Source organism: Paenibacillus kribbensis, from assembly GCF_001705305.1.
Lineage (GTDB): Bacteria > Bacillota > Bacilli > Paenibacillales > Paenibacillaceae > Paenibacillus > Paenibacillus kribbensis_B.
Map to the genome: position 1 here is coordinate 57672 of NZ_MCBP01000004.1, position 115343 is coordinate 173014.

101 protein-coding genes, 1 tRNA gene and 1 other annotated feature (2 of these 103 cut by a window edge) are annotated in these 115343 nt (G+C 47.0%); of the genes, 80 read left to right on the forward strand and 22 right to left on the reverse strand.

Annotation, left to right across the window (positions count from 1 at the left end; all coding sequences use genetic code 11):
* Positions 1-355 carry the end of a nitrite reductase large subunit NirB gene (nirB, locus tag BAZ21_RS08855; protein WP_068499127.1) on the forward strand. Its footprint begins 2078 nt before the window's first position, so the window shows 355 of its 2433 coding nt (coding positions 2079-2433); its start codon lies off the left edge, out of view; its stop codon occupies positions 353-355.
* 13 nt (positions 356-368) lie between these two features.
* Complete coding sequence (gene nirD / locus BAZ21_RS08860) at positions 369-701, forward strand: nitrite reductase small subunit NirD (protein ID WP_068499129.1); 333 nt, start codon at positions 369-371, stop codon at positions 699-701.
* 214 nt (positions 702-915) lie between these two features.
* On the opposite strand, the gene BAZ21_RS08865 is transcribed toward nirD, so the two are convergent.
* A tRNA-Val gene (locus tag BAZ21_RS08865) sits at positions 916-987 on the reverse strand.
* A 138-nt stretch (positions 988-1125) separates the two neighbouring features.
* Between BAZ21_RS08865 and BAZ21_RS08870 the strand changes: the two genes are divergently transcribed.
* Both BAZ21_RS08870 and BAZ21_RS08875 read left to right on the forward strand, forming a co-directional pair.
* On the forward strand, positions 1126-1569 hold the full coding sequence (locus BAZ21_RS08870) for a GNAT family N-acetyltransferase (protein WP_068499131.1): 444 nt from the start codon (positions 1126-1128) through the stop codon (positions 1567-1569).
* A gap of 87 nt (positions 1570-1656) precedes the next feature.
* A complete protein-coding gene (locus BAZ21_RS08875; RefSeq protein ID WP_007431058.1) occupies positions 1657-1893 on the forward strand; it encodes a DUF3892 domain-containing protein in 237 nt (78 codons plus the stop codon).
* Between the two features lie 121 nt (positions 1894-2014).
* Here BAZ21_RS08875 and BAZ21_RS08880 read toward each other — a convergent pair whose 3' ends face one another.
* The gene (locus BAZ21_RS08880; protein ID WP_068499133.1) at positions 2015-2776 is read right to left on the reverse strand and encodes an MBL fold metallo-hydrolase; all 762 of its coding nucleotides are present in this window, start codon (positions 2774-2776) and stop codon (positions 2015-2017) included.
* A 183-nt stretch (positions 2777-2959) separates the two neighbouring features.
* Between BAZ21_RS08880 and BAZ21_RS08885 the strand changes: the two genes are divergently transcribed.
* Both BAZ21_RS08885 and BAZ21_RS08890 read left to right on the forward strand, forming a co-directional pair.
* On the forward strand, positions 2960-3535 hold the full coding sequence (locus tag BAZ21_RS08885) for a copper amine oxidase (RefSeq protein WP_068499135.1): 576 nt from the start codon (positions 2960-2962) through the stop codon (positions 3533-3535).
* Positions 3536-3614: 79 nt separating this feature from the next.
* Positions 3615-3920 (forward strand): DUF1292 domain-containing protein, encoded by a 306-nt coding sequence (locus BAZ21_RS08890; RefSeq protein WP_007431055.1) that lies wholly within the window; start codon positions 3615-3617, stop codon positions 3918-3920.
* A gap of 112 nt (positions 3921-4032) precedes the next feature.
* On the opposite strand, the gene BAZ21_RS08895 is transcribed toward BAZ21_RS08890, so the two are convergent.
* Positions 4033-5508: an aminotransferase class I/II-fold pyridoxal phosphate-dependent enzyme gene (locus BAZ21_RS08895; protein ID WP_068499137.1), complete on the reverse strand. Its 1476-nt coding sequence runs from the start codon at positions 5506-5508 to the stop codon at positions 4033-4035.
* 186 nt (positions 5509-5694) lie between these two features.
* Between BAZ21_RS08895 and BAZ21_RS08900 the strand changes: the two genes are divergently transcribed.
* A complete protein-coding gene (locus BAZ21_RS08900) occupies positions 5695-6981 on the forward strand; it encodes an MFS transporter (RefSeq protein ID WP_068499924.1) in 1287 nt (428 codons plus the stop codon).
* Positions 6982-7023: 42 nt separating this feature from the next.
* Here BAZ21_RS08900 and BAZ21_RS08905 read toward each other — a convergent pair whose 3' ends face one another.
* Complete coding sequence (locus BAZ21_RS08905; protein WP_068499139.1) at positions 7024-7656, reverse strand: YktB family protein; 633 nt, start codon at positions 7654-7656, stop codon at positions 7024-7026.
* 280 nt (positions 7657-7936) lie between these two features.
* On the opposite strand from BAZ21_RS08905, the gene BAZ21_RS08915 reads away from it, so the two are divergent.
* Together BAZ21_RS08915 and gndA are read left to right on the forward strand one after the other, a co-directional pair.
* Positions 7937-8536 (forward strand): hypothetical protein, encoded by a 600-nt coding sequence (locus tag BAZ21_RS08915; protein ID WP_068499141.1) that lies wholly within the window; start codon positions 7937-7939, stop codon positions 8534-8536.
* A gap of 174 nt (positions 8537-8710) precedes the next feature.
* Complete coding sequence (gene gndA / locus BAZ21_RS08920; protein ID WP_068499143.1) at positions 8711-10117, forward strand: NADP-dependent phosphogluconate dehydrogenase; 1407 nt, start codon at positions 8711-8713, stop codon at positions 10115-10117.
* A 245-nt stretch (positions 10118-10362) separates the two neighbouring features.
* Here gndA and BAZ21_RS08925 read toward each other — a convergent pair whose 3' ends face one another.
* Complete coding sequence (locus BAZ21_RS08925) at positions 10363-10668, reverse strand: rhodanese-like domain-containing protein (protein ID WP_010345522.1); 306 nt, start codon at positions 10666-10668, stop codon at positions 10363-10365.
* A 270-nt stretch (positions 10669-10938) separates the two neighbouring features.
* On the opposite strand from BAZ21_RS08925, the gene aroA reads away from it, so the two are divergent.
* The 4 genes from aroA to ptsP all read left to right on the forward strand — a co-directional run bounded on the left by aroA (position 10939) and on the right by ptsP (position 16501).
* Complete coding sequence (aroA, locus tag BAZ21_RS08930) at positions 10939-12231, forward strand: 3-phosphoshikimate 1-carboxyvinyltransferase (protein WP_068499145.1); 1293 nt, start codon at positions 10939-10941, stop codon at positions 12229-12231.
* Positions 12232-12265: 34 nt separating this feature from the next.
* On the forward strand, positions 12266-12697 hold the full coding sequence (locus BAZ21_RS08935) for a CoA-binding protein (protein ID WP_068499147.1): 432 nt from the start codon (positions 12266-12268) through the stop codon (positions 12695-12697).
* 178 nt (positions 12698-12875) lie between these two features.
* Entirely contained in the window at positions 12876-14759 is a 1884-nt protein-coding gene (locus BAZ21_RS08940; protein ID WP_068499149.1) for a glucose PTS transporter subunit IIA, read from the forward strand.
* Positions 14756-16501: a phosphoenolpyruvate--protein phosphotransferase gene (gene ptsP, locus BAZ21_RS08945; RefSeq protein ID WP_068499151.1), complete on the forward strand. Its 1746-nt coding sequence runs from the start codon at positions 14756-14758 to the stop codon at positions 16499-16501. Before BAZ21_RS08940 ends, ptsP begins: the two co-directional genes overlap by 4 nt.
* Positions 16502-16599: 98 nt before the next feature.
* Here ptsP and BAZ21_RS08950 read toward each other — a convergent pair whose 3' ends face one another.
* Entirely contained in the window at positions 16600-17136 is a 537-nt protein-coding gene (locus BAZ21_RS08950) for a type 1 glutamine amidotransferase domain-containing protein (RefSeq protein ID WP_068499152.1), read from the reverse strand.
* Positions 17137-17417: 281 nt separating this feature from the next.
* Here BAZ21_RS08950 and BAZ21_RS08955 point away from each other — a divergent pair, with 281 nt between their 5' ends.
* The 4 genes from BAZ21_RS08955 (at position 17418) to BAZ21_RS08970 (ending at position 20248) form a co-directional block, all read left to right on the forward strand.
* Complete coding sequence (locus tag BAZ21_RS08955; protein WP_068499154.1) at positions 17418-17864, forward strand: hypothetical protein; 447 nt, start codon at positions 17418-17420, stop codon at positions 17862-17864.
* Between the two features lie 101 nt (positions 17865-17965).
* Positions 17966-18307: a bacillithiol system redox-active protein YtxJ gene (ytxJ, locus tag BAZ21_RS08960; RefSeq protein ID WP_068499155.1), complete on the forward strand. Its 342-nt coding sequence runs from the start codon at positions 17966-17968 to the stop codon at positions 18305-18307.
* 106 nt (positions 18308-18413) lie between these two features.
* Positions 18414-19421, forward strand: coding sequence for a catabolite control protein A (gene ccpA, locus BAZ21_RS08965; RefSeq protein WP_007431040.1), 1008 nt, complete (start codon positions 18414-18416; stop codon positions 19419-19421).
* A 128-nt stretch (positions 19422-19549) separates the two neighbouring features.
* Complete coding sequence (locus tag BAZ21_RS08970; RefSeq protein WP_068499157.1) at positions 19550-20248, forward strand: 5'-methylthioadenosine/adenosylhomocysteine nucleosidase; 699 nt, start codon at positions 19550-19552, stop codon at positions 20246-20248.
* A gap of 10 nt (positions 20249-20258) precedes the next feature.
* Here the strand turns inward: BAZ21_RS08970 and BAZ21_RS08975 are convergent, their stop codons facing one another.
* Positions 20259-20891, reverse strand: a complete 633-nt coding sequence (locus tag BAZ21_RS08975; protein WP_068499160.1) for a GNAT family N-acetyltransferase — start codon at positions 20889-20891, stop codon at positions 20259-20261.
* A gap of 250 nt (positions 20892-21141) precedes the next feature.
* Here BAZ21_RS08975 and acsA point away from each other — a divergent pair, with 250 nt between their 5' ends.
* A complete protein-coding gene (acsA, locus tag BAZ21_RS08985; protein ID WP_068499164.1) occupies positions 21142-22857 on the forward strand; it encodes an acetate--CoA ligase in 1716 nt (571 codons plus the stop codon).
* Positions 22858-22940: 83 nt separating this feature from the next.
* Here acsA and BAZ21_RS08990 read toward each other — a convergent pair whose 3' ends face one another.
* Positions 22941-25964 carry a transglycosylase domain-containing protein gene (locus tag BAZ21_RS08990; protein ID WP_068499166.1) on the reverse strand — a complete coding sequence of 1008 codons (3024 nt, stop codon included), beginning with the start codon at positions 25962-25964 and terminating at the stop codon, positions 22941-22943.
* A gap of 135 nt (positions 25965-26099) precedes the next feature.
* Positions 26100-26367: a binding site (T-box leader), on the forward strand.
* A 65-nt stretch (positions 26368-26432) separates the two neighbouring features.
* Here BAZ21_RS08990 and tyrS point away from each other — a divergent pair.
* Together tyrS and BAZ21_RS09000 are read left to right on the forward strand one after the other, a co-directional pair.
* The gene (gene tyrS, locus BAZ21_RS08995; RefSeq protein ID WP_068499167.1) at positions 26433-27686 is read left to right on the forward strand and encodes a tyrosine--tRNA ligase; all 1254 of its coding nucleotides are present in this window, start codon (positions 26433-26435) and stop codon (positions 27684-27686) included.
* 206 nt (positions 27687-27892) lie between these two features.
* Positions 27893-28762 (forward strand): AraC family transcriptional regulator, encoded by an 870-nt coding sequence (locus BAZ21_RS09000; RefSeq protein ID WP_068499170.1) that lies wholly within the window; start codon positions 27893-27895, stop codon positions 28760-28762.
* Between the two features lie 79 nt (positions 28763-28841).
* On the opposite strand, the gene rpsD is transcribed toward BAZ21_RS09000, so the two are convergent.
* Positions 28842-29441, reverse strand: a complete 600-nt coding sequence (rpsD, locus tag BAZ21_RS09005; protein WP_068499172.1) for a 30S ribosomal protein S4 — start codon at positions 29439-29441, stop codon at positions 28842-28844.
* 436 nt (positions 29442-29877) lie between these two features.
* Between rpsD and BAZ21_RS09010 the strand changes: the two genes are divergently transcribed.
* The 5 genes from BAZ21_RS09010 (at position 29878) to BAZ21_RS09030 (ending at position 34872) form a co-directional block, all read left to right on the forward strand.
* Positions 29878-31863: a sensor domain-containing diguanylate cyclase gene (locus tag BAZ21_RS09010; RefSeq protein WP_068499174.1), complete on the forward strand. Its 1986-nt coding sequence runs from the start codon at positions 29878-29880 to the stop codon at positions 31861-31863.
* A gap of 200 nt (positions 31864-32063) precedes the next feature.
* The gene (locus tag BAZ21_RS09015; protein ID WP_176718129.1) at positions 32064-32915 is read left to right on the forward strand and encodes a hypothetical protein; all 852 of its coding nucleotides are present in this window, start codon (positions 32064-32066) and stop codon (positions 32913-32915) included.
* A 76-nt stretch (positions 32916-32991) separates the two neighbouring features.
* Positions 32992-34107, forward strand: coding sequence for an aminopeptidase (locus tag BAZ21_RS09020; RefSeq protein ID WP_068499176.1), 1116 nt, complete (start codon positions 32992-32994; stop codon positions 34105-34107).
* A gap of 91 nt (positions 34108-34198) precedes the next feature.
* Positions 34199-34441, forward strand: a complete 243-nt coding sequence (locus BAZ21_RS09025; protein WP_068499179.1) for an HPr family phosphocarrier protein — start codon at positions 34199-34201, stop codon at positions 34439-34441.
* A gap of 140 nt (positions 34442-34581) precedes the next feature.
* Positions 34582-34872 (forward strand): YlaN family protein, encoded by a 291-nt coding sequence (locus BAZ21_RS09030; RefSeq protein WP_007431028.1) that lies wholly within the window; start codon positions 34582-34584, stop codon positions 34870-34872.
* Between the two features lie 198 nt (positions 34873-35070).
* Here the strand turns inward: BAZ21_RS09030 and cax are convergent, their stop codons facing one another.
* Positions 35071-36141, reverse strand: a complete 1071-nt coding sequence (gene cax, locus BAZ21_RS09035; protein ID WP_068499181.1) for a calcium/proton exchanger — start codon at positions 36139-36141, stop codon at positions 35071-35073.
* A 192-nt stretch (positions 36142-36333) separates the two neighbouring features.
* Here cax and BAZ21_RS09040 point away from each other — a divergent pair, with 192 nt between their 5' ends.
* The gene (locus tag BAZ21_RS09040; protein WP_007431026.1) at positions 36334-36699 is read left to right on the forward strand and encodes an Asp23/Gls24 family envelope stress response protein; all 366 of its coding nucleotides are present in this window, start codon (positions 36334-36336) and stop codon (positions 36697-36699) included.
* Between the two features lie 160 nt (positions 36700-36859).
* Here the strand turns inward: BAZ21_RS09040 and ftsW are convergent, their stop codons facing one another.
* Positions 36860-38113: a putative lipid II flippase FtsW gene (ftsW, locus tag BAZ21_RS09045; RefSeq protein WP_068499183.1), complete on the reverse strand. Its 1254-nt coding sequence runs from the start codon at positions 38111-38113 to the stop codon at positions 36860-36862.
* A gap of 253 nt (positions 38114-38366) precedes the next feature.
* Here ftsW and BAZ21_RS09050 point away from each other — a divergent pair, with 253 nt between their 5' ends.
* The 9 genes from BAZ21_RS09050 to BAZ21_RS09090 all read left to right on the forward strand — a co-directional run bounded on the left by BAZ21_RS09050 (position 38367) and on the right by BAZ21_RS09090 (position 47683).
* Positions 38367-39569 carry a M20 metallopeptidase family protein gene (locus tag BAZ21_RS09050; protein WP_068499185.1) on the forward strand — a complete coding sequence of 401 codons (1203 nt, stop codon included), beginning with the start codon at positions 38367-38369 and terminating at the stop codon, positions 39567-39569.
* Positions 39570-39667: 98 nt separating this feature from the next.
* A complete protein-coding gene (locus BAZ21_RS09055) occupies positions 39668-40096 on the forward strand; it encodes a CBS domain-containing protein (protein WP_068499187.1) in 429 nt (142 codons plus the stop codon).
* A 146-nt stretch (positions 40097-40242) separates the two neighbouring features.
* Positions 40243-42066 carry a DNA repair helicase XPB gene (locus BAZ21_RS09060; RefSeq protein ID WP_068499190.1) on the forward strand — a complete coding sequence of 608 codons (1824 nt, stop codon included), beginning with the start codon at positions 40243-40245 and terminating at the stop codon, positions 42064-42066.
* A 6-nt stretch (positions 42067-42072) separates the two neighbouring features.
* Positions 42073-44115 (forward strand): helicase-associated domain-containing protein, encoded by a 2043-nt coding sequence (locus BAZ21_RS09065; RefSeq protein WP_068499192.1) that lies wholly within the window; start codon positions 42073-42075, stop codon positions 44113-44115.
* A gap of 104 nt (positions 44116-44219) precedes the next feature.
* Positions 44220-44660, forward strand: coding sequence for a YlbF family regulator (locus BAZ21_RS09070; protein WP_068499194.1), 441 nt, complete (start codon positions 44220-44222; stop codon positions 44658-44660).
* Between the two features lie 38 nt (positions 44661-44698).
* Complete coding sequence (locus BAZ21_RS09075; protein WP_068499195.1) at positions 44699-44959, forward strand: YlbG family protein; 261 nt, start codon at positions 44699-44701, stop codon at positions 44957-44959.
* Between the two features lie 227 nt (positions 44960-45186).
* A complete protein-coding gene (locus BAZ21_RS09080; protein ID WP_025717787.1) occupies positions 45187-45624 on the forward strand; it encodes a hypothetical protein in 438 nt (145 codons plus the stop codon).
* 233 nt (positions 45625-45857) lie between these two features.
* A complete protein-coding gene (locus tag BAZ21_RS09085; RefSeq protein WP_068499197.1) occupies positions 45858-46817 on the forward strand; it encodes a selenium metabolism-associated LysR family transcriptional regulator in 960 nt (319 codons plus the stop codon).
* The gene (locus BAZ21_RS09090; protein WP_068499199.1) at positions 46814-47683 is read left to right on the forward strand and encodes a PHP domain-containing protein; all 870 of its coding nucleotides are present in this window, start codon (positions 46814-46816) and stop codon (positions 47681-47683) included. Before BAZ21_RS09085 ends, BAZ21_RS09090 begins: the two co-directional genes overlap by 4 nt.
* Before the next feature lie 145 nt (positions 47684-47828).
* Here the strand turns inward: BAZ21_RS09090 and BAZ21_RS09095 are convergent, their stop codons facing one another.
* A complete protein-coding gene (locus tag BAZ21_RS09095) occupies positions 47829-49574 on the reverse strand; it encodes an Rqc2 family fibronectin-binding protein (RefSeq protein WP_068499201.1) in 1746 nt (581 codons plus the stop codon).
* Between the two features lie 229 nt (positions 49575-49803).
* On the opposite strand from BAZ21_RS09095, the gene BAZ21_RS09100 reads away from it, so the two are divergent.
* The 19 genes from BAZ21_RS09100 (at position 49804) to spoVM (ending at position 72455) form a co-directional block, all read left to right on the forward strand.
* Positions 49804-52602, forward strand: a complete 2799-nt coding sequence (locus tag BAZ21_RS09100; RefSeq protein ID WP_068499202.1) for a calcium-translocating P-type ATPase, SERCA-type — start codon at positions 49804-49806, stop codon at positions 52600-52602.
* A gap of 110 nt (positions 52603-52712) precedes the next feature.
* Positions 52713-53546, forward strand: a complete 834-nt coding sequence (gene dapF / locus BAZ21_RS09105) for a diaminopimelate epimerase (protein WP_068499205.1) — start codon at positions 52713-52715, stop codon at positions 53544-53546.
* A gap of 199 nt (positions 53547-53745) precedes the next feature.
* Positions 53746-54771, forward strand: coding sequence for a hypothetical protein (locus BAZ21_RS09110; RefSeq protein ID WP_068499207.1), 1026 nt, complete (start codon positions 53746-53748; stop codon positions 54769-54771).
* A gap of 156 nt (positions 54772-54927) precedes the next feature.
* The gene (locus BAZ21_RS09115) at positions 54928-56820 is read left to right on the forward strand and encodes a bifunctional homocysteine S-methyltransferase/methylenetetrahydrofolate reductase (protein WP_068499209.1); all 1893 of its coding nucleotides are present in this window, start codon (positions 54928-54930) and stop codon (positions 56818-56820) included.
* A 35-nt stretch (positions 56821-56855) separates the two neighbouring features.
* The gene (locus tag BAZ21_RS09120; RefSeq protein WP_068499211.1) at positions 56856-57743 is read left to right on the forward strand and encodes a YicC/YloC family endoribonuclease; all 888 of its coding nucleotides are present in this window, start codon (positions 56856-56858) and stop codon (positions 57741-57743) included.
* Positions 57744-57799: 56 nt separating this feature from the next.
* Positions 57800-58060: an extracellular matrix/biofilm regulator RemA gene (gene remA / locus BAZ21_RS09125; protein ID WP_005548256.1), complete on the forward strand. Its 261-nt coding sequence runs from the start codon at positions 57800-57802 to the stop codon at positions 58058-58060.
* A gap of 14 nt (positions 58061-58074) precedes the next feature.
* A complete protein-coding gene (gene gmk / locus BAZ21_RS09130; RefSeq protein WP_068499212.1) occupies positions 58075-58647 on the forward strand; it encodes a guanylate kinase in 573 nt (190 codons plus the stop codon).
* A gap of 122 nt (positions 58648-58769) precedes the next feature.
* Positions 58770-58970, forward strand: coding sequence for a DNA-directed RNA polymerase subunit omega (gene rpoZ / locus BAZ21_RS09135; protein WP_068499213.1), 201 nt, complete (start codon positions 58770-58772; stop codon positions 58968-58970).
* A 90-nt stretch (positions 58971-59060) separates the two neighbouring features.
* Positions 59061-60377, forward strand: coding sequence for a bifunctional phosphopantothenoylcysteine decarboxylase/phosphopantothenate--cysteine ligase CoaBC (gene coaBC, locus BAZ21_RS09140; protein ID WP_068499215.1), 1317 nt, complete (start codon positions 59061-59063; stop codon positions 60375-60377).
* The gene (gene priA / locus BAZ21_RS09145; protein ID WP_068499217.1) at positions 60377-62998 is read left to right on the forward strand and encodes a primosomal protein N'; all 2622 of its coding nucleotides are present in this window, start codon (positions 60377-60379) and stop codon (positions 62996-62998) included. The genes coaBC and priA overlap by 1 nt, the downstream gene beginning before the upstream one ends.
* A gap of 135 nt (positions 62999-63133) precedes the next feature.
* Positions 63134-63631 (forward strand): peptide deformylase, encoded by a 498-nt coding sequence (gene def, locus BAZ21_RS09150; RefSeq protein ID WP_068499219.1) that lies wholly within the window; start codon positions 63134-63136, stop codon positions 63629-63631.
* A 6-nt stretch (positions 63632-63637) separates the two neighbouring features.
* Positions 63638-64627, forward strand: coding sequence for a methionyl-tRNA formyltransferase (fmt, locus tag BAZ21_RS09155; protein WP_068499222.1), 990 nt, complete (start codon positions 63638-63640; stop codon positions 64625-64627).
* Positions 64624-66039, forward strand: a complete 1416-nt coding sequence (rsmB, locus tag BAZ21_RS09160; RefSeq protein ID WP_068499224.1) for a 16S rRNA (cytosine(967)-C(5))-methyltransferase RsmB — start codon at positions 64624-64626, stop codon at positions 66037-66039. Before fmt ends, rsmB begins: the two co-directional genes overlap by 4 nt.
* 185 nt (positions 66040-66224) lie before the next feature.
* Positions 66225-67265: a 23S rRNA (adenine(2503)-C(2))-methyltransferase RlmN gene (gene rlmN / locus BAZ21_RS09165; protein WP_068499930.1), complete on the forward strand. Its 1041-nt coding sequence runs from the start codon at positions 66225-66227 to the stop codon at positions 67263-67265.
* A gap of 6 nt (positions 67266-67271) precedes the next feature.
* Positions 67272-68048, forward strand: coding sequence for a Stp1/IreP family PP2C-type Ser/Thr phosphatase (locus tag BAZ21_RS09170; protein WP_068499226.1), 777 nt, complete (start codon positions 67272-67274; stop codon positions 68046-68048).
* On the forward strand, positions 68045-70321 hold the full coding sequence (pknB, locus tag BAZ21_RS09175) for a Stk1 family PASTA domain-containing Ser/Thr kinase (protein WP_068499228.1): 2277 nt from the start codon (positions 68045-68047) through the stop codon (positions 70319-70321). The genes BAZ21_RS09170 and pknB overlap by 4 nt, the downstream gene beginning before the upstream one ends.
* Positions 70322-70394: 73 nt before the next feature.
* Positions 70395-71312 (forward strand): ribosome small subunit-dependent GTPase A, encoded by a 918-nt coding sequence (gene rsgA / locus BAZ21_RS09180; protein ID WP_068499231.1) that lies wholly within the window; start codon positions 70395-70397, stop codon positions 71310-71312.
* A gap of 4 nt (positions 71313-71316) precedes the next feature.
* Positions 71317-71985 carry a ribulose-phosphate 3-epimerase gene (gene rpe / locus BAZ21_RS09185; protein WP_068499232.1) on the forward strand — a complete coding sequence of 223 codons (669 nt, stop codon included), beginning with the start codon at positions 71317-71319 and terminating at the stop codon, positions 71983-71985.
* A 389-nt stretch (positions 71986-72374) separates the two neighbouring features.
* On the forward strand, positions 72375-72455 hold the full coding sequence (gene spoVM, locus BAZ21_RS09190; protein WP_010345573.1) for a stage V sporulation protein SpoVM: 81 nt from the start codon (positions 72375-72377) through the stop codon (positions 72453-72455).
* Between the two features lie 224 nt (positions 72456-72679).
* Here spoVM and rpmB read toward each other — a convergent pair whose 3' ends face one another.
* The gene (rpmB, locus tag BAZ21_RS09195; RefSeq protein ID WP_007430992.1) at positions 72680-72868 is read right to left on the reverse strand and encodes a 50S ribosomal protein L28; all 189 of its coding nucleotides are present in this window, start codon (positions 72866-72868) and stop codon (positions 72680-72682) included.
* Positions 72869-73376: 508 nt separating this feature from the next.
* On the opposite strand from rpmB, the gene BAZ21_RS09200 reads away from it, so the two are divergent.
* The 4 genes from BAZ21_RS09200 (at position 73377) to BAZ21_RS09215 (ending at position 78531) form a co-directional block, all read left to right on the forward strand.
* Complete coding sequence (locus tag BAZ21_RS09200; protein ID WP_068499235.1) at positions 73377-75161, forward strand: DAK2 domain-containing protein; 1785 nt, start codon at positions 73377-73379, stop codon at positions 75159-75161.
* A gap of 50 nt (positions 75162-75211) precedes the next feature.
* A complete protein-coding gene (locus BAZ21_RS09205) occupies positions 75212-76081 on the forward strand; it encodes a DegV family protein (protein WP_068499238.1) in 870 nt (289 codons plus the stop codon).
* Position 76082: 1 nt separating this feature from the next.
* A complete protein-coding gene (gene recG / locus BAZ21_RS09210) occupies positions 76083-78131 on the forward strand; it encodes an ATP-dependent DNA helicase RecG (protein WP_068499239.1) in 2049 nt (682 codons plus the stop codon).
* A 112-nt stretch (positions 78132-78243) separates the two neighbouring features.
* The gene (locus BAZ21_RS09215) at positions 78244-78531 is read left to right on the forward strand and encodes a stage VI sporulation protein F (RefSeq protein ID WP_025720107.1); all 288 of its coding nucleotides are present in this window, start codon (positions 78244-78246) and stop codon (positions 78529-78531) included.
* Positions 78532-78705: 174 nt separating this feature from the next.
* Here BAZ21_RS09215 and BAZ21_RS09220 read toward each other — a convergent pair whose 3' ends face one another.
* A complete protein-coding gene (locus tag BAZ21_RS09220) occupies positions 78706-79974 on the reverse strand; it encodes a DNA polymerase IV (RefSeq protein ID WP_068499241.1) in 1269 nt (422 codons plus the stop codon).
* A gap of 217 nt (positions 79975-80191) precedes the next feature.
* On the opposite strand from BAZ21_RS09220, the gene BAZ21_RS09225 reads away from it, so the two are divergent.
* Positions 80192-82717, forward strand: a complete 2526-nt coding sequence (locus tag BAZ21_RS09225) for a transglycosylase domain-containing protein (RefSeq protein ID WP_068499242.1) — start codon at positions 80192-80194, stop codon at positions 82715-82717.
* 14 nt (positions 82718-82731) lie between these two features.
* On the opposite strand, the gene BAZ21_RS09230 is transcribed toward BAZ21_RS09225, so the two are convergent.
* From BAZ21_RS09230 to BAZ21_RS09245, 4 genes are all read right to left on the reverse strand, one after another.
* Positions 82732-83853 carry a Ger(x)C family spore germination protein gene (locus BAZ21_RS09230; protein WP_068499245.1) on the reverse strand — a complete coding sequence of 374 codons (1122 nt, stop codon included), beginning with the start codon at positions 83851-83853 and terminating at the stop codon, positions 82732-82734.
* Positions 83850-84941, reverse strand: coding sequence for a GerAB/ArcD/ProY family transporter (locus tag BAZ21_RS09235; protein WP_068499247.1), 1092 nt, complete (start codon positions 84939-84941; stop codon positions 83850-83852). Before BAZ21_RS09235 ends, BAZ21_RS09230 begins: the two co-directional genes overlap by 4 nt.
* Positions 84934-86397: a spore germination protein gene (locus BAZ21_RS09240; RefSeq protein ID WP_068499249.1), complete on the reverse strand. Its 1464-nt coding sequence runs from the start codon at positions 86395-86397 to the stop codon at positions 84934-84936. The genes BAZ21_RS09235 and BAZ21_RS09240 overlap by 8 nt, the downstream gene beginning before the upstream one ends.
* An 81-nt stretch (positions 86398-86478) precedes the next feature.
* Positions 86479-86892, reverse strand: coding sequence for a hypothetical protein (locus tag BAZ21_RS09245; RefSeq protein ID WP_068499252.1), 414 nt, complete (start codon positions 86890-86892; stop codon positions 86479-86481).
* A gap of 356 nt (positions 86893-87248) precedes the next feature.
* Between BAZ21_RS09245 and BAZ21_RS09250 the strand changes: the two genes are divergently transcribed.
* From BAZ21_RS09250 to BAZ21_RS09260, 3 genes are all read left to right on the forward strand, one after another.
* Complete coding sequence (locus BAZ21_RS09250; protein ID WP_068499253.1) at positions 87249-88139, forward strand: DMT family transporter; 891 nt, start codon at positions 87249-87251, stop codon at positions 88137-88139.
* Between the two features lie 464 nt (positions 88140-88603).
* The gene (locus tag BAZ21_RS09255; protein ID WP_068499255.1) at positions 88604-89308 is read left to right on the forward strand and encodes a YitT family protein; all 705 of its coding nucleotides are present in this window, start codon (positions 88604-88606) and stop codon (positions 89306-89308) included.
* Positions 89309-89696: 388 nt separating this feature from the next.
* Positions 89697-90500 carry a lipid II flippase Amj family protein gene (locus tag BAZ21_RS09260; RefSeq protein ID WP_068499258.1) on the forward strand — a complete coding sequence of 268 codons (804 nt, stop codon included), beginning with the start codon at positions 89697-89699 and terminating at the stop codon, positions 90498-90500.
* An 88-nt stretch (positions 90501-90588) separates the two neighbouring features.
* On the opposite strand, the gene msrA is transcribed toward BAZ21_RS09260, so the two are convergent.
* The gene (gene msrA / locus BAZ21_RS09265) at positions 90589-91563 is read right to left on the reverse strand and encodes a peptide-methionine (S)-S-oxide reductase MsrA (RefSeq protein WP_068499260.1); all 975 of its coding nucleotides are present in this window, start codon (positions 91561-91563) and stop codon (positions 90589-90591) included.
* Positions 91564-91743: 180 nt separating this feature from the next.
* Positions 91744-92361 carry a TVP38/TMEM64 family protein gene (locus BAZ21_RS09270; RefSeq protein WP_068499262.1) on the reverse strand — a complete coding sequence of 206 codons (618 nt, stop codon included), beginning with the start codon at positions 92359-92361 and terminating at the stop codon, positions 91744-91746.
* A gap of 349 nt (positions 92362-92710) precedes the next feature.
* Here BAZ21_RS09270 and BAZ21_RS09275 point away from each other — a divergent pair, with 349 nt between their 5' ends.
* The 5 genes from BAZ21_RS09275 to BAZ21_RS09295 all read left to right on the forward strand — a co-directional run bounded on the left by BAZ21_RS09275 (position 92711) and on the right by BAZ21_RS09295 (position 97045).
* Positions 92711-93400 (forward strand): TerC family protein, encoded by a 690-nt coding sequence (locus BAZ21_RS09275; protein WP_068499264.1) that lies wholly within the window; start codon positions 92711-92713, stop codon positions 93398-93400.
* 161 nt (positions 93401-93561) lie between these two features.
* Positions 93562-94506, forward strand: a complete 945-nt coding sequence (locus tag BAZ21_RS09280; protein ID WP_068499266.1) for a Gfo/Idh/MocA family protein — start codon at positions 93562-93564, stop codon at positions 94504-94506.
* Between the two features lie 78 nt (positions 94507-94584).
* Positions 94585-94905 carry a hypothetical protein gene (locus tag BAZ21_RS09285; protein ID WP_068499269.1) on the forward strand — a complete coding sequence of 107 codons (321 nt, stop codon included), beginning with the start codon at positions 94585-94587 and terminating at the stop codon, positions 94903-94905.
* A gap of 91 nt (positions 94906-94996) precedes the next feature.
* The gene (locus BAZ21_RS09290) at positions 94997-95278 is read left to right on the forward strand and encodes a hypothetical protein (protein ID WP_068499933.1); all 282 of its coding nucleotides are present in this window, start codon (positions 94997-94999) and stop codon (positions 95276-95278) included.
* Between the two features lie 282 nt (positions 95279-95560).
* Positions 95561-97045, forward strand: a complete 1485-nt coding sequence (locus tag BAZ21_RS09295) for an alpha-N-arabinofuranosidase (RefSeq protein ID WP_068499271.1) — start codon at positions 95561-95563, stop codon at positions 97043-97045.
* 86 nt (positions 97046-97131) lie between these two features.
* Here the strand turns inward: BAZ21_RS09295 and BAZ21_RS09300 are convergent, their stop codons facing one another.
* The gene (locus BAZ21_RS09300) at positions 97132-97950 is read right to left on the reverse strand and encodes an AraC family transcriptional regulator (protein WP_068499273.1); all 819 of its coding nucleotides are present in this window, start codon (positions 97948-97950) and stop codon (positions 97132-97134) included.
* A 165-nt stretch (positions 97951-98115) separates the two neighbouring features.
* Here BAZ21_RS09300 and BAZ21_RS09305 point away from each other — a divergent pair, with 165 nt between their 5' ends.
* The 7 genes from BAZ21_RS09305 to BAZ21_RS09335 all read left to right on the forward strand — a co-directional run bounded on the left by BAZ21_RS09305 (position 98116) and on the right by BAZ21_RS09335 (position 104950).
* Positions 98116-99225, forward strand: a complete 1110-nt coding sequence (locus BAZ21_RS09305) for a Gfo/Idh/MocA family protein (RefSeq protein WP_068499275.1) — start codon at positions 98116-98118, stop codon at positions 99223-99225.
* Positions 99226-99240: 15 nt separating this feature from the next.
* On the forward strand, positions 99241-100008 hold the full coding sequence (locus tag BAZ21_RS09310) for a sugar phosphate isomerase/epimerase family protein (RefSeq protein ID WP_068499276.1): 768 nt from the start codon (positions 99241-99243) through the stop codon (positions 100006-100008).
* Positions 100001-101083: a Gfo/Idh/MocA family protein gene (locus BAZ21_RS09315; RefSeq protein WP_068499278.1), complete on the forward strand. Its 1083-nt coding sequence runs from the start codon at positions 100001-100003 to the stop codon at positions 101081-101083. Before BAZ21_RS09310 ends, BAZ21_RS09315 begins: the two co-directional genes overlap by 8 nt.
* Positions 101084-101122: 39 nt before the next feature.
* Positions 101123-102091 carry a sugar phosphate isomerase/epimerase family protein gene (locus BAZ21_RS09320; RefSeq protein ID WP_068499281.1) on the forward strand — a complete coding sequence of 323 codons (969 nt, stop codon included), beginning with the start codon at positions 101123-101125 and terminating at the stop codon, positions 102089-102091.
* 20 nt (positions 102092-102111) lie between these two features.
* Positions 102112-102843, forward strand: coding sequence for a ThuA domain-containing protein (locus BAZ21_RS09325; RefSeq protein WP_068499284.1), 732 nt, complete (start codon positions 102112-102114; stop codon positions 102841-102843).
* Positions 102844-103089: 246 nt separating this feature from the next.
* Entirely contained in the window at positions 103090-103434 is a 345-nt protein-coding gene (locus BAZ21_RS09330; RefSeq protein ID WP_068499287.1) for a winged helix-turn-helix transcriptional regulator, read from the forward strand.
* 748 nt (positions 103435-104182) lie between these two features.
* Positions 104183-104950 carry a DODA-type extradiol aromatic ring-opening family dioxygenase gene (locus tag BAZ21_RS09335; RefSeq protein WP_068499290.1) on the forward strand — a complete coding sequence of 256 codons (768 nt, stop codon included), beginning with the start codon at positions 104183-104185 and terminating at the stop codon, positions 104948-104950.
* 123 nt (positions 104951-105073) lie between these two features.
* On the opposite strand, the gene BAZ21_RS09340 is transcribed toward BAZ21_RS09335, so the two are convergent.
* Positions 105074-105790, reverse strand: a complete 717-nt coding sequence (locus BAZ21_RS09340) for a Crp/Fnr family transcriptional regulator (RefSeq protein ID WP_068499294.1) — start codon at positions 105788-105790, stop codon at positions 105074-105076.
* A 259-nt stretch (positions 105791-106049) separates the two neighbouring features.
* Between BAZ21_RS09340 and adhE the strand changes: the two genes are divergently transcribed.
* The 6 genes from adhE to yidD form a co-directional block, all read left to right on the forward strand.
* Positions 106050-108662 (forward strand): bifunctional acetaldehyde-CoA/alcohol dehydrogenase, encoded by a 2613-nt coding sequence (adhE, locus tag BAZ21_RS09345; RefSeq protein ID WP_068499295.1) that lies wholly within the window; start codon positions 106050-106052, stop codon positions 108660-108662.
* Between the two features lie 327 nt (positions 108663-108989).
* On the forward strand, positions 108990-111251 hold the full coding sequence (gene pflB / locus BAZ21_RS09350; RefSeq protein WP_068499297.1) for a formate C-acetyltransferase: 2262 nt from the start codon (positions 108990-108992) through the stop codon (positions 111249-111251).
* 65 nt (positions 111252-111316) lie between these two features.
* Entirely contained in the window at positions 111317-112075 is a 759-nt protein-coding gene (pflA, locus tag BAZ21_RS09355) for a pyruvate formate-lyase-activating protein (RefSeq protein ID WP_068499300.1), read from the forward strand.
* 215 nt (positions 112076-112290) lie between these two features.
* Positions 112291-114513, forward strand: a complete 2223-nt coding sequence (locus BAZ21_RS09360; protein ID WP_068499302.1) for a copper amine oxidase N-terminal domain-containing protein — start codon at positions 112291-112293, stop codon at positions 114511-114513.
* 254 nt (positions 114514-114767) lie between these two features.
* The gene (locus tag BAZ21_RS09365; RefSeq protein ID WP_068499304.1) at positions 114768-115259 is read left to right on the forward strand and encodes a Fur family transcriptional regulator; all 492 of its coding nucleotides are present in this window, start codon (positions 114768-114770) and stop codon (positions 115257-115259) included.
* A gap of 1 nt (position 115260) precedes the next feature.
* Positions 115261-115343, forward strand: partial view of a membrane protein insertion efficiency factor YidD gene (gene yidD, locus BAZ21_RS09370; protein ID WP_068499306.1) — the 5' end (the start) only. 214 nt of this gene lie beyond the right edge of the window; only the first 83 of its 297 coding nucleotides appear in the window; its start codon is at positions 115261-115263; its stop codon lies off the right edge, out of view.

The following is a 115343-nucleotide window of genomic DNA, read 5'->3' on the forward strand; positions in this document are numbered from 1 at the left end:
TATCGATGGTGGCTGGGGGATTTACGTTGGCGGTAATGGCGGCATTAAGGTACGGGCGTCTGAACTACTTTGCACCGTGAAAACAGAGGATGAAGTAATGGAATGGACTGGCGCCTATCTGCAGTATTACCGCGAGCAAGCCAATTGGGGCGAGCGCACAGCTCATTGGGTAGAGCGTGTTGGACTGGAATCCATCAAGCAGGCACTTGCGAATGCGGAGACGAGACAGGAACTGGTGGGCAGAATTGAGGAGACGTTAAGCACGACGACTGATCCTTGGCGCGAAATCATTCATGACAAAGAGCTGCTCAAAAACTTTGTGCAGCTACCGGAGCTAAACTCAGTAACGGAATAGGGGGCCGAAGAAAATGGAGATCAACACGACAACAACCAGCAGAATCAGAGTAGCCAATCTGAACGATATTGATCTACGGGGAGCCCGTACAGTTCGTATTCGTAATATAGAGGTGGCCCTATTTCGTCTGAGCGACGGAAGCGTTCATGCGCTTGAAAACCGTTGTCCGCATAAAGGCGGACGCTTATCCGAAGGAATGATATGCGGCTCAGCAGTCCATTGCCCGCTTCATGACTGGAAGATCGACCTGTCCACAGGTCAGGTGAGAGAACCGGATACCGGGTGTGTGACTGCTTTCCCGACAGAGATTGATCGTGAAAGCGGAGCTGTTTATATCGTAATCTAGGGTTCTGTGTAAAGGGTACTTCAATGCCTTATTAAATTTATTTCTTCTATAATATAGAGCAGCTATAATGATAAACTGATACGCACAAAAGCCGATCCTATTTTTAGGTCGGCTTTTTATTTTCTAAGTATGATGAATGAAGGATTCCTAAGAAAATTCGCAATTAATCACCAAATAAACAAAAAAAGCCTTGATCATCAAGGCTTTTCGCGTATAGGACGGATGGGGATCGAACCCATGACCCTTACCCTGTCAAGATAATGCTCTCCCGCTGAGCTACCGTCCTGCGGTTATTAGATAATATCATGTATTAACCATATATGTAAAGCAGAAAAATAAAGATACTTGAATTTCGTCGCCATTTTTATATATAATTCAAATTTACCAGGTTTGTCAATTGGATTGGTGATAGGGGGAGCAGAGAATGGCCGCAGAAATTATTAGTGTAACGACAGAGGAACAGCTACAGGAAGCGATATTGATCCGTACCAAAGTGTTTGTCGAGGAGCAAAAGGTGCCTCTTGAACTGGAGATTGATCATTATGACAAGCTGGGAGATGCCGTCCATCATTTGCTAATTTGTGACCATGGTGAAATGGTGGCTACTGGTCGACTGACGTATTATGAGGAAGATACTGCTAAAATGCAGCGTATTGCCGTGCTTAAGGAGCATCGTGCGGCGGGTTATGGGCGTGTATTGCTACTGGCACTGGAAGAACGCGCACGTGAGTTGGGGTTAAGATACTCACTGTTGGATGCCCAATGCCAAGCTGAAAAGTTTTATGAAAAGCTCGGATATGAGACGATATCCGATGAACCTTTTGACGATGCCGGAATCCCGCACGTACGTATGCGTAAAAAGCTGTAAACGATCGTGCAAGATGCATATAATTTTGTATTAAGTGCATGCTAGTGAAAGTTCCTCCACTATACTATGGATAAGGAGCGATGCAGCATGGCAAATACAGAACGGGAACAGATTACGGCAGTACGCAAAAACGGGGATGGCGATCTTACGTCTTTTCAGACGTCCACCGGGCGAATTCTGGATTACAATCAGGCACTAAATGAGATTGAAGCAGGCTCGATTGCAGGTGTAAATGTGTTCAAGGCGAAGGATGGAAGCAAACGAATTCGCGGTGATGCCGATGGGGACCCTACCAATAATCTGGATCAGCTGCCGTTGTTCTGACTCTGGGTTCAACACTAAAACTTAAGTCTACTATCAAACGCAAGAATATACGGAAGCCGCCAGCTATCCTCTGTAGGAAGGCTTGGCGGCTTTTTGTTATTCGCTCCAGCCGTATTTGGCATTATTGCTTGGCACGTTTCAATTCGGCAAGGGGATACTTGCGTTGCTGCTCCAGAAAGGACATGACCCTTGCCTTCTCCCGAAATTGTTCCATATCATCGCTGTAGTGCATCAGATGAATACGCTCTTGAAGAGGTTGTGGCAGGCTTAGCAGCTCGTCCAGTGTCGTATGGACTTCTCCCGCACCTTGCAGCTGAACCTCGTGCAGAATACTCTGACATCCTCGCTCATACACCAGCTGATGAAGCAAATCAGGATCAAAAATCATATCCGCACTATAAAAAAGACGATCATTAATGAAGAGAGAGTAGCTGTTTTTACCGGGAATATGCCGCGTAGGGATGAGTTCCACCTGGATACCAGATACTAATGCAGCAGATTTACCAGGCGTTAGTACATTTACCTCAAAAACATCTTCGAGCTTATCGATCATGCCTTGCTGTGACATGCCGCCTTTGAGCGTATGTTCCCATAGTGGATGGATTAATGGCTCAGCGATATAAAGTACAGGCTTGCGATGATGAAGAATGTTCATCTGGAAGCCGAATTCCTCCAGACCTCCGACATGATCCGCGTGAATATGGGTGATTAAGATAGCGTCAATTTCAGATAAAGGGACACCCATTTGGTGCAGAGCCAAAGAAGCGGTAGTTCCGCAATCAATCAGCAGTTTTCCTTCTCCGCTATCCAGCAGCGCGTTGTTGTTGTAATAATGTTTAGCAAAGGCACTGCCTGTCCCTAGCATTTGTATCGTCAGGCTCATTTTAGGCTCACCCTCCAGGTTCTGTGTATAGGATCTTCTATAGTCGTATTTTATCATCTATACTGTTGGAACTAAAGAATTTGGCTGCCTATGTGAAAATTTTGGACAATTTGTGAAGTACAGCGCAACTTGTGGGGCTGAGCTAGGTATAAATGTACAACGGCAGGTTTTTAACAGATAACGATGGAGGGATATGTAGTGGTAAAATTCAGAAAAGTGATGGCCCTAATGATGGCCTTTTCGATAATGGGAGGGACCGTCATTTCGGCGGAATCCGCCAAGGACCAAGTGCAGCTGATTATTAATGGAGAAGTGTCGAAGGATGGCGCGGTTGTCATTGATGGAAAAACGTATGTGCCTATTCGTGATTTTAACGGAATTGTAAATTTTGATCCATCTGGCGGGAAAGTTGTTTTCGACCAGCCTAACGTGCATATGTTCCTATTCAAGGGGGATACTGTGTTTGGTAACGTGAATAAAGGCAACAAGGTGAAATTCAATGTATTTAGTCAAATTGATACCTTGAAAACGGATATCTCCGGAGTGAAGGTAGCGATCACCGACCCTTCGGGCAATGTAAAGGATATTCAGTCCCAGGATATCAAAGGAGTGCAAAAGGATAACTTTTGGTTCCGTACCAGTGACTTTACGTATGATTTCAAAACAGCAGGGAATTACCGTGTCGGTTTTTATATTAAAGAAAGTAAAGACAGCAGCTATACATTAGTGTCCGAAAAAGTCATTACAGCGATAAATTAGGCATACCCCAAATTGACCTGCATCCTTGATCATGTTACGATACGGGGGAAAATAAAACAATTTGAAGGTAGGTATTTCCATGAGTGATCACAAACATGAACACGGTGAAGCCTGCAACCACGATCATGACCACGAACATGAAGAAATGGTTCTTACGCTAACTGATGAAAATGGCAAAGATGTAGAAATGGTGCTGGTAGAGACCTTTGACGTAGAAGATCACGTTTACGCCCTTCTGCTGGAGCGAGGCAACCCTGAAGCGGATGGCATTATTCTTCGTATGGAAGAAGAAAACGAAGAAATGGTGCTTTACAATATTGAGGACGAAGATGAATGGAAACGTGTAGAAGCTGCATATAGCGAGCTTGTTGCCCAATACGAATAGAATTGGATACAGCAGCTGTTAGAAGCTCTTCAAGACATTAAAAAGCCCCCGAACGGGGGCTTTTTTTGTTGATGATCAGCATGTATTGCAGGCACGGACTCTCAGATCGGCATTATGAAATGGCGTCCGTTTCGACGATAACCTTCACCTGATGTACCGTTCGATCCTCAGGCCCTTTAACAGGCAGGCCTACTTCCACATGATCAACAATATAATCAATATTGTCCTGCGAAATCACTTCGCCTGGCAGCAGGATCGGAATACCCGGCGGATATACATAAATAAACTCTGCAATAATACGACCAGCCGATTCCTTGAAGGGAACGACTTCCGTATCTCCGTAAAAAGCGTCTCTCGGAATGAGGGAGAGCTGCGGGATATCCGGTATTTTTACAATCAGCTCATGCTGCTGACCTGTAGAATAATGTATAGAAGCCAGCTCGCGCAGAGCTTTCAATAAAATCTCAACATCATCTTTGGTATCCCCAGGGGTCACCAGACAAAGAATATTGTACATATCGCTAAGCTCAACCTCGATATTGTAGTGATCTCTCAGCCAATTTTCCACGTCGTACCCGGTAAGGCCCAAGTGGCGGATATGAATCGTAATTTTGGTTGGATCATAATCATAGGTAGCTTCGGTGCCGAGAATTTCACTCCCAAAGCAATACAGCCCTTCAATCTTGTTGACCTCTGCCCGGCAATATTCAGCCAGATCCAGAGCGCGTTGTGCTATTTCATGGCCGTTAAGCGCCAGGTTACGTCGGGATGTGTCCAACGAAGCCAGCAGAATATACGAAGTGGATGTCGTCGTCAGCATACTGAAAATAGTTTGTACACGCTGCGGATTAATGTATCCGTTCTTTGTATTCACATTCAGAATCGAGCTTTGGGTCAGGGAACCGCCCAGCTTGTGAACGCTGGTAGCTGACATGTCTGCTCCTGCCTCCATGGCGGACATCGGCAGATCAGTATGAAAATGAATCAGTACACCGTGAGCCTCATCGACCAGGACCGGCACATTATAGCTGTGAGCGAGATCAACAATTTCCTTCAGATCGGCGCACACACCGTAATATGTCGGGTTGATGACAAGGACGCCCTTGGCGTCAGGATGACGTTCCAATGCCCGGCGTACGGACTTGGTTGTAACCCCGTGGTGAATACCAAGATTCTCATCGCTGACTGGAGATATGAATACCGGCTTTGCACCAGCAAAGATAATGGCAGACATTATGGATTTGTGTATATTTCGGGGTACAATAATTTTATCACCCGGCAAGCAAATGGACATAATCATAGTGATGATGGCTCCACTTGTTCCCTGTACACTGTAATAAGTATAATCAGCTCCGAAGGCTTCTGCTGCAAGCTTTTGAGCTTCTTCGATGACGCCTGACGGCTGATGCAGATCGTCCAATGGAGCGATGTTGATCATATCTATGGAAAAGGCATTATCCCCCATAAATTCGCGAAATTCCGGATCTGCTCCCACTCCCTTTTTATGACCTGGGATGTGAAATTGAACCGGGTTGCTCTGAGCATGCTTTTTCAAAGCAGTAAAAAGCGGGGTGTTGCTTTGATTCATTAGTGTTGTCACAACCTTTCATGCAGGATTCGACAATCCTGTGCAATTGATAATAGAACAAAATTGAGTATAGCAGTTTGAAGTAGGAATGCAAGCGGTTAAGGATGCATTTATTTGTGGAAAAGTGGAGTAGTGGAAGAACCTGGACTTGATAACTCAAAAAACGAAGGTGAGGATGTGGGACGGATGAGGCAAATTGGACAGGAAAAAGCTCCACGACGGCTGTGGTCTCCTTTTTTTGCGCAATTATGGTTGCTGGTATTTTTGGTCGAATTTATGAAGGGCTCTCTACTGGTGGCCATCCTGCCGGTATATATGGGGGAAACACTTGGGCTGTCAGCGGGCATTATCGGTTTGGCTTTTTCGCTTCAATATTTTGGCGACAATGCGTTTCGGGCGCCGGCGGGCTGGATGGCCGAACGGCTCGGTTACCGCGGAACAATGTCGACCGCGCTGTTATTTACACTTGCAGCGATCATTATGCTAAGCGTGCTCAGGGAGCCTGTGTGGCTCGTGGCAGCGTGCCTGCTGCTCGGACTCGGCACCTCTCCGCTCTGGCCTTGTGTTATGACTGGAACGACCGAAATGTCTGGACCTAATAACAGCAACGGCGCAGCGATGGGAACATTGGAAATTGCGTCCATGGGCGGGACGGGGCTCGGGCCGCTTGTTATGAACTTTGCTATGTCATATTATGGGCATTCTTATGGAATGGTGTTCATGATTTTGATAGGATGCAGCATTGTATTGTTACTGGTTGCCCTCATGCTTCCCGGATCGAACAAATCAACGGATAGAGGAGACCCCGAGCGAAGCGCTGTAGTGTCTACCGGTGGGGCCATAAAGCAGAAGCAGCAACTATGGAAAGGAATCAAGGAAACGATCAGCACGCTCAAAACAAAGCTAAACGTCAATCCGCTTATTTATCCGGCTCTGTTTTTACAGTCGTTTGTCATCGGTCTGATCAGCCCGGTACTGACGCTGTACGCACGGACGGACCTCGGAATTTCACCGAACCTGTACAGCGTGCTTTTGATTGCAGGCGGTGGGGTGACTGTGCTGGCACTGATCCCGTGCGGTAAGCTGGTAGATCGACTTGGCACGGAGTATTTTCTGCATATTGGCTTTTTGCTTGCCGGCATCACGTTGTTTTTCTTCTCAACCGTCCGATCTATTCCGTTTGTGTTCGTAGCCGTAGCGCTTATTGGTTTGGGATATGCTCTTATTTTGCCAGCATGGAATACGTTTCTAGCCAAACTGATCCCGGAAAGCGAACGAGCGACAGTATGGGGCTTTTTTCTGACGCTCCAAGGCTCGGGGATGGTTATCGGTCCGCTCGTGTCAGGAGTGTTATGGGACCGTGCAGGACACACAGCCCCATTTATCATCAGTGGTGTCGTGATGCTGCTTATGTTCGGCTGCCATTTGGCTCTGGCGCGTCGTCCACGTAGAAAAACCGTTGTTAAGGCCTGAACTGTGCTCTTAAAAGCGGATCAGGGCTGCATTTATCGGAAGTTATTTTTTCGGAAACGCCATCCGGTACAGTGGCAGCAAATGCTCAAAGGTGGAACGTACCGTCTGCAGCAGCGCTGCTCCGTCACTGGCCATAGGGTCATTCCGATCAATACGGAGCCCACACATGATCTCGGCTTTTTTCACCTGCTGCAGCTTGTTAATGATGGTTTGGAACTCTTTCTTGTCCATTTGTTGCTGCTCTGTGCCTTCTGGAGCCATGTGGTCCATGGACCAGTAAAAATGCCCCGGTATGTTGGAACGTACATCGCTCAGGTTGGCTTCAAGTGCCTGCGCAAACGTGGTTTTGTTCGGACTTTCATAAATGACTGCGAATATGACGAAAATATGGGAAGCAAACAGGCCTATCTCGAAATGCGGCAGCGCCTTATATCCGCGCTTATTTGCTGCCCAGGCTACCCAAGTATCTATCGGGGGATTGACCTTGCGTCGTGCATGCTTGGCAACGTGAACGTGCATAGGCTCGCCACATAATTCTGTCAGGAACGGGGCTAACTCCTCGCCAATTGCCTCCAGCTTAGGCCGAAGCTGCTGAACTAGCACCTCCATGCGAGGCTCCAGCCCCGGTACTTCAAAAACCTCAAAATCCTTTGCGGTAAATCCACTGAATGTCATTCCGTTTCCTCCTGTATCTCTGGGTAAGTCATATCGTTTGGCGTACTATGTCCGATTATAGCATAATGCTGGCGGGCTTGACCGTCTTTAGACCGGGCTCGGTACAAGCATATAAGGCAAAAGTAGGATTGTGCGCTGCTACTCATAAAAATAGGTCAAATAACCAAGTACCCTTACATAAAATGAAGTATAAAATAGAGCAAGGGAAGATCAAGCGGGAAAGCCGCAGGCTTGCTGTAGCCGGACTTCTTGAATCGGACTTGAAAAAGGAGGGAATGCCGTGAACAAGGGCTGTGAGGTAGAATATTGTAATCTAGAGCTCCGGTTTAGCCGTCGGCATATCCATAATCTGATCAAGGATTTGATATCGGAAGGGTATTCGCTGTACTGGAGCGAGGATGAGTCGTATCTGGTTTTGTCGGTGAGAACCGGGCGCAAACTGGTGAAGCTCCGTTTTCAACAATTGCGCACAGGGCATTACAAGTTGGCTGGAGATTATGTGATCCGCGACGCCAAGTTGGCCGAGTGGCTGGAGAAGCTGATTGGAAGCACCCGAGGTCATGCCATTGTCAAAAGAGTCAAGGACCATCATATTTTAGTGGAAAATATTTTGTTCGGCGAGGTCATTCGCCTGGTCGAGGTAACCGGCTTTAAGCAGCGTGTCATTTATCAGAAGGGGCCGGTGCTGTCCGTACAGGAAATGGAGGATATGTACGCCTCCGATGAAGGCGAAACCCGGTTGCTGTTGCTTAAAATGGAAGTGGATGATGTGTTGGAGAAGCTGTTTATGGCGATGGGTGAGGGAAATACGGCGAAAGCAGGGAAATGCCAGGAACGCCTGCAAACGCTATCCCGTCAACTGCTGATGATGGAAGCATAGTACATCTGAACACCTCATGAAAAATGGGGTGTTTTGCTCTGCGAACAGACAGGGGTTCACTTCTGACACCAAAAACGTTAAAATAGAAGTGCACGTGTTCCGATTCACATAAAGTGTAATACGGTAAAACGGCGATATAGAATAAAAAATATGTTGCAAAGGATGAGGAACCAGATGGCAAAACAGCAGATTGGTGTGATCGGCCTGGCGGTAATGGGTAAGAATTTGGCCCTTAATATTGAGAGCAGAGGCTTCACAGTTTCGGTTTTTAACCGCTCTCCAGAAAAAACGCATGATCTTCTCAAAGAAGCAGAAGGTAAAAAACTGACGGGTACTTTCTCCATTGAAGAATTTGTGAACTCACTGGAATCGCCCCGTAAAATTCTGATCATGGTTCAAGCGGGTAAAGCAACAGATGCCACGATTGAACAGCTTGTGCCTCATCTGGACAAGGGCGACATTATTATAGACGGAGGCAATGCCTACTTCCCTGATACACAGCGCCGCAGCAAGGAGCTGGAGGAAAAAGGACTTCGCTTTATTGGTACAGGCGTATCCGGTGGTGAAGAAGGTGCCTTGAACGGTCCGGCCATCATGCCGGGTGGACAAGAGAGTGCCTACAAACTGGTAGAGCCGATTCTGACGGCAATCTCTGCTAAAGTGGAAGGCGACCCATGCTGTACATATATCGGTCCTGACGGTGCTGGTCACTATGTAAAAATGGTGCATAACGGCATCGAGTATGGTGACATGCAATTGATTGGTGAAGCTTATCACCTGTTGAAATCCGTCCTGAACGTGAGCGCGGAAGATCTGCATGAAATCTTTACGGAATGGAATAAAGGCGAACTGGACAGCTATCTGATCGAAATTACAGCTGATATTTTCTCCAAATATGATCCTGAAACAGGCAAACCAATGGTAGATGTGATTCTGGATGCCGCAGGTCAAAAAGGTACAGGTAAATGGACAAGCCAAAGTGCGCTGGATCTGGGTGTACCTTTGTCCATGATTACCGAATCCGTATTCTCCCGTTTCTTGTCTGCCATGAAAGACGAGCGTATTGCTGCAAGCAAAGTGCTGAGTGGTCCTACTGTTGAGTCCTTCAGCGGTGACAAAAAAGAATTTATCGAAAACGTACGCAAAGCACTGTTTGCAAGTAAAATCGTGTCTTATGCCCAAGGCTTCGCTCAAATGCGCGCAGCTTCCGATGAATACAATTGGGATTTGAAATACGGAAATATCGCTATGATCTTCCGTGGCGGTTGCATTATCCGTTCGCAATTCCTGCAAAACATCAAGGATGCCTATGACCGTGATCCTGCCCTGAAAAACCTGTTGCTGGATTCCTACTTCAAAAACGTAGTAGAAAATTATCAAAATGCATGGCGTCAGGTGATTTCTGTGGCTGTATCTCAAGGTATTCCGGTGCCTGGATTCTCCAGCGCGCTTGCATACTATGACAGCTACCGCACTGAACGTTTGCCAGCAAACCTGCTGCAAGCGCAACGTGACTACTTTGGTGCACATACGTTCAAACGTGTGGACAAAGAGGGCGTATTCCATCACCAATGGTTCTAATGAACGGTCTGGCGGATATACAAGGATAGCAGTATAAAGTAAAACGGAAGCTTTTTTTGGCCCTGCCGGGTAAAAAAAGCTTCCGTTTTTTGATTTAGCGTCAAAGGGGATAATGTGGGAGAGGATTGTGTAACCTTTTAACGCTGTGGTATGATAAGAGTATATTTTAATGCGTTACCGCGTTTAAGCTTTTTAGTCGAAATAAAAAAGACGGGAAAGACCCGTCTCTTTTGGGGAGTAGCTATTTACTGTTCTTGTGACCATTGCAGCATGCCGCCGGTCATGTTAGTGCAGCCTTCATAACCGAGCTGCTGCAAATATTCGCAGGCCCGTTCGCTGCGATAACCGCTCCGGCAAATAAAGATGATTTCACCGGTACGTTCAATTTCCTCGAGACGGCCCGGAAGCTGTCCGAGCGGAATGTGCTTGGCACCTTCAATCATGCCTTCCGCTACTTCTTCCGCCTCGCGGACGTCGATCAATTGCAGTTGTTCTCCTGCTTGCAGGCGTGCGCGAAGCTCAGAAGGTTCAATCAGGGCGATTTGCGTCATGGCTGGACCTCTTTTCTGATGTAAAATGGTACTGCGTTGTGTTATTGATGTGTGCGAAACATCACACTCTCTATGTATGATAGCGAAGCTATCTCTTAGCTGTCAATTAGGCTAAACCTAAATACAGATGAAGACTAATCAACTTGCTGGATTAAACTTCGGTAGACCAGGCTGGGTATTTTATATTTTTTTGGGTAGAGAAATGAACGCTACAGCTTGTATAATTAATGTAAACTAGGATGGTTTGAATCGAAAAGGAGCATGTACAATATGGATGTTATCGTTAGACCTACCCCTTCCTTGCAGGGAGAGATTGGAGCCTTGTCCTCCAAAAACTATACGACTCGTTATCTGCTTACAGCCGCGCTTGCAGACGGGAAAAGCACCATTTATTATCCGGCACATAGCGAAGACAGTGATGCCATGCGTCGTTGTATCGCCGATCTGGGTGCAGTGCTGGAGGAGGATGACGAAAAAATAGTTATTACAGGCTTTGGCAGCCATCCTCGATCTGTGAAGGAGTTAAATGTGGGAAATGCCGGAGCGGTGCTCCGTTTTTTGATGGGAATTGCATCCTTATGTCCGGATGTTACTTTCGTTAATACATATCCTGACTCATTGGGTAAACGGCCACATGACGATCTGATCGAAGCGCTGGGCCAGTTGGGTGTGAAGGTGGACCATCGCGAAGGTAAGTTGCCGATTCGTATCCAGGGTGGTCAAGCCAAGGGAGGCAAAATACAGGTGTCCGGTTCGGTTAGCTCACAATATTTGAGTGCCCTGTTATTCCTTACACCTTTACTGGAGGAAGACAGTGAAATCGAAGTGCTGCATGATTTGAAATCCAAGGTGGTCGTCGGACAGACGCTGGAGGTATTACAAGAGGCTGGCATTATCATTCATGCAAGCGATGATTACATGTCTTTCCGTGTCCCGGGACGACAAGTCTATCAGCCACGTACGTATACTGTACAGGGGGATTACCCGGGGAGCGCGGCGGTGCTGGCTGCTGCTGCAGTAACAAATTCCGATGTCACCATCCATCGGCTAAAAGAGCAGAGCAAGCAGGGAGAACGTGCTATTGTAGATGTGCTGCGTATGATGGAAGTACCGCTGACGCACGAGAACGATACCGTTGTCGTGAAGGGGAATGGCCGATTGAAGGCTATTGAGTTTGACGGAGATGCTGCGACAGACGCTGTGCTCGCAATGGTAGCTGCGGCTGTATTTGCTGAAGGTACGTCTCGTTTTTATAATGTAGAAAATTTACGGTACAAGGAATGTGACCGGATCACCGATTATTTGAATGAGTTGAGCAAGGCCGGAGCTCGCGTAGAAGAACGTCAAGCGGAGATCATCGTCCATGGCAGACCGGAGGGTGTCGAAGGAGGCGTTGAAATTAACGCGCACTTTGATCACCGTGTCATTATGGCTTTGACGGTTGTAGGCTTGCGTGCGCAGAAGCCGCTATTGATCAAGGATGCGCATCATGTCGCCAAATCGTATCCACAGTATTTTGACCATTTGACGACGCTTGGTGCTTCGGTCGAATGGGTAAAATAAAAATAAACTAAAAATGTGAACAGGAGGGGACAGAATGGCTTTTGAAAACCCGTCCAGGGAAGAAATTAAAACCATTTTGGAACAAGTAGGCAATATTGCGGTTGTTGGTTTGTCTGATAAAACAGACCGAACCTCGTATATGGTTTCTTATGCGATGCAACAACGGGGATACCGGATTATTCCGGTTAATCCTGCCGCAGCAGGTCAAACGATTCTTGGAGAGACTTGTTATGCCAGTCTTGCTGAAGTACCCGAGCCCGTCGAATTGGTCAATGTATTCCGCCGCAGTGAATACTGTGCAGAGGTTGCGCGCGAAGCAGTTGCGATTGGAGCCAAGATTTTGTGGCTTCAACAAGGGATTATCAGCCAGGAAGCGGCTGACATTGCACAGGAGCATGGAATGACGGTCATTATGGATCGCTGCATTAAGGTAGAGGACTCGGTGACCCAGGCAGTACGTAGATGATAATCATAAAGCTGTACCAAAAACCTTCTTCCCTGGCTTCACAGGGTTGAAGGTTTTTGATGCGAAATGGGGACTTCGTACAGTATATTGTACTTACAGCAATCCATATAATGTATGTAGGGCTTTGACAAAAGTATGTATTCAGCTTACCATCAGGGATAGAAGGGAGAGGAATGCCATGAATTGGCTCGGATCCTTACAACAGCTTGGTCGTGCCGTCATGCTCCCGACGATGGTACTACCGGCAGCTGCAATATTACTAAGTCTCGGCAGTCTTCCTTGGTCCGCGTGGGGATTCCCTATGGTGTCTGATATGGCTAATGCGGCGGGACACGGGATTTTTTATTTTTTGCCTTACCTGTTTGCGGTTGGTGTTGCACTCGGCATGTCGAATCAGGCAGGTCAGGCGGGACTGGCAGCGCTGGCTGGTATGGCTATATATGATCAAGTCACATTGAGATTTGGAAACGGACTCATTCAACCGGCGACGCTCATTGGTATCATTTTGGGGGTCATTTCAGGGATCGCTTATAATCGTTTTAAAAGCATTAAGTTGCCCGAGGTGCTTCAGTTTTTTGGAGGTACCCGATTTGTTTTGCTGCTCATTGGTTTGTTCTCTGCTGTGTTCGCAGGACTTATGCTGGTTGTTGCTCCGCTTATTCAGAGTGGATTGCAATTTATAGCAGGTCTGGAATCGAGCCTGGGTGGCTTTGGACTGTTTATTTACGGTATTCTATACCGGCTGCTGGCGGCCTTTGGTCTTCACCATCTGCTCAATAATATATTTTGGTTTCAACTGGGTACATATCAAACGCCGTCAGGTAACGTCGTGCAGGGAGATTTGCCCCGATTTTTTGCTGGCGATCCGACAGCGGGCTATTTTATGTCCGGGTTGTTCCCCATTATGATGTTTGCGATCCCTGCCATTGCGCTGGCGATTATTCAGGAAGCGCGTGAAGATTTGAAGCCCAAGGTGCAAAAAACGTTTTTGACGGCTGCGCTTGTCTGCTTTTTTACCGGAGTATCGGAACAGATCGAGTTTGCCTTTTTGTTTGCTGCTCCTTATTTGTTCCTCGTTCATGCAGTCATGTCCGGGCTGGCGATGTGGCTTACCTTTGCACTGGATATTCATCACGGTTTTTCCTATTCGGCGGGTTTTATAGACTATGTGCTTAATTTTCATCTATCACATAACGCCTGGTTGCTGATTCCGGTGGGAGTAGCGTATGGCCTTGTATATTATGTGCTGTTTCGATGGGCCATCCGGCGATTCCGTATTCCAACTCCCGGTCGCGAGGAGGGTTCGGTTCTGGAGGATTGGGCTGGCAATATTCCTTACAGCGCTCCGCTTATTTTGGAAGCGCTTGGCGGGAAGGAAAATATTGTGCAGGTGGAGGCCTGCATCACACGTTTGCGGCTGACCGTCCACAATGACAGGCTGATTGATACCGGAGCGATGAAGGCTCTAGGATCGGCAGGGCTGATCAATCTGGGCGGGGGGAACTTGCAGGTCGTATTCGGAACGTATTCAGAACTGATTCGTGAGGAAATTGCGAAGCTGATGGAGCGTGATCTCCCTCAAATTTTGTTCAACGCTCCTGTACATGGAAAAATGCTGCCGATTCATGAAGTGCCTGACAAAATTTTTGCGTCAAAGCTGGTCGGAGACGGTGTTGCTTTTGTTCCTGAGCGGGGTGAACTTGTGTCTCCGGTGTATGGCACTGTGATGCACCTGTATCCGACGATGCACGCTTTAGGCATCTCCACACGAGAAGGGCTTGAGGTTCTGCTTCATATCGGGATTGATACTTCACAGCTAAAAGGGAATTTTACTGCTATGGTAGAAGCAGGCGATACGGTGGAGCCAGGGCAATTGCTGATCAAATTTGATTTGCAGACGCTGCGGGAGCAAGCTCCATCATTGGTGACTCCTATGGTCATTACGAATCCGGATCGCGTGAAGTCGTGGAGTTTTGCTCCGTTTAAAACAGTGAAAAAAGGTCAGGCCTCGGTAATGTCCGTTGTGCTGCATGACAGGAATGTTGGAGGGGTAGAAACATGATAGAAGGCATCGGCGCCGCAGCAGGTGTGGCAATCGGGAAGGCATTTGTCCTGCCGAGCTGGGAGTGGGATTTACCTGAGCAAAAAATGGATGCGGTGGATCTTGCGAAGGAATTTGAACGGTTGTATGAAGGGATACGCACATCCAAAAGTGAGATCCAGTTTATTAAGGATGAGTTTCGGGAGATGGTGGGGCCGGAGGAGTCCAGCATTTTTGATGCTCATCTTGCGATATTGGAAGATCCGGAGTTCATGAACGAAATCCGCGGAATAATTGAGCGTCAGTACAAGGCAGCCGAGGTCGCAGTAAAGGAAGCCATTGATCATTTTGTGACGATGTTTGATTTATTGGATGATGAATATATGAAGGAGCGGGCGATCGACATTAAGGATGTGGGGAACCGGCTGCTCAAGCATTTACTGGGTGCACCGGAAGTCACTCTTCCCAAGGACACACAGCCTTATATATTGGTAGCCAAGGAGCTCTCACCCTCCCAATCGGCTCACTTGAATCCTAGCTATGTGTTAGGCATTGTGACCATGAACGGTGGTAAAACGTCGCACTCTGCGATCATGGCCCGTGCGCTTGGTATTCCGCTCGTTTCTGGACTGGAGAGCAATCTTAATTTGTCTGTCCAGACCGGAGATATAATGGTTGTCGACGGGGACCTGGGCAAGGTGTATGTGAATCCGGAAAAAACGGTTATCCATCATTATAAAGCATTGCGTGATGAGCAGCGCCGCAAAAAAGAACAGCTACAGGTACTTGCTTCCGTGGAAGCTGTGACCAAAGATGGAACCTCACTGAGGCTGGCGGCCAATATCAGTTCCGTTAAGGAGTTGGAGGCAGCCTTGAAGCATGGAGCTCAAGGAGTAGGGCTGTTCCGAACGGAATTTTTATATATGGATCGAAAATCTGCTCCAAATGAAGAGGAGCAATATGAAGTGTACCGGTTGATAGCGGAAAAGGCAGGGAGCCACGCTGTAGTCATCCGCACATTAGATATCGGCGGAGATAAGCCGCTGGATTATCTTCAATTGCCGGAGGAGGAAAATCCTTTTCTAGGCTACCGAGCTATACGGATCAGTCTGGATTCGAAGGAATTATTCAAAACTCAGCTGACTGCCATTTTACGGGCCAGTGCAGCAGGGAACATCAAGGTTATGTATCCGATGATCTCATCGATTGAGGAATTCCGCCAGGCAGATGCTCTGTTGAAGGAAGCTATGGTGGATTTGGATGCGAGAGGGCTTGCCTACAATTCGAACATTCAGCGCGGGATTATGATTGAGGTACCAGCCGCGGCGATGATCGCTGATCTATTGGCGGCTGAAGCTGATTTTTTTAGTATCGGAACGAATGATCTGGTTCAGTATGTGCTGGCTGTAGACCGTATGAACGAGCAGATTGCTCATATGTACCACCCATACCATCCGGCTGTGCTGCGGATGCTGCGTATGACAGCACAAGCGGCACAACAAGCAGGAATTGATGTGAGTGTGTGTGGTGAGATGGCTGGAGATGAACGATCCATTCCCCTTTGGCTGGAGCTGGGGATACACCAGCTCAGCATGTCCCCGCAATCTTTATTGCGGGTCAAGCATCGTGTACTGAATACGACAGCATCTGAGGCGAAGATGGTCGCTCAGGCTTGCTTCGGCATGTCCACTGGTGCAGCGATTGAAGACAAGCTGACGGCAGCGAATGTCAACTGTATCGCGGCCGGCCCTGGACAGCAGTAATATTGTGCAATGTCTCGAAAGCCACAACCGCTGATCAGGACGAAAAAGCACCTTCGAACCAATATATTGTTGGTTTTGAAGGTGCTTTTTCTTTTTTCTTATTTCTGGCTGTTGTCTGCTAACAGATCACAGAATGCTTTTCCGTAAGGTGGAAGGTCAGGTGGACGACGAGCAGATACAATATGTCCGTCGGTCACAACAGGCTCGTCCTTCCAGATCGCTCCTGCATTCTCCATATCATCACGGATACCTGGTGTGGAGGTTACTGTAACGCCGTCCAAAATTTTGGCAGAAATCAGCACCCAGCCTGCATGGCAGATTTGTCCGATCGGTTTACGTGCAGCGTGAAATTCTTGTACGAGTTGAATTACCTTGGGATAGCGGCGCAGCTTATCAGGTGCCCAACCGCCAGGGACAAGAATCCCGTCGTAATCGCTGCTGTTTAGCTCTTCAAAGGCATATTCTGCTTCAGCAGGCACACCATATTTTCCAATATACTTTTTACCCTTTTCGGCACCGGCCAGATGCACTTCAGCGCCTTCTTCACGAACGCGGTAAACCGGGTACCATAATTCCAGATCCTCAAATTCCTCATCCACCAGGGCAATGATCTTTTTTCCGGCAAGTCTCGACATCCAACCATCCTTTCGTGCGTCATATGATGACACTGCTGTTATTGTAATCTCTACCTTTACATCTTAAGAAAAAGAACGCCCAAAGTCCATCCGCCCGCCAATCCTTTGGTAATTTGTTCATAGCTGCAATCTGTGGAAGGATTTGAGGCGTATAAAGTCGAAATAAAACAAGGCATGAAAGATTTTATAGAGTTAACAAAGCTTTTATAGACTAGTAGATAGATATATCTGGATTTGATGAGATCCTCATATAGCTTGATCCTACGTAATGAGGTGGTTAAATGCATAAGCAATGCCAATGCGGCACAACGATGGGACTGGAACTTCGTAAGGTGATTTTTTCCGGTAAGGTTGAAATTCTGCACGTCCCTGTATTTTCATGCCCGTCATGCTGTTCCAGTGAGGTTTTGCAACATGTGACGAAGGACATCAAGGAGTTGCTACAAAGTCTAGGTGATAAACCCTCGGCCCGTCGAATTTCCTTTGCTCGCAGCAATGAACTGGCTGAGATTATCCGCAAGCTGGTGCTGGAGGAAGCGGACAATCCCAATGTGGACTGGCAATCCTCTTTGGAGGAGCGGATGGAGCTCCGGATTAATCTCTTGCTGGACCTTTATCGTTATGCGAGAAGTCTGGGGGATGAGGATTGGATGAACGATGTAGAGAAAAAACTGGCTCAATTATCCGGTTATACCAGTAAATCGGTGTTTACAAATACAAAAAACTAAAAAATATGAAAATTTTCATGGTCACCATTGGATTTTACATGTTCTTTTTGTTACGATGAGAATAGGCCATACGACAAGACACAGAAAGGAATGTATATCCAATGGGGACGATGACGAAAATGACTACTGTTCAACAATTAAATACGGCTCTGGAAGCGACATCAGACAAGCCGTTGCTTCTCTTTAAACATAGCACGCGTTGTCCGATTAGTTCAGGTGCATATCAGGAAATGGAGTCCTATTTGCAGGCCGCTCCCAACGAAAATATTGAATACGGTATCATTTATGTAGTAGAAGACCGATCGGTATCCAATGAGGCTGCGGAGCGGCTCCAGGTAAAGCATGAATCGCCGCAGGCCATTTTAATCAAGGATGGAGAGGCTGTCTGGCATACATCCCATTCGAATATTACAGCCCATGCACTCGACGATCATCTCACCTAGGTGATGAAGTGCTATCGTTGCATAAAGTAGTATTTTGTCGTATCATGGTTCTAATTAGTTGATCTAGGATTCGGTTGAAAATTTATTGGCAATGGAGAGAAGGAATGTGACGGTAACGATCTATGATGTAGCTCGCGAAGCCGGTGTCTCAATGGCTACGGTGTCCCGTGTAGTTAACAATAATCCTAACGTAAAACCTCAGACACGTAAGAAAGTGTACGAAGCGATTGAACAATTGGGATATCGCCCAAATGCGGTGGCTAGAGGTCTGGCCAGCAAGAAGACAACGACCGTTGGCGTGGTTATTCCGGATATATCGAACTCAATTTTTGCAGAGATTGCGCGCGGTATTGAGGATATTGCGAATATGTATCACTATAACATTATTTTGTGTAATGCCGATAAGCGGAAGGAAAAAGAAATTCGTGTCATCAATACGTTGCTTGAAAAGCAAGTGGATGGACTTCTGTTCATGGGCGGCACAGTCACGGATGAGCATATTCAGGCATTTCATACAGCCGCGGTTCCTATCGTTCTGTGTGCAACAAGTGATGAAAAAGGGAGCTACCCTTCAGTCGATATCGACCATGAAGCAGCTGCTTTTGATGCGGTAAACACATTGATTCGCCACGGTCACCGTCAAATCGCAATGATCAGTGGTACGCTTCAAGATCCTGCAAACGGCTATGCACGTTTTCAAGGTTACAAGAGAGCATTGGAAACAGCTGGAATTGAGTATCAAGAGGATCTCGTGCGAATCGGGAACTACCGCTACGAATCCGGTGTTGAAGCTATGAAATACTTCCTGGGCTTAAAGAAGAAGCCAAGCGCGATTTTTGCTGCTACAGATGAAATGGCGATTGGTGCTATTCATAGCATTCAGGATGAAGGTTTGAAAGTACCTGATGATTTTTCCGTAATCAGTGTGGATAATATTCGTATGGCTTCCATGGTACGTCCTCAGTTGACAACCGTTGCGCAACCGATGTACGATCTGGGCGCGGTAGCGATGCGATTGCTGACCAAACTGATGAAAAAGGAAAATGTGGATAATGCTCGTGTTATTTTGCCACATGAAACGATTTTGCGGTTGTCAGTTAATTATCTAGACTAAGCGAATTGCTCAACAGGATATATTTTGATGAAAGTTCCTTTGATGAAAGCTCCTTTGATGGAGCTTTTTTCGCGGGTACATAATTTTTGTGTGGGTACAATCATCATTAAAGAATAGAGGGATGCGTAATGAGCCGGATTTATGGATTAATGGGAGCTATGGATGAAGAGATCGAATTGCTGCTGTCGGCGATGACAGAAGCGAGCAAGACGATCAAGGCCGGAATCACTTACACTACAGGAATCATCCATGGGAAACAGGTTGTCGTATGTAAATCCGGTGTCGGCAAGGTCAACGCTGCGGTAACTACCCAAATCCTGATTGATCGTTTTGGCGTAGAACAGATTATTTTCACGGGAGTCGCAGGGGCAGTACACCCGGATTTAAACATCGGGGATATTGTCATCTCATCAACATGTATGCAGCATGATATGGATGTGATGGCTTTGGGTTATGCCAGAGGGATTATCCCTTATCAGGATACGTCGGAATTCGCCGCTGATCCCGAGCTTGTCCGCCTGGCTGAACAAGCCTGTCAATCGTTTGATGATCGTTATATTGTCGGCAAGGTCCTATCTGGTGATCAATTTGTCGCAAGCCGTGAATTGGTAACTGCATTGCATCAGGAAATGGGCGGCGCTTGTACCGAGATGGAGGGTGCGGCGGTGGCTCAGACGGCTCACATGAACGCTGTGCCTTATATTGTCCTACGTTCTATGTCAGATAAGGCCGACGGATCGGCTCACGTTAATTATGCCGAATTTACGGTGGAAGCATCTCAGCGCTCGCATCGTATTGTGGAGTACATGCTCAAGCATTTAGGCTAAGGCTGCCATTTTAGTACATGAATCTTCGCACAAACCGGATACGGTCAAACTGCTCACGTGATGCGAGAGGGACATCCTCTCCCATTCGTACCATCAGACAGTTAGCCGGGTGTGAGCATATTTCAGGATCATCCGTGGCGTACCAGACCATATCTACGGTTTTCATCAGATGTTCCATCATGCGGCGGTACTCCCATACGGAAAGGCCGCTGCCCTTTAAATCCCAGTGCCAATAGTACTCGGTCGTAAAAATAATATAGGATTCAAGCTGTCCGTCCTCAAAGGCAATTCGAATCATTCTACTACCCAAGCCCAGTCCGCGATAGTCGTCGGCGACCTCAATGGCTCCAAGCTCCAGCAGGTCCTTCATGCCTGCTTCCGACCAGCGTTCCAACTCATCCGGGTAGTGGAAGGTGACGTATCCCAGAAGGGTTTTCCCATCATGGGCAATGATGATTCTGCCTTCCGGCAGTTCCGAGATTTCCACTAGCGCGTCGAATTGCTCCTTTGGTTTACGAAAGGCGTCCAATTGCGTATGCATTTCAAATGAACGCAGTTGATCAGCGGAAATTGGTCCTTCTACATAAATTGTTTGTCCGTTATGATCCAGCGTGTCCAAGTGATGCAGTTTTAAATGCTGCATGCGTACGACCTCCTTGTTTACCATCAGCTAGCTCTCCATATCCCCTACTTATAACAAAAAAACAAATAAATGAAAAGGATGGTCGTCACATCCTCATCTATGATATACTGTTTTAGACATAAAATGTTCACAATTAGATGCTTTAAATTAGATATTAAACCAAAGAGGGTACATTTACTTTTATTGAATTTTGTAAGCGCTATCTTGTCCTGTGCAATTCTCATTATCATATTATGAGGAGGCTGTATGCATGAAGATTGAAGAACTCCAGGCTGTAGTTCCCACATCCAACATGGGCTCGTACGAGCAAGCTTACAACCGATTTCAGTGGGAAGATGCAGAACGTCATTTTACGTGGTATGAAACAGGCAAGGTGAATATGGCACATGAAGCCATTGATCGACATGTAGTAGAAGGCCGTGGTGAAAAAACAGCGCTTTTGTATTGTGATGCAAGCCGTAATGAAACTTACACCTTTTCTCAGCTTCGTGCCAGCTCTAACAAATTTGGTAATGTGCTACGCAAATACGGTATTGGCAAAGGGGAGCGGGTGTTTATTTTCATGCCGCGTTCACCTGAGCTGGTGATTAGCTTGTTTGGTATTTTAAAGGTTGGAGCTGTTGTGGGCCCTTTGTTTGAGGCGTTTATGGAGACGGCGGTCAAGGATCGGCTGGAGGATAGCGGGGCGGTGGCGCTAGTGACCACACCTGCACTTCTTTCGCGGATCAAACGTGAGGAGCTTCCTGAGCTGCGACATATTTTTGTGGTTGGTGATATGGACGAACGTGAGCAAGGGATTATTGATTTTGAAACGGAAATGCTTACGTCCTCAGAAGAGCTTGAACCTGAATGGCTGAGTCGCGAGGATGGATTAATCATTCATTATACGTCAGGCTCCACAGGCAAGCCGAAAGGTGTGTATCATGTACAAAATGCGATGATTCAGCATTATTATACTGGCAAGATGGTGCTGGATCTGCGGGAAGATGATGTGTATTGGTGTACTGCTGATCCAGGCTGGGTCACAGGAACGTCATATGGCATTTTTGCGCCATGGCTGAACGGAGCGACGAATATTATTCGTGGGGGTCGCTTCAGCCCAAAGGACTGGTACCGGACGATTGAGCGTTACGAAGTGACCATATGGTATAGCGCTCCTACAGCGTTTCGGATGCTGATGAGCGCGGGTGAGCAGGTTGTTGCCAAGTATGATCTCGGCAGTCTTCGGCATGTGTTGTCCGTGGGAGAACCGCTCAATCCCGAAGTGGTGAGATGGGGCTGGCAGGTGTATACGCAGCGCATTCACGATACATGGTGGATGACAGAAACAGGGGGGCAATTGATCTGTAATTACCCTGAGCTGCCGATTAAGCCCGGTTCGATGGGAAAGCCACTTCCAGGTATTCAGGCTGCCATACTGGACGACAATGGACAGGTGATGGCTCCTAACCGGATGGGGCATTTGGCAATCCGTACACCGTGGCCATCGATGATGAATCGTATATGGAATAACCCGAACAAGTATCAGGAGTATTTTCGCTTCCCCGGTTGGTATGTGTCCGGCGACTCTGCCTATATGGATGAGGACGGCTATTTCTGGTTTCAGGGACGGATTGATGATGTCATTAATTCTTCGGGGGAGCGAATCGGCCCTTTTGAGGTCGAGAGCAAGCTTCTGGAGCATCCAGCTGTAGCGGAGGCTGGAGTCATTGGAAAACCGGATACCGTGCGGGGAGAGATCATTAAAGCTTTTGTCGCGCTGCGTGAAGGCTACACACCTTCTGAGGCTTTACAGCAGGATATCTACCGCTTTGTCAAGGAGGGGCTGTCTGCCCATGCTGCTCCACGCGAAATTGAATTTAAGGAAAAGCTGCCCAAGACCCGTTCCGGCAAAATTATGAGACGTGTGCTGAAGGCCTGGGAGCTTAACCTTCCTACAGGGGATTTGTCTACCATAGAAGATTAAAATGCTATTCATAATATAGTAAAAGAGGGAGTATCTAAAGCCATATTGGCTAAGGAGACTCCCTCTTTTACTTTTGTTTACGGTTATGGACGGACGGCTCCAGAAGGAGCCGATTCGCCTATTGCATTTATGGAAGTGACACGGAACCAGCCTTTTGGCTTTTTACCAGCTTTGTATTCAAAGCTGGTAGATGTGGCAGAACCTATGTTAGTAAAGGGCTCCGCACCGTTTTCACTGTAGTACACATTATAGCTTGTAATAGCGTCCGCAGGCTTTCCGGCACTCCATTGGAGCACTACAGAAGAGCCTGCTGCCTTAGCCTGGGGCTGTCCAGGAGCAGTAGGAACCTCTGTAGGCTGTACGCCGGTTGCATCTCCCTCACCCGGAACGGCTGGAGACTCCGGATTTACAGGCGGCAATACAGGTGCTGCGCTTGCTTTGGCACTTGGCTCGGATTCATGCCCGCCTACATCAACCGCAGTTACGTAGTAGCTGGAGCTGCTGCCCGGTGGACTGTCTGAGAACACCTTGGAGCCGTCAGCCATGACAACCTTGCCAAGCCGTTGGAAGCTGCCGCCATCTGTAGAACGGTAGAGGCGATATCCTACGACGTCGCTGTTACCGCTTGGACTAAAGCTGATTAGGGCCTTTCCATCACTGTAGCTAACGCTGACGCTCGCTGGAGCATTAGGAGCAGCGCCGTCGTCCTTGCGTGGATCAACCTGAGTAGGAGCTTCCTTATCTGCATCCTCAGGGAGATAGTAGGACAACGAGTTATGTCGTTTCATCACCGTAAAGGCCTGCTCAAGCTCTTTAATCAATTCTGAGATGGGCTTTTCCCTTTTTCGAACAGTTCGTTCATACAGCATATCATCCGGTGTACCATCGCGTGGAATGTAATTCACACCTTGATAGGTAATATATTTGGCACGAGTAACACCATTTTCGCTATTTTTGGGTAAAAACTTACTGTTGTAAATATCCGAACCATAAGCGGATGCTGTACGGCTTACAATACCGTCAGGTCGCTTGAAGCTGTCCGTTTGGAACAACTGCGAATCTTTGGCCGTTACTTCATTCATAATCAGAGCCCATAAGCGACGTGCACGCTCTTTTTGTACTTTTGTTTCAAGCTTATTAACAGGCTGCTTGTAACCGACCCACACACCCAATGTAACGTCAGGCGTAAATCCCTCGAACCAAACATCGGTATAGGATTGTGTAGTACCTGTCTTGCCGGCAATCGGAATCTTGCCAGCTTGATTAAAGTTACGCTTCACCAATCTGTCTGTACCTTCTGACACTGCTGTACGCAACATATCCGTCATCAGATAGGCCGTTTGCGGCGTGAAGGCTTGCACAGGATTAGGCTGATGCTTGTACACAATATTGCCTTGCGAATCCACAATCTTTTCAATCATATAAGCGTCATTAAATACACCGCCGTTAGGAATAGCTCCATAGGCATTTGTTAGCTCCTCGACAGTCACCCCGTGGGCCAAGCCGCCAAGCACACCCGTTTGGGCGTTATTATCACTCGGTTGCAGGGTAGTAATGCCCAACTTTTTGGCGAAAGCCCAAGCCTTGCTAATACCTACTTTTTCGTTAAACAGCTTGAGCGCTATCGTGTTTAGCGATTGATTCAGTGCATAACGTGCTGTAACCAATCCTTGATAGCGGTTGTTGGCATTTTTCGGGATATGATATCCGTTGCTGCCATCTTTCAAAATGATAGGAGCGTCGTCCACGATGCTGCCGGGCTGCACAAGACCACTTTCCAATGCAGGAAGATAGGCGGCAATGGGTTTCATCGCTGATCCCGGCTGACGCACCATCTGAGTAGCATAATTCATCTGTTCCTTTTGGAAGTCCCGACCTTCCATCATCCCGAGAATCGCGCCTGTTTTATGCTGAATCAAAATGGCCGCTGCTTGCTCATCACCCTTGGTTTTACTGGTGGCAGAGAAGTTATTTTTATTTTCTGCAATTTGGCGCATGGATTTGTATACGCTCTTATCAATGGTGGTGTAGACCATATAGCCACCCGTGCGAAGCTGTTGTTCGGCCTCTTTGAGCAAGTCGTTATCATCCTTGGTCTTGGCATCAGCATCAGCATTGGCCGCCTGACCCGGATTCGTGACGGACATCAGTGCCTGCGCAGCTTGTCGTTCTGTTTCCATCATTAGGTATGGATAGGTGTTATAAGCTTTTACAGTGCGAGGTGCAAGAGATTTTTTAATATCAAAAGCCATCGCTTCATCATACTGAGCTTTATTGATTTTATTTTCCTCGAGCATTCGACTGAGCACCAGATGTTGACGATTTATTGCCCTTTTAAAGCCGGACTCATTAAAGTCGCCCTTACCGTTGAAAGCAGAATATGAAGAAGGAAGCTGCGGCAGTCCTGCCAGATAGGCGGCCTGGGCCACATTGAGCTTATTTAGATCATTTTCGTTAAAAATACCCTTGGCGGCTGCTTTGATGCCAAAGACGTTGTAACCGCTTGAGCCGTTTCCAAAAGGTACTTTGTTGAGATAAGCTGTAATAATTTGCTGCTTGCTCAGAAAGCGCTCAAGGCGCAGAGACAGCAGAATTTCCTTGACCTTGCGGTCATCTGTGCGATCGAGATTCAGAAAAACACGACGCGCAAGCTGCTGAGTCAGGGTGCTCCCCCCGGTTTGTACGGACTCATGCAGTGCTTTTTGTTTCACAGCACGCAGCGTTCCTGACAGATCGACACCTTTGTGCTCGTAAAAATGGTTATCCTCAATAGCAATGACTGCGTCAATGACGAGTTGCGGAATTTCCTTAAACGTGACAGGCCGTCGATCTTCCTCTGTCCGGAGCTGTCCGATGGGAGAGCCATCATTGAAATAAGCAAAGCCCGTAATTGCATTCTTATTTACTTCCTGTTCAATCATGGATCTGGAACGCACCGGCTCGTTTTTGACAATAGAGGCTACATAGCCGGCGGCTGCTCCTCCTGCGAACAGTGCCCCCATACAACCGATGATGACGACCCACTTTATGACACGGCCGAGCCTTCGCATAGTTGTCCGTAAGCGGGAAGGCTTTGGCTCTGATACGTTGTTTTTTTCTTCAACCATTAAGTCTTCCTCCTTTATAACAGCCATTATTATAGCATAAAATTACAAAATGAACCCATATGCTAAAAAGCCTGTCTTTTGGTGTCGTTGACTACACAAAAGCAGTGTGTTATAAATAGGTCAAAGTAAATATCGTGAAAAGCAGAGAAAGACTTCAGTAGAAGGTGGAATCACGTTGTGCAGAGAGCCGATGGATGGTGTGAATCGGTAGCGTCCCATCTTTGAATTACCGTCTGGAGCTGTCTGGATGAATGGCAATGCCTTTGCAGATTTGCGAAGACGACGATAGTAATCCAGTACCGGGTGTAGATCCGTTATAGAAATGAAGTGAAAGAAACGCTTGTTTTGGCATACGTTTCTTTAATTAGGGTGGTAACGCGAGCAGCTCCTTCTCGTCCCTTGGGATGAAAGGGGCTTTTTGGTTTGTTTAATATGTAATATTTGGATCATAAATAGGAGGAATGCAGGATGAAATGGGAAGAATTGAAGCCTGAGCAACAGGCAGAGGTGGAGCGACAGCTTGATGTGATTCAGCGGGGAGTGGCGGAAATTGTGCCAGAGGATGAGCTGAAGCGCAAGGTTATCAAGTCAGTTGTAAGTGGTGAGCCGCTCAAAATCAAGCTGGGTCTTGATCCGTCTGCACCTGATATTCACATCGGACACACGGTTGTTATGCACAAACTGCGCCAGTTTCAGGAACTGGGGCATCAGGTGCAGCTGATTATTGGAGATTTTACAGGCAGAATCGGTGATCCAACAGGCAAATCGGAAACCCGGAAGCAACTGACTGAAGAAGATGTACAGCGTAACGCGCAAACGTATAAGGAACAAATTTTTAAAATTCTTGATCCTGATAAAACAAAGGTATACTACAATTCCGAATGGTTGGGACCGATGTCTTTTGCTGATGTGGTAACCCTGTCCGCCAAGGTCACTGTTGCCCGCATGCTGGAACGGGATGATTTTACAAAAAGATACCAAAACGGCTTGCCGATCAGCATTCACGAGTTCTTCTACCCTCTGATGCAGGGTATGGATTCGGTAGCTCTGAAAAGCGATATTGAGCTGGGAGGAACGGATCAAAAGTTCAACCTGCTGATGGGCAGAACTCTGCAAAAAGAATACGGTGTAGAGCCGCAGGCGACCATCACGCTGCCACTGCTTGAAGGATTGGATGGCGTGCAGAAGATGAGTAAAAGTTTGGGGAACTACATTGGTGTTGATGAGGAACCGAACGAAATATACGGGAAATCCATGTCCGTTCCTGATGAGCTGATGCTGAAATATTTTGAGCTTGCAACGGATATCAACAATGAGGAGCTTGCGGAGCTGGCAAAAGGTGTTCAGGATGGTTCAGTGCATCCGCGTGATGCTAAAATGAAGCTGGCCGGAACGCTGGTACGCATGTACCATGGTGAGGAAGCGGCGGAAGCAGCCAAGCAGCATTTTGTGACTGTATTCCAGCAACGTGCGCTGCCTGATGATATCGAAGAGTTCACCTTGACGGCTGATCAATTGGAAGAAGGCGGAATTCGTGTGATCCAACTGCTGACTCATCTGGGCTTTGCGGCATCTAATGGTGAAGCGAAGCGCAGTATTCAGCAGGGTTCGGTCAAAATTAATGAAGAGAAGTGGACCGATGTGAACGAAGCATACATGCCGAAGGAAGGCGACATTGTTCAGGTAGGTAAACGAAAATTTGCTAAAATCAAACTCGGATAATTAAAAATACATTTACAAGCAACGCTGAGATCTGTATAGCATCTTTGCGTTGCTTTTTATTTTTGCCGAGTGAAAGGTCGTGGTAAACTTAGCACAAATAATCAAACAAGCAGGTGCAGAATTATACATAATGGATTGTGTGGGCTTGAATCATTTGGATGTATGAATAGATGATCAAAACAATAACAAGTATGAGGAAGGTTTGTATGGACTATTTTAAACGAATTCAGTGCGCGATTGAGTTTATTGAATTGAATCTTCGGGAGGATTTGAAAATTACCGAGATTGCTTCACAAGCTTGCTTTTCAGCCTTTCATTTTCAGCGGCTTTTTCAGGCGATTTCGGGCTTTACGGTGCAGCAATATATAAGAAGGAGAAGGTTATCTGAGGCGGCTGCACAGCTAAAACAATCCCATCAAAAGGTATTAGATATCGCTATGGAGTATCAGTACAACTCGCAAGAAGCATTTACCCGGGCTTTTGAAAAGAGTTTTGGCATCACCCCCGGGAAATACCGCAATAGTGATATAGAGCTTCCTCGCCAAAGCAGGATCAATTTTCTCGATTATCAAAAAAACACGAAGGGAGATTTGGATGTGAACAAGCCGGTGATGTTACAACTTGAAATGATTAAAATCATAGGATATGAATACAAAACAAATCTTAACAATGAGCAACATTATGAAGAAATACCAGGATTTTATGATCACTTTGGAGCCAATGAATATTTTATGTGTATTCCGAACAAAATCGCACCGGGAATGTCATATGGGATTGCTTGTCGTTTTGAAGACGACGGTGCATTTTCATTTGTGGTGGGCGAGGCAGTTGAGGAAGAATCGAAAGAACTGGCAGAGGGTCTTATCTATATGGAGATTCCAGCAGGGAAGTATGCCGAATTTGACGCTTCTGGCTCAAATGGACGAGTTCAGGATGTACGAAATTTCATCTACGGCACGTGGCTTCCCAATTCTAATTTTGAACGGAGAGAGGGGCCAGATTTTGAAATTACGGATGTGATGAATTCTTCCTTTCCTGATCATTTGAGTATCAAGGTATATATCCCCATTGAATAAAATATTGCAGTTTAGACGCATGGAGAATATAAAAAGCACCCGAACAAAGTTCGGGTGCTTTTTGGTGCTAATGCAGGGATTAGCGGTTGTAGAATTCGACGATTTGTTTTTCGTCGATATCTTGGGACAATTCGCCACGCTCAGGCAAACGAATATATTTACCTTCCAGAGCAGCGTCATTGTACTCCAGGTAAGCAACCAAGTGGTTGCGGTTTTCCAAAGCTTCTTTAATGGAAGACAGGGAGCGACTTCTTTCACGAAGACCGATCACGTCGCCAGGGCTTACTTGGTAAGAAGCGATGTCAACTTTTTTGCCGTTCACAGTAACGTGACCGTGAGCTACCAATTGACGTGCGCCTGCACGGGAGTTAGCAAAGCCAAGACGGAACACAAGGTTGTCCAGGCGGCTTTCCAGCAAGAACATGAAGTTTTCACCAGCGATACCGTGCATGTGTTGAGCTTTGTTGAACAGGGTACGGAATTGTTTTTCACCCAAGCCGTACATGTGACGCAGCTTTTGTTTCTCTTGAAGTTGCATACCATAGTTACTGATTTTTCTCCGTTGGTTTGCACCATGTTGTCCCGGAGGGAAAGGGCGTTTCAATTCTTTGCCTGTGCCGCTCAGGGAAATACCGAGACGACGGCTTAATTTAAATTTAGGACCAGTGTAACGTGCCATTATAGAGTTAACTCCTTCATAATTAAAATTTGAGTTGGGGCTCTCTTTGCGCTCCAATTTGTTCGGCGCTACCAATCAAGGTGAGACGCACTACTGACAGAAAAGTTCAGCCGCTGTCCTGTCAGCAACAAAAAAGATGAGGGTGACACAAACTGTTACGCCCAAAATTTAAGATCCGCACAGTAGATGATTCTGCCGCACAGTCTTTTTCAATAATATATATTATATGTAAGAGTGGGTCAATGTCAAGAAGAGAAAAAGAATGAAAACGTCAGAATTTGTCGATAGGGCTTAAGAACTAAAAAAGTGGGACGAATTTCTGAAAAATGGATGCAAATTTCTAAAGTTGAGAGTAAAATAGAGCATACTACGAGCTATAGTGGTGTATAGCCGCTGTCTTGGTACAGCTAATTTTGCTGTGAAGGAGCGCCTTAATATGTCGGAATTTTCAACAACGGATCAGCAAACGCTTGACGGTACAACAGTCCAGGCTAGCGGTGCTCCGCTGTTTGATGATAAAGGATATACGTCTATCGCCTGGCTCCAGAAGATGGATATGACACCCTATGACTTCCCCTATATTGACCAGCTTCTTGTCCAAGGATATCGGAACTGGTTACAGCAGAGCAATGGTATATCCTGGATTAACGAAGAAGATACTGCTGTTTTTAATTTTACAGGCGTTCGGGTTGCTGGTAGGGAAGAGGACGATAATGAGGATTTGGGCTTAGTTGAACGTTGCTGCTTTTCCAGAGAGATAAAAGTGAGCCAGCGCACACTCCGCGACGGAAGCCTTGCATTTGTATACATGGTTCCCATACTTTGCCGAAATCACAAGAGTGATCCTTTTGCCTTTCTTCGTTTTACACGGTCCGCACAACATGTTTTTGCTGAACAGGATGCTTTGTTGGCGGCTGCTTTACATTTTAGATCCTGCTTTTATTCGAAGTTTGAGTATATATTTATGGAAGATGTTCTTGGAGTGCAGAATCGAAGTGATCGTGAAGGTAGACGTCGCTCTATTTTATTTCAGATTGTAAAACGGATGCATGACAAAATTGATGTGGAAGGCGTGCTGGACGAAGTATTTGATAGCATCGCCTATTTCTTTCCCCAAGTGGATATTACGTTGTATATGAGTCAGGATCGGCACAGTCGCAATCCAAAGGTCAAACCATTGCTTCTGCATGAACGGGACGAGGATATATGTGTGCGTGCATTTATGAAAGGGCAAATGGCAGTCAATGAGCCTGTTGGCTTGCAAAATGAAGTGACTGAAATCGGCATTCCGTTACGTGGGAAGCAGGGTGTATACGGTGTTTTCCATATGATTTTTCCATCGGGTTCGGATAGTATGAACAAAGTAGATATAGAACTGATCGCTATGATGGCGGATACAGCTGGCACTGCATTTGAAAATGCCAAGCTACTGGAGCAATCGAATATACTTATTCATGAATTGCGTCTCATTAATGAGCTGGTTCAGCGCTTAAATCAAAGTCTGAAGTTAAATGAAGTGTTTGAGTTTGCCATGCAGGAGCTATTGAAAATGTTCATGGCTGACTTTTGCTGTATTGTGCAGCTTGATCAGGAAGAAAGTTATTATAAGGTCACGTCGAGCAATGTGGAAAGTGTAAGGCTGCACAGTTATCCTCGTGATGAAGGGTTTGCTGGATTAGTGTGTAAAACAGGTGATCCTGTTATTGTGTCAGACTATAGAAAAGAAGGGAAGATATCCTCAAAGTTAATGGATTTGACGGGCTCCCTATCTTTGATGGCTGTACCTATGAAAACCAGCGGTACTCCCATGGGAGTAATACTATTGTCCAGCAAGCTTCCGAACTTTTTCTCATATGATAATTACAAGATGCTGCAAATGCTGGCCCCCCACATCTGGCTGGCGGTAACCAATGCTATGCTGCATGCTGAGGTGCGACGGTTGGCCAATATGGATATGTTAACCGGTCTGTATGTACGTCATTATGTGGATCAATTTATACAGCAGCATCAAGAAAAGGATTTCTGCGGATCGCTTATTTTGGTGGATATTGATCAATTCAAACAAGTGAATGATACGTATGGGCATCAGACGGGTGACAAAATTTTGAAAAGCGTCAGTGATATCGTTCGTTCCACGACCCGTGATGAGGATGTATGTGCTAGATGGGGCGGCGAGGAGCTTGCTATCTATTTGCCACAACTGGGCGTACAGCAGGCGCTCCAATATGCCGAAAAGATACGTTACCGCGTACAGCATGAAACCGAGCCTCGTGTGACTGTTTCCTGCGGGATTGCTGAATGGAATTGGCTGGACGAGCAGATCAGCATTGAATCTTTGTTTTATAGCGCGGATATGGCGCTGTATAAGGCGAAAAATGAAGGACGTAATCGAATCGTTATTGATCATGCAGGCAGTGCATAGAGAATGCTCCTTCGGGAATGTTCTCTTTTTTTGTCTTGCATAACTCATTGCAGACAGGAAATCCTAATCGTAGCTTTAACGTGCATATAAATGAAGCTAGCCTTACCACGAATAAGTAAACCAGGTAACATGACTGCCTCAGAGTAGAATGCTTACTCAAGGATTCAGTGATGTTCGGGATAGAACAGGCGGATGATGGGATGCATTGGCGAAAACAATGGGTTATGATGGTCTGTATATTTCTTGTGATGGGTTTGTTGAGTGGTTGCGCGCTAATGGAACGGCAAAATACACCTGAGCAGATTTTTAAAAGAGCCGTTGCAGGAATAGCGGGCAAAGAGATGCTAACGTTTAATGGAAGGACTGGAGTTAGAGTCGGCAACGGTCTGCCTATGTATAAACAGTTTAAATATCGTGGGATAGTAAGGAATCACGATGAACTGGTCATGGACTGGGGCTCTACGGAGGTCTTTCGTAAGCGTGGTGACTATGCTGCACTAAAAAAAGGAAAATTCGGTCAGGAAGTAACACATGCACGTTTTGTTCGTCAGCATGGAAAATGGAATGCACTGGCATCCGGTTATAACGCTGTGGCTGGTGAAGGCATGTTAGATCGCTTTAATCCGATTCAGGAGCTGGAGGATCTAAACACGCTAAATAAGACGATTCGTATGGAGGCCAGTGCTGCAAGGGGAACCTGGGTGGTGCGGATTGAGCCAGAACCCACCTCGGCAAAGCTTTGGTTGAAAGAACGCTTAATGAAAGAAATGAGAACAATAAATGATCAAATTGTGATATTAGACACGAAGCATAAAGGTTCAAATCAAGAGGTGCAACAAAAGCTGAACCAAGTATGGGTGCAAAGCTACGAAGAACTGAACCGCCAGCTGGAGCATTCCGTTGTGCAGGCTGTGTATCATTTGACTATAGATCGCCAAACGGGCTTACCCTTGAAGCTATCATCGGATTGCCGAATTTCCAGGCAGGAAGCGAATGAAGAAATGCATGAAGAAGCACTAATTACCAGAGTTGCTTTTGAGGACTACAAGTAACGGGGCGGGCATGATACAATGGATTTTGAATTAACCATTGTTCAAAAAGATTGAAATAGAGAAGGAGAGACAATTCATGAAAGATCCCAGAATACTTAAATTGGCGGAAAACCTGGTAGGATACTCAGTTGAAGTGCAGCCAGGAGAAAATGTGCTGATTGAAATGATCGGTGGGGAGCGCGATTTGCTTAACGCCATCATTCATGAAGTGGGCAAAAAAGGCGGCAATGTCTTTGTTCAGCTTACGGACCGTAAAGTACAGAGTGCCATGCTTCGCCATGCGACAAAGGAAATGCTGGAAACCTGGGCTGAAATTGACCTCAACCGGATGAAGCAAATGCATTGCTACATTGGGATTCGCGCAGGAGAAAATGTAAATGATCTGTCAGATGTACCAGAAGAAAAAATGAAAATGTATAATTCCATCTATCAGCATGCGGTACATAGCGAGCAACGGGTGAAGCATACAAAATGGGTCGTACTGCGTTATCCGAATGACAGCATGGCTCAATTGGCGAACATTAGCACAGAAGCGTTCGAAGATTTTTATTTCGATGTGTGCAATCTGGACTACGCTAAAATGGACAAAGCACAGGATGCACTGGCAGACCTGATGAATCGGACAGACAAGGTGCGGATCAAAGGGCCAGGTACGGACTTGAATTTCTCAATCAAGCAAATCGGGGCCGTTAAATGCTCGGGTCAATGCAATATTCCAGATGGTGAAGTCTACAGTGCGCCTGTACGTGACTCCGTTAACGGAACCATTAGCTATAATGCGCAAACATTATATAATGGCATCACCTTCGAGAATGTCAAATTCCGTTTTGAAAATGGTAAAATCGTGGAAGCAACGAGCAACGATACGAAACGACTGAATGATATTCTGGATTCGGACGAGGGAGCACGCTATATTGGTGAGTTTGCGATCGGGTTTAACCCGCACATTTTACATCCGATGAAGGATATTCTGTTTGATGAGAAGATTGCTGGAAGCTTGCATTTTACACCGGGTCAAGCTTATGAAACAGCGGATAACGGTAACCGGTCTTCGATTCATTGGGATTTGGTATTGATTCAGCGTCCGGAATATGGCGGCGGTGAGATTTACTTTGATGATGTTCTGATCCGTAAGGATGGTATTTTTGTACTTCCTGAACTGGAGCCGTTAAATCCTGAAAACTTGAAATAACGATATCCCTTCTTGCTGAGAAAGCGATTTCAATGTATCATAATGAATGAGCAATGATACATGACAATCCAGTAAAGCGAGGGATCTTACGATGTCCAACAATAATGCGGCGGTTGTTGAAATTGCACAGACGGCGAGCAAATTCACTTCTTCCATCGTCCTTCATTCCGAAAATAAGTATATTGATGTGAAAAGTATACTGGGCTTGTTTACGACCTTGGTCAGCAGCCACAGTTATGAACTGCATGTTCACGGGCCTGATGCTGAGGAAGCCAAAGAAGCAATTATTGAGGTATTCAAGAAGCACGGACTGCACATTTCAGTAGCCTCCTAACTTTATTCATAAGCAGAAGCATCCCTACCTGTAACTGTAGGGATGCTTTTTTTGTCAGGTTCTTGTATTAGCCTGCAATTTGGTCTAATATTAAGGTTAGGACGTCTTGTGCGACATTGAGACATAGGGGGGAAGAATCCATGACTTCATCTGATTTGCAGGAACAATTGAATATCAAGGCCATTAATCTGCTTCAGGAAGATGCAGATAAAATAAAGAAGCTTATTGAAGTACAGATGGAGAATCTGGCAACCCGTTATTGCCCTCTCTATGAGGAAGTGCTGGATACTCAGATGTACGGATTTTCCAAGGAAGTGGATTTTGCGGTTCGCGCTGGACTTCTTCCGGAAATGGTAGGTAAACAGCTGGTCAGTGAGCTGGAACGCAATCTGGCTATTCTATATGAGGCCATGAACAATAAGGCCAATTAGAAAGACGGTTTGAATGAATGAGAGCATGCGGAGTCTGAGAGCATGCTTTTTTTTGATGCCTTTACATATGAAATGGGCACGAGCCCAGCGTAAGCGTTCACCTTTGCCCTTGAATTTTAAGCGTTTAAGGGGTTACCTCATCATAAAAAATTCAAGGGCAACAGTGATCAGAAGATCAAATGAAGCGCGATGTTGTGTTTACACGAGGAAGAAGGATACGCCTAAAAATACATACACCACAAGCAGCATCAGACCTTCATACCAGTTCGTTGAACCGTCCTGCGTAATGGACTTGGCAATAAATACAGAGACAGCAATCGCCACCAGCTCAACGGTGGTGAACACGATATTCATGGTGTTTCCCATAAAGTAACTGACAAAAATCAGTACAGGGGCTACAAATAGCGCAATTTGCAGGCTGCTGCCCACTGCGATTTCGACGGATGCGCCGATTTTGTTTTTCATGGCCAGCAAAATGGCGGCGCTGTGTTCGGCCGCATTCCCGATAATCGCGACAAGGAACGCACCTACGAACAGTTCACTGAGCCCAAACTGAACCGTAAATACCTCCAGTGTCTTTACCAGCCATTCGCTGACAAACGCGACCATGACGGTAGCCAGCAACAGATAGAGAATGGACTTGTTTCTTGACCACACCGGAGCATGCTCATGCGGCAATTCTTCATCCTCTTGTTCGGTCACATCGTCCAAATAGTCCTTATGCGTAATCATGGAAAAAATCAGCCACGCAATATACGCGACAATGAGCGTGCCGGCTACAATGAGACTGAGCGTGTCTGATTCGTTATCTGTGATGACATGTGTATTCAAAAAGACAGCCGGGACGAATAAAGCGATAACAGCCACAATCATCAGCGAGCCGCTTAGTGAGGCCAGTGATACATTGAAATTTTGCACTTTGTATTTCAATCCGCCAGCGAACAGACTCGCTCCGAGGACCAGCAGCAGATTGCCGATGATGGAGCCGGTAAGACTAGCCTTTACCATATCGTAAAGACCTTCTTTGACCAGAAAGATGGCGATGATCAGTTCGGCTGCGTTGCCAAAGGTGGCATTTAAAAATCCACCCAGACGTTGTCCGGCATAATGTGCTACGCTTTCGGTCGCTCTGCCGAGAAAACCAGCTACGAACACGACAGCGACCGCACAAATGATGAATTGGGCGATCGCGTTCCAATGCGTGTAATGAGCGACTGCACTAAGAGCAAATGTCGCTATAAGCAAAGCGGGAGATAACCATTTTTTCAATGAAGAGCACCTCGATATCCATAGATATGTACAAGTTTGATGAATGCTGTCACTTGTACGGATTTTCTAAATTAATATACCCAAAATGGTATAGGTTGTAAACGAAAGTCGTTTTTCATACGTAAGGTTTGCATTTGCAGTGGCAGAGGCTTTACAATACAAATAAAGGATGCATGAAGGGGGACATAGGTCATGGCAGAGCAAATTCAACAACTGGAAGCAGGAAACATCAAGATTTCCAACGATGTCGTAGGTAAAATTGCGGGGATGGCCGCACTAGAGACACCAGGCATTGCTGCAATGTCAGGCGGCTTATCAGAAGGCTGGGCCAAAAGGCTGAGCGGTAAAAATGTGCAAAAAGGCGTATCTGTGGAGGTCGGACAGCTCGAAGCTGCCATTGATCTGCGTATTATCGTGGTTTACGAAACACCTATTCATGAAGTGTCCCGAATACTTCAGCAAAATGTGCGAGAAGCCGTCGAAAGCATGACGGGTTTGCGGGTCGTGGAAGTGAACGTAAAAGTAGAAGGTGTTGCCTTCAAGGACGACGCGGTATAAAAGGATCTAACGGATAGAATAAGAACATGAAAGCTGGCGGTTGTAGCATCGCCAGTTTTTGTTTGTGGACTTACAGTAAGAGCATTATGCAGATGGTCCCGTACATATACAAAAAGAACTTCCAAAGCCACTGTGCAGGTGGTCCATGGAAGTTCTTTTTTTAACGATAACGGTTGGTTCTACGGGCTTGGAAGCGGTTGGGTACTTCGTTGCGGATAGCTACGCCTGTCGTGCGTTCCTGTACCGCCTGCTTGGTGTTTTCACGGGAAATACTAAGCATGATGCCCATAGAAAACATCATCACGAGCAGAGAAGAACCACCAAAGCTGATAAAGGGAAGCGTTACCCCGGTAATTGGAATCGTCTGTGTTACGCCACCGATATTAATGAATGCCTGAATGGCGATCAATCCCATAATGCCTGTACCCACCAGCGTCCCGAACGGATCATGGCAACGAAGGGCGATAAGCATTCCACGCCAAATGAAATACAAATATAGCATCAGAAAGATGGCTGTTCCGATAAATCCGAATTCTTCGCCAATGACGGAGAAAATAAAATCATTAAATGAATTAGGCAAATAGTGAAGCTTGATAATGCCTTTGCCAAATCCTGATCCGCTTAGACCGCCGTCACCTATGGCTTGCAGGGACTGCACCAGATTATATCCGACACCCTGTTTATGTTCCATGGGATTGAGAAAGGCTTGAAAACGTCCAACTTTGTAATCTTGCTTCGCTACAGCTTGTCCATCTGCGCCGGAATCTCCAAACAACGATCCTATGCCAAAAACGATGGAAGCACCCAACACGAGCAGAGCAACTGATGCCGTAATATGCTTGATGCTGGCTCCTCCGGCATAAATAATCAAGCCACTGGTGGCTACCAGAATGAAGCAGGAGCCAAGGTCAGGCTGAAGCATGATGAGTCCTGCAACAAAGCCCACAATGACGGTTACAGGTATGTAGCCAGTCCGCAAGTCTCTAAAGCGATCCCCTTTTTTAACGATCAGTGCGGATAAGTAAAGAATAATGGAGATTTTCGCAAGCTCCGTCGGCTGGAATCCAACACTGCCAAACCTGATCCAGCTTTTTGCGCCGTTAAGAGAGCCGGTGAAAAGAACGATAACCAGCAATAGTATGGTTATGAAGAACAAAGGCACAAAAAGCTTTTTATATTTTTCCATTTTGATATTCATAGCTACCAACATAATGAAAAGCCCAAGTACAGCAAATGCCGACTGGCGCTTCACAAAATATAAAGAGTCAAAATTGGTATCTTTATTTAGCAGAGCTACGCTGGAGCTGGCGCTAAATACCATGATTACACCGAATCCAACAAGCAACAAAGTGAGGATCAGCAATTGGAAATCCGGTGTGCCTCTTCTTCGAGCCTCCGGCTTCGTATTTCTCATATCAGCTTCCCCCGGTATTCGCCGCAAGGTGCATTCCTCGCAGACGTTATCTTTTTATCGTTTATCCATTTATCATAGTATGTTTGTTAGGCTTCTGCAACCTCCATGGAGCAACAGATATCGCAACAATTTCATATCTGTTACAATAGGATAAATAATGAAGGCCTGAGGCAGCGCGCATACGCAATGAAGCTGCAAGATTTATCGGAAATCGGGAATTTGCCCGGTGCTTTAAAAGGAGAGGTGGAGCAAAATGGCACAACATTCTACAGACAAGTCCTGGTTTGATCAATTGCAAGCACATATGGTGGAGTGGCGCAGATATTTACATAAGAATCCCGAAATTTCTTTTCAGGAAAGCAACACGGCTGCTTTTGTGACGGATAAGCTGGAGAGTTGGGGAATAGAGGTTCGCCGTCAGGTCGGAGGACACGGTGTTGTAGGTACGATTCGTGGTGCCAAGCCCGGACCTGTTGTGATGCTGCGTGCAGATATGGATGCTCTTCCGATTCAGGATGAAAAGGATTGTGAATATCGCTCGGGCGTGGATGGGGCTATGCATGCTTGCGGACATGACGGACATACATCCATATTGTTGGGAACGGCACAATATTTCAGTCTGAACCGTGACGAGCTGGCAGGTGAAATCCGGTTGCTGTTCCAGCCTGCAGAGGAATTACTGCCTGGCGGTGCGGTTAATGTCATCAAAGAGGGTGTGCTGGAAGGCGTGGATGTCATTTATGGCATTCATTTGTGGACACCATTTCCGGTCGGGACCGCTGCTAGCTGTGCAGGGCCGCTGATGGCGGCTGCTGATGATTTTTATATTGAAATTACAGGTAAGGGTGGACATGGTGGTATGCCACAGTCCTCTCATGACAGTGTGGTGGCCGGTTCAGCTCTCGTAATGCAGCTGCAAAGTATCGTCAGTCGTTCAGTCGACCCGTTGCGACCGGCTGTGCTGACGGTGGGGACAATTCAAGGAGGCTTCGCGCAAAATGTGATCGCGGAAACCTGCCGCTTGAGTGGAACGATCCGTACGTTCGATGAGGAAACGCGCACTGTGATGAAAGAACGGCTGCATGCGGTGACAGAGCTTACAGCTGCAACATACGGTACAACAGCACAGATCCGCTATATTATGGGATATCCGCCTGTTGTGAATGATGCGCATGAGGCTTCTCGTTTCTTTAAGGAAGCACGACCTGTGTTTGGTGACGGGAATGTAAAAGAGGCGGCGAAGCTGATGCCTGCTGAAGATTTTGCTTATTATTTGGAACGTGTTCCAGGCTGCTTCATGTTCGTGGGGGCGGGGAACCCAGCTAAAAATGCGGAGTATCCGCATCATCACCCCAAATTTGATTTTGATGAGGATGCCATGATCCATGCGGTTCGTTTGTTTATTGCGATGTCCACCGGATATGCAGCAGAACGAAATGCAGGGACAGATGTTTAGAGTTACTAGCCAAATGTGAGTTGAATCGGGAATGGGTTAAATCGGAGTATGAGCTTAATAAAATGGGGTAACCTACTCTTGAAAAGGAGGGAGTACCCATGAAAAAGGTTCAGGAAGTTATGACTAAAGAATGCATAACGGTGACCCCACAGGACAATATTTATGAGGTTGCAGTTAAAATGAAGGACAATGATACTGGTTTTATTCCGGTTGTGGAAAGGGAAGGCAGTGACAGACTGATCGGTGTAATAACAGACCGTGACCTTGTCGTACGCGGCTATGCGGCCAAGCATTCCGGCTCCAGCGCGGTCGATACGGTTATGACGACAGGTATTCGCACAGCCAGAGCGGACATGTCGGTCGACCAAGCAGCCGAGCTGATGGCAGAGCAGCAAATCCGCCGTTTGCCTGTAACCGAAGGAGATCGTCTGATCGGGATTGTTTCGATTGGTGACTTGGCTGTACGTAATATATTTGCAGATAATGCCGGTGAGGCCCTTAGCCAAATTTCCGAACAGGTTCACTAGAAGAAAAATAAGGTTAGCATTGCTTAGAAGTTCAATCCGAATAGGGGTTGAACTTCTTGCTATTCCGGTTGGTCTGCGGATAATCGGACAAGCTGTTTATGATATAAAGTTAAAATGATGTTGGGTTAGATTAACGGGAGGTAACTATGAATCAGGAATATCCTTGTATTGTACAACGCGATTTTACCATCCTGCTGGAAATGGGCTTGCCTCATTCGGAGTATGCTCGTTCACAGTTGCAGGTTTACGCGGAGCTGGTTAAAAGCCCGTCTGCTTTTCATACATATCACATCACTCCATTGTCTCTGTGGAATGCGGCTACCCTCGGATGGAGTGCTGAGGACATTCAAAATAGTTTGCAGTCCATATCCCGTTGGGATATCCCGCGTGATTTATTGAAGGATATTGAACAGCTCGTTTCTCGATACGGAACGTTGACGCTGTCACGGACGAGAACGGAAGAAGTGCATACTTATAGCGCAGATATTGTTAACGCATATCTTGTTGAGCATGAGACAAGTGAGGAAGTGGAGACGGGTGCGGTGAACAGTTATACAATGGGGGATTGCTTGATCCTGACAGCGAACACCCCAGCTTTATTAGAAGAGCTACTGGTAAAAAAGGAGCTGAAGCAGCTTGGGTTGCTTCGCATCGGTGAGCTAAGCGCTTCTGTACCGCCTGAAAACCGTGGCTTGCTCAAGCAGGAATGTACTCGATTGGGGTATCCGGTTGTGGATACGGCCGGATATCTTGAGGGAAATCAGCTCCATTTTTCCTTGGGACAGGGACAAGCGGCGTTGCAGCTCCGTGATTATCAAGTAGAGGCCGCTGATGCGTTTGAAGGAGCTGACGGCTTGGGGGGCAGCGGTGTGCTGGTGCTTCCATGCGGAGCGGGTAAAACTGTGATTGGTATGGCGGTGATGGATCGGCTTCAGTGTGAAGTGCTTATTTTAACCTCGAATACCACCTCTGTCCGGCAATGGATTGGGGAATTGAAGCAAAAGACGGATATTCCGGCCGATTCGATCGGGGAATACAGTGGTCAGAAAAAAGAGGTGCGCCCGATTACGGTGGCAACCTACCAGATTTTGACACATCGTCGCAGCAAAGACGGGGACTTTGAGCATATGAAGCTGCTGAGTGAGCGGAAGTGGGGACTTATTGTATACGATGAGGTGCATTTGCTGCCCGCGCCAGTCTTCCGGGCGACGGCAGATATTCAGGCCACCCGTCGTTTGGGATTGACGGCCACGCTGGTTCGCGAGGACGGCTGTGAGCGGGATGTGTTCTCTTTGATTGGACCCAAGCGGTACGATATGCCTTGGAAGGAGCTGGAGGGACAGGGCTGGATTGCTCAGGTCGATTGTGTGGAGCTGCGGCTTCCGATGACAGCTGAACTGCTGGAACGCAGTATGCGTGCCGAGGGCAGACAGCAGTACCGGATTGCGGCCGAAAATCCGGCCAAGCTGGAAGCGGTACGTAGCCTGATGCAGCGGCACAGCGGTCTGCCTACGCTTATCATCGGTCAATATTTGGACCAATTGCGTTCATTGGCTCGGGAGCTGGGCGTGCCATTGATTACCGGGGCTATGAGTCAGAGTGAGCGGGTACGGTGGTTCGATGCGTTCCGCAAGGGAACCATCCGGACCTTACTCGTATCCAAAGTGGCGAACTTTGCGGTGGATTTGCCGGATGCGGCTGTAGCTATAGAGGTATCAGGCAGTTTCGGCTCCCGTCAGGAAGAGGCGCAGCGACTTGGCCGCATTTTACGGCCGAAGCCCGGTGAGAATAAAGCTTATTTTTATGCACTGGTGACAGAGAATAGCAGGGAGACCGATTTTGCAGCCCGTCGTCAGCTGTTTCTGATTGAGCAGGGCTATGAATATGCAGTTCGCAGATTCAGTCCCACAGAGGCTATGGGAAGCCTGGATGATGAGGCTGGAGATGGTGGAAAGAAAAAGGAGGCGTAATCTAGGATGGGCGTAACGAACACGAAAGGCGACTGGAAGGAGCTAACTTCGGATGAACTGTTGGTGCTTACACAATGTTTTATCCGGTACGCTGGACAGCCCATGAAGGAAGAAGAGCCTTTGCAGCTTACCCGGGGAATGTTAAGCGGAGTCGAAACGAAGCTGGCACTCCATGGATTGCGTGCCCGAGGCTGGATGGAGGCCGTTACCAAATCGTGGGGGGAACGCATTTTATATATCCCGGTTCATCGGCTACCTGATTTGTACGATATGTTGTTAGAGCAAAGTACGATGAATATGATGCATACAGATCATCCAGTGACTGTACATGAAGCAAAGACAGGACTGGAGGCAGAGCTGCTGCACGTGCTGTCACGTATTGCGAAGCAGGGAGTTCCTCTGACGGCCAAAGGAACCATACATAAGCGATCATTGCAAAAAATGAACGAACTGACCCCCTTCCGTCCAGAGGATTTGGTGGGGCTTGGACTGCAGTACGCGCACACCGATCAGTATCCGGTACAAACGGCGGTAATGATGGATTTGCTGCTGAGCCTGGGGCTGCTGGTAAAGGAAGCGGTATCCTTTCGTATTCAGGAAACGGAGCTGGCAGCTTGGATTCATTTGTCTGCTTGGCAAATGCGCAAGCATATCTTTATTACACTCATGGAAAGATACGGCAGGGCCGAAACGTCTATGCAGCATTTTCGATACATGCTGTGCGCTGCCTCCCAGTATGCAGGAGCTGAGGGCTGGCTGGCTGTCAAGTCATTGCTGCAATGGATGCTTCAGATAGGGCTAATCTCACAGGAGAGCCTGAGCAGAACGGGCTCCCAAACTAGTGCCCCTTTGGAACTTGCTGCTGCATCCGGAAGTTCTGAAGCATTTGAGGATGGCATGGCTATTGAATTTAACTTTAGCGAACATGACATGGATGAGATTAAAGGCTGGCTGAAGGCCCTGACCGCTTTTGGAATGGGCGATTGGGGACTAAACGCATTGGGCGAAGTGTGCTTTCGCTGGCATGTATGCCCGCTGGATATGCTTCGGCTATATAAGGATGAGGTCGGGCATCAAGAGCAGGGGACCTTTTACATACAGCCGGATTTTGAAATATTGGTGCCACCGGATGTAGCTTATAATGTTCGCTGGCGGCTGGAATGCTGCTGTGAACGCGTGACAGGAGATCGGATGGCAGTATACCGTATTACGAGAGAAAGTGTTGCAGAAGCAATTGAACTGGGCATGGAGGCGAAAGCGATTTTTGCCTTTCTGGATCAGCACAGCCGGACAGGTGTACCTGATCATGTGCGTGTGGCTGTGGAACAGTGGGCTGGTGATGTCGGACGAACGGCATTTGCGACGGTAACACTCCTGCGCTGTGGTACACATGACGATGCAGATACTGTTGCACGCCATCCCGGGCTGGAAGGGCTGCTTGAACGGATCGGCGAACGGGATTTTATTATTCCGGCCCGCTCGGTTGCCAAAATCCGCAAGACGCTTGCTGCAATTGGATTGAGTCCACGCCGGGAGCTGGAAGGTGTGGACGAGCCCATTCACCGTTATCCGTTGATAGCGGAAACAGAGCATATAAGCTCAGGCAGTCCTGACAGTGAAATTCGCCCGAATGATATAACGGTAAATGATGGCACAGCCGAGTTCACATTTTCCCAGGAGGGGAGAGCAGGTCTGGTTTATACCGGACGAACACTGCACTTTTATGAGCGGGAGCACACGCTGCCTGATCCGCTCGACTATTTTCCAGAAAGCTCCGCTGTGCCCTCCTCATGGACAAAAGAATGGAGAAGCTATCATGTGTCCACGGCCCGGCAGCTGATCGAACAAGCGATTCTTTGGCAGACAGCGGTGGGACTGCGAATCGGTGGGGCAGAGGTTAAATGGATACCGGAATCGGTGATTCCCGGCGAACCGTGGAGTGTCATAGGCTGGTATGCCTCTGAAGAAGGTGCTAAAGCGCCAGCTCGCGCAACCCTGCAGCCAGGTGAATGGTCAGATATGCGGCTGCTGGTTCCTTTTACATCGTAGAGCCGGGAAGTGCATGAAACTCCTTCTTCTCAAAAGGAGGATGTGGTATGATGAATGAGTCTACTTTACTAGGTAGAAATTTATATAAAGTGAGATGAACATTCATGAGCGTAGCCGAATTGAATACGGTCAATATGGCAGAAGTGCTTATTAACGCCTATGAATTGGGCGATATGGTCAACCGATCCTTCGAGGTATCGAATTATTTATATTGGAAGCAGCGTGTGGAACAGAACCCGTCTATTCAGGCGTGTGTGCGCAAGCTGGATGCCCAAAAGGAGTTATTCGCGGAAACGGAGCGTTTTGGACATTTTCACCCGAACTATCACGAAGCGAAGGACGCAGTGAAGGTCGTTGAGCTGGAACTGGAACAATTCCAGGAAGTTGTGGAGTTCAAACGGGCGGAAAAGGCGTTGGATGATATGCTTCATGCAATGTCCGAAACGATTGCATATTCCGTGTCCGACACGATTAAGGTCCCAAGCAATGATCCGAATGTGAAAAAGGGTGGATGCGGTAGCGGAGGCAAGTGCTCCTGCGGATAGGCCATAGGGATGATAGCGACGGAGGGGAGATGAAGCGAATGTTTGCCGAGCGGACAGGGTACATCATTTGGGTAAGCGATATCAAGGCTGCCCGCAATTTGGAGAAATACGGGAATGTCCACTACATTTCAAGGCGCATGCATTATGTAGTTATTTATATGAATGCGGATCGGGCAGAGGATACCGTCAAAAATATTCGCAGACTTTCCTATGTGCGCAAGGTCGAACGCTCTTTCCGAAATGAGATTAGGACGGAGTATAACGACGATAAGGAAAATATGAAGGAATATGAAATATAATCTTCGAATGTTATAAGTTGTAAATTTATAAAAAAGTCGGCCTGCGGGCTGGCTTTTTTTTATAAAGTCAGGACTTTTGCATAATATGGCTTAATGCTGTTAGACCTAAAAAATCTTTAAAACCAGTCATAAACTTCAATTTTGTAACTTGTAGTCCCGGGTCTGTTGAGGTAACATATGAATATATTGGTAGATATAAAGACCTATATGGTGGGGAGAGTGATCCCGTGCGTGACAAGGCAATGCAGCGATGGAGTACATACGAACCGTTCTACGTAGAGATGGGTGATAAAAAAGTCGCTGATATCGTGATTACAAATCATGCAAAAACACGTTACTTAGATCGGGTAGAGCAGAAACAGTCCGAGACGAATCATATCGCCGCCTGGCTTTGGGAATGTCTGAAGCAAAATAGGATGGAGTCCTACTATCATAACGAAGAGGATGTATATTTAATTGATGGTGATCTGGTCGTCGTGGCCGAATTTGGTGAGTTGCCAGGCGAGATGGATATTGCGGGGAATCCGCTCCACAAGATGATTGTCATTACCTTTTTGGGCCGGATGTCAGAGACGATTGAATTAAGGGACTTGAAGTCCTACTATTCATGGTTACGCCATTCGCGGCGTATGACACTAATGAAAAGCACTCGCAAGCAAAAATAGTCGATAAATATAGTCGGTAATAAATCAGACGGTTCTGATGAAAAAGTCTTCAAACTCATTGGAGTGCTGTCAGGTATGTATAAGTATGCAGGTATCGCTGCATACTTTTTTTATTTTGTATGGATTGCACAAGAATAAAACCGCCCATTTCGGTGAGTTTTCTTGGTAATTCGTGAACAGATGTTTTTCTTATGTTAAAATAGGGAGACTAGAGTGGGGAAAGGGCGGTCAGTATGAACTTTCATCAGCTGCACATCTTTTATACGGTCGCGGAGCGAGGGAGCTTCTCGGCGGCGGCGCAAGCGCTGCATATGACGCAACCTGCCGTGACCATGCAAATTCAGACATTGGAAGATTATTTTGGTACAAAGCTGTTGCACCGATCGACTAAAAAAATCGAGCTTTCGGAGGCGGGAGCAACATTACTGCCTTTTGCCAAAAAAAGCATGGAACTGATCCGGGAAGCAGACGAGGCGATGTCTGCTTTTACCCACATGCTGGAGGGAAGATTGCATATTGGCGCCAGCCTTACGATTGGTGAATATATTGTGCCAAGAATGTTGGGGCCGTTTGGTCAGGAGTACCCTCATATACGCATGGCAATGAATGTGATGAATACGACTCAAATTATGGATGATATACTAAAGCACCAGTTGAATTTAGGACTAATCGAGGCCCCGGTCCAGCATCCGGATATTGTGGTGGAGACGGTGATGCAGGACGAGCTGAAACTAATTGTTCCTTCGGGACATGTACTGGCCAAGGCTAAAAAAGTAGTGCTGGAGGATGTGTTTAAGCATCCTTTTATAGCGAGAGAAAAAGGATCTGGTACACGTCAGGTCATAGAGGACGGACTGAAAAGTCGTGGTGTAGATGCCTCCCGACTTTCTATCGTTATGGAGATGGGCAGCACTGGAGCGGTCAAATCAGCGGTAGAAGCTGGACTCGGGATTACAATGCTGTCGCCTTCTTCGGTGAAGCATGAGGTTGCGCTCGGATTGTTGAAAATCGTTAATATTTCAGATATCACCTTCAAACGAGAATTTTACGCCATTCATCTGAAGTCGGCGTTGCTGCCGATTCCGGTCGTGACCTTCCTGTCTTACTTGCGTCGTCACGATCAGGGAGGGGACGTGTTCGGCGACCCGGTGGATGGGCTGGCAGGGATGAAAGAAGAGGAGAACGTGCAATGAAGGAGCAGACCCACTTGAAACGATATGATTTGCATACACATACTCAAGCATCTGACGGTATGCAGCCACCTGCGGATAATGTGCGCTGGGCTATGGAAAAAGGGCTGGCGGGTGTGGCCATTACAGACCATGATACGGTGGCTGGGCTGGAGGAAGCTCTTGAGGAGGGGCGGCGTACAGGAATTACCGTGATACCGGGCGTAGAAATCAGTACACGGGCTGGCGGCAAGGATATTCATATACTCGGTTATTATATGGATTACCATAATAAAGAGTTTTTGGGGCGGTTGGAAAAGCTGCGTCAGGCGAGGGATACCCGCAATGATTTGATTTTGAGTCGATTGCGGAGCCTGGGCGTGGACATCACCCTGGAAGAGGTGGTGGCTACGATGGGCAGACCGCTTGCACCGGATGAAAGTATTGGACGTCCGCATATGGCGGATACGCTGGTTCAAAAAGGATATGCGAAGGACATGCGGGATGCGTTCGACCGTTATTTGGCAGAGGGGGCACCCGGCTACGTGTCTGTGCCCCGTGTAGAACCTGCGGAGGCTATAAGCTGGATTCGTGAAGCAGGAGGAGTACCTGTGGTCGCCCACCCCGGGTTGTACGAGGATGATGGGCTGGTTCGCTCCATTATAGAGCAAGCGAAGCCTGCGGGGCTGGAGGTACGACATTCGGACCATGATGCTGTGGCCGAGAAACGATATGCAGCAATGGCAGCGCACTACGGGCTTATTGCGACTGGCGGATCGGATTTTCACGGTGCACGCCAAGGTGTTATTTTCCACGGTGATCTGGGTGGTCGCAGTGTGGATGATCAGGTCGTTCAGGAATTGAGGAAGGCTGCTGCTGAACAAAAATAAAGGAAAAGCCCCTGCCTTATGGATGGGAACACACATGAAGTGTACCCGACATTAGACAAGGGGCTTTCGTATTATCAGATTAGCCAGTAATTGCTGGTTGGTCTATTTTTTTGGCTGTTTTACGATGGCGGTAGCCTGGAGAACGCTAGCTGTTTTTGATGCGGTTGGGCAGCGATTTGACCAGCTCTTCATCTGGTGTGATAAAGAGCGTGCGCTGATGATCATAGATGACAAAGCCCGGTTTGGCTCCGCTGGGCTTGCGCACATGGCGAATCAGGGTGGCGTCTACAGGCACGCTGCTGGACTGCTTGGCCTGGCTAAAGTAGGCAGCAAGCTGAGCTGCCTCCTCCAACGTGGCATCCCCGAATTGCTCAGCACGAATAACAACGTGTGAACCTGGAATATCCTTTGTATGCAGCCAGGTGTCATTCGGCCCGGCCAGACGGTTGGTGACATATTCATTCTGCAGGTTGTTTTTGCCAACCAGTAGCTCAATGCCTTCGGATGACGTATACACGTGCAAGGTAGGACGGTCGTTTTTCTTCTTTTTCTTCCCTTTTTTGACCCGGTCTCTAAGATAGCCTTGCTGTACCAGTTCTTCACGTATTTCCTCAATGTCGTTCATGGAGGCATGAGCTAACTGCTGAAGCAGATTGTCCATATATCTGATTTCTTCGTGTGTCTTCTCCAATTGTTCGTCTATGACAGCCAGACTGTTTTTATATTTGTTGTACTTTTTAAAATACCGCTGCGCATTATCCGATGGGCCCAGTAACGGGTCCAGAGGGATTGTTAGCTGACGCTGTTCCTCATCATAAAAATTGGTAAGCGTCACTTCTTTGTCGCCCTTTTTTACTTCATGCAGCGAAGCGAACAACAGCTCCCCGTAAATGCGAAATTGATCGGCATCTTCCGCCTCGGCCAAATCCTGATGGAGATAGTCGAGTTTTTTCACATTTTTGCTCCGCTCATTTTGCAGAAAACGCAGAAGGTCGCTGACCTTTTGCTTGACCGTATCCCTTTCTGCCTTTTCACCGAAAAAATCCTCCATACATTGACTGATCGTAGCGTATTCCTTGCGTTCTCCCTGAATCAATGTAAGAGGAATGACTGAAAAGATTGCTTTTTCCTGTGCGTTCAAACCGGATACTGGCTGAAAATGATGATTCCGCACGTCATCCATCATGTGACTGAATGTACTCCATAGCTGACGATGATCGTCGTCAGTTGCTTTGTTGGATACTCGGGCCAGTATTTCCTCGGCGATGAGGGGGCTGATTCCGGTAAAAGTATTTACAATCCAGCGTTTGGGTGCTTCTCCCGCCTCCATAGCTGTTTGATACGAGGAGGAGAAGGAGTTTTCTTCCGTTTCCAGCGGATTCAGCTTGTTTTGTTCAGGAGGCTCCGTGTATTGAAAGCCGGGCATAATGACCCGATAGCTGCTAATCGATGGTGTGACATGATGGATGCCGTCCAATATAACGCCTGTTTCCGGGTCGAGCAAAATAATGTTGCTGTGCCTGCCCATCAGCTCAATGATAATCCGCTTGAGTGAAATGTCACCGAGCTCGTCGCGCTGGCGCACATCCATGTGAATGATGCGTTCCATGCCTACCTGAGTAATGTTCTCGATGATGCCTCCTTCACAATGCTTGCGCAGAAGCATACAAAACATAGGCGCTTCTGTCGGATTGAGAAAGCTTTGTTCTGTAAAGTGTACACGCGGAAATGTCGGATTAGCCGACAGCAGCAGCTTTATGCTCCCGCCTTGTGCCCGCATATTCAGCACCATATCGTGATCGTTTGGCTGATGTATTTTGTTAATGCGCCCGCCCCGAATGCTTTGCAGCTCGTGTACGATAGCGCGGGTTACGATTCCGTCCAATGCCATAATGTATGTTCTCCTTTGAAGCCAATATATTTTCGCCTTCCTACTATGATACATAAATTTGGGACAAAACTTAAGCGGCTTTGTGATATTTCGGGTCCTGTCCGAATAGATTGAATCAAGAAAGTCTGTCCAGCTTATCAGCATTCGTGGCAAAAAATGTAATAACGGGCAGCCATCCTTGGCACAACCGACGGAAACGGACTATCTGACCGGGAGGGAATTGGGGAGAATGGAACAAGCACATTGGCACCAACTAAGCAATGAACAGCTTTCAACAAGTCTGGAAGTCGACCCGAAGCAGGGTCTTTCGGAGGAACAGCTTGCGCAGCGGAGAGAAAGGGCAGGATGGAATGAACTGAGCGAGGGGAAGCGTGTTTCGGCGTTCCTGCTGCTGCTTAACCAGTTCAAGGATTTTATGATGCTCATCCTGATGGGGGCGACCCTGATCTCCGGCCTGCTCGGTGAATATTTGGACGCGGTTACCATTATTGCTATTGTGGTATTGAATGGAATACTCGGCTTTGTGCAGGAATTTAGAGCAGAGCGTTCGCTGCGGGCTTTGAGACAGCTGTCGGCTCCAACTGCCAAAGTACTGCGGGGCGGCAAACGGATGCAGATTCAAGCCAGAGAGCTGGTGCCGGGTGATATCGTCCTGCTGGAAAGCGGTGATCGTATTCCCGCAGATGTGAGGTGGCTGAGTACGAACGGCTGTGATGTGGAGGAATCCGCCCTGACCGGTGAATCGGTTCCGGTGAGTAAGCATAGCCGTCCTATTCATGCCGCCGAGGTACCGCTCGGGGATCAAAAAAATATCGGATTCATGGGCACAATGATGACCAGAGGCACTGCACAGGGCATCGTTATCCGTACAGGCATGAGTACCGAAATGGGTAAAATTGCAGACCTGATCGAAAATACGGAGTCGCAGGATACACCGTTGCAGCACAGGTTGGAGCAATTGGGGAAAATATTGATCATCGTAGCGCTGGCACTAACGGTGCTCGTTGTCGTAGCAGGCATATTGCATGGTCAGCCAGCCATGAGCATGTTCCTGGCCGGTGTGAGCCTGGCTGTGGCAGCTATACCGGAAGGTTTGCCCGCGATTGTAACCATTGCACTCGCTTTGGGAGTACAGCGCATGATCAAACGCAAGGCAATTGTGCGCAAGCTGCCTTCCGTTGAGACGCTCGGGTGCTCGTCTGTCATTTGCTCCGATAAAACCGGTACGCTGACCCAAAATAAAATGACGGTCACCAAGCTATGGCTGGATGGTCGTTTCTGGGGAGTTACGGGAGAGGGTTATGATCCACACGGTCATATCATGGACAGGGATCTTCCTGCCGACCTTAAAAACGGACAATCATTGCGCAGACTGCTGCAAGCCAGTGTACTTTGTAACAATGCAGAAATTGTTCAAGTCGACATCGAAGAGCTGCGTGCGCGAAAAAAGAGCAAAGAACCGACGCCGTCCGCTGTATGGGAGCTGAAGGGCGACCCGACGGAGGGGGCGCTGGTCACGCTAGCTGCCAAGGGTGGAGTCACCCGACAAGCCTTGTATGAGCTGTACACACGGGAGCGCGAATTCCCTTTTGACTCGGAGCGGAAGCGGATGTCGGTGCTTGTGCGCCATCAGGGAGGGCACATCATCTTTGCCAAAGGTGCGCCGGATGTGCTGCTCGGCCAGTGCTCCTACATTTTATGGGAAGGGCATGTCGTTCCCTTGACGGGCACGCTGCGGCAAAAGGTACTGGCAGCCAACGAAGGGATGGCCTCAGAGGCGCTGCGTGTACTTGGGGTCGCATATCGCGATATTCGCTCCCATGAGCATGTCTCCACGCTCGAGGAGGCCGAAACGCAGCTGATCTTTATCGGCTTGACCGGCATGATTGATCCGCCGCGCCGCGAGGCTCGCGAGGCTATCGGCAGGTGCCGCCGTGCCGGCATTCGTACCGTGATGATTACGGGGGATCACGGCACAACCGCGGAGGCCATTGCTCAGCAGCTCGGCATTTTCCAGCGCGGCTCTCATGTGCTGACAGGACAGCAATTGTCTGCGATGGATGACGCGGCGCTGGACAAAGCCGTTGACACCGTCTCCGTATATGCGCGTGTGTCGCCGGAGCACAAGCTGCGAATCGTCAAGTCGCTGCAAAGACGCGGACATGTCGTAGCTATGACCGGCGATGGAGTGAATGACGCACCGGCGATCAAGGCGTCGGATATCGGCATTGCAATGGGCATTACGGGAACCGATGTGACCAAAGAAGCAGCTTCGCTTGTACTGAGCGACGATAATTTCTCGACGATTGTGGCGGCGATTGAGGAAGGACGGAATATTTACGAAAATATCCGTAAATTTATCCGTTATCTGCTCGCCTCCAACGTTGGTGAAATTTTGACGATGTTTTTCGCGATGATGGCCGGGCTGCCGCTGCCGTTGCTTCCGATCCAGATATTATGGGTCAATCTGGTAACGGATGGCCTTCCAGCGATGGCTTTGGGTGTGGATCAGCCGGAAAAGGATCTCATGGAGCATAAGCCGCGCGGAGCAAAGGAAAATATTTTTGCCCGTCGACTGGGCTGGAAAATCATTAGCCGCGGACTGTTGATCGGCTTATGTACGCTTGCTGCCTTCTGGCTGACACTACGCATCGCGCCCGATAACGCAGGACAACTGATCAAAGCGCAGTCGGTTGCCTTTGCCACGCTGGTACTGGCACAGTTAATTCATGTATTCGATTGCCGCAGTTCCCGCTCTATTTTCCACCGCAATCCGTTTCAAAACATCTATCTCGTACTTGCCGTGCTGTCATCCATCGTACTGATGCTGGTGGTTATGTACGTACCCGTGCTGCAACCTGTTTTCAAAACGGTGCCGCTCGGCTTGCGTGAGTGGGCGCTGTCCATCGTCGCAGCCGGGATTCCGACTTTCCTGATGGGGGCGGGAAGCGTATGGGGCGGCAGACGCAACCGTCACCGTGGTGGAAATACCCGCTTTTCGACGGGGCGTACGAAGTTTTCAGCCTAGCATTTAGGTCAGGTATCATCACATGGCTTTCCCGCTCTTGCCCTGTATGCTATCATGGAAATAAAGCTTCATGAGGAGCATGAGATTAGCAGCAACGGCGGAGGGAAGCTATGGAATTCACAAAAATGCACGGCTTGGGTAATGATTTTATCGTTTGGTTTGGGCATCAGGAATTGCCGTCTGACGCTTCAGCATTGGCTGTTCGGCTATGTGACCGACATTTTGGTGTTGGTGCTGACGGTCTGGTATATATACTGCCTTCAGAAAAAGCCGATTTCCGCATGCGCATCATTAATTCAGACGGATCTGAGGCAGAGCAATGCGGCAATGCTATCCGCTGCGCAGCCAAATATGTATATGACCGCAAGCATATCAGTCGTGAGCGGATTACGATCGAAACGCTGGGTGCAGGTGTGCAGCAGGTCGAATTGACTGTAGAGAACGGACTTGTATGTTTGGTAAAGGTAGACATGGGAGAGCCCATTTTGGAGGGTTTGAAAATTCCGACTACGCTGGATCTCGATCGTGTAATTCATGAGCCCATCGAAGTTGGAGGAAGCGGGTTTCGTTTTACGGCTGTATCCATGGGCAATCCGCATTGTGTCATCTACGTTGATAATGCACCTGGATTTGAACTGGAAGCCTGGGGGCCGAAGCTGGAAAGCCATCCGCTATTCCCTAAAAAAACAAATGTTGAGTTCGCTACGGTGCGAAGTCGGAATCACATAGAGATGAGAGTATGGGAACGGGGAGCTGGGCCTACGCTGGCTTGCGGAACCGGAGCCTGTGCCACGCTTGTGGCTTCTGTACTTAACGGCTATAGTGACCGACGCGCCATGGTTAGTCTAAAGGGCGGCGATCTGGATATTGAGTGGAACGAGGACGACAATCACGTGTATATGACGGGCCCGGCTGAAATTGTGTATGATGGTCGTCTGTCCTGATATCCAAGTAATGTGGAAAAATAGCGTGTATTTGCTTTATGAATTCAGGATTTTGCAAAATCCTCAATTGTATAAAAATGAGTCAAAAGGAGATCTTGAGGGGTCTCCTTTTTTGGTGTTTAGCAACATTCTGTCTGTTTTTGACGTCTGAACGATGTATAATAAAACAAATGAGAAAACAATAAGGAGGCCGTTCATAGTGCGGAAATTTCGTTGGATTTCAGCAGTTGCAGCCCTCATATTTGTAGCCACCGCCCTTCCGGCCCAAGCCGCTACCCTCCCTGCTGCTGCGGACACGACGAGCAAGCAGGTCGGCTCGCTAACCCCGACTGTCGTGAACCGGCTGGAAAAGGCAGTACAGGATCTGATCGGTACGAAAACGCCATTTCAATTTGACGATGTAACGGATATGGGTAAAACCTGGATTGTCGAGGGCGAGTTGGAGGACGGAACAGCTACGTTCCAAACGGAATATAATAAGGAAAAGAATAGAGTGGATTCTACCACGGTACGGTATAAAATAAGCAGCATGGGCAAGGCGCTGGAAGCGCCACTTAAGGCTAAAGTGCTGAACAGCGCCAAAGCGTTTGACCCCAAGCGCTCCATGCAATTTGAGGCTTTTTGGCGGGTTAAATCTCCTTATCAGTCCAACAAGCCTTCGAATTACTGGGTATTTTGGGGGGCAGGAGAAAAGGCGTCCTCATTGTACGTTGATGTGGATCAAGGTAACAGTATAACCATTAATGCGGACTACCCGCTGAAGCAGGTGGACCTTGTATTGCTGAGCCGTGCAGCGAACACTTTTAAGCGTATTAGCGGTCAGAGGATCACCGTACAGCATGCTTCACGCTTCAAAGACGAGGCAAAGGGGCTTTCTTATTGGTCGTTCGAGGACGCAAACGAGTCGAGTGAGGTCAAAATTGGCGCGGCAACCGGTAAAGTGCTGGCTGTATCCACCTATGGGGTAGACTGGAATGATGATACAGATTTCAAAAAATCATTTGCCAATCCCAAATATACCGCCTCAGAAGCTTTGAAGCTGGTCAAGCCCAAGGTTCAGCTCTTATTTAATATCAACTTGTCCGGCTATAATGTGGAGATCCAAGGGAATCAGTATACATTTTCCAATAAGCAAAAGGGAACGACTTCTATTGTGGCTAAGGTGAATAAAAAAGGAGCTTTTTACGCGTTCTCCCTTCATGCTGCAGATGGGAAAATGCAATAATTATAGTATAAAAATAACAATAATAAGCCGAGCCGCTTCACTCCTGGTGATATCATTTTGGGGAGTGAGGTGGCTTTTTTTGTTTTTTGGCTTATGTTTGCAGCCGCTTTTATGTTACATTAATATGAAAATAAACAGCGGGGTGGAGCGGAGGACATGAAACCGGATTTGCGTACTGTGCTGAATCGTGAACTTATTGTCGGAGACGGCGCAATGGGGACCTATTTGTACCAGCTGGGATTTCCAGTAAATACTTCTTACGAAGAGTTGAATATGACTTCACCTGACGTTATAGCAGATGTGCATAGTCAATATTTAAATGCAGGGGCACGATTGCTGGAGACCAATACATTCTCTGCAAATGATTATAAGCTGGCCCGGTTTGGGCTGGAATCCAGGGTGGAAGAGATCAATCGTGCAGGAGTAAGAATTGCCAGAGCAGCGGCCGGACCTGAGCATTATGTAGTGGGTGCGGTAGGCTCCATCTGCGGAGGGAAACGGCTTAACATATCCAAGCTGGAGCTGGCCCGAAACTATGACCAGCAGATTGATGCCCTCCTCTCCGAAGGAGTAGACGGCATTTTGTGCGAAACGTTTTATTCACTGGATGAAATGCGTATTGCTCTTCACGGTGTTCGTAAATACAGTGACATTCCAGTCATCTGTCAGTTTGCGGTCGATCAGGTTGGTCGCACACAGGATGGTTTTTTAGTAGCAGAAGCTTTTTCGGTGTTGCGTGATGAGGGAGCGGACATTCTTGGATTTAACTGTCATTCCGGTCCACAGGGAATTATGAGTGTCATGGAGCAGCTGGAAGGCCCCTTGTCGGTGCCACTGTCCGTATATCCTAATGCAGGTCTCGCAGATTATGTGGACGGTCACTATGTATACGGTGCAACACCTGAATATTTTGGAGAATGTGCCGCGTCCTTTGTGGATCTGGGAACGAGGCTGATCGGTGGCTGCTGCGGAACTACGCCAGACCATATTGCGGCGATTTCCAAAGCTTTGAGCGGTTTGCAGCCGCCTCCGTTGGCTCCGAAAGAAGTATTGTTGAAAGAGTCAATTCACGTGGCTGAGCCGGAGTCGACTGTAGATCAAGGGGAAAGTGGAAATGGCAGATATGCCGGCAAGCCCAACATTGTGGAAATGGTCAAGGAGCGGCATACGGTCATTGTGGAGCTTGATCCTCCACGTGATTTGGATATTACACGGTTTATGCAAGGTGCACATGCGTTGAAGAAAGCCGGGGCCGACGCGCTTACGCTGGCCGACAATTCACTTGCCGTCACTCGGATGAGCAACATGGCGCTTGGACATTTGGTCAGCATTGAAACAGGCTTGCGCCCATTAATCCATATTGCTTGCCGTGACCGCAACTTGATTGGTACTCAGTCTCACATGATGGGTTTTGACGCGCTGGGCATTGACCATGTACTGGCGGTTACTGGAGATCCGGCAAGGTTCGGTGATTTGCCGGGTGCCAGCTCTGTGTATGATATGACTTCTTTTGAAATTATACGTATGATCAAGCAATTGAACGATGGTGTTGCATTTTCCGGTAAGCCACTAAAGCAGAAAGCTAATTTTGTGGTAGGTGCCGCATTTAACCCCAATGTCAAGCATTTGGGTAAAGCTGTGCAGCGGCTGGAAAAGAAAATTGCCTCCGGAGCTGATTATATTATGACCCAGCCCGTCTATGATCGTGAGCTCATTGCAGCCATCGCGGAAGAGACACGGCATTTGGAGGTCCCGATTTTTATCGGTATTATGCCGCTGGCTAGCGGGCGAAACGCAGAATACTTGCACAATGAAGTACCCGGCATTCAGTTGTCGGATGAGGTGCGTGCACGCATGTCTGGTCTGGAGGGTCCGGAAGGACGAGCGATGGGTGTATCCATTGCCAAGGAGCTGCTTGATACGGCGATGGAGCATTTTAATGGAATCTATTTGATGACTCCATTCATGTTCTATGAAATGACGGCTGAGCTGACTTCTTATGTATGGCAAAAATCCGGCCGCGTGCAGGCCCCCTTGTTTCGACTATAATAATCAATTACAATAGTAAAATGGATGTGATGCCGATGTCATTGAGTATGACCGGATACGGTCAAGCCATCTTTCATTATGAAGGCTATAAAGTGCGCTTGGAATTGAAATCGGTGAATCACCGCTATTGCGAAGTGATGATGAGGATTCCGCGCGAATGGACACGTTTTGAGGATGGCTTGAGAAGAACGGTTCAGCAGCAGATTAAACGCGGTCGTGTCGACGTCTTCATCCACAGGGAACGCGATGAAGAACAAATACCCGTCGCACGGTTGAATGACACTGTGGTGCAGGCATACCTGCATGCAGCGGAGCAGCTGGCGGATCGATATGGCGTGAAAGGAACATTAGGTCTAAGCGACATTCTTGCTTTGCCTGACGTTCTGGGTGAGCCTGCAGAGGCTTGCAATGGAGACGAAGAGGGCTGGGAAGAGCAGCTGCAGCGAGCCTTACATGAAGCTTTGCAGGGCTTGCTGGAGATGAGAAGGCGAGAAGGCGGGCATTTGGCGCAAGATGTGGAATCCCGTATTTCGCATCTGGAATCCCTGCATCATGAAATGACGGTGCTGGCTCCTCATGTTGTGAGCGACTACCGTAATAGGCTAAAAAACAGGCTTAAAGAGCTTCAGGACGGTTCATTTACGCTTGATGAGCATAAGTTCGGAATGGAGATTGCTTTATTCGCGGATCGCAGCAATATTGATGAGGAGCTTACCCGGCTTCAAAGTCACTTTGGGCAATGCAAGGGGTTGCTGTTGTCGGACGAGCCGGCCGGCCGCAAATTAGATTTTTTAATTCAGGAAATGAACAGGGAAGTTAACACGATCGGCTCCAAGGCTAATCATCTCACATTGGTTAATTTGGTCGTCGAGATGAAGGCAGAGCTTGAAAAAATTCGTGAGCAGGCTGCGAATATTGAGTAGCTACCTGGTAGCGGCACGGCTGCAATAGTCACATGTATAGGGGGAAAGACCTGAATATGGCAATCAAATTGATCAATATTGGCTTCGGCAATATCGTGTCGGCCAACCGAATTATCTCCATCGTCAGTCCGGAGTCTGCTCCGATCAAGCGGATTATACAGGAAGCAAGGGACCGTCATATGTTAATTGATGCTACCTATGGCCGTCGGACACGGGCTGTTATTATTACGGACAGTGATCATGTAATCCTGTCTGCGGTGCAGCCGGAGACGGTCGCTCATCGCCTATCCACCAAAGATGATGATAATGACGAATAAAAATGGAGTGTACTATGGCTAAGGGATTATTATTTGTAATATCCGGACCTTCGGGTGTTGGTAAAGGAACGGTAGGCAATGCGTTGCGCGAAAAGCTGCCGGAAATAACTTACTCGGTTTCTGCTACGACTCGAGCACCTCGTACGGGCGAACAGGATGGAGTAAACTATTTTTTTAAAACGCGTGAAGAGTTCTTAGGTATGATTGAACGGGATGAGATGCTGGAGTATGCTGAGTATGTGGGCAATTATTACGGTACTCCACGTGATTTTGTAGATCAGACGCTTGCGCAGGGTCAAGATATTTTTCTGGAAATTGAGGTTCAGGGAGCGCTAAAGGTCAAAGAAAAGTTTCCTGAGGGTATCTTCATTTTTCTGCTCCCGCCTTCGCTGGATGAATTAAAGGACAGAATTCGGGGACGGGGAACAGAAACTCAAGCCACCATTGACCACCGCATGTCGGTAGCAGTGGATGAAATGAATCTGTTGCGTCACTATGATTATGCGGTTGTGAATGATGAGATTGATTTCGCTTGTAAACGAATAGAATCCATTATTATCGCCGAACATTGTAAGGTTCATCCATAAATCAGGACTTTACATATGCCAAGCGTATTTAAAGAGAAATAATACTGTATAAGCTGGGCTTGAAGGTGTACACTTGAGTTCAGCTTATACAGTCCCAAAACTAGATGAAGAGGTGTCTATTCGTGCTGTATCCTTCCATTGATGAAATGATGAAAAAGGTTGATAGTAAATATTCGCTGGTTGTAGCGGCTTCACGCCGGGCTAGACAGTTGCGTGAGGGTGAGAAGACGACTCTGAAGAGCCCTAAATCACACAAACAGGTTGGAGTAGCGTTGGAAGAGATCTACGCAGATCATCTTCTGCTTGAAAGCGGCGAAGAATAAGAACTGTAGACAATCATTATAACCAGGCGCAATGCCAATTCCTTTGACAACCGCAAGGTTGTTATTTTTTTCGGTCAGGGGGAGTTAACGATGTTGAAGGGGAAAGTCATTATTCTTGGTATTACCGGCGGAATTGCCGCTTATAAAGCGGCTACGCTGTGCAGTAAGTTGACGCAAAAGGGAGCCGACGTTCATGTGATTATGACAGCTTCCGCCAAGGAGTTTATTACCGAACTTACGTTGCAGTCGCTCTCTCGTAATCCGGTATATAGTGATACGTTTGATGAAAGAGAACCGTCCGTCGTATCCCATATCCATCTGGCGGATGCGGCCGATTTGGTGCTGGTTGCTCCTGCAACCGCGAATATCATCGGGAAAATGGCGCATGGACTTGCTGATGATATGCTGTCTACTACGCTGCTGGCTACGACAGCCCCCATTATGGTGGCACCTGCGATGAACGTGCATATGTACACCCATCCGGCAGTCATGCAAAATATGGAGACGCTCGTATCACGCGGCGTGATGATGATTGAGCCCGGTGAAGGATTACTGGCCTGTGGTTATGTTGGCAAAGGGCGCTTGGAAGAGCCGGAAACGATCGTGCAAACCATAGAGCGCTTTTTTGAACAGCAAGGTCAGGATGGTAAAGGCCAAAGCAAATCTGAGCCACGGTGGTTTGGTGGAGAAGCTACGGAAAGTCAAGCGCCCGAGTCGCTAGTGAACGAGAATGACAAAGAGAATGAAATGTTGCTTTCAGGCAGAAAAGTCATTGTGACTGCTGGCGGCACAATCGAGAGAATTGATCCGGTGCGTTATATCACGAACGATTCCTCCGGCAAGATGGGCTTTGCCATTGCAAAAGTAGCTCAGGAGATGGGTGCAGAGGTGCATTTGATCGCTGCAAATACCAGCGCGGAGCTACCTTCAGGGATTTCGCTTGAAAGAGTTCAGTCTGCTGAAGACATGTATGCTGCTGTGTTAAGACAATGGGAAGCGTGTGATATGGTCGTGATGGCTGCTGCGGTTGCAGATTATCGACCACGTGAGGTGGCACAGACCAAGATCAAGAAAAAAGATAATGCTATTACACTGGAATTAGTGAAGAACGTCGATATTCTCGAATCACTCGGCCGCAGCAAAAAACATCAATTCTTAGTTGGCTTTGCAGCAGAAACCGAAAATATGGAGACGTATGCGATAGATAAGCTGGAACGTAAAAATTGTGATTTGATCGCAGCAAATGATGTAACTGTGGAAGGCGCGGGCTTTGGTGCCGATGATAATGCTGTACAAATTTATGACCGTGGCGGGATGGTAGAGCGCATTCCTGTACAGTCAAAGGAAGAGGTTGCGCGTAAATTGCTAATGATAGCTGCGGGGCGCATGGGTGGGGTGTTGCATTAATGGAGACAGGCAATTTAGTTGCCAAGGTCATTGTCGATGTACCAGCCAAGGATACGGACCGTACCTTCGATTATCTGATACCGGATTCAATGAGGCCTTGGATTGAGCCGGGTAGCCGGGTAGCTGTGCCGTTCGGCAAACGAACGGTGCAGGCTTTTGTCATTTCGGTAGTTCCTGCCGAGGAGCCGCCTAAATACCGAATGAGAGCGATTCAGGAGTTGCTGGATTTGGTACCGCCGTTATCTCCCGATCTTGTAGATCTGGGCAAATGGATGAGTGAACGCTATGCCTGCAATCAAATCATGGCCTTGCAAGTGATGATTCCTACCGCTTTAAAGGGTAAAGCGGAGCGTTACATTTCCATCGCTGAACAGCATGCGTTTGCAAATACATCACCTGTTCATACTATCCAGGACCCAGATTCCGATATGCATTTACAACGTACCATGCAACGAGATCAAGGCCAAGAGCTCGAATGGGCTCTTCTCACCGATGATGGTATGAGCGACCCGACGGAGCGTCGGATTGTCAGCTTTATTCAGGAGAAGGAGCAAGTCCCTTTGCAGCAGCTTGGTCGCCGTTTTCCCGAGGAGGCGGAAGTCATTAAAGCCCTGTTGCGGCGGGGAGTGCTCCAGGAAAGTCAGGTTATCAAAGACAAACTCAGCAAAAAGACCATGAAAGCTGTTGATCTGGCTATGAGTATAGACAAGGCCTCAGCGGCATTGGAGAAATTTTCTGCCAAAGCGCAGCGTCAGCGGGAGGTACTTGCTTTTTTGCTGGAACGTAGCGAGTTTCTGCCTCTGCCGCTGAAGGAAGTCCTGACCTCACTGAGTGTATCGGCTGCAACGGTCAAGGCGCTGGAAGATAAGGGTTATGTGATCACGGAGGATGTGGAAGTGTTCCGCGATCCGTACCGTGGCAGACGCTTTAAGCCTACAGAGCCGCTACCCCTCACATCAGAGCAGCAGTCGGTGTATGAGCGAATTGTTCGCCAGTTGGACATGCGTGAGCAAGGCGCTTATTTATTGCATGGAGTCACAGGAAGTGGTAAGACGGAAGTCTATTTACAGACGATTCAGCGCTGTATCAGTCAGAATCGTCAAGCGATTGTACTGGTACCTGAAATATCGTTAACACCACAAATGGTAGAGCGTTTCAAGGGGCGCTTTGGCGATCAGGTGGCCGTGATGCACAGCAGACTGTCCGGTGGGGAACGTTACGATGAGTGGCGCAAGATACGCGAAGGTCGTGTGAAGGTGGCGATTGGTGCCCGCTCGGCAGTATTTGCGCCTTTTCGTGAGCTGGGACTCATTATTATGGACGAGGAGCATGAAACGTCCTATAAGCAGGAAGAAACCCCCAAATACCATGCTCGGGATGTAGCTATTCGCAGAGCCCATCAGCATGGAGCCGTCGTTATCCTGGGGTCAGCTACACCGTCGCTGGAAAGTTACTACGCCGCCCGCTCACAAAGCAATGACGAGTTTGCGCCGCTGCTGCTTGAAATGCCAACCCGAGCACTCGGGAATAGGTTGCCTGAAGTACATATCATGGATATGCGCGAGGAACTGCGGGCTGGCAACCGCTCCATGTTCAGCCGCGCGCTGCATCAAGGAATCGCAGAACGGTTGGAGCGTAAGGAGCAGACGGTATTGCTGTTGAATCGGCGCGGGCATTCCACGTTCGTTATGTGCCGCAGCTGCGGCTATGTGGCGGGCTGTCCGCATTGCGATATTTCGCTTACGTATCACCAGCGTTCGAACAATTTGCGTTGCCATTACTGTGGTTATTCCGAGCCTGTCCCGCAGACTTGTCCGGAATGCGGCAGTGAGCACATTCGCTATTTCGGCACAGGAACTCAGCGGGTGGAAGAAGAGCTGGCAAAGCTGTTTCCCGGTATACGTGTTGTCCGAATGGATGTGGATACAACAACAGAAAAAAACGCCCATGAAAAGCTGCTCAAGCAGTTTCGTGATAAAAAAGCGGATGTGCTGCTCGGTACCCAGATGGTAGCCAAAGGACTGGATTTTCCTGATGTGACACTGGTGGGAGTTATTACTGCGGACTCGGCTCTTAATTTACCGGATTTTCGGGCTGCAGAAAAGACATTCCAGCTGTTAACACAAGTAGCTGGACGTGCCGGAAGGCATCAATTGCCAGGTGAAGTATTCGTACAATCTTATACTCCAGAGCATTATTCGGTGATTCACGCAAGCCGTCACGATTATGCCTCTTTTGTCAGGGAAGAGTTGAAACATCGCCGCAATTTGCACTATCCGCCGTATTGTCGTCTTATTTTGGTGACCTTTTCTCATGAACAGCTTCCGGTACTGGTCCGGCTGGCTGAAAACTATTCAGCTACCCTGCAGGGGCGGGCGAGACAACGTGGCTGGTTCGGGAATATGGATCGGCTGACATCGGATGTACTTGACATTTTGGGACCCGTAGCTTCACCGATCTCAAGAATCAAGAATAGATACCGATTTCAATGTATGATAAAATGGCGTGGAAATATCGATGCGATTGGTCTGGCTCAGCAGGTAGCTGATGAAATGGCGGAGTCCGCACAGGCCCAAAAGCTGCTGATTAGTCTGGATGTCGATCCGCAAATGCTAATGTAGAGCGCCTGCGCAAAACTTATCGGCACAATTAATGCGGACAAGCGGTCCGTACATAGGATAATGTAGCAGTCGCGTTTGTGATGAATACAATTAATAAGTCTAAATGAAGGATAAAGAGGAAGGTGTTCTGTTGTTATGTCAATTAGAATTATAGTGTTGGAGCCGGATGATGTACTGCATAAAGTAGCCAAGGAGGTTACTAAAGTTACACCTAACGTGCAGAAGCTGCTCGACGATATGGCAGATACAATGTATGAAGCGGAGGGAGTAGGTCTTGCCGCTCCGCAAGTAGGCATTTTGAAGCGTCTGATCGTTGTGGATGCCGGAGATGAGCATGGTTTGATTAAAATGATCAATCCGGAAATCGTGGCAGAAGAAGGAGAGCAGTTGGGTCCTGAAGGCTGCTTGAGTATTCCAGGTCTGAACGGGGATGTGCGTCGTGCCGAGAAGGTTACAGTCAAGGGACTGGATCGTGAAGGCAAGGCCATTACTGTTACAGCGACTGGATTGCTTTCTCGTGCTTTTCAGCATGAAATCGATCATTTGAATGGAGTTTTGTTCACGGATATTGCGGAAAAAGTATATGAGGTTGCTCCGGAACAGCCAGGACCGAACCGTCAGGCAGGGGAGTGAGGTTCGATGAGTCAAGACATTCGTGTTATCTTTATGGGTACACCGGAGTTTGCTGTGCCTTCGCTGAACATGCTGCTGGACAACGGCTACAATGTGGTCGGTGTGATTACCCAGCCGGATAAGCCGCAGGGGCGCAAGAAAATATTGATGCCTACACCAGTCAAGGAAGCGGCGGAGAAGCGCGGATTGCCCGTGCTTCAACCGACCCGCCTGCGTCAGCCGGAAGCGGTGGCGCAGGTGGCGGAGCTGCGTCCAGATCTGATCGTAACCGCAGCTTATGGGCAAATTTTGCCTAAGTCCGTATTGGACCTGCCCCGTTTCGGCTGCCTGAATGTGCATGGCTCGCTGCTTCCCCGTTATCGGGGAGGAGCGCCGATTCAGCGTGCGATCATTAACGGTGAAACCGTTACGGGTGTGACGCTGATGTATATGGCGGAAGGACTGGATACCGGCGATATGATATCACGGGTTGAGGTTGCTATTGAGCCGGAGGATACGTCCGGTACGATCTTCGAGAAGCTGAGCGTTGCCGGGGCAAAGCTTTTGCATGATGAGCTACCGAAGCTGCTGGCAGGGCAATCGGCGCGCACACCGCAAAACGAGGAAGAGGCCACCTATGCCCCCAATCTGAGCCGTGACGATGAGCGCATTCCATGGAATGATAGTGCGCAGCAAATATACAACCGGATTCGTGGGCTTGTTCCCTTTTCCGGCGCATTTACGCTGTGGGAAGAAAATATTTTTAAAGTGTGGGCTGCTGAGCAGCCTTCCACTGAATGGGCTTCCACCAAAGGAGCTTCCATAAATAATGAAGCCGACAGCTCCAATACTCCAGCGCCCGGAACGGTTCTTCAATTGAACGCCCGAGGCATTGAAGTACAGACAGGCAGCGGTACGATCTGGCTGACTCAGGTTCAACCGGCAGGCAAGAAGGTTATGGAAGCCGGGAACTTTGCACGCGGCGGACAAATGAAGCCAGGCATGGTGCTCGGGTGAGCGGGGGTCACTCCCGTCAGGGAGACCAAGGCAAGAGAGCAGGTGCCAGAGCTGGCAGCACCCGCAAACTAACGGCGCGGGAAGTTGCACTTGATGTGTTGACCGGGGTGGAGCTAGAGGGCGCATATAGCAACCTCGAGCTAAATCGTCGGCTCCAGCAAGCAGGTTTGTCCGCAAGTGATGCCGGCTTGGCGACAGAACTCGTGTACGGCACAGTCGCACGCCGTAATACACTCGATTATTATTTGAACAAGTTTGTTCAAAAAGGCACGGCCAAGCTCCAGGCCTGGGTACGTTCACTACTGCGGATGAGTGTGTACCAGATTGTGTATCTGGATCGTATCCCGGATCATGCCGTCGTTAGTGAAGCCGTGACCATTGCCAAGCGGCGCGGGCATCAGGGGATTTCGGGTATGGTTAATGGTGTGCTGCGCAGCATGCTGCGCGAGCCGGACAAGCTGCGCATTCCTGACGGTTTGTCAGCCGAGGAGCGGATCTCGTTAGAGCATTCCCATCCACAATGGCTGGTTAAGCGCTGGATTAAGCAATATGGTGTAGAAACAGCGGAGGCAATCTGTCAGGCTAATAATGAGCCACCTGCGGTCAGCGTGCGGGTAAATACGACCATGACCAGCCGTGATCAATTATTGGACGAGATGCTCGCCAAAGGTGTGTACGCCGTTCCTTCGGCAGTTAGCCCTTACGGGATAGTTGTTCGCAGCGGCGGCAACATGGCGCTTACCTCCTGGTATACGGACGGCTTGTTGTCCGTACAGGATGAAAGCTCCATGCTTGTTGCGGAAGCAGTTGCTCCTGAGCCCGGCATGCTGGTACTGGATTGCTGTGCCGCTCCGGGTGGCAAAACAGCTCATATGGCTGAGCTGATGAAGGACCAAGGCCGGATTATCGCAAACGATCTGCATGCCCATAAGCATCATTTGATTCAGGAGCAGGCCGATCGACTGGGACTGGAGGCTGTGGAAACGGTCACCGGTGATGCGCTGGAGCTGAAAGATCGTTATGCTCCTGCTTCTTTTGATCGCATTTTACTTGATGCGCCATGCTCCGGTTTTGGAGTCATTCGCCGTAAGCCGGACTTGCGTTGGAGTAAAACGGAGCAGGATGTACGCGACATTACACAGCTTCAGCATGAGCTGCTGGACAGTGTAGCCGGACTGTTAAAGCCGGGCGGTATTCTGGTATATAGCACATGCACGATTGAGCCTGACGAAAACGAAGGACAATTGGCCCGGTTTTTAAGCGAGCACCCCGAGTATGAATTGGCAGAAGATCATTCTTTCCCGGACGTGAGTCACGGTACGAAAGGTGCTCAACATGGCTCATTGCAGCTGTTGCCACAGCATTTTCACAGTGACGGATTTTATATCACGCGTCTGCGCCGGATAAAGTAGTTCGGAAGAGTATTCCAGGCAGTCGCCCACCAATATTTCCACATTCCGCCGGACCTCTCCGGCGGTTTTTTGCATGAAAATGAAAAATTTTTACCCCCTCAGGGATTTGTGCTAAAATAGGAAGAATGAAAATACTGCCTAAGATCAAACAGAACTTAATGAAGAAGGAACGGGTGCAAACATTGATGAAACCTTTTATATATGATTTAACTCTGGAGGAGCTTCAGGACTGGGCCAAGAATAATGGCGAGTCTGCTTTTCGCGGAGGACAAATTTTTGACTGGCTGTATGTAAAGCGGGTCAACGATTTCAGTGAGATGACGAATTTGTCCAAGGGATTGAGAGAGAAGCTTGCAGAGCAATTCAGCTTTGTGACGCTGCATGAAATTACAAAGCTGGAATCGAAAGACGGTACGGTGAAATTCCTGTTCGGTTTGCACGATGATCATGCCATTGAGACGGTTATCATGAGACACAATTACGGAAACAGTATTTGTGTAACGACTCAGGTGGGCTGCCGGATTGGATGTACTTTTTGTGCTTCGACGCTTGGGGGCCTCAAACGGAACCTGACAGCCGGTGAAATTACAGCGCAGGTCGTGCAAGCACAGAAAATTTTGGATAAAACCAATGAACGGGTGAGCAGCATCGTGATTATGGGCTCTGGCGAGCCTTTTGAAAACTATGAAGCGACCATGACGTTTTTGCGTACGATGATTCATGAAAAGGGTCTGAATATAGGTCAACGTCATATCACGGTATCGACCAGTGGTATTGTACCGAATATTTATAAATTTGCGGACGAGGATACCCAGATTAATCTGGCAATATCCATTCATGCGCCTAATGATGCGCTTCGTTCCAAACTGATGCCTGTTAATCGTCGTTATCCATTTAACGATGTTATGGATGCGCTTCGTTACTATCTTGCCAAGACAGGACGGAGAATTTCATTTGAATATGCCCTGATTGGTGGAGTAAACGATCAGGCAGAGCATGCAGAAGAACTGGCGGATGTATTGAAGGACATGTTGTGCCACGTCAATTTGATCCCGGTCAACCATGTGCCTGAGCGCAAGTACGTACGCACATCGCGCAGCGATATTTTCAATTTTCAGCGTATTCTTGCCGACAAGGGCATCAATGTGACGATCCGGCGTGAACAGGGTCACGATATCGCCGCTGCCTGCGGCCAGTTGCGTGCAAAGCATATGGAGTTGGGGTGAAACCACTTGATCAAAACAGTTCATGTCAGCCATGTCGGACGTGTACGTTCGGTGAATGAGGATTCTGCCTGGATCAGGCATTTGGAGCAAGGGTATATTCTTGGGATTGTTGCCGATGGAATGGGGGGGCACTTGGCCGGTGATACGGCCAGCCGCCTCGCGGTTGAGACACTTGCCGCTGATTTGGCGACGTTGGAGAGCGGATTATCCGCACATTCTTTGACCGCGGCGCTCAGCGACGCTATTTTGCATGCCAATGAAGTTATCTTCCAAACGGCTGCGCGCGATGATAAGTATCATAATATGGGAACGACAGTGGTGGCTGTTTTGCTAAACGATGCTTCCGGAATTATCGGACATATCGGGGACAGCCGAGCCTATGTGATATCCAAAGGGACGGTACGTCAGATTACAGAAGATCACACTCTGGTTAATGAGTTATTCAAAAATGGTCAGATCAGCAAGGAAGAGCGGGAGAACCATCCCCGTCGCAATGTGCTGACACGGGCGCTGGGTACTGATTCCGAGGTGAAAGTGGATATTGACTCCATTATGCTGGGCAAAGGTGATGTGTTGTTGCTGTGCAGTGACGGGCTGAGTAATCTGGTGACGGAAGAGCAAATCAGCAAGGTAGTAGGCGCCGCAGACAATCCTTTGGAGGAACGGGCGGATCGTCTGCTGCATCTGGCCTTGCTCGCCGGGGGAGACGATAATATCACGGTAGCTTTGTTTGAATTGCCAGACGACACGGTTTTATTGAATGAAAAGGGGTGTGACGCATGATCGGGCACCTGCTAGGGGGAAGATACGAAATTATTGAGCGCATCGGCGGCGGCGGTATGGCGCTGGTGTATAAGGCTCAAGACATTTTGCTGAATCGTAATGTGGCGGTTAAAGTGCTGCGTCAGCAATTTGTTCATGATGAGGAGTTTATTCGCCGTTTCCGGCGTGAGGCGCAGTCCGCGGCTTCGCTTTCCCATTCAAATGTAGTTAGTATTTATGATGTCGGCCAAGAGGATGAAATCCATTATATTGTAATGGAGTACGTTGAAGGCAAAAATTTGAATGAGATTATTAAAGAACGCGCGCCGCTGCAGGTAGATGAAGCAGTGCGGATCGCTTCACAGATTTGTGATGCGTTGGAGCATGCACACCAAAATCAAATTATTCACCGGGACATTAAGCCCCATAATATATTGATTGGACGTAATGGACGGGTTAAGGTAACCGATTTTGGGATTGCCAGAGCTGTTACGTCAACGACAATTACTCAGACTGGTTCTGTTGTAGGTTCTGTTCACTATTTTTCGCCTGAGCATGCCAAAGGTGTAGTTACGGGCGAGAAATCGGACTTATATTCTTTAGGTATTGTGTTATACCAAATGCTGACGGCGCAGCTTCCTTTTTTGGGAGAAAGTCCAATCAGTGTAGCGCTCAAGCATTTGCAAGAGGAATTTGAGGAACCGCGCAAAATTAATCCGTTGATTCCGCAAAGCGTGGAAAATGTCATTTTAAAATCTATGCGCAAAAATCCGGAGGAACGTTATCAGTCGGCAGACGAAATGCTGCAAGACTTGGAAACCTGTCTACTGCCGGGTCGTCGCAATGAATCCAAGCTGGAATTTGCACATTTGGATGATGAGGATCAAACACGGGTTATTCCGGCGATAAAGCCTCAACAGATGGGGATGTCTTCCAATGGGAGCGACGCGCCTGTCCAACCTCGTGAATCAGAACAGCTTCCAAGCAAGCAATCGTCCAAGAAGAATAGAAAAAAGACGATCTTTTGGGTAACACTAGTGTTGGTGCTACTGCTTGCCATGGGTGGACTGGTGGTCTATGTGCAAAGTGTACTTGTCGTTCCTGATGTAAAAGTGCCAAGTGTTCTGACACAGACAGAAGACCAGGCGAAGGTGAATCTTAGCAAATTAGGATTGCTCATTGAGGAGCCGGTTCAGCACGAATACAAAGAGGGAATCGCACCAGGAGTTGTTTTTTATCAAAGTTATCCGGCTGATTCCTTAGTTAAGGAAGGAACGAAGATTAGTCTGAAGGTCGGGATTGCCAAGCCGCTTACTCCGATGCCGGATGTTAAGGGGCAAAGCTACGAGAATGCTGTGAAGCTGCTGACCGCCCAGCAAATTAAGGAGACGCAGATTCAGCAAAATGAGCAGTTCAGTGATCAGGCCGTAGGAACCGTCCTCAGTCAGACACCAGCTGCAAATGAGCCTTTTGATAAGGATTCGGTTCAAGTAGTCCTTACGGTCAGCAAAGGTGCGAACACGGTAAAAATGCCGAATTTGGTAGGCATGACGCAGAACCAAGCAGAAAATGAGGTCAAAAAGATGGGGCTGAAGGTTGGCTCGATCAAAGAGGAATATAGCTATGAGCAGGAAAAAGGTAAAGTAACCAAACAATGGCCGTCAGAGGCAGGCAGTGAGTTGCCTCCAAATACGGAAATTACGATTTATGTAAGCACCGGTTACCCGCCAGAAGCGATTATGCTACCATTCAATGTGCCTGTTGCACCAAAGGAAGAGGGCAAAAACAGCAAAATTCGTATCACTTATACGGATGCACGTGGAGAAAATCAGGAATGGGGAAGCCGTACGATTAATACGACACAGGTGTTCACGATCAATCTGTTGATGGCACCGAACAAGGACAGTGTTGTCTCTGTATTTAGAGACGGAGCCTTTGTTGATACGTATCCTGTTTCTTATATTGATGCGAAAAATGGCACGGTGACGATGCCTCAAATTGCTCCGCCTGCCGGAACGTCACCAACGGATCCTTCTGATGACAATTCTTCACAGAATGGCAGTGGAAGTGGCGGGGAAGGGAATAACGGAGAACCTTCTAATAATAGCGGAGGCGACCCTAACAACCCGGATGGGACCGGAGGAAATGGCGAGCCTTCCGCCTTTGTTCCTGGAACGGATTCCACGGGAGTTGCGGGCAGTGAGTTGGCAGTTAGCCATTATAACAACTCGGGCAAAGGGAGCGGTTCCCATAAAAAGAAGGGGAAAGTGATTGAGGCTGTACAGCATCAGTAAACCTGCTGAATGAAGGTGTTTGTACTGTTACAAGCAATGAAACTTAAGTATTATGAAGGAGGACGTCTTACACATGCCTGAAGGTCTGATCGTCAAGGCACTCAGCGGATATTATTATGTCTCCAGCCTGGATCAGGATGGGCGCCCGGTATCCGGCGAAGCTACAGTACAATGCAGAGCACGCGGCATTTTTAAGAAAAAAGAGATTACGCCTCTTGTCGGCGATCAGGTCGTTTACGAACTGACTGAGAACGGGGAAGGTATGGTCAAAGAGATTAGAAAGCGTGTGACGGAGCTTATCCGTCCGCCGGTGGCTAATACCACGCTTGCTGTGCTGTTGTTTTCCCTGCGTGAGCCGGATTTGAATCTGCCGCTGCTAGATAAATTTTTGGTGCATATTGAGCACGCCGGGCTGGATACGATTATCTGTCTGACCAAGCGCGATTTGTATGAGGGCAGTCCTTCGGAGGATGATACGGTTCTGGCCGTTCAGGAAATATATCGGAAGATTGGTTATGAGGTGCTGGTGACCAGCGCCCGTACCGGGGAGGGCACGGCTGAGCTTAAGAACCTGCTTGCTGGTCAAATTAGCGTGTTCTCCGGGCAGTCAGGTGTAGGAAAGTCTTCTATGCTTAATGCACTGCAGCCGGGGCTGACGCTAGAGACGAACGCTATTAGCAATAAGCTGGGGCGAGGAAAACATACGACTCGTCATGTGGAGCTAATTCCTCTGGACAACGGCGGCTTTGTAGCCGATACACCGGGTTTTAGCCAGCTGGATTTTTTGGAGCTGGGTGTGGATGAGTTATCACCCTGTTTTCGTGAATTCCAGCAGTATGCGGAGAGTTGTAAATTTCGAGGCTGCACCCATATTCACGAGCCCGGTTGTAAAGTAAGAGAGGCCGTGGAAGAAGGACATATTTCGCAGGGGCGGTATGACAGCTACTTGCAGTTCTACCAGGAACTAAAAGAAAAAAAGCGGAGGTATTGAGCATATGTTAAAAATAGCACCGTCGATTTTATCCGCTGATTTTGCCCGTTTGGGCAGTGAAGTTGCGGAAGCCGAGGCAATGGGAGCAGACTGGATTCATGTGGATGTAATGGATGGGCATTTTGTATCCAATATTACACTGGGTCCACCTATCGTTCAGGCTATTCGTCCGCATACGACTCTTCCTCTGGACGTTCACCTGATGATTGAGCATCCTGAACGTTACATTGCTGATTTTGTAAAGGCTGGGGCCAATATTGTCACTGTTCACGCTGAAGCCTGTGTTCATTTGCATGGAGTTATTCATATGATTAAACAGCAAGGTGTGCTGGCAGGAGTGGCCCTCAATCCAGGTACTTCCCCATATGCGATCAAGGAAGTACTGCCCAATGTGGATATGGTTCTAGTCATGACGGTCAATCCTGGTTTTGGGGGGCAATCCTTCATTCCAGAGACGGTGGATAAAATCAGACAGATCCGTACTTGGTTGAACGAAATGGGGCGTTCAGACGTACATATCGAGGTAGACGGAGGTATTGCAGAGGAGACGGCAACCGTTGTATTTGAAGCAGGGGCTGATGTTCTGGTGGCAGGCAGCGCGGTTTTCGGTAGAGAAGACCGCGGCGCAGCTATTGAGGCTATTCGAGACAGCGCAACTCGTTTGTCCAAGTGAAGCTAAGCGAAGCGTTGTGGATGACTGCAGCGAGTATGGCGACAGGTTTGACCCTTAGCTGCTTCTCGCTAGTGAAGGCTCCATGGAATGCCCTTCTTTCACTTTTCGCTGTTCTTATTGTGCTATTTTACTTTCGTAAAAATGAACGGCGTGGTTTGCGCATCGGTTTTGTGGTGTGCAGCGTGCTTTATTACTTCCTGTTTATTTTTATACTCTCGGCATATCTCTATGTTCGCGGACTTGTCTGATGGTATAGCCTGGGATGGTTGTGCATAAATATGGTTACATGAGCGGGATTCTCATGTAGCCTTTTTTGTGTGGCAACAACCTTTGATAGGTTGCATAAACTACAGAGAACGGATGCAGGAGGATGATGGGGAGGGTGAAGCATGAAGTTTTATACGATCAAGTTGCCAAAATTTCTGGGTGGGTTCGTTAAAGCCATTTTGAATACATTCCAGAAAAACTGAATTTCATGTAAGGTAAACACAGGTTAAAGAATGAAGACCAGAGGTACGCAGGGCATGCTTCCCGGGCACATCAGCTCGGCAGCTCGGAAGTAATCGGCAAGAACGCGCGGGAAGGTGCCTGACATTTTGTCCTTCTGGAACAGTTGGATACTACATTTCGAATAACCAAAAAAGCACCCGTTTAAAACGAGGTGCCTTTTGCTTATAACGTTATTTTTTTACGACTACACGCGAGTCACTTTACCGGCTTTCAATGCACGAGTGCTGACATAAACGCGTTTCGGTTTACCGTTAACGAGAATGCGAACTTTTTGTACGTTGACGCCCCAAGTACGGCGATTACGGTTGTTAGCGTGAGATACGTGGTTACCGCTGCTAGGCTTTTTGCCTGTTACAGAACATTTACGAGACATGATTCCACCTCCTATTCTGAAAATAACCAAGTTCCGTATGGAACAGGTCGCTCTTCAGGCCGACTGGGTCAGCCGGACTTTGTAAGTCACTAACGTGAACAAAACAATACTTTTATATAATATCATAGTCAAAAAAGCTCCGTCAACTGATTCAAAAACTTTATTTATTTCTCTTTCGCATTATAGTACAATATGGGATAGTTATTGCTCCATTTATTTTTGTATATATTAAAATGTGAATTTATTCCAGTCATGCCGGACAGATCAAAGGCGGAAACCATACCCATAGTTACCATTCCTGCCGATGTTTTATTGTTGGGCGGTTGACTGGTTTTTCATATATATGACCTGTGTAAGTACGACCCAGGCCATGGGTACAATAAGCTTACGAAAGTGTGACATTCGTATTCATCGTCTGGCTTTAGTATAATTCAATTAAACCTCTAAACAAGGTGTTGTGTAAGGTTGATTGTAAAACAAGTGTATTAAGCTAGGAAGGGGAATTCTCTTGAGTAATCGTTCTTTGAATGGAACAGATTTTACCGCAATGGTTCTAGCCGGAGCGGAACAATTACAGCAGCATGCGGAACACGTCAATTCACTAAATGTATTTCCGGTACCGGACGGTGACACGGGTACCAATATGAATTTGACGATGAGCGCGGGCGTAACGGAATTAAAGAGGGGGAATTCTTCCTCTATTGGTGTCATGTCCGGCATATTATCCAAAGGTTTGCTGATGGGGGCCCGCGGTAATTCAGGGGTTATCCTGTCCCAGTTGTTCCGTGGCTTCAGCCGTTACGCGGCCCCATACGAGGAATTGAATACCCTTCAGTTCGCATCGGCATTGCAGAGCGGGGTGGATGCGGCCTACAAGGCGGTGGTTAAGCCGGTGGAGGGTACAATTCTTACCGTGGCGAAGGAAGCGGCTAAGCATGCTGTTTTTTTCTCGCGCCGGACGAACGACATCACGGAACTGATGGAAGAAGTGCTTGCTAAAGCGAAGGAAACGCTTGCCATGACGCAGGACATGCTCCCGGTACTGAAGCAAGTGGGAGTTGTGGACTCGGGTGGACAAGGACTTGTGTATATTTATGAAGGATTTATGCAATATCTCGAAAGCGGTCTGGTGACAGCTACAGTTACAGCTGCAAAAGGCGATAAGGTGCGTCCCGTTTTTGCTCCTCAGGTAGCCGAGAGACCTAAGGCAGTTGCACCTTCCCCGGATGCGCCGATTTCAGCGCAAGCGAAGCTCGAAACTGAGGATATCGAATTTTTGTATGATATGGAGTTTTTTATCAATCGGCAATTGGGCGGAGCGCAAGGTACGGTCTTTGATGAGGAAGTTTTCCGGAAAGCGTTATCAGTAGATGGTGATTCTATTATCGTTATTTCAGACGATGATGTTATTAAGGTTCATGTGCATTCCAAAGCTCCGGGTGAAGTGTTGAATCTGGCACTGCGTTACGGGGAAATTACACAGATTCGTATTCTGAATATGCGCGAGCAGCATCGTGATTTGTTGTCAGCAGGTATGGATGGTGCTCCTGAGCCTGAGTGGTTTGCTGAAATACCAGCAGAGCCTGTACGTGAGGAGGAGCCCTCAGTGCCTCCGGCTCATGAACTGGCACCCTTTGGTTTTATCGCTGTAGCTTCTGGTGAAGGAATTGCCGATATTTTTAGAAGCTTGGGCGTCGATGTTGTGCTTTCCGGCGGTCAGACCATGAATCCGAGTACAGAGGATTTTGTCAATGCGGCACGCTCGATTGCGGCTCAACATATTTTCATTCTGCCGAATAATTCCAATATCATTCTGGCGGCAGAGCAGGCGCGTGAACTACTGGAGATGGAACGCCTGGTGTCGGTTATCCCAAGCAAAACGATTCCTCAGGGGATTGCGGCGGCATTTGCTTTTCAGGAGGAAGAAGCCTTTGAGGCCAATCAAGATAATATGCGAGAAGCGGTCAGCCGTGTGAAATCCGGACAGGTGACCTATGCGGTACGTGATACGACGCTTGATGACCTGCACATTATGGCAGGCCATTATATCGGTATTCAAGATTCCAAAATTGTGGCGACCGAGGAAGAGTTAGTCGCAACGTCCCGTCTTTTGCTGACGAAAATGCTGGTGAATGGTGATGAAATTGTTACGATTCTCACAGGTTCGGATGCGAAGCAAGAAGACACAGATCAGCTCGTTGCATGGCTTGAAGAGCATTATTCGGATGCTGAAGTAGAAGTTCATGAAGGTGGTCAGCCGATCTATCCTTATTTGTTCTCAGTGGAAAGCTGATGGGCTGTAGAGCGCCTATGGAGCACACCACCAAAAAGGAGGTCTGACTGATGAGCAGTACCATCATTGTGACGGACAGCACGGCTGATATTCCACAGGAATTGGTAGACCGTCTCGGTATAGTCGTTGTACCGCTGACGGTCATGTTCGGCAGCACGGCTTATCTGGATGGGATTGAAATGTCAGCCGCGCAGTTTTACAGCGAACTGGTGCGGGCAGATGAGCTGCCTACGACGTCACAGCCTTCACCAGCCCGTTTTTTGGAGGCTTATACGACGTTGCTGGAGCAGCATCCTGAGAGCCAGATTGTTTCTATCCATTTGTCCTCCGGCGTGAGCGGAACGTATCAGTCCGCTCTGCTGGGCAAATCCATGCTGGAGAAGCATGAAGATAGAGTGACCGTGGTGGATTCCAAATCAGCTTCATACGGATACGGTATGCTTGTGGTCTATGCCGCAGAGCTGGCGGCTGCCGGGCAATCCCCGGCTGATATTGTTCAGGCTGTGGAACGTCGTGGGGAGCGCCGTTGTTTGTATTTCCTGGTGGATACACTGGAATACTTGCAAAAAGGCGGACGTATTGGCAAGGCAGCGGCTATGGTTGGTACGTTGCTTAACATTAAGCCGATTCTTTCGATTGACAAAGAAGGCATTATTTATTCGGTTGAAAAGGCGAGAGGGCATAAAAAAGCGACAGCACGAATTATTGAACTGCTGGAGCGGGATTTAAAAGGCCAAAAAATTAATATTGCTGTGGGTCATACGGCAGATCGCTCGGTGGCAGAAGCGTTCGTGGCTCAGCTGGCAGAGCATTTTGAGCTGGGAGATCGAATATATACTGAACTTGGCGCTGTGATTGGAGCCCATGTAGGGCCAGGAACGATTGGCATTTTTGCATGGCCGGCCGGAGATGAGAGGTAATATGTTGCAACTGGATCAAATACCATTGAAACAAATACACGGCGTGAGTGCTCTCAAAGAAGGAGAGCTTCACGCTTTTGGCATTTCTAACGTGCAAGACATGCTGGAATATTATCCGTTTCGGTATGAAGATTATCGCCTGCGCTCACTAAGCGAAGTGAAGGACGGAGATAAGATTACGGTACAGGCCAAAATTATGGGCATTCCGGTGCTTCAACGATACGGCCGCAAATCGAGGTTGACTTGTAAATTGATGGCCGAGGATTGGATGTTTACCGCGACGTGGTTTAATCGGCATTTTTTGAAGGATCAGCTAACATCAGGCCGTGAAATTGTGGTGACTGGTAAATGGGACCTTAAGCGGATGCAAATGACCGTTTCGGATTCCGAGTTTCCCGATAAAGGAGTGGCCCGTTCAGGGACACTTCAGCCTGTGTACTCTATAGGCGGCAAGATTACGCAAAGCTGGATGCGGAAAACCATGAATCAGACGCTTCAGCAGTTCGGTGAAATGATTCCTGAAATTTTGCCGGAGCCGCTTGTACGTAAATATAGCATGATGCCTCGTAAAAAGGCCATTACGGGTATACACCAGCCTGAGGACAACCGCGAAGGGCAAGAGGCTCGCCGCCGCATGGTGTATGAGGAGCTTTTTTTATTCCAGCTGAAAATGCAGGCATTCCGGGCGTTAAACCGTGGTCGAGCAGACGGGGTTGTACATACGGTGGACAATGCCACAGTTCGTGAATTCGTGAGGTCCTTGCCTTTTGAATTAACGGATGCACAGAAGAAGGTCGAGCTGGAAATACTGCATGATCTGCGCTCGCCCTATTGTATGAACCGTCTGCTTCAAGGAGATGTCGGGTCGGGTAAAACGGTTGTTGCCGCCATTGGTTTATTTGCTACCGTGCGTTCCGGTTTTCAGGGGGCACTGATGGTGCCGACTGAAATTTTGGCCGAGCAGCATATGAGGTCGCTTCACAAGCTGTTTGAGCCCTTTGGAATTAGTGTTGGGCTGCTGACAGGAAGTACGACCGGAAAGAAACGTAAGGAGCTGCTTGCTTCCCTGCAGATGGGGCTGCTGGACATTGTGGTAGGCACCCATGCCCTCATTCAGGAGGATGTATATTTCCGCCAGCTCGGGCTTGTCGTAACGGATGAGCAGCACAGATTCGGCGTGAACCAGCGCAGCATATTGCGTCGCAAGGGATACAATCCCGATGTGTTGACCATGACGGCAACACCGATCCCGCGTACGTTGGCGATTACTGCTTTTGGTGATATGGATGTTTCTACAATATCAGAGCGGCCCAAGGGACGTATTCCAATTTCGACGTATTGGGTGAAGCATGAATTGATGGATCGGGTGCTTGGCTTTATTTCCCGCGAGGTGGATCAGGGGCGGCAGGCTTATCTGATTTGTCCGTTAATTGAAGAGTCGGAGAAGCTGGACGTACAGAATGCCATTGATCTGCATATTCAAATGCAGCAGGCTTTTCCGAATTACCGTGTCGGGTTGCTGCATGGACGAATGACTCCTGCGGAAAAAGAAGAGGTTATGCGTTCTTTTTATGCGAATGAGATTCAGCTGCTCATTTCAACGACGGTTGTGGAGGTAGGAGTAGACGTACCGAATGCGACGCTCATGATTATTATGGATGCGGATCGCTTCGGACTGTCCCAACTGCATCAGCTGCGTGGGCGCGTCGGACGGGGCGCACATGCCTCATACTGTATATTGGTTGCTGATCCCAAGTCGGAGGTTGGTCAGGAGCGGATGAAGGTTATGACCGATACGGATGATGGCTTTGAGGTCGCCAGACGTGATCTGGACTTGAGAGGGCCGGGTGATTTTTTTGGCACCAAGCAGAGTGGGCTGCCCGAGTTTCGGTTAGCAGATATGGTAGCGGATTTTGAGGTGCTGGAAAAGGCCCGTGAGGATGCGACTGATCTGATCAAGGATTCGTCTTTTTGGACATCTCCACAATATGAAGCACTGCGCGGTTATTTGCAAAAAGAGCAGATTTTCCAAGGCGATCTCATCGACTGATTCCGCAGGAAGCATGAGGTTGTTTTAATCCTTTTAATTTAGATAGGCACAATGGACAAGCCAGCCATCATATATTTGGGAATGACCGAATGATATGGGAGGTGTGGCAACATTGAGCTATCAGCAATATGGAATCAGCCCGCAACTGGTGGAGCGGATTAAGTTAAAAATGAAAAACCGTGTGCTCAAGGATCGGGTTAAGCAGCAGATCGAAGGTGTGACCAAAGCAGATCTGCAAAACAAGGCTAAGGTACGTCACCTTGTGAAGTCCACTTCTGCAATTTTGAACGAGCGGCTGACGGCCGCGCAGGAGGAGCAATTAACAGCCTTTGTGCTGGCACAAAAAATTGATCCGTCTAATACATTTCATCTGATCAAGCTGTGGGGAATGTTCCGTTGATTGCATATTGGCAGGGTTACTCTAAGCATTCCATATGCTCTGTATGAAGCACAAATGGAAAAAGGATTGCCTCATGTCAGGCGATCCTTTTTTACTTGGTTTCTTTATTCGTGATCTGCTCTTTGTCCTTGTATTTCATTCCCCGGGCAATTGTCTCTACTTATCGTGAATTGTTTATTTGTAATGGCCGCCAATTTTAACAGACCGCTCGCTGGCCTGCCCGGCATTTGTTAACGACGATGCGCGCATGATAATTGCCTGACCGTACCGGTCCTTTAAAGTGTCCGTTACCTTTTCCAGAGCTCGGGATCGTTCCAGATCTTCAAAAAGGTCCAACTGATACAGTTGATCATCCACCAAGCCACTTAGAGTGATGCCTGCGCGCTTCACCGGCATACGGTTCCAAAAGGTATAGAAGATTCTTTTTACGGTTTCGTACACCTTTTGCGTATGGTTTGTAGGATCGGGCAGCTTTATCTGCCGGGAGAATCCGGTCGGTGCATCGTACGGACTGCACATACAATGAACGGTCACAACTGAGCCCATATATCCTTTACGACGCGAGTCTCGGCATACCTCCTCCGTCAGCTCAAGCAGGATGGTTTCCACCTCTGCAGGCTGGATATAATCCCGGGGGAGGGTCATCATATGCCCGATAGATTTGGGAGGCGCGTCAAATGTTTCCGGCTTCACGGGACTGTGATCTATTCCATTAGCGGTTCGCCAAAGTACCTCTGCCTGAATATTTGACTGCTTGCCGAAATGAGACAGGAACTTGCTCTGAAGCCGGGGCAGGGGAGTTTGTGCAATATCTCCAATGGTGTGCAGCCCAAGCTTCGCCAAATGCCGTTCCATACGCGAGCCGATACCGAACATATGACGCACTGGCTGAGGCCACAGCAGTGCTGCAATATCGGATGCAGGCAACAAGAAAATGCCGCTGTCATTTTTTTTAGCCCATATATCTAGACAGGCCTTGGCTAGCATTTTATTGGAGCTGATGCCGATGCGGACCCACACTCCTGTTTGTGCCAATACTTTTTGCTGAATTTCATTTGCAATACTTATTGGATCTCCGAAGAGGGAGAGACTTCCACTCATATCCAAGAATTGTTCATCAATACTGAAGACCTCAACTAAATCCGTATATTCATTATAGATTTCTGTTATTTTTAATGAAACGTCGATATAATGCTGCATACGCGGGCGTACAATGATAAGGTCAGGACATTTTTTCATCGCTTCTCCCAGACGTTCTGCAGTAGATATACCGTATTTTTTGGCCAGCGGACACGCAGCTAAAATAATACCTGAACGAAGTGAGGGATCACCGGCAACAACGAGCGGTTTGTTTTGGTATTTAGGATCATCCGCCTTCTCAATACTGGTATAAAAACTTTGGCAGTCCGCTAAAAATATAGTTCTTTTGTTGCGCTTCTTCAATAATTACAACCTCCTTTCCAGATATGTGCCCATTACTTTTCCAAAATATTCTTGAATATAAACTCATATAGTAGTATTATATACAGAACAAGTGTTCCTAATACAAATGTATTTTTTGGAACGTTGCAGTTTACGGGAAACCTAACATGGCGTATCATATTATCTTGAACAAAAACAAGTGGAAATGAATGAATATTGAGGGGAGAAAATCATTTTTATGGACCCAAAACGTCGACCATCATCTCAAAAACGCAGCAGGTGGCGTATTTTCGGTAAAGTTTTGCTGATTAATATCAAGTGGTTCTCGCTTGCAGGCTTGTTGGGAGTGCTATTTGCCGGAGGGCTTATATCTGGTTATGTGGCAGCGCTGGTTCATGATGAACCTGTACGATCACGTCAGTTGATATATGAGAAGGTAGATGAAAATGCTCTGACCAGCTTTGTATATTTTAATGATCAGGTTACTCCGGTTGGACGAATGCGCATGGAAGAGGATCGACAGCTCGTTGACCTGAAGGATGTTCCTCAGTCTATTATAGATGCTCTTATTTCAACGGAAGACAGTCAGTTTTATGAGCATCGTGGCGTTGATTTAAAAGGAACGGCTCGGGCTGTCAAACAGAAGCTTCTGAACGAGAACCGCCAAACGGGCGGTAGCACACTGACGCAGCAGGTAGCCCGGCGGGTTTTCCTCAGCCTCGACAAGACAGACAGCCGTAAGGTGAAGGAAATGCTGCTTGCATTGCGTATGGAGCGTTTTATGAGCAAGGATAAAATATTAACGGCCTACTTAAACAAAATGCCTTTTGGCAACGGTTCAGCTGGTTATAATTTGTATGGAATCAAGTCCGCTTCATTAGGAATTTTTAATGTAAGTGATCTACATAAGCTTCATATTGCTCAAGCGGCTTATTTGGCAGGTCTGCCACAATTGCCGTCTGTTTATTCTGCTTTTGATGGAAAAGGGAAGTTCGATGAAGAAGGCTTCGACAAAGCAATGGAGCGCCAACGTGTAGTACTGGCAAGAATGCTGGCAACAGGTAAACTCACACCAACAGAATATAATGAAGCGCTCCAATTTGATGTTAAGGCCACTCTTGCGCCACATCGTGAAAAAAGTTATAACACATTCCCTTATTTGATGCTGGAGACAGAGCGTGAGGCCGCTCAGCTCTTAGCGCTCCAGCAAAATCCGGATCTTACGGCCGCCGAGATTTCCAAGCCCGAGCATGCTGAGCTTCTTCAAAACACACGAGAAGAGTTGCAACGGTCTGGCTATCGAATTTATACAACGATAAATAAGAAAATTTATAATGATATGCGGCAGATTGCAGCCAATCCGCAAAACTTTTCTCCATACAGCAAGCAGAAGGGATTAGAGCAGATTGCAGCAATCATGATTGATCATAAAACGGGAGCTATACTGGGTATGATCGAGGGCAGGGATTTTAATACAGAGCAGATGAACTATGCAACTCAAATGACACGTCAGCCCGGTTCTGCCATAAAGCCGATTGCTGCTTATTTGCCCGCTTTGGAAAAGGGCTACACTCAGCCTGCTGGTCTTATTGATGATTCGCAAATTATATTGAAAGACGGACGTAAAGGCTATCATATTCCTAAAAATTATAACAGAAGATACGAAGGGCTTATGACAGCCCGTGAAGCGCTCAATCGGTCAATCAACATTCCTGCCCTGAGGCTGTTTTTATATGAAGTTAAAATTCATAATGCTTGGAATTTTGTTCGTTCTCTTGGAATTACGACGATACAGCCGCAGGATGAATATGCCCAGACAGGTGTACTGGGTGGACTAAGTAAAGGCGTATCCGTTGAGGAGTTGACTGCAGCATATGGAACGATTCCTAATATGGGGGTATACAATGCACCTCATCTGATCAGCAAAATTACGGATGCCAATGGCAAGATTGTATATGAATATAAACCACAGTCGAAGCGGGTATATTCGCAGCAAACCGCATTTTTGATGACGGATATGCTCAGAACCGTTATATCTGACCCGAGGGGAACCGGGAAACGACTGCAAAAGGCTTTTAGAAGCTACGGCACCATTGATATTGCCGGTAAAACCGGTACGACACAAAACTTTGGTGATGTGTGGTTCATGGGCTACACCCCTGATGTTACGCTTGGCGTCTGGGCTGGTTATCGTCAACAGGTGAATACACTATCACAAGCAGGGCATACCAGAGCACAGTCGGTGTGGGCGCTAATCATGAATGAGGCGATCAAGGCTCAGCCCCAGCTTTTCAAGAATAAGCATTTTATACAGCCAGAAGGTGTTGTGAAAGTTACGGTCTCTAGTCTTACAGGTAAACTTCCGGGACGTTATTCCCGCCAATCCGGTCAACTCGTGACCGACTGGTTTAATCAAAAATATGTGCCGACTGAAGTCGGGAGGGAACAGCTTCCCCGTTCTTCCAAACCATCGGTATCGACCAAACCAGATATAAAGGAAACAGAGGTTCCAGAGAAAGAAGAACCTGCAACAGACCAAGAGAAAGTCCCATCAGAGGAGACGACTCCTTCTGTTCCTGACACAGACACTGGGATAAGTATGCCTGATGAGAACAATGATTTGCCATCAGTAGATACTTCGCAGCCAGCTGTTGAAAATGAGCAGGAGACTCCTTCTGAAGCAGAGAGCCAGAATGAGGCTCCAAAAACGAAGCCCGAAGAGGTTATTTATCCTGAAACAACACCTGATCAACCCAAAAACTAACAACGTGGGAAGATCTAGTTTAAAATGCCGTTCCCGACAATGTCGACAGTGACCTGTGTATGAAAACGGACATTAGGGTAATCTTTATTCCAATCCATAATTTTCCATACGGCTGGATGGTGGGCAATCAACTGTCTGCCTATGCCAAAGGCATCACATCCGCTTTCTTGAAGTGTACGAATAATTTTTTCCGCATCCTGGGTCATGATCTCGGAAAGCTGATCATTCAGACGCTGTACATTAGCCTTATCTTGAAGATGGTCTCGTGCATATTCAACAACATTGACAGGCAGTTTCAAGTTGAGATTCACATCAATTTGGCCATCTCGCTGAACCTTCACTGCAAGGTGACGTTTGACGCTCTGCGTAATGGCCTGATACGTAATAAAGTTTTGCACATCACTGGCAGGCCCTGGATGTACCTTTTTTACGAAGGTAGCTGTCTTTTTCCATTTTCCAGTCATCAGGACGTATAAAGGACCTTGCTTGGTGCTTAGGTTTCCTGTGAACTTTTGTCCGTGAAATAAGGCAATTCCACGCGCTATAATATCTTCTCCTTCTTTGGCAAGATAGGGAAGTGCGAAATCTTGACCCGGATCAAGCATTGGGGGAAGCAATGTCTCCAACGTCATTTCAGGGAAAACACACATGTTTTCGAGGCTTCTGATTTTTTTGGTTATAAATTCACCAATTAAAAGGCTGCTTATGCTTTGTTGTTCTAGGATATCTCCAGCCAGTCCGTCTACAATAGCAATCTTGACATGGGAAGTTGGATAGTCAGGCTCCCGGTACAGCACATCCAGAAAAGAGTATAAATCTTTTCGGGCCACGCTTTCACCATACAAGATAATTCCATATTTGAAAAAGCGGATATCCCCGGTTACTTTGGCCCGGATTTTGTCTGTACTCTGCCGGACGGAATTTCCGGTGCTTGAATGAATTTCATTGGTGCTTTTGCCTTGATTGCCTTGAGAGTCATCTACAATTTCCAGCGTTTGCTTCAGCATACCTTCAGGAGTGAGATCATAAGCCGATGCATTTGCCAATCTGGCATCCCTCAAGCTGTCCTGATCCCAACAGCCCGTTGTAAAAATGAGTAGAGCCAGCATTCCAAGCGCTCTGCTCCTTTTTTTCATGTTTCGGCTTCCTCCTTTTTTTTGAAAACATAAGATAGGATCAACAGCAGAAAAGGGAGCACAATCAGGAAAATATAAGCGGAACTATTCGCTAGGGAACCAATGAGCTCGAAATCTTCTCTTCGTTGGGGCAAATAAGCAATTATGCATGAGGCGAGCACAACAAAGGGAACTGCTTTTTTGTGACTTTTTTGCTTGAGTAGGTAGCTTATTCCGTAAGACGCAGCATAATAGTAGGCGCTTATGGCACCAAAGATCGAAATGAGCCAAATCGGCAGGAAAATAAAGTCGACCCGATCCATCGTTCCCAGCGGAATAGACCTGAGCAAATAAATGATCGGCTCGGGCATTAAATCAAGCTGCTGGGGGCTAAATGCAGTTTGACAGGTGAATACCGTAAAACAATACAACAAGACCACGGTCACGTTAGCTGCCAGAATTGTCTTGAGCTTACCCACACTCTTGCCCTCTATCATAGGGAAGACGACGAGAATAAACTCAAAACCAAACATCGCCATCAGTGTTTCTTTTGAACCGACAATAATACGGGGCCATCCCGCCTCAGTTAGTGGCAACAAATAAAGTGGGTTGGATTGCTTTATGCCATAGCTGATTAATAGTATCATTGGCAAAATCAGAAATGAGATTAACACAAGCACCCGTGTAATTGTTCTCAAATTTTCCCGAACCAGATAGATGCTACTGAACAAAAACAGTGCCAGTATAGCCCAACGGGGAGTAAACTGCAGCATCCAGCGGTTAATAACGTCATAAGCATTCACAAGAACCGAGGTCCCCATAAGCAGATAGAAAGCAATGTAAGTGGCGGTCAGTATTTTGCCAATCCAGGATCCGGTAAGCTGGGTTAATATTTGATATATAGAGGAAGAGGGGAATCGTCTTAGCAAGAGCCAGCACAGCAAAATGATAAGCTGGGTCAGAAAGCCGCCAATAAGGACAGATATCAAGCCCCCTCCTTTGGAGGAAAGGTGCATTTGATAGGGAAGTGATAAAATGTCTACGCCAATCTCAAACTTGATGATCAAAAAAAACAGTTGATTCCGTGTAATAGTACTTTCTTTATTCACGTCGTTTCCAGCTCCTAGAGTCGTTCTGTTGCTTCAATTTTTGGGCTTTAGAACCATGGGGCCGCTGATGGAGTGTCCATATGGGAAAACGGATAAAAACATCCTTCATATCGCCAAGCCGAAAAGGTGCAAGAGGAGCAAAATAGGGCGTACCAAAAGTCTCCAGCTTGCAAAGGTGGATGGTGAGAATAAGCAAACCAAAAGCAATGCCGATATATCCGAACAAGGCCGCAGCAATCATCATTGGAAAACGGAGAATACGGACAGCCGAGCTCATATCATGAGAGGGTACTAAAAAAGAAGAAATGGCTGTTAACGAGACGACGATAATCATCGTATATGACACGAGACCTGCCCGAACGATAGCATCCCCGATGACCAAACCGCCAACGATACCAATCGTTTGACCGACCCGACTAGGGAGGCGGACCCCGGCTTCCCGCAGCACCTCAAAGATCAATTCAAGCAGCATGGCCTCGACAATAGCTGGAAAGGGGATATTCGCCAGTGATTTTTTGATGGTGTGTGCCAGTTCTAATGGCAAAATAGCAGAATGAAAAGCTATCGTTGCAATGTAAACGGCAGGTAGCGTAAAAGCGATCAGAAAGCTCACCATTCGAATCATTCTTAGAAATGAACTGATAATCCAACGGCCATGATAATCATCAGGGCTTTGGTAAAATGCAAAAAAAGAAACGGGAGCAATTAAAGCGGTAGGGCTACCTTCAGCCAAAATCGCTATCCGTCCCTCCATTAGATTAGCAGTTACCCGGTCCGGCCGTTCCGTGCTGAGCTGCTGAGGAAACAGGGAAAAAGGATTGTCCTCCGTAAACTCTTGAATAAAACCGGGAGGGAGGACCATATCCGAGGAAATCGCTTTAATTCTCGTCTTCACTTCCTCCACCAGCTCGGGATTAGCCAGGTCTTGAACATAGACAATAGCAATTTTAGTTCGCGTTTTAGACCCGACATAAAAATAACGTACAACCAGCGACGGGTTGACAATTTGTTTGCGAATCAGATTCAGATTGATGGATAACTGCTCAACAAATCCGTTGTGTGGTCCGCGAATAACCCCTTCATTCTCCGGTTCATCTGTACTGCGATAGTATGTTTTTTCGGTGGAAAGGATATAAAATTCTTCCGTTCCATCTATCATAAAAATGCAATAGCCCTGAATAAGCGAATCAGCAGCATTGTGGAGGTTCGTATCCTTTTGGCTGCTCAGGGTGGTGAACATTTGATGAGAGTTTGTATCGGTTTGCTCATATAAAGAAGTCAGGATATGTGTCTGAATCATCTCCTGATCTACGAGCGAATCAATATAAAGAAGCATACTATCTTTACCGTTAACAGAAATTTCCTGTTTTTGTAAATCATCCGTATAAGAAAGTGCTTGCTCAATAAAGGAAACATTTCTGCTTAATTCAAAGAAAGCTGCGTCATGCCTGGTCAAGAGAGCATCTCCTTTTTGGATGAGATACGTATAATGTGCGCCAAATGGATTGGATTTATCCATGATCTGGAGGCTTATCCATTACAAAGGGACATCATCTTGAGTAAGATCAATTCCCAGATAATGTCCCAGTTTCTGTCTGACTTCACTGCGGGCAAAGGACGAAAGCATGAAAAACCGCCTTTGATAGCCACGACATATATATAAAACCTCTACCCCTTCATGATTCCGGATTTCACTGTATATTTTAATCCCTTGCTTTTTCATCTGGGCTTTTGTCTCTGCTAATTGAACAGCTGCGCGCTGCTGTACTTCAGTCAGGCTGCGAACGTACAGATCGGGCATTTTTAAAGGAGAGGCATTCAGAATACGTATGTCCCGCTCTAATACGTCCAACACAAGGGTCAACAGTACACAAGCCTTGATCAACCCTGAATCTTTTTCGGAAGGCCGGGGGGCTTTACTCTTGTTGTCCAGCAGCTTTTTGTTTGTCATAAAAAATCTCCTTTACTCGGAGTAAGGATACAATATATAATTAGTGTATAGAACAAGTGTTCTCTTTATACCTCATCATAGGTATTTTCCTATTACCTAAGCAATCATCAATTATTGGAAATGTGCAGGAGAGCCGATGGGATTGTTTATACGTTGATTTAAAGCATCATTCGGACAGGTCGTGGAGCAAAGTATTTTTAATTGGATCATGATGACAGTGAAACAGAGGGTATGTTAAGCTATTGGACAAAATAACTACATACTAGGAGAAAGCGTTACTGAAAAGGAAGAGTGTTACGGCTTGTGGTCAGTCGCTACTACTTAGCATAAGAAGGTAGAGAAAGAGGGTATACATATTGTCACGTTCGTTGTATGCGGCGTTATTGCTATTAAGTCTTATTTGGGGTGGTTCGTTTTTGTTTATTAAGGTGTTGTTGCTGCATCAAGTAGGCCCGTGGACCATTGTATTTCTCCGTTCCAGCTTCGGATTTGTTTTTATTGTCTTGTTGATGCTGTTTATGCGCATACCGTTTAAAATCAAAAGTATTCCGTGGAAGTCCGTTATTCTGGTAGCTTTGGTCAACATGGTTTTACCATGGACCTTGATCGGTTTTAGCGAGACCAGAATAGCCAGCAGCATGGCCTCGGTATTGAATGCTACAACGCCCATTTGGACCATGCTGGTGGGGCTTGCCTTTTTCGGAGCTGTGTTTCATCGGCTGCAGTGGTTGGGAATGTGCCTCGCTTTTATAGGGATTATTATTTTACTGGGTATTAATCCTGCATCCATTATTTCTGTGGATCCTGTAGGTTTTGGATGTATGCTGCTTGCAACTCTCTGCTACGGATTTGGAACACAGCTATCCAGACGTGTTCTCTCCAATCTGTCCACGTACCATGCTACCTTTGCGACACTGTTGGGTGCGGCAGCTGGGGGTGGCATCATGATGGCAATTATAGAGAAACCTGATTTGTCGATTGTTTTTGTTCCCGGTGTGTTTGGTTCCCTCGTAGGACTGGGAGTTTTGGGGTCAGGAGTAGCGTATATTTTGTTCAATTATATGATTTTGCGGGGAAGTGCGGAATTTGCTTCTTCGGTGACTTATTTTGTGCCGGTGAGCGCTATTGTATGGGGATCTTTGCTTTTGAATGAGCATATTGGCTGGAACGTTCTGGCCGGGCTGGCTCTTATCCTGGGAGGTGTGTATATGGCCAATCAGAGCAGAACAGTAAAATTAGCCGGATAATATCGTTGTAAACAGATAAAACGATGTCGGGAGTGATATTATACGGCATTCGCCAAACCTTTGGTATAATGCGGTAATTCGCACATACAATAAAGCATGCTCGCACATAAAATAAAAAATATGGTGCAGCTATAAAAAGCAAGCTGTTTAGTAAGTGGTAGGGTGTGGTATAATGAATATAGAATTACATGTACCACAGAAATGTCGGAGTTTTATTCCACAAAAGAAAGGATCAGGATACCATGTGTCCCCGAAGGATACTTCCCCAAAGGACGATTTGGAAACGATTTGATCTGTCTTATACTTAGCTTTTCCGCGGAGTAACGTCAAGTTGCGAAAGCCAACTCTGCGGAAGAGGGGATTGTACATGCGAAGGACCAAGTCCTCAAGGCACATTTTACCCGGAAGCTTCCGTAAGAGTGGGCTCATCCACATCAAACTTACGAGAAACCGAGGGAGCCTGTATGAGGAAAACTTACGAATCTATCGTGAACAATGGAGCACTAAGGCAGATTGTTGTCATGCTGCTCGGAACATGCATTTTAGCTTTTACGTACTATCACATTAATGCTCAAAATCATTTGTCAGAAGGCGGATTTGCGGGGCTGGCCCTGCTGGGACATTACGCCTTTGGCATATCTCCGGCGTGGAGTATGCTGTTGCTGGATATTCCTGTCATCATTCTGGCATGGGTGTTGAAGGGCAGAAGATTCATGCTGCTGGCATTGATCGGAGCGGTCGGCTTTTCCCTGTTTTATGCAGGATTTGAAAAATATTCGACGCTGGTTATAAATCTGCATGGCAACTTGCTAATAGCGGCTTTGCTTTGTGGAGTACTTACTGGGTTGGGAGCCGGAATCGTACTGCGATTCGGTGGAGCAACCGGGGGCGATGACATTTTGTCCCTGCTAATCAGTGAGTGGCGTGGATGGAAAATCGGCAATGTGTTTATTGTCAGTGACATTATCGTATTAGGATTATCACTATTGTATCTACCTGTGAAGGAAACAATGTTTACAATACTGGCTGTGTGGCTTGCCGGAAAAATCATTACATGGACGACAACGTTCCAATTGCGCCGACCTGAGAAAAAGGTGCTGCCTGCGGCTGTTCCAGCCCAAAAGGTAGTCGCCAAAACAGTGCCGGTCGTCCACAGCCTTCGTCAATAAGGAAAGGGTGTTACGTCAGGAGGAGAAATCTTCTTACGTAACACCCTTTCGCTGTATCTAAGTTCTTGATCGTTCCATTCCTCGGCTTGAGATATTGCACTCGTGCAATGGAGCGTCCTTCTTCATAGCCGTTACGAAGCAAGCGTTAGCAATATCAATAGCATCTTCGCGAACTCGTGGTTCCAGATTTTTTCATGGAAGGGGGGGAATCATGTTTGTTCCAAGGCATAGTCGTATACTCCTTATAGCAGATGATGTACTATGTGTTACCCGCTGCTGACTTCAATAAACAAAAAAAGAAATGAAAATATTGTAAAATGTATTTCGGGAAAAAGCGTATAATGATGTGCAGAATGCAATGCAGAATACCAGAAAAGGAGTGGAGCTTTTGCTTGCCTGGGGTTTTGTTTTTCTACTTACCATCATCATACATACTACGGATAGCTTGTCTTACGCCCTACGGCTTGGAGGCTTGCGGGCGCGCCGTATCGGACTGGCGTTAACTGTAGCGGGGATGCTGCTGTTGATTTCACGTACCTCCAATATGGCGCAGGGGCCTTTGCTGGGAGGAATGGTTGATCAGGCCAAAGCTGCGGCACGAACGGGCGGAGCGGATGTCAGACTGGAGCTGCATATGCATGGAGTGTTATTGGCAGCAACCTTTGGAACAATGCTTGCTATATGGTTGTATCCGACGGTTGTACGTATGTCAGCCAGATGGATTGTACATTTGGAGCATACGGGGTCTATTCCGGCTTTGATGCGCCATTTCATGCTGCGAAATCGCTGGAAGTATGCGGGCTACTATATAAAGCGTCCTACCTGGTCCATGCTCACCACGCTGTTGAGTGGAGTAATACCCAAGCGCCTTATTGTTCTGAATATGACGGTTACCGCAATTTACACGACTGGGGTGGTATCCGCCTTGTACGCATCATTCCTGTGGCCCGCTCAAGGTACGGCAATGTCCATGTCGTCAGGTCTAATCAATGGCGTGGCAACGGTACTATTGACCCTGTTAATTGATCCTCGATTGGCCGTTTTGTCGGAAAAAACGTTGCGTGGAGAACTGCCTTTACATCGGATGAACAGTATGTACGGCTGGATGATCATCTCGCGTTTGGCAGGTACTTTGCTTGCACAGTTGCTACTGGTACCGCTGGCCATTTGGCTTGGATGGGTTATGGGCTGAGGCGTAATGATGTGCTGTATATCAAAAAAGGCTGGCCCAAGGTCATCCGTTAAAGATGCCTTGAGCCAGCCTGAGATGCTTTTGTGATTTACTTACTTTCAAACAATGACTTGTAGGCTCCATATCCTTCTCGCTCCAGGTCCTCTAGAGGAACAAAGCGGAGTGCGGCGGAATTGATGCAATAGCGGAGACCCTCTGGACCTGGACCATCGTCAAATACATGCCCCAAATGAGAGTCTGCTTCACGACTACGGACCTCGGTACGGATCATAAAATGGCTGAGATCGGTCTTTTCTTTGATGCTGTAGCTGCGCAAGGGGCGGGTAAAGCTGGGCCAACCGCAGCCTGCATCATATTTGTCCAGCGAGCTGAACAAAGGTTCTCCTGATACGATATCCACATAAATGCCTTCACCCTCATGATCCCAAAACTCATTTTGAAAAGGGCGTTCGGTCGCGTTTTTTTGTGTTACTTCGTATTGGATAGGGGTCAGCCGATTTTTAAGATCAGATTTATCAATCTTGTTGGACCAATTCTGCTCGATAAAATCTTCGCGGCCTGAGCCTTTGCGGTAGCGTTTGTAATGAGCGGGATTCTTCTTGTGATAGTCCTGATGATATTCTTCCGCTTCATAAAAAGTTGCCGCAGGCAGGATGGGTGTAGCAATGGGCTTGTCGAAGCGTCCACTTTGAGCTAGGGCTTCTTTAGAGGCTTCTGCTTGGATTCGCTGCTCTTCATTATGATAGAAAATAGCCGTTTGGTAGGACGAGCCTCTATCGTGGAATTGTCCTCCTTCATCTGTCGGGTCAATTTGCTGCCAGAAAAGCTCCAAGAGTTTTTCATACGGGAAAACTTGTGGATCAAATGTAATCTGTACCGCTTCCACATGTCCTGTGGTTTCAGAGCACACCTCTTCATAGGTGGGGTTTTCTGTATGTCCTCCCGTATAGCCGGATCTAACCTTTAAAATACCGGGCAATTCCTCGAAAGGGGAAACCATGCACCAGAAGCAGCCGCCTGCAAATGTTGCCTTTTCCACTGTGTTTGGATTGTTGGTGCTCATATTTGTCACTCCAATCTGAGTTTGTAAATTAGTTAATATTTAAATAGCTTACAATTAAATTATATATGACATTTTTGCAAAATCCAATGAACCATCACAAGCTGATCGGTTCCGCAACGATCTCTTCCTCAAAATGATAGTTCTACAACCCAACAGATTTGGGGTAAAAACCCCACAACGCTATGTTCTATTGGCACGTTGAAGTCTTTTTCGGTACAGTACAAAGCAGCCGCCTAGCAGCGCAGTATACAACAGCAAAATGAGCAAGCCGGTGATCGGATGTTCCGCAATGGTGCCGCCTGCATAAGCGTATACGGCAATTGCGGGCAATTTGCCAATAGCGGTCCCTAGTAGAAAGCTCCAAAACGGAAACCCCGCTACTCCGGCGTATACATTTACAGCCGCCTGCGGGATGATCGGAATCAGGCGAGCCAGCAGCACAGCGGTAAAAGGCTCCCGCTCCATGACCTGGTTCAAGCGATCTAAAGCGGGAAACCGCTCCAGATATGCCCGCCCTTTGTCGCGGAACAGGGTACGTACCGCACCATAAACGACCAGTGCAGCCAAGGTAGTGCCAAGCCAGCAGATCAAAGCGCCTTGCCAGGCACCTGCCGCATAAGCAATGGAAGCGATAATCAGCTTGTAAGGCACGAACGGAATTAACGCGAATAAAAATGCAATTAGCAGCAGAGCCGGGAAGGAGGTTTGCTTATTTGCCCAAGCAAGCCAATCATATCTGTAAATAAACGCGATGCAGAGCAGCGAAACATAAGCAGCGGCGAATAGCCATTTTTTCATTTACATACCTCTTTCATTATCTCTGTTTGGCTTATCGCTCATACAAAAAAATAAGGTTCACATTCCCAATAATGTGTGTTATACTGCCACTAACAGAATAGTTCCCAAAGGGGAGTAGCTCAACGAGTAAAGTCGTCATTACGGGATTATAAATCCCCGGCTTTATTGGCAACGTTATGTTGTAAGCGAGACCTTTGCCAGGATTTTCGGAATCCAGGTAAATGGTCTTTTTTTGATGCTAAATTTGGGTCAAGCGCCATTTCCGGATTTCCGTGAAGGGGCGCTTTTTTAGTATAAAGCGCTGAACTATGTACAGTATAACAAATAAATAAAGAAGGTGGGAGAACGTATGGATTTTTTGTCAATTGAGTTTTTTACCGCATTATTGTCCATCATTATCATTGATCTGGTGCTAGCTGGAGATAATGCGATCGTAATCGGCCTGGCAGCTCGCAATGTTGACAAGGCCAACCAAAAGAAGGTTATTATTTGGGGGACGGTCGGCGCAGTCATCATTCGTGTGATTGCTACGGTATTGGTCACGTATTTACTGCAAATTTATGGCTTGCGATTAATCGGGGGACTTGCACTCATCTATATCGCCTACAAGCTGCTAGTGGAAGAAAAGAAACACGAAATTTCAGCAACCAATCAAATGTGGGCAGCGATTCGCACCATTATTATTGCAGATACAATGATGGGACTCGACAATGTACTTGCTGTCGCGGGAGCGGCTCATGGAGATATGCTGCTCGTTATTCTTGGTCTGGCGATCTCTGTTCCAATCATGGTATGGGGAAGTACGATTATCTTGAAACTGACTGAACGTTATCCGGTCGTCATTACGATTGGAGCTGCTGTATTAGCTTATACCGCTGCCAAAATGGTGGTGGCTGAGCCGTTAATTACACATTGGTTCGCAAATGGGGTCGTTAAATATGGTTTTGAAGCTCTGATTGTGGTTCTGGTTGTAGCCATTGGACTGCGTGTTAAAAAGGCAAAATCGGAGAAAACAAAAAAACAAGCGCTTCACGCTTAAGCAAGTCTTTTTAAGTCATTGCAGCATAAGCAGAGCATTCTTACATAGAGGCTGTTCCGTTAAGTCCAACTGGACCGGAGCAGTCTCTTTTTCTTTGCTTGTCAGCAGACTTCCATGTAAACTAGACAACAGATGAATGAGTAATTAGAGGTGACAATAGTATGAACAAGCAGACAAAAACAAGAGTGGCCATTGCAGGGCTGGGAGGTATTGCTCGCAAAGTGTATTTGCCATTGCTGACTGCACACGAAGGTGTAGACATTATAGGTGTCATGAACCGTTCGCAGGAGCCGGTTAATGCTATTATGGAGCAATATAGGCTGCCAAGAGGAACGACAGATGTAAAGGAGCTGCTGGCATGGGAGCCGGAAGCTGTTTTTATACATGCCGCGACGGAAGCTCATTTTGATCTGGTTATGGCGTGTATTGAAAAAGGAATTGCGGTGTATGTAGATAAACCGTTGTCCTATGATGTTCGTCAAAGTGTGGAGATGACCGCGTTTGCGGAGGCACAAGCCGTGCTGCTGGCGGTAGGTTTTAACCGACGTTTTGCTCCGCATTATGTAGCTGCTAAAGCGTGGCTGGAGGAAGCGGGCGGTTTCAGTCAATGTGCAGCAATTAAACACCGAACGGGGTATGATCGGAGACCTGCTGAACAAACGGTCTATGATGATTTGATTCATATGCTTGATTTGCTATTGTGGCTGGGCGGCGATGATTATGAGCTGTTGCACAGTAAACTGACGACGACGAATGAAGGGTATATGGATGCTTCGTTTGGTTCCGTACGTTTGGGAAATGCTTTCGGCAGCTATAGTATGAGCAGACAGGCAGGAGCTGACATAGAGAGGCTGGAGCTGCATGGGGCAGGCCGATCTGCTGAAGTAAGCAATATGGAAGAGGCTGTTTTCACGGAAAAAAGCAAGCTGCCACTAACGCAAGCTTTCGGAAGCTGGGACACGATTTTGGAAAGACGCGGATTCAGCGGAGTAGTGAACCATTTTCTGGAGCATATTCATCGTCCGGAGGAGTGTGCTATAAGTGCTGGAAAGGTGCTGGAAAGCCATATGCTGGCAGACGAACTGATCAATCATCTGAATGGCTAGTGCCAAACTTATTAAACGAAAGACAGCAATCATGACGAATCCAGACATCAAGAAACAGGTTAAAGGAGAAATGAATAAATGGTAGAGGATAACCGTGGTAAACAGCTAGAGGAAGCCATTATCGAAAATTACAAGCAGGAAGAGGACATGATGATTCTAGTGTTTGCGCAATGGTGCATCAATCATGGGCTGGAGCCGGAAGAATTATATCGTGCAGCGTATCCGCAGCAAGATAGCAACGAGCGTCTGCTACGAGTACGCAAGCTGACTGTATCGTGTGAAGAAGCGGGCGATATTCCGCTCGATACGGTATTGGGGGTGCTATCCATGTTTGGAAATGAGGACTTGGCGATGGTCGTAGCTGAGGCGGCTGCTCAGCTTCCGCAGGAACGAAAATAAGACCAGCTTAAAAAAGGAAATGCTATAATAACGATAGTATGGAATCAACTGCATTGAATTAGGATCTTGTTATAGGGAGGGTAAACTGATGATGAGAGATGTAACGGTAACAAGCACCTGTAAGGGCTGCGAAAGAGACATCACGATATCAGAGGAACAAATTACCAGAATTCTAAATAACATGAGACCCAAAGTGGAATGTGTGAACGATGAAGTGTATGAGGCCAGACTGTTGGCCTGCTCACAGTGCGAAGACTTAATGGCTGGGCATACATGCGGCATTAGCGGAAGCATTGTCCGTGTACGTGCCTTGGCAGCCACACATAACTGTCCCAGTTACAGTGGTTCACGCTGGCAAGGAGCGTCCTCATAATACCCCCATCCCAGTCTGCCTTAATGGCAGGCTTTTTGGTTTGAATGAACCTTTTTGCTTAAGATTGACAAATAGTAGACAATAAAATATATTAAACGTGTAAAATGATTTTGTTTAATTATTAATGTTTATATTAATCAAATGCTTACTGGACTTGAAGAAAACACAAAGGTTAAGTTAGTAAAGAGTCCGGCAGAAAGAGCTACATGTTCGTTATTTTGAAAGCGTAATCATTTATGCGGATGAGGCAGGAATTTTTAATATTTTGGGGGAGGGCTTGTTGTGAAGGGTTCCATTATTGTAAATACCGATTGGGAACAAGGCGTTATTAACAAGAATATCTACGGGCAATTTGCCGAGCATCTTGGAAGATGTATTTATGAAGGCTTATGGGTTGGGCAGGAATCTCCGATTCCGAACACGGATGGAATTCGTAATGATGTGGCAGAAGCGCTTAAAAAGCTGAATATTCCTGTGCTGCGTTGGCCAGGGGGATGTTTTGCCGATGAATATCATTGGAAAGACGGTGTTGGACCGAAAGAAAACCGTAAGAGAATGGTAAATACGCATTGGGGCGGTGTGGTTGAAAATAATCATTTTGGCACACATGAGTTTTTCCAATTATGTGAGCTATTAGATGCAGAGCCTTACATTTGTGGAAATGTAGGCAGTGGCACAGTACAGGAAATGTCGGAATGGGTAGAGTACATGACCTTTGACGGGGAATCCCCCATGGCTGCATGGCGTCAGGAAAATGGTCGTGAGAAACCGTGGAAGCTCAAATATTTTGGAGTGGGGAACGAGAACTGGGGTTGTGGCGGTAACATGCGTCCGGAATATTATGCCGATCTGTATCGCCGCTATCAGACCTATGTTCGTAACTATGGCGATAACCGCATTTATCGGATTGCAGGCGGGGCGAATGTGGATGATTATCGTTGGACAGAAGTGCTGATGCGTGAAGCCGGACATCTTATGGACGGTTTGAGCCTGCACAACTACACGATCCCAGGCGGTTGGGAAGGAAAACGGCAGGCACTCGGTTTTGATGAAGCGGAATGGTTTGAGACGATGAAAAAATCATTGCACATGGACGAATTGATTACGCGCCATTCTGCCATTATGGACCAATATGATCCTGACAAGCGGGTCGGATTGATCGTCGATGAATGGGGAACCTGGTTCCTGACCGAGCCGGGTACGAATCCGGGCTTTTTGTATCAGCAAAATACAATGCGCGACGCGCTTGTAGCCGGGCTGCACCTGCACATTTTCCATAATCATCATGACCGTGTGCAGATGACGAATATTGCCCAAATGGTCAATGTTTTGCAAGCGATGGTTCTAACCGAAGGACCTGCTATGCTGTTGACGCCGACATATCATGTATTTGAAATGTTCAAGGTGCATCAGGATGCACAAGCACTCGCTACAAATACGGAAGTAGGCCGTTATGAATACGATGGCGATTCCATCCCACAAGTAAGCATGTCCGCCTCCAAGGCACAGGATGGCTATATTCATATCAGCTTGTGCAATGTCCATCCGGGCGAGTCGGCAAATTTAAATCTGGAGCTAAGAGGACTGGAAGAGGTTAAGGGGATCAGTGGAGTTGTCCTTGCCAGCGATGAAATGCAGGCACATAATACGTTTGACCAGCCGGAGCGTGTAAAAAAGGCAGCTTTTACGTCCTTCCAGCAGCAGGGTCAGCGTCTGGATGTTACATTGCCGCCAATGTCGGTAGTGATGCTGACGATTGTGCCGTAACAATCCAGGCTGTGGTATGTAAAGCAGTACTCCCTTCATCATTTGGTTATGAAAAAGAGAGCGTTCAAGCAAACGCTCTCTTTTATTTATAATTGCTCGCGGTGAATCACCCTGAATTCCTTGGGAGACATGCCAAAGCGGGAACGGAATACACGGTGAAAATACGTGTAGTTTGCAAAGCCGGACGATTCGGCGGCTTGTTCCAGTGACATAGGACTGAAAATGATTCGCTCCCTCGCCATGTTGAGCCTGATGTCCAGCGTATATTGCATAATGCTGGTATCGAATGTTTCCTTGAACAGATGTACGGCCCGCGACACGCTAATGCCGACATGTGAAGATACGTCATCCAGTTTGAAGTTGGAGGATGCATTTTCCTCAATATAATTTTTAATCTGATAAGCTAGGTAATTATGATGGGTAGCAATAGGATGCTCGGACAGCATACGGTCGAACTCCAAACACAAGATGCGTATGTAATAGCTTGAAATTTCCGGGTAAGGATTGGAAATACGACGCTGCTCCATCACAAGCTGGCGAAATAGGCCGAGCAGGGCTTCTGTGAGCTGAACCTTGATTCGGTTGGGACGTTTGTGGTGATTCCACCACTCATCTACCCAGGAGCCACCGAAAAAGATGTGATAATCCCCGCTTTCCACGATCTGTTCACCCATGGAATTCAACTCATTGTGAATATCCAGCTCATAGGGCTCGGTTGGACTAAACAGCAACAGGTCTCCCGCCTCAATTCGTGTCATTTTTCCATTAATGCGGGCCTGGCAGCGTCCGTCTGTTTGCAGTCGAAATAAATAATTTTTAATCCCATCAGGCTGGTTCGAATAAAAGGGTTTACGATGAAAGGAATAGCCTGCGGTAAGAACCTGACAAGACTCGACGATAGACATATGATGACTCCTTTGGGCAATTAGCTGTTTCAAATATTGACCAGATTGTTCATGTTTTAATCATATTATTCATTTTAAACGAAAGCGAAATAGAATACCATGTGAACTGTAAAGCTTACATGTTATATAACAAAGCGGATGTTAGAAGCTAAGGAGTGTGACGACGTGGAACGAATGAAGGCCGGGATCATCGGCTGCGGTAACATTAGTTCGATATATCTTGAAAATCTAAGAAACAGCCCGCTTATTGAAGTGGTAGCTGTCGCTGACCTGCTGGAGGAAAGGGCAAGGGCGAGGGCCGATGAATTCAACGTTGAAAACGCATACAAAGTAGATGAATTGCTGCGCCAGCCTGAGATTGAGCTTGTATTTAATCTGACTGTGCCTGGCAGCCATGCACTGACGGATGTGGCAATACTGGAGGCAGGCAAGCATGTGTACAGTGAAAAGCCTTTGGCGGTTTCATTGGAGGAAGGCAAACGCGTTCTGGAGCTAGCCCAAGCTAAAAATCTACGTGTCGGCTGTGCTCCGGATACATTTCTCGGTGCTGGGATTCAGACGGCACGCCATGCCATACAGACTGGAATGATTGGTCAGCCAGTAGCAGCTACGGCCTTTTTAATGGGTAGGGGCCCAGAGTGGTGGCACGAAAATCCGGGATTTTTTTATGCTGCTGGGGGTGGGCCGATGTTTGACATGGGGCCTTACTATTTGACCTCGCTGATCCACCTGCTTGGACCCATTCGGCGAATCAGCGGCTCCGTAGGGATTCAGATTCCGGAACGTTATATACATTCCGGTCCCAAAAGCGGCACGCCACTGCAAGTGGAGACACCAACACACCTGGCCGGGACCCTGGATTTTCATAATGGAGCCATCGTAACGCTAATCACCAGCTTTGATATTCAGGGAGCTTCCGAGCTGCCGCGAATTGAAATTTACGGAACAAAAGGGACTTTGAATCTACCGGACCCTAACTTTTTTAACGGCGATGTCAAGCTTCGTCGGTCTGGAGAGGAAAATGCGGAGGTGTTGAAGCCTCTTTTTGAATGTGGGAAAAATGAGCGTGGAATAGGTGCAGGCGAGATGGTGAGAGCCATTCGCAATGAAAAGAACCATCGTGCCAATGCGGAGCTAGCCTACCATGTGTTGGAAGCCATGCATGCTTTTCAACGCTCCTCATTGGAAGGAAAGCATATAACTTTGGAGAGCACGTTTGAGCCGGACGAGGATTTGTATGATGGAGCAGATATAACGGTAAACCCATCCAAATAGAAGAGGTGAAGGGAAATGGCTAAAGTAGGATTGCAATTGTACAGTGTAAGGGAAGATCTTGAACAGGATTTTGAAGGTACATTGCGCAAGGTCGCTGAGCTTGGCTATAAAGGGGTGGAATTTCATACCTTTTTCGGGCGCAGTGCCAAGGATGTCAAAGCGCTTTTGGATGAATTGAAGCTGGAAGTTGTCGGAACTCACGTGCCATATACTCGCTTGCTGGATCATTTGGATGAGGAGATTGCTTATCACAAAGAATTGGGCAATAAGTACCTGATCGTTCCTTATTTAACCGACGAACAGCGTCAGTGGGATGAACTTTTTGCCAATCTGAATCGTATTGGTGAAAAGGTGAAGGAACAGGGACTGATTTTGGCTTATCATAATCATGATTTTGAAATGACGGAGAAAATCAGTGATCGTCCAGTATTTGATGCTATATATGATGCAGTTCCCGCTGATTTGTTACAGGTCGAAATGGATACTTGTTGGGTATACTATGGAGGCTATGATCCAGTGGAATACATCGGACGTTATCGCGGTCGCCTGCCTATCATTCACTTAAAGGATATGGCACGTGACGAACATCAAAAAGCAGTTACCGTAGAGCTTGGCCAAGGAGAAGTACAGCTTCAGGCTATTACTGACGCCGCTATTCAGGCAGGCGTGGATTGGATTGTGGTGGAACAGGATTTCAGCTCAAATCCTCCAATCGAAAGCATTGAAACTAGCTTTAAGTGGCTCCAACACTACGCAGCTCAGGGAGGAAATATTCATGTCTAAAACACTCAAAGTCGGGATTATTGGTTGTGGGGGGATTGCGAACGGCAAGCATTTGCCGAGTCTTGCCAAGCAAAAGCGTGCAGAGATCATTGCTTTTTGTGACATCATTCCGGGACGCGCTGAGGAGGCCGCAACAAAGTTTGGTGCTGAAGGCTCCCAAGTTTATAGTGACTACCGTAGGCTGCTTGAAAATAAAGACATTGAGGTCGTACATGTATGTACGCCCAACGACTCACACTCCGAAATTACGGTCGCCGCACTTGAGGCAGGTAAGCATGTGCTATGTGAAAAGCCGATGGCCAAAACTGCGGAGCAGGCACGGGAAATGCTCGCTGCAGCCAATCGTACAGGTAAAAAGCTGTCCATTGCGTATCAAAACCGTTATCGCGATGATAGTTTGTATCTGAAGCAATTGGTTGATCAGGGAGAGCTTGGTGAAATTTATCTGGGCAAAGCCATCGCTTTGCGTCGACGCGCGGTTCCGACATGGGGAGTATTCTTGGATGAAGAGAAGCAGGGCGGTGGTCCGCTTATTGATATTGGTACGCATGCGCTCGATCTGACACTCTGGCTGATGGATAATTACAAGCCTAAAAGTGTAATGGGCTCAACCTTCCATAAGCTGGGGGACCGTAAAAATGCGGCGAATGCCTTTGGACCTTGGAATCCTGAGGAATTTAAGGTGGAGGATTCTGCTTTTGGTTTTATTACGATGCAAAATGGAGCTACGATCGTACTGGAATCCAGCTGGGCATTAAACGTTGTAGAATTTGGCGAAGCCAAGACACTGCTATGCGGAACGGAAGGCGGAGCCGATATGCAGGATGGATTGCGCATTAACGGAGAAAAGAATAGCCGCTTGTTTGATACGAAAATAGATCTGGATGCGGGCGGTGTGGCCTTTTACTCCGGAGAAACGGAAAATGAGGCAGACCGGGAAGCCCGTCTGTGGATCGAATCCATTCTGGACGACAAAGAGCCGCTTGTGAAGCCGGAACAAGCACTGGTTGTCACTGAAATTCTGGAAGCCATTTATGAATCGGCACGTACGGGGAAGGCAGTTTATTTTGATTAAAGCCGCTTTTTTCACATATGATACAGGGAGGGATTTCTTTTGAAACTTGGAGTATTTATGGTGTTGTTCGGCGGACGCTCATTGGAGGAAGCACTGGATTATGTAGCTTCCCAAGGGCTGGATGCTGTAGAAATCGGTACAGGTGGCAATCCGGGAGATAAGCACTGCAAGCCAGATGAACTGCTGGACAACGAAACGGCACTCAAAAATTTCAAAAAAGCAGTGGAGTCCCGGGGACTCACGATTAGTGCGCTTAGCTGCCACGGCAACCCTCTTCACCCGCAAAAACACTTGGCTCAGGCAGACCATGAAACGTTTCTTAAAACCGTTCAATTGGCTGAAAAGCTGGAAGTTCCTGTTGTCAACACTTTTTCTGGCTGTCCAGGTGATCATGAGGATGCGAAGTATCCGAACTGGCCGGTAGCTCCGTGGCCTAATGATTTTCAGGAAGTGCTAAAGTGGCAATGGGAGAACAAAATTATTCCTTATTGGAGCGAGGCGGGGAAATTTGCCGCAGATCACCATGTAAAAATTGGACTGGAGCTACACGGAGGCTTTTCCGTTCATACGCCAGCAACCTTGCTTCGTCTGCGTGAAGCGGTCGGGGAGGTCATTGGTGCCAATCTGGACCCGAGCCATATGTGGTGGCAGGGCATTGATCCGGTGCAGGCGGTTCAAATTTTAGGCCGAGCAGGAGCCATTCATCATTTTCATGCCAAGGATACGACGATTGATCCGATCAATGTGAATAAATACGGACTTACCGATATGCAGGAATATACCAATATGCTGGATCGCGCATGGCAGTTCCGTACCGTTGGCTATGGACATGATGTTAAAACCTGGGCGGATATCATCAGTGCTCTCCGTCTGGTAGGTTACGATTATGTGGTAAGCATTGAGCATGAAGATGGTCTGATGTCCGTAGAGGAAGGTTTTACTAAGGCCGTTCACAATCTTCGTCAGGTTCTTATTGAAGAACCGCTGAGCGAGATGTGGTGGGTATAACCTAATAGGGGGAAATGTGGATGATTAACGTCACCATTTGGAATGAATTTCTGAACGAGAAGCAGAATGATGAGGCAAAACAGGTGTATCCTGACGGGATACACAAGGCATTGGCAGACGGCCTGGCCAGTGAGGAATTTGTTATTCGAACGGCTACTCTGCGTGATGATGCTGAGCATGGTTTGGGAGAGGAAGTCCTGAATTCCACAGATGTGCTGCTGTGGTGGGGGCATAAAGCCCACGATCAGGTGAGTGATGAAGTTACAGCTCGTGTTGTAAAACGAGTACAGGATGGCATGGGCTTGATCGTTCTGCACTCGGGTCACTTTTCCAAGCCATTCAAGGCTCTGATGGGCACCAGTTGTGATCTGAAATGGAGAGTTGCAGGCGAACAGGAGATTATCTGGTCTGTAAATCCATCACACCCCATTGCAAAAGGAGTAAATTCCAAAATTTTGTTGGAGCACGAAGAGATGTATGGGGAGTTCTTTGATATTCCTACGCCGGATGAACTGATATTTGTTAGTAACTTTGAAGGTGGTGAGGTATTCAGAACCGGATGTACTTTCCGTCGAGGCAGTGGTAAAATATTTTATTTCCGTCCCGGACATGAAACATATCCGACCTATTACCAGCCTGATATATTGAAGGTTATTGCGAATAGCATACGTTGGGCCTGCTCGACAGGTATAATTAATCCAATATATGGTAGGAGCGAGGCAATAAGACCTCTCGGTGAAGTGCTGGTATAAAGACATTCATCGTGTCTCAATAGGTTTAATAATGAATAGATCGACAGGCAGAATCCCGGGAGATTCCGCCTGTCTTTTCATTTAACGATTTAGACATATACCTGTTGCTGTTGTTGTTGTATAATCAGCTTTGGTCATGGCAACTTTATCGGAGCAGGTATTAATTTAAGAAGAAAGTGTTTTCTTTCGGGATAAAGTATGCTAAAATGATATATACTAACAAAAGGAAAGCTTTATCAAACCGAAATGCAAAAGAAGGTGAAAAATTTGGAGGGTCAACCGCAATTTACAAAAATGTGTCCGCGTTTTGAAACCGCCTTTTCATGTCTGGGAAAGCGCTGGAACGGATTGATTATTCAGTCCATGATGAGCGGCCCCAAGCGGTTTAAGGATATTTCCAATCTGATTCCCACAATGAGTGACAAAATGTTATCAGAGCGGATGAAAGATTTGGAAAATGAAGGGATTCTTATACGTCATGTATACCCGGAAACTCCTGTCCGCATTGAATACGAGCTTACAACCAAAGGCCGTGCACTTCAGCCAGTAATGGAGCAGATTCAATTTTGGGCTGAGGAATGGATTAGATGAGCACCAAACCAAATGAGCGTTTTTCATAGCAAAACAGCCTTTTCCTAGAAAAAGGCTGTTTTTATTTTTTTGTATGCAGGGGCTATTTTCCGCTACACCGCAATGATCAATATAGATAAGTTAGTCCGCTTAAAAACTTTTGACGCGTCCTGCAATTGAAAATAATCCAGTTACCGTGCGGCGTGGGATACGAGTTTGAATATCCAATGCGGCTGTACGAAATGTACCTAGACATGAATGGCACAGTCTTCCTGCATAAATGGGGGATTGGCAAGACTCGCAAGGATAATCAAGTTGGCTGTATGTGGAGGGAAACTTGCCTGCTCTTACCCAATCTGTGAGCAAATTCATGGGTGTTCCGGTTGCATCACTAAGCTGGCGGGTGTGCGTAGCAGGGTGCTTCCATAAATAATTGGAGCATCGGTCAAAGAATACATTTTCTTCCTGGATACAAGTGTTGCACAGGTTTCTAAGATTTTGACGGAAAACAGAACCACATTTTGGGCAATTAGCAGTATGTATCTCCATAGAAACCAGTCCTTTATATCGAAATGTGATGAGATTTTAAAATTTATTAGTTATATATTACTATGACTTTATACCTAGATCAATCTTTATTTAACAAATGTTTGATCTTTAAGTATATGCAAAACCCTTTATTGACATAACCTTGTTACTTATGTATTATGACTTACATAAAGTTACTTATTGAAAAAAATAAATTGATGAATGATAAGGGGATTTTTAAATGACACCAGCTTTATTTTTGGCCCACGGGTCACCGATGCTTGCTATTGAACAGACCGACTATACTGCTTTTTTGGAGCGATTAGGAAAGGGTATTCATCCCAAGGCTATTGTTATTTTCACTGCCCATTGGGAGACGCAGGCATTGACCATCAGCTCGATGGATGACGTATATGATACCATTTATGATTTTGGCGGCTTCCCGCCGGAACTGTACGCGGTGAAATATCATGCACATGGTTCAATAGAACTGGCAAATAAGCTGAAAGAATTATATGAACAAAAGGGCATTGATGTACAAACTGACCAGGTAAGAGGACTGGATCATGGGTCTTGGACACTATTGCACCGGATGTATCCTGAGGCAGACATCCCCGTGGTTCAGATTTCAGTAAATCCATATCTTTCGCCCAAAGCACAATATGCCATTGGTGAAGTACTGCGCGGGCTGGGGGAACAAGATATTCTGGTCATTGGCAGTGGTGTAACCGTCCATAATCTGCGCATCGTCCAATGGGGAGCCACGAAAACAGAGCCTTGGGCCATTGATTTTGATGACTGGATTATAGACAAGGTGCAAAATGGGGATTTAGAGGCTTTGGATCGCTACGAAAGCGAAGCGCCGTATGCTCGTCAGGCGGTACCAAGAGCAGAGCACTTTGTGCCTTTGTTTATTGCAATGGGGAGTGGAAATCCAGCGAACAAGGCCAAGGTCATCCATAGAAGCTATGAGATGGGAAATTTAAGTTACCTGTGCTTTCAGTTCTAACGAGTGGGATGGACCAAGAAGGTATGTCGTTAGTTGCTTTTTGGGGAGAATAGGAAATAAAATGAGGGAGTGTATTATAGCCAGAATGGCATAAAACACTCCCGTTTGTTTAGGTAAGATTAACTAAATTCGGCAGATCTCACGTGGACACAATTCACAATGACATACGCTTTGCAGCATTTCCAGATCCTTGACAACAATCATGCCGTTATCATATTCAACTGCATTTTTCTTACGCAGATCGCTTAGCATCCGGTTTACACTTTCCCGGGTGGCACCGATCATATTGGAAAGATCGGTATGAGTAATTTTTTTATGAATCAGGATATAATCACCGTGAGGCTCGCCATAGGTATTGCATAACCGAATAAGTGTTGAGCAAAGGGCTCCGGGCTTACCGTACATCATCAGATCGCGGAACTTGGTCTGAGTAATGCGGTGATGCGACCCCATCCATTTCATAAAGTCAATGGCAAAATCGCAATGCTGGCAAATGAGCAGCTCCAGGTCTGTATGATCAATTACACCAATGTCGCTGTCTTCCAGAACCTCAGCAGAAAAGGAATGTTTAGTTCCGAAAAATGGATCAGCTTGACCCACAAGATCACCGCTTTGGTACATATATAGAATAAGTTCCTTACCTTCATCTGTTGTTTTTGTAACTTTCACGCGTCCGCGTTTGATATAAAACAGCTTATCCGCTGTATCTCCTTCCCAAAACAAATGCGAGCTTTCTGGCATGACTCGATCTTTCATCATCACTTGCAGCCGGTTGAAGCTGGCCTCCGAGAAGCAACAGGTGTTACCGCGAGCTTCCATTACGTTTGTAGGGTTTCTCATCGTCCATTTCCCCTTTGTTTCCTATGTTTTTTATCTGCAACTTGATCAATTCAAATTCATTATATACCTGTGCTATGAGTTTTTGGGGCAAGAAGAGGGGGTAAAAGTGGCAGAATTTCAAACTTTGTGATTTAATTCACTTCATAAAATAAAAATTTTAAATAGATTGTGAAAAAAATCACAAAATATCTTGAAAAGCTATGTTACGATCAGTGCGTGAACAAGAGATAGTACACGAGATAACAGGAGGATGAGGGAAATGGCTGTTAAAAACGAGGTTATCCAAAAAGAGCAAAGCGCAGAGCAGTATATTCAAACGCTGATTGACCGGGCGAACCGGGCACAGCAAGCTTTCATGAGTATGAATCAGGAACAGATTGACGAAATCGTACAAGCTATGGCACTCGCAGGGATGGATAAACACATGTACCTGGCGAAGCTGGCTGTTGAAGAAACAGGGCGCGGTGTGTACGAGGACAAAATCACTAAAAACATGTTTGCAACAGAATATATCTACCATAGCATCAAAAATGAAAAAACCGTCGGTGTCATTGAAGATAATGATTTTGACAGTTTTCAAAAGATAGCAGAGCCAGTCGGCATCATTATGGGGATCACTCCAGTGACAAACCCGACTTCGACTACAATGTTCAAAGCGTTGATTGCCATTAAAACACGTAACCCAATCATTTTCGGTTTCCACCCATCCGCTCAATCGTGTAGTGCGGAAGCAGCCCGCGTCTTGCTTGAAGCGGCCGTTAAACACGGGGCTCCTGCTGACTGTATTCAATGGATTGAAGCTCCTTCGATGGATAAGACAAATTCACTTATGAATCACCCGGATGTGGCACTGATTCTGGCAACTGGTGGATCAGGTATGGTTAAGGCGGCATATAGCTGCGGTAAACCTGCTCTGGGCGTAGGTCCTGGTAACGTGCCTTGCTTCATTGAAAAGACAGCGGACATCAAACAAGCTGTGACCGATCTGATTCTCTCGAAATCTTTTGATAACGGTATGATCTGTGCTTCCGAGCAAGCAGTCATTATCGAAGAGCCAATCTTCGAACAAGTGAAAAAATTGATGATCGCTAACGGTTGCTATTTTGTAAATAAAGAAGAAGCAGCTAAGCTCACTCAAGGAGCTATGAATGTAGAGAAATGTGCAGTGAACCCGGCTATCGTCGGACAGTCTGCTGTAAAAATTGCTGAAATGAGCGGTATCACCGTACCGGCAGGAACCAAAATTTTGGTCGCTGAGATTGAAGGGGTAGGAACAAAATACCCATTGTCCGCGGAAAAATTGAGTCCCGTATTGGCTTGCTATAAAGTAAAAAATGCTGAACAAGGTATTCAACGTGCTGCTGAAGTCGTGGAGTTTGGAGGCATGGGTCACTCGTCCGCTATTCATTCGAGCGATGAGGACGTTATCGCCCGGTTCGCAAACCGTCTGCAAACAGGCCGTATCATTGTAAATGCACCTTCCACACATGGTGCGATCGGTGACATCTACAACACCAACCTTCCATCGTTGACGCTTGGTTGTGGTTCGTACGGACGTAACTCAACTTCGTCGAACGTATCGGCAGTCAATTTGATTAACGTGAAAAGGGTGGCGAAGCGGACGGTGAATATGCAATGGTTCAAAGTACCTTCCAAAGTTTATTTTGAAAAAAATTCGACTCAATATCTTGCTAAAATGCCTGATATCACACGTGTAGCTATTGTTACAGACCCTATGATGGTGAAGCTTGGCTATGTGGATCGTGTCATTCATTATTTGCACCAACGCCAAACACCGGTAGCTATCGAAGTTTTCTCTGAAGTAGAGCCAGATCCATCGACAGTTACAGTAGAACGCGGTACCGAAATGATGAGACGTTTCCAACCGGATTGCATTATCGCACTGGGCGGCGGTTCCCCAATGGATGCGGCGAAGGGCATGTGGCTGTTCTATGAATATCCAGATACAGATTTCAACAACCTGAAACAAAAATTCATGGATATTCGCAAACGGATTTACAAGTACCCACGTCTGGGCCAAAAAGCACAATTTGTAGCCATTCCTACAACCTCGGGTACAGGTTCGGAAGTTACTTCTTTCGCGGTAATTACAGACAAAAACCTGGGCAACACGAAGTACCCGCTGGCTGACTATGAGTTGACACCTGATGTGGCAATTATTGACCCTGTGTTTGTATATTCGCTGCCTAAAACAGCTGTAGCGGATACAGGTATGGACGTTCTGACACACGCCATTGAGGCTTACGTGTCCGTAATGGCAAATGACTACACAGACGGTCTGGCAATTAAGGCTATTCAGCTGGTGTTCCAGTATCTGGAGCAATCGGCTCTGACCGGTGATAAGCTTGCTCGTGAAAAAATGCACAATGCTTCCACGCTTGCAGGGATGGCGTTTGCCAATGCATTCTTGGGTATCAACCACAGTCTTGCGCACAAATGGGGCGGTCAGTACCATACAGCACATGGTCGTACGAATGCCATCTTGATGCCGCACGTCATTCGCTACAATGCGAAAAAACCGACAAAATTCGCTTCGTTCCCTAAATATTCGCATTTTGTTGCGGATGAGCGCTATGCGGAGATTGCTCGCATACTGGGATTGCCTGCTCGCACCACTGAAGAAGGAGTTAACAGCCTGATTGAAGCGATCCGTAAGATGAACAAAACACTCGGTATCGAGGAATCGTTCCAACAACTCGGTTTCGATCCGAAGGATTTTGAAGCACGTGTGGATTATTTGGCTGACCGCGCTTTTGAGGATCAATGTACAACTGCGAATCCGAAGCTGCCGCTGGTTACTGAATTGGCAGATGTATACCGGAATGCCTTCTACGGACGTTTTGACCAATAATATATAGGTAAGAAGAGGCTTGTAACAAAGCATTTTCCCGTTTAATACTACGCAGGCTCTCTATAATAGAGGGCCTGTTGGTTTGGGAAGGGAGGTGAGCGGCAAGGATAAGGATACGGGCGTGAAGCTAGGGAAAATAAAGTGATAAAAATCACTTATATTGTGACTTTTATCACATACTACACTCTGTCATTATTCTACAATAAGGGTGTAAGAAAGGTCCCGACACTGAGCGTAAGGCATCGGTGAAAAGGCCGGGCTTTAAGAGATTTATTTTTAGTGAAAAAAATCACAAGTCCGGAAGACCAAACAATTGGAGGGATTTACATGTCGGTGATTGAGAGAGAATTACAAGGGCAACAATCTGGCTGGAGAGGTTTTAAAAAAGGCAAATGGATGAAAGAAGTCAACGTTAACGATTTTATTCAAACGAATATCTTACCTTACGTTGGCAATGAAGAATTTCTGGTTGGTCCTACAGCCAACACAACTGCACTGTGGGATATCGTATCCGATCTTACTAAAAAAGAGTTGGCAAACGGCGGTGTACTTGATGTAGACGTAAATACGCCATCCACTATTACTTCACATAAACCAGGTTATTTGGATCGGGATAAAGAACAAATTGTTGGTGTGCAAACAGATGCACCATTCAAGCGTTCCTTGCAACCTTTCGGTGGAATTCGGATGATGATTGACGCATGTAAAGCCTATGGCTTTGAAGTGCCTGAAAGCATTATAGATATATTCACGCATATCCGTAAAACACACAACCAAGGTGTGTTTGACGCTTACACGGATGAGATGAGAGCAGCTCGTAAAGCTGGTATTATCACTGGCTTACCAGATGCATACGGTCGTGGTCGGATTATTGGTGACTACCGTCGTGTAGCTCTGTATGGAGCAGACTTTTTGATTCAAGATAAGAAGCTTCAACTGAAAAGCCTTGAAGTTGACGCTATGGAAGAGGACGTAATTCGTCTTCGCGAAGAAATTTCCGAACAAATTCGTGCTTTGAATGAATTGAAACAAATGGCTGCTGAACATGGCTTTGATATTTCAAAACCAGCCAATAATGCGAAAGAAGCTTTCCAATGGGTATATTTTGGCTACCTCGCAGCGATCAAAGAACAAAACGGTGCAGCAATGTCCCTGGGACGTGTATCTTCATTCCTTGATATTTATACTCAACGTGATCTTGAAGAAAACGCGCTGACAGAAGAACAAGCTCAAGAATTGGTCGATCATTTTGTCATGAAACTGCGTATTGTTAAATTCCTGCGTACACCTGACTATAATGAACTGTTCAGTGGAGACCCTACATGGGTAACAGAATCTATTGGCGGTATGTCTGTCACTGGAGAAACTCGTGTTACCAAAAACAGCTTCCGCTTCTTGCACACGCTGTACAACTTGGGACCAGCTCCAGAACCTAACTTGACTGTGCTGTGGTCAGAACAATTGCCTGAAGGTTTCAAAAAATATTGTGCAAAAGTTTCTATTGAAACCAGCTCCATTCAATATGAAAATGACGATCTGATGCGTCCAATCTATGGCGATGATTATGGTATTGCTTGTTGTGTATCCGCCATGAAAATCGGTAAACAAATGCAATTCTTTGGTGCTCGCGCCAACTTGGCTAAAGCTCTGTTGTATGCCATTAACGGTGGTAAGGATGAAAAATCCGGCGCTCAAGTAGGGCCTGAATTCCCGGCCATTACAAGTGAAGTGCTGGATTATGAAGAAGTGTTGAGCCGCTTCAAACCTATGATGGAATGGCTGGCAAAACTGTATATGAACACATTGAATGTGATTCACTACATGCATGATAAATACAGCTACGAACGCATTGAAATGGCGCTGCATGACCGTGATATTCTTCGTACTATGGCTTGTGGTATCGCGGGTCTGTCAGTTGCAACTGACTCCTTGAGCGCTATTAAATTTGCAAAAGTTAAACCAATCCGTAACGAAAAAGGGATTGCTGTTGATTTTGAAATCGAAGGTGAATACCCTTGCTATGGTAACAACGATGATCGTGTAGATACCATCGCAGTAGAACTGGTAGAGACCTTTATGAGTATGATTCGCAAGCACAAAGCTTATCGGAATGCTCTTCCTACTCAATCTGTCCTGACGATTACTTCCAACGTGGTGTACGGTAAGAAAACGGGTACAACACCGGATGGACGTAAAGCAGGCGAACCATTTGCGCCAGGTGCGAACCCAATGCATGGCCGTGACAAAAAAGGTGCTTTGGCATCTCTGAGTTCCGTAGCTAAGCTCCCTTACGAGCACAGTCTGGACGGTATTTCGAACACTTTCTCCATCGTGCCTAAAGCACTGGGTAAAGAAGAAGAAACACGCAAAACGAACCTCGTTTCGATGATGGACGGCTACTTCGGAAGCCATGCGCATCATTTGAACGTCAACGTATTTGCTCGTGAGCAACTGCTGGATGCCATGGAGCACCCAGAAAATTATCCACAGCTTACGATTCGTGTATCGGGCTATGCCGTTAACTTTATCAAGCTGACTCGTGAACAACAGTTGGATGTTATTAACCGTACATTCCACGGTACAATGTAATTAGGCTTAACCTATCATATATTACAACGACGCACGCATAGCGGATGCGGGAAGGATGATACAACATGTTGAAAGGCCACATACACTCATTGGAAACCTTCGGGACCGTCGATGGTCCCGGCATCCGCTTCGTGCTTTTTATGCAAGGATGCTTGTTGAAATGTCAATATTGTCATAATCCGGACACCTGGGCTTTAAATGAAGGTAATCCGATGACACTGGAGGAGGTATTGGCTGAAATAGAACCGTATTTAGCCTACTACCGATCTTCAGGAGGCGGTTTGACCGTATCCGGTGGAGAACCGACATTACAAGCTCATTTTGTAGCAGAGCTGTTCACAGAAGTGAAGCGTCGTTGGAATTTGCACACGACGCTGGACAGTAACGGCTTTAATGACGCGGGCCGTATCCAAGATCTGCTGAACGTAACGGACTTGGTGCTTCTGGATATTAAGCATATTGACAACGACAAGCATATTAAGCTCACAGGCAAGTCCAATGACCGTATGCTAAGTACAGCGCGCTGGTTATCTGAACAAGGGCGTAAAATGTGGATTAGACACGTATTTGTGCCGGGCATTCATGATGACGAGCAAGATCTATTGAATTTGGGTCGGTTTATCGGAACGTTGAACGGAGTCGAAAAGTTCGAGATTTTACCTTATCACCAAATGGGTGTATACAAATGGGAAATGCTCGGTAAGGCGTATCCGCTGGAAGGGGTTCCGTCCCCTACTGAAGAAGAAGTTCAACGCGCTTATCGACTCATTGAAGAGGGTCGTCTGGAGACTGCAGAGAAGAACGCTGTTTGCCGCCCGTCATAAGAAAGATGGCTCAAAAGCTACTTACTGTTATAAAGCCGCCGCCACATCAGATCAGATGGGCGGCGGTTTTTTGTTGTTGAATATTTTGAATTCGCAGGAGGAGGTTCTAATTTTCATATTAAGAAAAATTCCCAGCAACTTTTTGGTAACTGCCGCGTCTAATAGTATGACTTTTTACGGGAATGATAATAATTTGGGATAGAAGGAGACAGACAATGAATTTCAAGAAGTGGACCATGCTCACCGCGCTTGCGGTAGCTCAGGTGGCTGCAGTAGCCCCTGTAGGAGCAGAAGCAGCAACAACAACCGTTCAATCTACCGATTCGGTTAGCGGACAGCAGGCTCAAGCCAATGTCGCAGAATCCGGCGATCAGCATAGCAGCGGAGGTCAAGATAGCACGGGAACACCAAACAGCACGACAACGTCTGATAATACAGGCGTAACCAATGATCCATTGTCTGGCTTGCCTACAGATACAACCAACGGATCAAACGTATCCAGTGATGTATACGGTGGGGATGGAACGATCACTAATCCTGGTGGCTCTCCAACGTCCATGGGCGCAAATCAATTGATTTTGTATTTGAACAGCGCAAAAATGGAACAGAACGGACAGATATACACGGCGACTCAGCCTATGACAGTCAAGGACGGCGTTTCCTATGTAGCTATCCGTTCACTTGTCAGCCGCGTCGGATTACAGTTCAGTTATGATACTGCTACCAAAGAAACTGTAATCACTCAAGGAACAAATGTGCTGCGCTTCAAGACGGACAGCAAGGTTTACACCGTTAATGGTGAAGCTAGACAAATGAAGGGTCCAGCTTTCCAGCAAAAGAACGTTTTTATGGTCCCATTGACCTCTATTACACAGGCCTTAAATATTCCTTATACTGTGAATAATACAACGAAACAGGTTATTATGGATTTGAATCAGAAACCTAAAGCTTCCTTCACGGTTCAGCAAAAAGATATCTATGCAGGTGAAACCCAAGTTACGTATTTAACGAAGGAATCTTCTCCTACAGGTCTTCCGATTGTGAATCAACGTTGGGAAGGCAAGCAGGACGTGTTTCAGGAGCCAGGTACATATGTAGTTACCTATTCCGTTCTTGACTCCGCAGGGAACTGGAGTGATCCATACTCGGTTACGATTACGGTGAGACCGCCGAATCAGCCACCGGTGGCTCTGTTTACAACAGATAAAAAAGAATACAAAATGGGTGAAAAAATCACGATTACGGATCTGAGTACAGATGATGAAAATGCGATCACCAAGCGTGATTGGGTAAACAAGAAACTGGCATTTTTCGAACCGGGTGACGTGACCATTACATTGACCGTCACTGATAAGCATGGTGCAACAGGTACTGTAAGTGAGACGATTAAAATTACAAACGAACTTCTCTACAATGAAGATGATTTCAACAAAATCTTTACTCCTTACGGTGATAAATATAGTGCAGACGGCAGTCAGGTGCCTACAATGGCTACCATTCCAGTGACCAGTACGTCTTCACCACGTCTTCTGATCCGTGCTAACAGTCCGGAACGGGTATTCCAGGATGGCATCGTGTATCAAGAAACGGGATCAGGCAGTACACGTATACTCGTCCATCATGTGAATGAAACGGGCAGAGATGTAAAAATGTACGTTATTGCAACCAACAATAATATTACGGCTGCCAACCTGAATGTCGAAAATTCCGGTTTCGCCGGACCATCTGAGTTTGCGACGGCTGCGGGTAAGATTTCGATTCAGCGGTACTTTCAATCCATGTTGGATGGAAGCAAACGTTCCAGCACAGTTCTGAATCCGGGCGAAAGCCGCGTTATTTTACAGGATTTGAATGCGCAAAAAATTAAGCAAAAACAGGTTATTTCTCTCTTGTCCGATTTGTATACCGATCAGCCTATTCAATACACGGTTGTTGTGTTAGACGCAAATGCAGATCCGTTGACTGCGCTGCCTACTCTGGCAAAACTGCCTAAGGACGGCATTCATAACCGTGGAACGTATGCGAATTCCGATATCTCGCTCAATTATACGGAAGAGGTTGGTAAAACAGCCCAGCGTATCGTTCTCGGCGACAATAAAGTAGACCCGAACCTGCTGGGTACAGACGGTCTGGACGGCTCTTCTGCTTCCAATGCCGGTAACTTTGGTGTCGTCTATAAAGTTAAACTGGACCATGTAGCGCCGTATTCCCTGATTGCTTTCAACCCGCGTGGTGGTGAATATGCCGGTTATGCGATGGTAAACAATCAGGTTGTAGGTATTCCAACGAATGGTTCTGTGCAAGCACCGAATGAGATGAGTGTGCTGTATCGTACAGGTCATATCGAGGAAAGTGTAGAGATGTATTTCACTGCAGCGGCAGGAAGTAACTTGCCGGTTTCTGTAGTCGTTATGCCATTGCCAGCTATTAAAAACTAATATAAATAACCGGTGCTGTTCACCGAGTTAGACCACTTGGTCTCATCATTCACCGTTTAAAAGTCAGATGTCACTTTCAGAATATAGGCGTTCCCCTGCTGCGGATTTGTTTGCAGTCCTGGAGAACGTCTTTTTCTTACTCACAGGTGCGAATATCTCTTATAATATTGACTTTAATCGTGGTATAATAAATAGATGCAAGCCTAAGCCTGCATCAGAAAGCCTGAAACTACAGACAGGGGAGGGTGAAACGCATGCTGACAAAGGATGAAATTATCGCAACCATGTCCGCTCAAGGACTGCGTATTACAGATCAGCGCAAGACGCTGGCCACGTTATTTTCCGAGAATGAAGGGTATTTGTCTCCCAAAGACGTTTATGAATATATGGGTAAAAAATATAGTGGACTCAGCTTTGATACGGTTTATCGTAATCTGCGTGTAATGCAGGAGTTGGGCGTACTTGAGCAGGTATCTTTTGAGGATGGAATGAAGTTCAAGGTAAGCTGTAATGAGCATCATCATCACCATCATATGATTTGCTTGAGCTGTCAAAAAACATTACCGATTTCTTTTTGCCCAATGCAGATGACAGATACGACGGATCAGTTCCAAATCGTTGAGCACAAATTTGAAATTTTTGGGTATTGCAAAGATTGCCAACAAAAAAACGGGCATCATGAGAGTAATTCTGATGGAGGATTCAGGCAGACGAGCAGTCACACTCACAGCCACGGGGGCTATTAAAATGAAAATCACCACACGCAGAGTGGTTCAGGCTCCGATCAGGTTTTATCGTTCCTATATCTCACCGTTAAAGCCGGCGACCTG

Bases quoted from the DNA above. Each gene is read 5' to 3' on its own strand.
- nirD (WP_068499129.1), top strand. From the start codon at position 369: ATGGAGATCAACACGACAACAACCAGCAGAATCAGAGTAGCCAATCTG.
- BAZ21_RS08870 (WP_068499131.1), top strand. From the start codon at position 1,126: ATGGCCGCAGAAATTATTAGTGTAACGACAGAGGAACAGCTACAGGAA.
- BAZ21_RS08875 (WP_007431058.1), top strand. From the start codon at position 1,657: ATGGCAAATACAGAACGGGAACAGATTACGGCAGTACGCAAAAACGGG.
- BAZ21_RS08880 (WP_068499133.1), bottom strand. From the start codon at position 2,776: ATGAGCCTGACGATACAAATGCTAGGGACAGGCAGTGCCTTTGCTAAA.
- BAZ21_RS08885 (WP_068499135.1), top strand. From the start codon at position 2,960: ATGGAGGGATATGTAGTGGTAAAATTCAGAAAAGTGATGGCCCTAATG.
- BAZ21_RS08890 (WP_007431055.1), top strand. From the start codon at position 3,615: ATGAGTGATCACAAACATGAACACGGTGAAGCCTGCAACCACGATCAT.
- BAZ21_RS08895 (WP_068499137.1), bottom strand. From the start codon at position 5,508: ATGAATCAAAGCAACACCCCGCTTTTTACTGCTTTGAAAAAGCATGCT.
- BAZ21_RS08900 (WP_068499924.1), top strand. From the start codon at position 5,695: ATGAGGCAAATTGGACAGGAAAAAGCTCCACGACGGCTGTGGTCTCCT.
- BAZ21_RS08905 (WP_068499139.1), bottom strand. From the start codon at position 7,656: ATGACATTCAGTGGATTTACCGCAAAGGATTTTGAGGTTTTTGAAGTA.
- gndA (WP_068499143.1), top strand. From the start codon at position 8,711: ATGGCAAAACAGCAGATTGGTGTGATCGGCCTGGCGGTAATGGGTAAG.
- BAZ21_RS08925 (WP_010345522.1), bottom strand. From the start codon at position 10,668: ATGACGCAAATCGCCCTGATTGAACCTTCTGAGCTTCGCGCACGCCTG.
- aroA (WP_068499145.1), top strand. From the start codon at position 10,939: ATGGATGTTATCGTTAGACCTACCCCTTCCTTGCAGGGAGAGATTGGA.
- BAZ21_RS08935 (WP_068499147.1), top strand. From the start codon at position 12,266: ATGGCTTTTGAAAACCCGTCCAGGGAAGAAATTAAAACCATTTTGGAA.
- BAZ21_RS08940 (WP_068499149.1), top strand. From the start codon at position 12,876: ATGAATTGGCTCGGATCCTTACAACAGCTTGGTCGTGCCGTCATGCTC.
- ptsP (WP_068499151.1), top strand. From the start codon at position 14,756: ATGATAGAAGGCATCGGCGCCGCAGCAGGTGTGGCAATCGGGAAGGCA.
- BAZ21_RS08950 (WP_068499152.1), bottom strand. From the start codon at position 17,136: ATGTCGAGACTTGCCGGAAAAAAGATCATTGCCCTGGTGGATGAGGAA.
- BAZ21_RS08955 (WP_068499154.1), top strand. From the start codon at position 17,418: ATGCATAAGCAATGCCAATGCGGCACAACGATGGGACTGGAACTTCGT.
- ytxJ (WP_068499155.1), top strand. From the start codon at position 17,966: ATGGGGACGATGACGAAAATGACTACTGTTCAACAATTAAATACGGCT.
- BAZ21_RS08970 (WP_068499157.1), top strand. From the start codon at position 19,550: ATGAGCCGGATTTATGGATTAATGGGAGCTATGGATGAAGAGATCGAA.
- BAZ21_RS08975 (WP_068499160.1), bottom strand. From the start codon at position 20,891: ATGCAGCATTTAAAACTGCATCACTTGGACACGCTGGATCATAACGGA.
- acsA (WP_068499164.1), top strand. From the start codon at position 21,142: ATGAAGATTGAAGAACTCCAGGCTGTAGTTCCCACATCCAACATGGGC.
- BAZ21_RS08990 (WP_068499166.1), bottom strand. From the start codon at position 25,964: ATGGTTGAAGAAAAAAACAACGTATCAGAGCCAAAGCCTTCCCGCTTA.
- tyrS (WP_068499167.1), top strand. From the start codon at position 26,433: ATGAAATGGGAAGAATTGAAGCCTGAGCAACAGGCAGAGGTGGAGCGA.
- BAZ21_RS09000 (WP_068499170.1), top strand. From the start codon at position 27,893: ATGGACTATTTTAAACGAATTCAGTGCGCGATTGAGTTTATTGAATTG.
- rpsD (WP_068499172.1), bottom strand. From the start codon at position 29,441: ATGGCACGTTACACTGGTCCTAAATTTAAATTAAGCCGTCGTCTCGGT.
- BAZ21_RS09010 (WP_068499174.1), top strand. From the start codon at position 29,878: ATGTCGGAATTTTCAACAACGGATCAGCAAACGCTTGACGGTACAACA.
- BAZ21_RS09015 (WP_176718129.1), top strand. From the start codon at position 32,064: ATGCATTGGCGAAAACAATGGGTTATGATGGTCTGTATATTTCTTGTG.
- BAZ21_RS09020 (WP_068499176.1), top strand. From the start codon at position 32,992: ATGAAAGATCCCAGAATACTTAAATTGGCGGAAAACCTGGTAGGATAC.
- BAZ21_RS09025 (WP_068499179.1), top strand. From the start codon at position 34,199: ATGTCCAACAATAATGCGGCGGTTGTTGAAATTGCACAGACGGCGAGC.
- BAZ21_RS09030 (WP_007431028.1), top strand. From the start codon at position 34,582: ATGACTTCATCTGATTTGCAGGAACAATTGAATATCAAGGCCATTAAT.
- BAZ21_RS09040 (WP_007431026.1), top strand. From the start codon at position 36,334: ATGGCAGAGCAAATTCAACAACTGGAAGCAGGAAACATCAAGATTTCC.
- ftsW (WP_068499183.1), bottom strand. From the start codon at position 38,113: ATGAGAAATACGAAGCCGGAGGCTCGAAGAAGAGGCACACCGGATTTC.
- BAZ21_RS09050 (WP_068499185.1), top strand. From the start codon at position 38,367: ATGGCACAACATTCTACAGACAAGTCCTGGTTTGATCAATTGCAAGCA.
- BAZ21_RS09055 (WP_068499187.1), top strand. From the start codon at position 39,668: ATGAAAAAGGTTCAGGAAGTTATGACTAAAGAATGCATAACGGTGACC.
- BAZ21_RS09060 (WP_068499190.1), top strand. From the start codon at position 40,243: ATGAATCAGGAATATCCTTGTATTGTACAACGCGATTTTACCATCCTG.
- BAZ21_RS09065 (WP_068499192.1), top strand. From the start codon at position 42,073: ATGGGCGTAACGAACACGAAAGGCGACTGGAAGGAGCTAACTTCGGAT.
- BAZ21_RS09070 (WP_068499194.1), top strand. From the start codon at position 44,220: ATGAGCGTAGCCGAATTGAATACGGTCAATATGGCAGAAGTGCTTATT.
- BAZ21_RS09075 (WP_068499195.1), top strand. From the start codon at position 44,699: ATGTTTGCCGAGCGGACAGGGTACATCATTTGGGTAAGCGATATCAAG.
- BAZ21_RS09085 (WP_068499197.1), top strand. From the start codon at position 45,858: ATGAACTTTCATCAGCTGCACATCTTTTATACGGTCGCGGAGCGAGGG.
- BAZ21_RS09090 (WP_068499199.1), top strand. From the start codon at position 46,814: ATGAAGGAGCAGACCCACTTGAAACGATATGATTTGCATACACATACT.
- BAZ21_RS09095 (WP_068499201.1), bottom strand. From the start codon at position 49,574: ATGGCATTGGACGGAATCGTAACCCGCGCTATCGTACACGAGCTGCAA.
- BAZ21_RS09100 (WP_068499202.1), top strand. From the start codon at position 49,804: ATGGAACAAGCACATTGGCACCAACTAAGCAATGAACAGCTTTCAACA.
- dapF (WP_068499205.1), top strand. From the start codon at position 52,713: ATGGAATTCACAAAAATGCACGGCTTGGGTAATGATTTTATCGTTTGG.
- BAZ21_RS09115 (WP_068499209.1), top strand. From the start codon at position 54,928: ATGAAACCGGATTTGCGTACTGTGCTGAATCGTGAACTTATTGTCGGA.
- BAZ21_RS09120 (WP_068499211.1), top strand. From the start codon at position 56,856: ATGTCATTGAGTATGACCGGATACGGTCAAGCCATCTTTCATTATGAA.
- remA (WP_005548256.1), top strand. From the start codon at position 57,800: ATGGCAATCAAATTGATCAATATTGGCTTCGGCAATATCGTGTCGGCC.
- gmk (WP_068499212.1), top strand. From the start codon at position 58,075: ATGGCTAAGGGATTATTATTTGTAATATCCGGACCTTCGGGTGTTGGT.
- coaBC (WP_068499215.1), top strand. From the start codon at position 59,061: ATGTTGAAGGGGAAAGTCATTATTCTTGGTATTACCGGCGGAATTGCC.
- priA (WP_068499217.1), top strand. From the start codon at position 60,377: ATGGAGACAGGCAATTTAGTTGCCAAGGTCATTGTCGATGTACCAGCC.
- def (WP_068499219.1), top strand. From the start codon at position 63,134: ATGTCAATTAGAATTATAGTGTTGGAGCCGGATGATGTACTGCATAAA.
- fmt (WP_068499222.1), top strand. From the start codon at position 63,638: ATGAGTCAAGACATTCGTGTTATCTTTATGGGTACACCGGAGTTTGCT.
- rlmN (WP_068499930.1), top strand. From the start codon at position 66,225: ATGAAACCTTTTATATATGATTTAACTCTGGAGGAGCTTCAGGACTGG.
- pknB (WP_068499228.1), top strand. From the start codon at position 68,045: ATGATCGGGCACCTGCTAGGGGGAAGATACGAAATTATTGAGCGCATC.
- rsgA (WP_068499231.1), top strand. From the start codon at position 70,395: ATGCCTGAAGGTCTGATCGTCAAGGCACTCAGCGGATATTATTATGTC.
- rpe (WP_068499232.1), top strand. From the start codon at position 71,317: ATGTTAAAAATAGCACCGTCGATTTTATCCGCTGATTTTGCCCGTTTG.
- spoVM (WP_010345573.1), top strand. From the start codon at position 72,375: ATGAAGTTTTATACGATCAAGTTGCCAAAATTTCTGGGTGGGTTCGTT.
- rpmB (WP_007430992.1), bottom strand. From the start codon at position 72,868: ATGTCTCGTAAATGTTCTGTAACAGGCAAAAAGCCTAGCAGCGGTAAC.
- BAZ21_RS09205 (WP_068499238.1), top strand. From the start codon at position 75,212: ATGAGCAGTACCATCATTGTGACGGACAGCACGGCTGATATTCCACAG.
- recG (WP_068499239.1), top strand. From the start codon at position 76,083: ATGTTGCAACTGGATCAAATACCATTGAAACAAATACACGGCGTGAGT.
- BAZ21_RS09225 (WP_068499242.1), top strand. From the start codon at position 80,192: ATGGACCCAAAACGTCGACCATCATCTCAAAAACGCAGCAGGTGGCGT.
- BAZ21_RS09230 (WP_068499245.1), bottom strand. From the start codon at position 83,853: ATGAAAAAAAGGAGCAGAGCGCTTGGAATGCTGGCTCTACTCATTTTT.
- BAZ21_RS09245 (WP_068499252.1), bottom strand. From the start codon at position 86,892: ATGACAAACAAAAAGCTGCTGGACAACAAGAGTAAAGCCCCCCGGCCT.
- BAZ21_RS09255 (WP_068499255.1), top strand. From the start codon at position 88,604: ATGAGGAAAACTTACGAATCTATCGTGAACAATGGAGCACTAAGGCAG.
- msrA (WP_068499260.1), bottom strand. From the start codon at position 91,563: ATGAGCACCAACAATCCAAACACAGTGGAAAAGGCAACATTTGCAGGC.
- BAZ21_RS09270 (WP_068499262.1), bottom strand. From the start codon at position 92,361: ATGAAAAAATGGCTATTCGCCGCTGCTTATGTTTCGCTGCTCTGCATC.
- BAZ21_RS09275 (WP_068499264.1), top strand. From the start codon at position 92,711: ATGGATTTTTTGTCAATTGAGTTTTTTACCGCATTATTGTCCATCATT.
- BAZ21_RS09280 (WP_068499266.1), top strand. From the start codon at position 93,562: ATGAACAAGCAGACAAAAACAAGAGTGGCCATTGCAGGGCTGGGAGGT.
- BAZ21_RS09285 (WP_068499269.1), top strand. From the start codon at position 94,585: ATGGTAGAGGATAACCGTGGTAAACAGCTAGAGGAAGCCATTATCGAA.
- BAZ21_RS09290 (WP_068499933.1), top strand. From the start codon at position 94,997: ATGAGAGATGTAACGGTAACAAGCACCTGTAAGGGCTGCGAAAGAGAC.
- BAZ21_RS09300 (WP_068499273.1), bottom strand. From the start codon at position 97,950: ATGTCTATCGTCGAGTCTTGTCAGGTTCTTACCGCAGGCTATTCCTTT.
- BAZ21_RS09310 (WP_068499276.1), top strand. From the start codon at position 99,241: ATGGCTAAAGTAGGATTGCAATTGTACAGTGTAAGGGAAGATCTTGAA.
- BAZ21_RS09315 (WP_068499278.1), top strand. From the start codon at position 100,001: ATGTCTAAAACACTCAAAGTCGGGATTATTGGTTGTGGGGGGATTGCG.
- BAZ21_RS09325 (WP_068499284.1), top strand. From the start codon at position 102,112: ATGATTAACGTCACCATTTGGAATGAATTTCTGAACGAGAAGCAGAAT.
- BAZ21_RS09330 (WP_068499287.1), top strand. From the start codon at position 103,090: ATGCAAAAGAAGGTGAAAAATTTGGAGGGTCAACCGCAATTTACAAAA.
- BAZ21_RS09335 (WP_068499290.1), top strand. From the start codon at position 104,183: ATGACACCAGCTTTATTTTTGGCCCACGGGTCACCGATGCTTGCTATT.
- BAZ21_RS09340 (WP_068499294.1), bottom strand. From the start codon at position 105,790: ATGAGAAACCCTACAAACGTAATGGAAGCTCGCGGTAACACCTGTTGC.
- adhE (WP_068499295.1), top strand. From the start codon at position 106,050: ATGGCTGTTAAAAACGAGGTTATCCAAAAAGAGCAAAGCGCAGAGCAG.
- pflB (WP_068499297.1), top strand. From the start codon at position 108,990: ATGTCGGTGATTGAGAGAGAATTACAAGGGCAACAATCTGGCTGGAGA.
- pflA (WP_068499300.1), top strand. From the start codon at position 111,317: ATGTTGAAAGGCCACATACACTCATTGGAAACCTTCGGGACCGTCGAT.
- BAZ21_RS09360 (WP_068499302.1), top strand. From the start codon at position 112,291: ATGAATTTCAAGAAGTGGACCATGCTCACCGCGCTTGCGGTAGCTCAG.
- BAZ21_RS09365 (WP_068499304.1), top strand. From the start codon at position 114,768: ATGCTGACAAAGGATGAAATTATCGCAACCATGTCCGCTCAAGGACTG.